The organism is Serratia sp. LACPHL-BACT-2024-00286 (genome assembly GCF_043109535.1).
GTDB classification, from domain to species: Bacteria; Pseudomonadota; Gammaproteobacteria; order Enterobacterales; family Enterobacteriaceae; genus Serratia; species Serratia sarumanii.
Genome location: NZ_JBICNA010000001.1, coordinates 732,172 through 847,514, shown reverse-complemented (window position 1 = coordinate 847,514; position 115,343 = coordinate 732,172). Strand labels below are relative to the sequence as shown.

Genomic DNA, 115,343 nt, shown 5'->3' with positions numbered 1-115,343 from the left:
CTCCGAAAATTTGCATCCTGAGCTAGGTAATTACGGCCGCTTAACCATTACCCATGAAGTTGGCCATACTCTCGGGTTAGATCACCCGGGCACTTATAATGCGGGGCAAGGCAGCCCAAATTATACCAAGGCAGTTTACGCCGAAGATACCCGGCAGTTTAGCGTAATGAGTTACTGGAATGAATCCATTACCAACGCGGATCATGGCCATTACTATGCCGCTGCGCCGCTGGTTGATGATATCGCGGCCATCCAGCATCTTTACGGCGCCAATATGACCACCCGAACCGGCGACACCGTTTACGGGTTTAATTCAAATACAGGCCGAGACTTCTATACGCTCAACGACAGCCACGACAAACTGGTGATGTCTGTTTGGGATGCAGGCGGTAATGACACCCTTGATTTCTCGGGGTATAGCCAAAATCAACGTATCAACTTGAACGAAGGCGCTTTCTCCGACGTCGGGGGATTAAAAGGGAATGTTTCCATCGCCGCTGGCGTCACCATCGAAAACGCGATAGGGGGCTCAGGTAATGACGTCATTGTTGGGAATCACGCAGACAATACGCTCAAAGGCGGCGCCGGCAACGATGTCATTTACGGTGGAGCGGGCCAGGATCAATTATGGGGAGGGCAAGGCAACGACATTTTTGTCTTCTCTGATGTGAATGACTCGCCTGTTCGGGCTCCTGATACCATTTGGGACTTTGAGTCAGGCAAGGACAAGATCGATCTGTCCTTCTTCAACCAGGGCGCTAAAGGCAGTGATTTCATTCAGTTTGTCGATCATTTCAGCGGGCAGGCCGGTGAGGCGCTGGTATCCTATGATACCCAGAGCAATCTGAGTGAATTGGCCTTCAATATCCATGGCGGTGCAAATCCAGACTTCCTGGTGCACATCGTCGGGCAGGCCGACGTCGCTGTTGACTTTATCGTGTAAAACGGCAACGGTGGGCGATGATGCCCACCGTTTCGCATGGGCCAGCTATGTGCAAATTTATTCTTGTCGGAATAATTTTCTTGTTTTCAGGAGCCTCTATGGCAAGCAGTCTGGTGTTACCTTCCGCCGAAACGCTATCCGGGCAGTGGACGGTCAGTGATAAATCAAAGTCTTGTGTTGTGCAGCTCAACGCGGAGAGTGTGGAATCGGCCGGCGGCTATAGCCTGAAATTTTTATCTGATTGCACGCCCGACGTCTTGCCGCAAGAGCCTGTGGCGTGGCGTCCTGCTCCCGATGGCATTGCGCTGTTGGACAAGGATGGGCTGACCGTACTTTTCTTCTCTCAGGAAGACGATCATTATCGCAGCCAGATCTGGGCTGAAACTGGGAAGATCCTGAAGAGAAATAACGAGCGGAAAACGCCGGCCTGACCCGGCGCTTCTGAACGCGGTTATCACGCCTACATCACCCAGCCTCCGCGTAACGGCGGGGGCTTTTTAATGGGCGGGCGGCAAGCCGTCGACGATGGTAATCATGGCTTCCGCCACGTGGCGCCGCTGTTGTTTCGCCAACTGATAGGCCGGCGAATGGTAGCAGGCCAACGCGGTGGCGTAGTCGTCGAATTCGATCAGCACATGTTTCACAAACGATGGGCCTTCCAGCGTTTGCGCCTGTTCGCCGCGGGCGAGAAAACGGGCGTTGAACTGGCGAAACGCCTGGGGCGCCAAATCCATGTAATGCTGATATTGCTGCGGATCTTTCACGGTAACATGGGCAATCCAGTAAGCGGGCATCTCAGGACTCCTGTTGCAGAATGCGCTTGGCCAGCGCGGCGGCCTCGGTCAGGTGATCGATGACTTCTTGCCTGGCCTGCGTCGGATTGTTTTGTTCGATGGCGTGATAAATGCGCGTCATGCGCTCGAAGCCGGCCAGCTGGCGCTCCGGGGTTTTCAGGGTCAGGGCGCGCAGGCGGCTGATGCGGCTGTTCAGGCGTTGAACGATTTCCCAGGCGATGGCGTGATGGGCCACCTGGAAAATGGTTTCATAAAAGGTCTGCGAGGCTTCAACGCGCTGAATATCGTCCTGCCCGGCCGACGCCTGATTAATCGCAATTAATTTTTCATGCAGTTTCTTTTTATCTTCCGGCCCGGCTTTCAGGGCGCAGTCGTGAGCGGCATCCTGTTCAAGCAGCAGGCGAATAGTATAAATCTGCTCGGCAATTTCCCAGGTCAGAATAGCGACAATCGGCCCTTTCTTGCCGAGCGTTTCAATGAGCCCCTCCGCTTCGAGATAACGGATCACCTCGCGCACCACGCTGCGGCTGACGCCCAGCTCCTCGCACAGGCTGCGTTCCACCAAACGATCGCCGGCCTGAAAATACCCTGAGATAATCGCCTGCCTAATTTTCGCCAATGCCAATTCGCGCAAGGTGACCGGTGCATTCTCAATTTTCAATGACGCCTGAACCATAATTGTCTCTATTTTTTGTGGATCATCATTAATCCGGATAACGACGCGTATTTCCGTTTGCCCGGTACTATTAACATCTTTCCAACCTGCAAAGCAACGGCGGCCGATTTCGCGCCGCATCGCCAAAACGGTGAATGTTGCCGCAGCTCACAAAATCGAAAGATAGCCTAAAAAAACCGCTTTTCGGTGCCGATAGCCGCTGGCTCAACGGCTGCGGCACGGGCACAGGGTGCTGAGCGGACGCGGTTGTGGCCGGCGTTTCATTCCCTGCCAAAGTCCACGAAAATTTACTAATGCATTGATTAACCGCTGTTATTTTCAAATGTGCTCTACCGCCTCAAGTGAAAATAAGAATACCATATTATGGTATACCAAATTTTGACATACCAATCTGCCCGATGCTATACCCTCGACTCGCGACATCTGATTAACATTTGATTTACTTTTCGAGGTCCCTTATGCATCAAGACATCCGCAAGACCCTGGTTTCCACAGAAACCCTCTACGCCGACGGCGGCAAATCGGCGAGTAAACCGCTGGTGATGATCGCGGCGGCGGCGGTGATTAAAAACCCCTGGGCCGGGCAAGGCTTTGTCGAGGATCTGGCGCCAAAGATTCGAGAAATGGCGCCGGTGCTGGGCGAGTTGCTGACCGGTTTGATCCTCAAAGAAGCCGGCTCCGGCGAGCGGGTGGAAGCCTTCGGCAAAAGCGCGGTGGTGGGGCTGGGCGGCGAGTTGGAACATGCCTCGGCGCTGATCCACACGCTGCATTTCGGCAACCACTACCGTTCGGCGGTCAACGGCAAGAGCTATCTGGCGTTCAACAATACCCGCGGGCCGGCCAACGCGCCGATCCTGATCCCGATGATGGGGAAAAACGACGAAGGCAGCCGCGAGCACTACCTGACATTTCAGTTCAACATCAACGACGCGCCCTTCGACGATGAAATCGTCATCGCACTGGGCGCGGCGCTGGGGGGGCGGCCGCACCACCGCATCGGCAACCGTTATCTGGATCTGAAAGAGCTGGGCCATGATCAGAACAATCCGGCAGCTGTCTGAACCCGCTTTGCGGGTGGGGTATTTGGAGGCCGGGCGTGGCGAGCCGCTGGTATTGATCCACGGCGTAGGCATGAACGCGGAGGCCTGGTATCCCCAGCTCGATGCGCTCAGCGCGCACTTTCGGGTCATCGCCGTCGATATGCCGGGCCACGGAGAAAGCGAAGGCTTCGCCCACGCCGCGACGCTGGAGGATTACGTGCGCTGGATGGCGGCCTTCTTAAATACCCTGGGCGCGCCGAGCGCTGCGGTGGCGGGGCACTCGATGGGGGCGTTGATCACCGCCGGTCTGGCGATCGATTATCCGGAGCGGGTCAATCGCGCGGTGGTGATGAGCGGCGTGTTTCAGCGCTCAGCAAAGGCCAGCGCCGCGGTCGCGCAACGCGCCAGCGCGTTGGCCAGCGGCCAGACGCAGCTCGACTCGCCGCTGAGCCGGTGGTTTGGCGCCGATCCCGCCGAACAGCGTCTGCGCCGGCAGGTGGGCGGCTGGTTGCAACAGGTGGACATATCGGGCTACGCCCGCGCCTATCAGGCGTTTGCTACCGGCGATCGGGTGTATGCCCAGCGTTGGCACCTTATCCGCTGCCCGGTGTTGGTGCTGACCGGCGAGCACGACGCCAACTCCAGCCCGGAGATGGCGCGGCAAATGGCGCAGGCCGCACCGAACGGGCGCGCGGTAATCATTGAGAACGCCAAACACATGGTCAGTCTGACCGATGCGCAACGCGTCAACGCGCTGATGCTCGATTTTCTGACCTCAGAGCAACCTTTGACTTTAGGAGCGGCAAATGGACGCGGATAAACGCAGGCAGTTGCGCGACGCTTTCGGTGCCTTTATGACCGGCGTCACCATTGTGACCTCGGTAGACAAGCAGGGGAAGCCGATTGGCTTCACCGCCAATTCGTTTTCGTCGGTGTCGCTGGATCCGGCGCTGCTGTTGGTGAGCATCGATAAACGTTCGGCGAATCTGGCGCATTTTACCCAGTGCAGCCATTTCGCCATCAATATTCTGGCGGAACAGCAAAAAGAGGCTTCAACCATTTTTGCGCAAAAGAACGAAGACCGCTTTGCGCAGATCGATTGGCGCTGGAGCGCGTCACGGGTGCCGCTTATCGATAACAGTTCGGCGTGGTTCGACTGCTCGCTGCATCAGGTGGTGGACGCCGGCGACCATGCCATTCTGATCGGCAAGGTCGAAGGGTTCGAGTCCAACGCCACCGCCGGTCTGGGGTATTACCGCGGCGCTTATTTCACGCCTTATCAAAACGCGCAGTCGCTGATTGGTGGGCCGCAGGTGGTGGTAAGCGCGTTGATCGAGTTTGAAGGGCACGCCGTGATGGTGCGGCAAAATGACGGCGGCTATCAACTGCCGTCCAGCGCGGTGGAGAAACGCAGCGTCAGCGAAACGTTGGGAGATTTACTGCAACAGCTGGGCATTAATGCCCATCCGGGCTTCGTCTATTCCGTCTATGACGACCGCCAAAAGCACCAGCAACACATCGTTTTTCTGTGCGCGCTGCCGACCGACGCCGGCAGCCTGACGCCGCAGCTGGGCGCGGCGGAATGGTTCGACATGCCGACGCTGGCGCGGCTGCCGATCAAGGATCCGGCGCTGCGATCGATGCTGGGCCGGTTCGTCAAAGAAAACGCCGTGGGCAATTACGGTATCTATTATGGCGATGAGCACAGCGGTGCCATCAAGCAATTCGCCGGTTGAGGCTGAACGGGAGAGTGTGATGAAACTGTCTTTATTCGTGCATATGGAACGAACGTTACCCGACGAACCGCAGGAAAAGCTCTACCAGGAGATGATCGAGCTGTGTGAAATCGCCGATCGCGGCGGCATGCACGCCATCTGGACCGGCGAGCACCACGGCATGAATTTCACCATTGCGCCGAATCCGTTCATCAATCTGGCGGACATTGCCCGGCGCACCTCGCGGGTGCGGCTCGGCACCGGCACCATCATTGCGCCGTTCAATCACCCGATCCGTCTGGCGGGCGAGGCGGCGATGACCGACATCATCACCGGCGGCAGGCTGGAGCTGGGCATCGCGCGTGGCGCCTATTCCTATGAATACGAACGGCTGATGCCCGGTTTGACCGCCTGGGATGCCGGGCAGCGCATGCGCGAGTTGATCCCGGCGGTGAAAAAACTGTGGCAGGGCGACTATGCCCATCAGGGGGAATACTGGTCGTTCCCGGCGACCACCTCGTCGCCGCTGCCGAAACAGCAGCCGCATCCGCCGATTTGGGTGGCGGCGCGCGATCCCAACAGCCACGAATTTGCGGTGCAAAACGGCTGCAACGTTCAGGTTACGCCGCTTCATCAAGGGGAAGAGGAGATCGTGCGGCTGGTGACCTGTTTCAACGAGGCGCGTGCACGCTTCGCCGCCGAGCAGCCGCTGAAGATCATGCTGTTGCAGCATGGCTACGTAGCGGAAGATGAGGTGGACGCCCGCCTGGCGGCGGAAGAGCTCAACCGTTTCTACCACTACTTCGGCGCCTGGTTCAAGAACCAGCGGCCGGTGCGGCAAGGGCTGATTCAGCCGCTGAGCGACGAAGAGATCGCCGCCAATACCTATTACTCCGCCGAGATGATGCGCACCAACCTGGCTATCGGCACCGCCAATGAGGTCATTACGCGGCTGAAAAAATATGAGGCGCTGGGGTATGACGAGTTTGCGTTGTGGATCGACAGCGGCATGAGCTTTGCGCGTAAAAAGGCCTCTCTGGAGCGGTTCATTCGCTGCGTGATGCCGGAATTTCACTGACGGAGGCGCTGATGGAATCGTTCAAACTCTACATCGATGGCCGGTTTGACGCCGGTTCGGCCACCTTCGACTCGATCAACCCGGCGAGCGGCGAACCCTGGGCGCAGGTGGCGGAAGCCCGCGCGCAGGATGTGGATCGCGCCGTTGCGGCGGCGCACCGGGCTTTCCAGGGGGCCGAGTGGCGCGATATGACCGCCGGCGCGCGCGGCAAGCTGTTGTTGCGGCTGGCCGACTTGCTGGAGCAGCACGCCCCCGAGCTGGCGCGGCTGGAAACGTTGGATACCGGCAAGATCATCCGGGAAACCCAGGCGCAGATCGCTTATGTGGCGGAATACTACCGGTACTACGCCGGCCTGGCCGACAAGATGGAAGGCAGCGTGCTGGCGATCGACAAAGCCGACATGGAAACCTGGGTACGTCGCGAACCGATCGGGGTGGTGGCGGCGATCGTGCCCTGGAACAGCCAGCTGTTTCTTGCGGCGGTGAAAATCGGCCCGGCGATCGCCGCCGGCTGCACGCTGGTGGTCAAAGCGGCGGAAACCGCGCCGGCGCCGCTGCTGGCGTTCGCCAGACTGATAGACGAGGCCGGTTTTCCACGCGGCGTATGCAATGTGATCACCGGCTTTGCCGCCGAATGTGGTGCGGTGCTGACGGCGCATCCGCAGGTAGACCACATCGCCTTTACCGGCGGCGCGGAAACCGCGAAGCACATCGTTCGCGGCAGTGCGGAAAACCTCGCCAGCACCTCGCTGGAGCTGGGCGGAAAATCGCCGTTTATCGTTTTCGATGATGCGGATCTGACCAGCGCGGCGAATGCGCAGGTGGCGGCCATTTTCGCCGCGTCGGGCCAGAGCTGCGTAGCCGGCTCGCGCCTGCTGGTAGCGGAAAGCATCAAGGACACGTTTTTGGCCCGGCTGACGGAGAAGGTGCGCAGCATCCGCATCGGGCCGCCGGATCGCCCGGACACCCAGTTCGGGCCGCTTTGCACCAGGCAGCAGCAAGAGCGGATCGCCGCCATCGTCAGCCGTTCGCTGGAGCAGGGGGCAAAACTGGTGATTGGCCACGCGGCGATCGACTCACCGGGCTTTTACTACCCGCCGACGATTGTCGATTGCAGCGCGCAACCCGACGCCGAGTGCGTGAAGCAAGAGCTGTTCGGCCCGGTGCTGTCGGTGTTGACCTTCAGGGACGAAGCGGAGGCCATTCAGCTTGCCAATGATTCTGCCTATGGCCTGGCGGCCGGCATTTTCACGCAGAACCTGACGCGCGCGCATCGGGTGACCCGTCGCCTGCGGGTGGGGGTGGTGTGGCTGAATACCTATCGAGCGGTATCGCCGCTGGCGCCGTTTGGCGGCTACGGCCAGTCGGGGTTTGGCCGCGAGGGCGGGATTGACGCCGCGCTGGAATACACCACCAGCAAAACGGTGTGGCTGCGCACCAGCGACGATCCGATAGACGATCCCTTTGTCATGCGCTGAGTCAGCGCAATCAGGCACGATTTCAGATCGCGCCGGCAGCCCCGTTTTCATCGCATTGATACAGGCGACCGCAATGTCGCCGGGGCAGACGCACGCTTTTTTCGACCTATTCGCACCCTAACACGCTGTAAAAAATAATAATCCACGTTAACCGGGGGATATATGAACTCTCAGCCAGAGCAGACCGCGTTTATTGAAGACAAGTCGATAGATTTTGTTCCCGCCGGGGAGCGTCATGGCCATGCCCGCAGCCTGTTTACCCTGTGGTTTTGCACCAATATTGCGCCGCTGGCGGTGGTGACCGGGGCCATCTCCACACAAACGTTTCATCTCGATATTCTCTCGGCGCTGAGCGCGATTATCGCCGGCCACCTGTTCGGCGGTATTTTTCTGGCGCTGACCTCTGCCCAGGGGCCACAGGTCGGAATACCGCAAATGGTGCAGAGCCGGGCGCAGTTTGGCCGCTACGGCTCGCTGTTGGTGATCGTGTTCGCCACGGTGATCTATCTGGGGTTCTTTATTTCCAACATCACGCTTTCCGGCAAGGTCATCCATAACGTCATCCCGTCATTGAACATGGGCGTGGCGACGGTGATTGGCGCGGTGTTGGCAACGTTGATCGGGGTGGTGGGCTACCGTTTCATCCACAAGATCAACAAAATCGGCGCCTGGGTGATGGGCAGCGCGCTGATTCTCGGATTGGTATTGATGTTTTCTCAACCGCTGCCGGCGGATTTTTGGCAGCGGGGATCGTTCAGCATTGCCGGTTGGTTCGCCACGTTCTGCATCGGCGCCGTCTGGCAAATCAGCTTCTCGCCCTACACGTCAGACTATTCGCGTTACCTGCCGGCGGAAGTCGGCATTGCCAAACCCTTCCTGTATACCTACCTGGGCGCCTGCAGCGGCACCATTTTGGCCTTCGTGTTCGGCGTGGTGGCGGTCAATCTGGTCGCCGGCAGCGACGATGCCATGGAGGCGGTGCGCCAGGCGACGGGAGGGCTGGGGCCGGTGCTGATGGTGCTGTTTCTGATCAACATCATCTGCCATAACTCGATGAATTTGTACGGCGCGGTGCTTTCACTCATCACTGCGGTACAAACCTTCTTACCGCAGTGGATGCCGAATGCGCGTATACGCACGCTGTTCTCGGCGCTGATTTTGCTGGGGGCTGTGTGGGTGGCGCTGGTTGCCTCGGCCAACTTCGTTCATCTGTTCCTGAACCTGATTTTTGCCTTGATTTCGGTGCTGATCCCCTGGTGCATGATCAACCTGATTGATTTTTACCTGCTTAACCGCCAACGCTATGACATTTCGGCCATTTTCAGCGCCGACGGCGGGCGCTACGGCCTGCTAAACACCCGCGCGCTCGGCGTTTATTTCGGCGGTATTGCGGTGCAGGTGCCTTTCGTCGAGAACGCATTCTTCTCCGGCCCTTACGCCAATCTGATCCCGGGCGCAGACATTTCCTGGGTGATCAGCATGGTGCTGACCGGTATCGCCTACCCATTGTGTTGTTCGCGACGGGCTAACTGGGCGGTGCAATTATAATTCTCCTGCATCCCGGCCAGCATAAAAGGCCGGTTTGAGTGATATGATAAAGTAATTTTTAGAACAGGATGTTTCTAATTTTTTAATTTATTAAATTAGATAATAATCGTATGAAATGGCTAAATGGATTTGGGCTAACTTATGATTGTTATATTAATGTTGCTGCTCATGGTGTTTTATATATCGCTAGCTTATGAGTTTAAAAGAATGAAAAAGCGAAGAATATATGCCTGGCATAAAAGGAAAAGGAGGGCGTCGGTTAGGCGATTAATCAACATGCTGTTATTCAAGTAATTTCCCGAAGTAGTTCTTACAGGAGGGAACACGATTATTGAGATATATCTCCCTCTGGTTATTAGTTGTTTCGCTACGTTTATATTGCGTCGGGTTGGCTCCGACGCAACATCAGCCTGCGGCGAATAGCCGCTGCTGCCAATAGGCCAGTTGCGTCAATGTCATGGGCTCGGCGGCAATGATTGCGTGATTTTCCAGGGCGATTTCGCGGGCGCGTTGCAATGGCTCGGCGCTGAGGCGCTGCACGCTTTGCCGCAGCGCCTGTTGTATTTGCGCCAGCTCGTTTGCGCCCACGTGCGCCAGCTCATGACGCATCTGTAGTAAGAATTCGTCGGTTAACTGCCGCAGCTGTTCAACGTTGAACGTTGGGGATTGCAGCGCGAACAGCAGGCCTTCGGCATCGGCGCAGCGGTGGAAGGCGCATTGCACCACGTAGCCCACGTTGCGATTCACGCGCAACCGCTGAAAATAGCGCGGCGCGTAAAGCTGGGCCAGCACGCGCAGCGCCCAACGGCCTTCGGCTTCGCCGTTCGGCAGCGGGTAAAACTGCAGCAAGGCGTGTTCGGCGCCGCTTTCCGTCAGCGTGACGGGGCGATGATGCTGATATATCGGCAGCGGCGGCTCGGCGGCCACGGGATAGGGGAAGTCGTACAGCAGGTGCGACAGCTGCCGTTTTAACTCGCCATCGCCGCCGACTAAGGTGGCATGCCACTGCACCGCTGTTGCTGTCGGCGCGCTGAGCGCCGCGGGCAATTGGGCCAGCAGGCGACGAATGGCGATGTCGTTTTGCTCTTGCAACTGCGTATGGCGCAGGTTTCTCGCCGCCTCGTTGAGAATGGCCGACGGCAACGCCGCCAGCGCCCGGTTCACCTCGCTCAGCCCGTGGCAAAGCAGCGCGGGGCTGCCCGCCAGCTGCAGCAGCCACGCACCCTGGTGGCGTTCGAAGCTTAAATGTCCTTCCCGATGCGCCAGTTCGGCCGCCCCGGCGCGCAGCGCCGCCTGTAAGCCGTAGGCCTGTGCATCACTGAAGGGGCTGGACGGCGTCGGCCGCAGCAGCAGCACCGGCTGCGCTTCGTCGGGGCGCAGATGCCGCACCGGCGCCAGGCCGGCAGGCAATGTCGGGGGCGGCAGCGCCGCCGAGGAGGAGAAAAAGCGGAAGGGTTCAGTCGTAGCCGTCAGCGCGGCGCCGGCGAAGGGGCCAAGCGCCAGCGGCAGCCCTTGAATTTCACGGGTTTCACCGCCGCCTTCGGGCCGCACGGCCAGGCGACGGCGCGGCGCGCTAATCAACGCCGCAATATGCCGTGGCCAATCGTCGTTCGGCTCCGCCGGCGGCAGCCTAAACGCTCTGGCACGCAGCTGGTCGAGCGGCGCCAAACGGTGGAAATCGCGATTTGCCAGCCGCTCGTAATGCGCAAGCTGGGCCGGTGTCAGCACCTGCAGCGCCTGCAGCCACGCCAGCAGGGCGCTTTCGATGCAGGCAGCCTCAGCGGCTGAACCGTGATTGACGGTAAAGATAAAACTCAGCAGCGCGTTGTTCTCGCTGCAGCGCGAATAATCGAGCCGAACGGCATCGCACCACGCCTGAGCGCGCAGCCGGGCCAGCAGCCCGCCGGGGGCTTCGTCCAGCAGCAGGCGCTCCAGCCGCCGCAGCCAGCCGCGCGAATGGGAGCGCGGCAGGGCAAACACCAGTCTCAGCTGCGGCGTGCCGGGCAGCGTCAGGGTGTAATCTTCCGCAGCGGTCAGCGGCGGTGAGCTCTCGTGCGGTGAGCCGTTGCCCGCCGGCAGCCGGCTGCCGTAGCGCTGGGCCAGCGCATGCAGCTGCGCCAGCGATTGCGGGCCTTGCAGCCACAGCGTCAGGTTTGGCGCGCGAAAATAGCGCTGATAAAACTGCCGCAGCGCCAGCTGCAACGCGGAAATATCGCTGCCGAAGGCGGCGCGGCTGCCGATATGAAAGCGATGCATTGCGTCAAGGCCGCTGAACATCTGTCGCTGCGCGGCTTCGCAGCGGGTTTCCACATCGGCGCGCAGCAGGCGATATTCAGCGTCGATGACCTCAATCTCCTGAGCGATCGCCTCGGCCGCCAGCTGCGGGGCGGCGAGCATATCGCTCAGCCGCGCCAGCCCCGGCGCCAAATGGTCTGCGCTCACCTCGAAGAAGAAGGCGGTTTGCGAGGCCTGGGTGGTGGCGTTCAGCCGGCCTCCCACCGAGGCGACCCAGGCCATCAGACCATCTTGCACGCCGTAGTTCGCGCTGCCGCGAAACAACATATGCTCCAGCAGATGCGCCAGGCCCGGCCAGGCGACGGGCGCCTGAAAACTGCCCGCTTCAATGCGCACCAGCGCGGCGGCGCCCGCGGCGGCAGGATCGCTTATCGCCTTGACGGCCAAACCGTTGTCGAGCTGCCACGAGTCGCCGGCGGGTGTCATCGTCAACCCTTGAAGATCAGACGGGAGTTGGCCTGATTGCGAAAACGCAGCTGATCGATACCGATCTGCGAGCGATTCGCCGCTTCCCGCGCCGCCAGAATGGTGCCGTGGTGGGGCGATTTGCCGCACACCGGGTCGGCGTTGTCGGCGTTGCCGGTCAGCATGAACGCCTGGCAGCGGCAGCCGCCGTAGTCTTGCTCTTTCTCCGAGCAGGAACGGCACGGCTCCGGCATCCAGTCATAGCCGCGATAGCGGTTAAAGCCGAACGAGTGGTACCAGATATGCTGCAGATCGTGCTCCAGCACCGACGGGAAGGCGATCGGTAACTGACGGGCGCTGTGACAGGGTAACGCCATGCCTTCCGGCGTCACGCTCATGAAGATGGCGCCCCAGCCGCCCATGCAGCCTTTGGGGCGCTCCTCGTAGTAGTCCGGCGTGACGAACAGCAGGTTGGCCAGCTTGCCGTCGGTGGCCATGCGTTCGCGGTAGCGTTTCACCACCGCTTCCGCGTCGGCGATCTGCTCGCGGGTCGGCAGCAGCCCCTCGCGGTTGAGGTGCGCCCAGCCGTAGAACTGGCAGGTCGCCAGCTCGACGTCGTCGGCGTCCAGCTGGATCGCCAGTTCGATAATGCGGTCGATCTGGCCGATATTATGGCGATGCAGCACGAAGTTGAGCACCATCGGATAGCCGAGCGCCTTGACCGCCCTGGCCATGACCAGCTTCTGCTGAAACGCCTTGGCGGAGCCCGCCAGCGCGGCGTTCAGCGTTTCATCGCTGGCCTGAAAACTGATCTGGATATGATCCAGCCCGGCGTCGGCGAAGGTCTGCAGCTTTTTCTCGGTCAGGCCGATGCCGGAGGTGATCAGGTTGGTGTAAAAGCCGAGCGCGCGCGCGGCGGCGATCAGCTCGGGCAGGTCTTTACGCACCAGCGGCTCGCCGCCGGAAAAACCGAGCTGCACGCTGCCCATCGCCCGCGCCTGGCGAAACACCTCGATCCACTGCGCGGTGGTCAGCTCTTTTTCCTGCGCGGCGAAATCGAGCGGGTTGGAGCAATACGGACACTGCAGCGGGCAGCGGTAGGTCAGCTCCGCCAGCAGCCAGAGCGGCGGGTTCACCGCCGGCGCGCGCGCTTCAGTCACGGAAGGTCACCCATTTTTGTTCGTAGGCGCGCTGGAAAAACTCCAGCACGTCTTCCGCCAGCCCTTCGGCGCCGGGGAAGCGGGCGTTCAACTGGGCGATGATGCCGTTCAGCGTGGTGTGGCCGTCGACCAGCTGCAAGATGGCGGCGGCGCTGTCGTTCAGCTTGGCCATGCCTTCCGGGTAGAGGATCACGTGGCTGTTTTGCACTTGCTCCCATTGCAGGCGGTAGCCGCGACGGAAGACGGGGGTGTGTTCAGGGTTCAGCGTCATTACACCAGCCTCTGGTTGTGCCATACCCGCGCGGTGGTCACGCTGTGGTAAGGCGGGCGGTTCAGGGTATAGGCCATGCTCATGGCGTCCAGCATGCTCCACAGAATGTCCAGCTTGAACTGCAGGATCTCCAGCATGCGCTGCTGTTTTTCTACGGTGTCGCAATAGTCCAGCGCCAGCGCCAGGCCGTGTTCAACATCGCGGTTGGCCTGGCCGAGGCGGCTGCGGAAATAGTCGTAGCCGGCGGCGTCGATCCACGGGTAGTGCTGCGGCCAGCTGTCGAGGCGCGATTGGTGGATTTGCGGCGCGAACAGTTCGGTCAGCGAGCTGCAGGCCGCTTCCTGCCAGCAGGCGCGGCGCGCGAAATTGACGTAGGCGTCCACCGCGAAGCGCACGCCCGGCAGCACCAATTCTTCAGAGAGCAGGGCGTCGCGCTGCAGCCCGACGGCTTCGCCCAGGCGCAGCCAGGCTTCGATGCCGCCTTCGCTGCCGCCGTAGCCATCGTGATCCAGGATGCGCTGCACCCATTTGCGGCGGGTTTCCGGCTGTGGGCAGTTGGCCATGATCGCCGCGTCTTTGATCGGAATGCTGGTCTGGTAGTAGAACCGGTTGGCCACCCAGCCCTGGATCTGTTCGCGGGTCGCTTCGCCGTTGTGCATCGCGATGTGGTACGGGTGGTGAATATGGTAATAAGCGCCTTTGGCGCGCAGCGCCGCTTCAAATGCCGGCGGAGTCAGGGGCAGTGGTTGCGTCATGGCGGTTCCCTACAGTTCGATATTCATGCCGTCCCAGCTCACTTCAATGCCGGCGGCGGTCAGGCTTTGCCGCTCTACCGAGTCTTCATTGAGGATAGGGTTGGTATTGTTTATGTGGATCAGGATCTTACGCCTGGCGGGCAAGGTGGCGAGCAGGGCCGCCAGCCCGTGTTCTTCCGCCAGCGCCAGATGCCCCATGTCCTTGCCGGTATTGCGGCCCACGCCGGCGTTGGCCAGCTCGTTGTCGCGCCACAGCGTGCCGTCGATCAGCAGGCAGTCCGCGCGGCGCAGCCACGGCAGCAGCGCCTCGTCCGGCTCACCCAGGCCCGGCGCGTACAGCAGCGCCACCCCGCGCGCGGTATCTTCGATAAACAGCGCCACGTTGTGGCCCGGCATCGGGCGATCGCGGAACGGCGAATAGGGCGGCGCGTTGCTGAGCAGCGGAATGGCGGTAAAGCGCACGTTCGGGCAGACCATCGTGCGGAACGGCTCGCCGGGCGTCACCGGGTGGTGAATCAGGCCGCCGTTCCAGTGTGAGAGCATGGGAAATACCGGGAAACCGGTGCTGAGATCGTCATGCACTTCAGGGGTGCACCAGACGTGATGCGGGCAGCCCTCGCGCAAATTGAGCAAGCCCGCGCTGTGATCGATCTGGCTGTCGGTCAACACGATCGCGCCGATGCCGGTGCCGCGCAGCACCTCGGGATTATTCAATTCGGGCGAGGCCAGCAGCTGATGGCAAATGTCCGGGGAAACGTTGCACAGCACCCAGTTTTTACCGTCGTCGCTGACGGCGATGGAGGACTGCGTGCGGCGCGTGGCGCTGATGCTGTGGTCGCGAACGCCCCGACAGTTGTCGCAGTTGCAATTCCACTGGGGAAAGCCGCCGCCCGCCGCCGAGCCGAGAACTTTTATCTGCATGTCTAAACCAGAAAAGAAGGAAAGAAATGCCCGCGCGAAAGGCGGGCAGACGGGCGATTAACGGTTGGAAATGTACAGCGTCACTTCCAGCCCCAGACGCAGATCAACAAACTCAGGTTTAGTCCAGGTAGTCATAGCGGTGCTCCTTTGCATGCATCGTAATAAGTCGAACCCAATGAGAAACGTTCGCATTCGGCCGGCCCAATGTTGGCGAAGTGTGACGGAGATCGCAACCTTTAAAACGTAACCGGGTTATTCACCCCAGGCGGCGGTGAGCGCGTTCAGCCAGTTGCGCCAGGTCAGCTTCTCCAGCAACCGGTTATCGAACCCGGCCTGCGCCAGCGCTTGCGTCAGGCGCGGCAGGCCAGCGGCGTCCTCCAGCGGTTGCGGTACGTTGACCCCGTCAAAATCAGAGCCAAATCCCACGCGATCTTCACCAAGTTTAGCGATCAAATACTCAACGTGTTTAACAATTTCTGTTAAGCCAGTTGTTGCACTGTCACGTTTACCGTCCGCACGCAGGAAGGCGGTGCCGAAATTGACGCCGACCATCCCGCCGCTCTGGGCGATGGCGCCCAGCTGTGCGTCGGTCAGGTTGCGCGGCTGGGGGCAGAGGGCGTGGGCGTTGGAGTGGGTGGCGACCAGCGGCGCGTTGCTCAGCGCGGCGGTTTGCCAGAAGGTTTTCTCGTTCATGTGCGAGACGTCGATCATGATGCGGCTGCGGTTGCAGGCGCGGATCAGCGCCTCGCCGGCCGGCGTCAGGCCGGGGCCGGTATCGGGTGAGCCCGGGAACGGCCCGCTGACGCCGGTGCCGAAGGCGTTCGGGAGATTCCAGAATGGCCCGATGCTGCGCACGCCCAGCCGGTAGAAGGCCTCCAGCTGCGTCAGCTCCGCGTCGATCATGCCGGCACCTTCGATATGCAGCACCGCGGCAATTTGCCGGTTGAGGCGGCACTGTTCTATCTCGGTGGCGGTGCGGCAGATGCGCAGTCGCCCCTGAGAAGCCTGCTCCAACTGCTGCAGGATGGCGATCTGCCGTTCGGCGATCGCCAGCGGATCGAAGGCGGCCTGCGCCTCGTCCTGCGTTTGGTTGCGCATCTGGGCGATATAGCTGACCGGGGGAATAAATACCGCGAACAGTCCGCCAAAAAATCCGCCGCGCCGCATGCGGGAGAAATCGAGGTGGCCCGGCGTGACGCGGGAATAGAAGGCGGCGGCCGGATCGTCGTCGTGCTGCAGCCACAGGTTGAGCAGCAGGTCGTTATGGCCGTCGAATACCGGCCAGAGAGGGGGAAGCGTCATGAGCGTTTCACTGAGTCAGGCATCGTGAACGCTATGTTCTCCCATCGCGCGAGGGGGAACAACCCTCAGGGTATGGGGCTTTACCGTTGGCTGGATCACTCGACGTCAGTAATGCAAAATCTAGTGACATTGTCACTATTCGCGAAACGGTTCCTGCACGCGCTGGCGACAGACCGACAGCACCAATTGCCGCAGCCAGCGGTGATCCGCCTCGGCGTCCAGGCGCGGGTGCCACATTTGCGACACGGTGATAGGCGGCGTTTTCACCGGCAGCTCGAAGACGCGCAGCGGGCCGTCGGCAGGTTGAGCGTGCAGGAAGGAGGCGGGCAACAGCGCCAGCAGGTTCGAGGCCTGCGCCACCGCCAGCGCGGCCGGAAAACTCGGCACCACGGCGGCAATCTGGCGCGTCAGCCCCAGCTCCGCCAGCGCGGCGTCTACCGGCCCGAGAATGCGCCCGCTGCGCGAGGCCACCACGTGGCCGCAGGCGGCATAGTCGGCGGCGCCGATTTCCCGCTGCGGCGCCAAGGGATGCGCGCTTCTCATCACGCCGACGAAGCGATCGCGAAACAGCGCCTGCAGGCGGATTTCCGGGCCCATGTCACCCAGCACGCCTATCTCCAGATCGACCAGCCCTTCACGCAGCGGGCGGTCGCTTTTCTCCGGCTTGGGCGCAAAGCGCAGCCGCACCCGCGGCGCCTGTTCGGCAGCGGCGGCGATCAGCGCCGGGCCGAAGGCTTCGACGAAGCCGTCGTTGGCACGCAGCGTGAAGGTACGATCCAGCTCGGCGGGATCTAATGCTCCCTGCGCCGGGCGCAGCAGCGCACGGGCTTCGAATGCCGTATTTCGCGTCCGCTCGCGCAGCGTTTCGGCATAGGGCGTAAGCACCATATGACGGCCGGCGCGCACGAGCAGGGGATCGCCGGTGGCCGCGCGCAGCCGGTTGAGGGTGCGGCTCATCGCCGAAGCGCTTAAACCGAGACGCCGTGCGGCGCCGACGACGCTGCCCGCCGTCAGCAGCGCATCGAGCGCGATCAACAGGTTGAAATCAGGGTCGGTCATGCGTGCGTATCCTGTGGGCTGGCAAGGAAAGGAAGCATTTGGTGCAGATGAAAACCGCCCATGTACATCCGTTGTCTGCCATTATGCATGGTTATCTTTTTCGCACGCTATGATTTATCCGGTTGAGAATGTGAAGAGTGCCACCCGCGAGCGGGCGGCAAAGATTTTAACGGCTGGAGAGGATCATATCGGCGGCTTTTTCACCGATCATGATGCTGGGCGCATTGGTGTTGCCGCTGGGAATGACCGGCATCACCGAGGCGTCGATCACTCGCAGCCCCGATAAGCCGCGCACCTGCAGCTGCGGATCGACCACCGCCATGTCATCGACACCCATGCGTGCAGTGCCTACCTGATGGTGATAGGAGCCGGTAGTGCGGCGAATATAGTCGCGCATTTGCGCGCGGCTGTTCACGCCATCCATGCCTTGCTCTCGACCGCGCCACGGCGCCATGGCGCTCTGGTGCATCACGTCGCGCATCAACAGCGCTTTGTCGGTCATGATCTCCAAATCCTCGTTCTCGGCATACACCTGCGGATCCATCAACGGAGGTTGGAGGGGATCGTTCGAACCAAGCCACAGACGCCCGCGGCTTTTCGGCCGCACCAAACCCGGCGTAACGGTATACCCCTGGTTGACGCCGGGCAGGAACGGCATGGTGAACAACAGCGACTGGGTATCCGGCCCGCTTAACTGCGGTGCCGATTTATGGAAGATCTGCGCTTCGATACCGGAGGCCAAGCCGACCGCGACCGGCTGCGGAGAAGACCAAACCATCGGGCAGACCAGGTGGTCGTGAAGGTTTTCGCCAACGCCGGGCAGGTTGACCAACGCAGTCATGCCCAGTTTTTCCAACTGTTCCGCCGGGCCGATGCCGGAGTGCAGCAGAATGGAAGGGCTCATGAGCGACCCGGCGCACAGCAGCACTTCATGTTTGGCTTCGATGCGATAATCGATACCGCGATGCAGGAAGTGCACCCCGGTAATGCGATCGCCCTGGTTCAACAATTTCAGTACCCGGGCTTCCGTCATGACCGACAGGTTCGGTGCCTGGCTAATGGCATCGCAATAGCATACCCAGGCGCTGGCCCGTTTGCCGTCCGGCGTCATGGTGTATTGCGGGAAGCTGACGCCGCTGGGATCGTTGCCGTCGTTATAATCCCCTACCCAGCGCAAGCCTGCCTGTTGACCCGCTTCGACAAAAGCATGGGCCAGCGGGGTCATCGCCGGACGAGAAACCTGCAGTAGGCCACCGGTGGCGTGCTGTGCGGAAAGGCCGGCGATATTGCAATTTTCCGCTTTGCGGAAATAAGGCAGTACATCCCGCCAGGCCCAACCGGCGGCGCCCAGCGCGGCCCAATTGTCATAATCCTCTGGCAGGCCGCGCACGTACATCATGCCGTTGATGGCGCTGGATCCGCCCAGCGTTTTTCCGCGTGGCCAATAGATATCCTGTTTACCTGCGAAGGTCTGCGGCTGAGTTGAAAAACCCCAGTCAACGGCGGAGTGCCACAGCGCCATCGCTTCCGGCGGATTATGGATCGCCGGCATGTCGTCGCGCGGGCCCGCCTCGAGCAGCAGCACGCGCAGGCCGGCGTCCACCAGCCGACGAGTCACGACCGAGCCGGCGGAGCCGGCGCCGATCACGATAAAATCGTATTTGGGATCGTTGGCGCGAGTGGTGGTACGCGTATAGCCGGAAAACGGCAGCGCCGCCGCTGCCCCCATCGCCAGGCTGGCGGCAATGAACTTGCGGCGCCCGACGTTAGCGGTGATTTTATCTTGTTTCATGATGTCTCCTCGCGGCCGATCAATGGGCGGCGATATCTTGCAGCGCAATCCATGTGGCCTTCATTTCGCCGTACTGCGGCAAGGCGTGCAGCGACAGATCGCGACCGATGCCGGATTGCTTGAAACCGCCGAACGGCGAAAGAATGTCGCGCGTCAGGAAATGGTTGACCCACACGGTACCGGCCTCGAGTTGCCGCGCGACGCGGTGCACCTTGGCGATGTCTGGCGTCCAGAAGCCGACGGTCAGGCCGTATTCGCTGTCATTCGCCAGTTGAATGGCTTGCTCCTCGTCTTCAAAAGTCATCAACGAGGCGACCGGTCCGAAGATCTCGTTTTGTGAGGCGGTCATCTCCGGCGTGGCGTTGTCGATCAGCGTAGGCGGCAGTACATACCCTCCCGGCAGCAGGGTATTGTCGGCCTGGCCGCCGCTGAGGATGCTTGCGCCTTCAGCGCGTGCCGATTCGATATAGCGCAACACGTTGGCCTGATGTTGAACATCGATCAACGGCCCCATTGCGGTGGCCGGATCCAGCGGATGGCCCGGCTGCCATTTCTTCAACTCTTCCAACAGCAAGGCCAGGAACTGAGCTTTGATGGAAGATTGCACCAGCAGTCGAGTGCCGGAAGCGCACACCGCCCCCTGATTGGCGCAGAACCCCAGCGCGGCGAAGCGCGCCGCGCGTGCCAGATCCGGCGTGTCGGCAAAAATGATGTGCGCATTTTTACCGCCGCCTTCAAGGAAGGTGCGTTTCATGTTTGACTGCCCGGCGTAAATCAGCAGCTGTTTGGCGACTTGCGTGGAGCCGGTAAACGCCATTGCGCGCACCCGGGGGTGCAGCGCCAGCGTTTTGCCTACCTGCGCGCCTCCGGTTACCACGTTGAATACTCCGTCGGGGATACCGGCCTGACGGGTCAGCTCGGCGAAGCGGATACCGGTCAACGGCGCTTTCTCCGACGGTTTGAATACCACTGAGTTGCCCATCGCCAGCGCCGGAGCTATCTTCCAGCATGCGATCATCAGCGGGTTATTCCAGGGCGTCATCACCGCCACCACGCCGAGCGGCGCCAGCGTGATCATGCCATGGAACGCGTCGCCAGTCGGGGCGATTTCACCGGCGATCTTGTCGATCGCTTCGGCGTAATAACGGATGGCGGTCTGCACATCCTGCATGTCCATATCCAGCGATTCGTGGATGGTTTTACCGGTATCCAGGCTTTCCAAGAGTGCCAACTCTTCCTGATGCTGGGCTACCAGATCGGCCAGTCGCAGCAGTGTTGCTTTACGTTGCGCTGGCGTGCGCCGCGCCCAGTCACCGGCTTGGAAAGCCTGTTCCGCGGCCGCCACCGCGTGATTGACCGTGGCTTCATCACAATCGGCGATGTTGGCCAGCGGGCGCCCGTCGATTGGGCTGGCATCGACGAAGGTCATGCCATCGGCTGAATCCTGATACTGACCGGCGATATAGGCTCGGCCTTCAATTTGCAGCCCGGCGGCCTGTTGCCGCCATTGGGCGAAAGTTTTGTTTTGGCTACTCATCTCGGTTCCCTTAGTGGACACCGCTTAGCGGGTGAGCCATTAAACTAGCGGGACGACGGCATTGCGACGAGTGGGCAAACGGCACCACACTGGTAACGGACAAGCACCAATAGATGGCTTATAGTGTGCTAATAACGCGCTGAATTAACGGGAAGCAAAATGGATATGATCAGCGCATTGCGCGTGTTTAACGCCGTCGTGAGCGGTGGCAGTTTCACCACCGCTGCTGAGATGCTCGATCTCTCACGCCCGCGGGTTAGCAAACACATCGCCGAACTGGAACAGCATTTCGGCGTGCGCTTGCTGCAGCGCACGACGCGCTCGATGACGCTGACCGAGGCAGGGCGTGAATGCTATGCCTTCAGTCAGCGCATCACCGCCGAATGCCAGGCGCTGGAGGAGTATATGGGTAATCAAGGGCAACCGGGCGGCACGTTGCGTATCAGCGCGCCGCACCCATACTGCCGCGCCGAGCTGGCGACCATCGTGGCGGCTTATCAACGTCGCTATCCGCGTGTCGCGGTTGAGTTTTGCCTCAGCGATCAGTTGGTCAACCTCATTGAGCAGGGCATCGACGTGGCGATCCGCGTGGCCAATTTGTCAGACTCCACTCTGGTGGCGCGCCGGTTGTGCGACATTCCGCGGATTCTCTGCGCCTCGCCCGACTATTTGGCGAAACATGGCGCACCCACCTCACCGCAAACGTTGCGCGACCACAACTGCCTGATGTATTCATTGTTGCCGCGTACGGAACAATGGGAATATCTAGATGCGCAGGGCCGAGCGGTAGAAGTACCGGTGTTCGGCACGCTGCGCGCCAACAGCGGCGATGCGCTGCTAGCCAGCGCGCTTGAAGGCCGGGGCATTATCCTTGAACCGGAGTTCGTGGTCAGGGAAGCGCTGGCCGCCGGCGCGCTGGTCAGGGTGATGGCAGAATACGTCTGGACCAGTCGTTCACTGTATGTGCTGTATGTTAACCGGCGCTACCTGCCGGTTAACATACGCAGTTTCGTGGACTTCCTGGCAGAATATTATCAGCGTGCGGCGTTCTCCCCCGGAGGCTGATCGCTTTCGGGGGAACACTGAGCGGCCTCGGTAATCAAAGCCCGAGCCGCATGTTCATCCGCGAGCATCTCCAACAGCAACAGATTGAGCCGCGCCAGAAACAGCGCCAGCGCTTCACCGGTGAAACGACCGGCAGTCTGTTCGAAATGGCGATAGATCTCATCGCGTTGACGGTCGTTCAGCTCAGCGTTCATCGGTATTCTCCTCGTAGCCACTTGGGTTACCACAGGCGCGCAGCAATGCCTGCTCAATCTGTTGGGTCATGGCCGTTTCGTCTCGCCCCCAACGCCAACACACGTGGCCATCCGGCCGAATCAAATACAGGGCGCCTTGCGCCGTGCTGTAAGCGGTATGCAGCCGCCCGTGTGGATCCTCCACGTCACCGGCATCGCCGTGACGTGGACGCCCCGGCAAACCGACGGTGACGATGCGCAGTGGATAACGCGCCTGCAACGCCTGTGCCGGCGGTGTTGTTTCACCATATTCCTCTTGCGCCGGGAAGCGCAGCAGGGTGAAGCAGCGCGCATCGAGTAGCCCAGTCAAGGCCTGAGGGCGCTCATCCCGTAACAGCGGATACTCGGTCAGCACCGCACCCACTGCCGGCCCAGGCAAATCACCGTTCGTCGGGGTATTTAGCGATGAGTCCGCATAACGGATGCTGTGGGTCTGGCGCGGATTGATCAGCGACGAAAATTGCGGATGACGGGCCGCCAGCGACAGCACTGCGTTGCGTAGCGTGGCGCCGCCGGGCGTAGAGGGGCACATGAACTCCGCGCTGCGGCTTGCGCTATCGGCATTTTCGCGCCAGGCGCCGCGGCGTTCATGGGAGTAGCTGTCCAGAAGATGTTCCGGCGCACGCCCTTGCAGAACATAGGCCAACTTCCACCCCAGGTTGTAGGCGTCGTCCAGGCCGCCGTTGAGACCGCGCACGCCGAAGATCGGCACAACGTGTGCCGCATCGCCAACGAATAACACCCGACCGTGGCGGTACTCATCCAACGACAGCGCCTTGGCGTTGTACATGCTGATCCAGATCGGTCGCCATTTTCCCGTTTCGCCGACCATCTTCAGAAAGTCTTCCACGACCGGCAGCACGTTTTCCGGTTTCAGCCCCTCTTCGTCGCTGACGTTGTCCTCCAGCAGGTAGTCGATGCGCCAAATGTTGTCGGGCTGGCGATGCATCCACATCGGTCCGGGGCGGAGCGGCGTTTCGAACCAGACCCGGCGCTCTGCCGGCGTTTCGCTTTCCAGTTCGATATCAATGATGGCGAAACGGCCTTTGTGCGCCCGGCCTTGCATATGCAATCCCAGTTGTTCCCGCATACGGCTGCGGCCGCCATCGCAGGCGAGCAGCCATTCGGTTTCGAGTCGATAATCAACGCCCGCCGCCTGAACCGACACGCTGACCCCATCGTGTGACGAGACGATGCGTTGCACCTCCGAGCCCCAGCGAATTTCGATCAAATCGTCATTGCGCATCGCTTCATCCAGCAGGAACTGCTCGATGTAGTACTGCTGCAAATTGATCATTGCCGGAAATTGCTGGTTGTCATCCAGCAGCATGTCGAACTGCATCACCTGTTCACCCTGATAAAAGCTGCGGCCGCGCGTCCAGGCTAACCCTTTGTCGATAAAGGCGTCGGCCACGCCAAGTTTATCGAGGATCTCGAGGCTGCGCCGTGAGATACAGGCCGCCCGGCTGCCGATGCATACCTGAGTGTCGTTTTCCAGGATCAGCGAGGCGACGCCTTGCCGCGCCAGCGCCAATGCGGTGGCCAGACCGACCGGCCCACCGCCGACAATCGTTACCTGATGGCGATGCGTCTCGCGATCGCCCTCCCGCGGCGGTAACCGAGCCGGGTATTGTTGATAATGAAATTCGCCAATCACGTTATCGGGTTGCATCATCTGTCTCCTTATCGCACTGTCACTCGTTTGCCGGCGCTACCAGCGAGCTGAAAGAATGGCGCGCTACGCCGGCCTGGATCGGCATCACCCAGTCGGGTAATTGTTGGGTGATCTCTACGTCTCTCAGCACCAGTTGATCGAGGAAATCGCCGAGATGCTCCATCGCCTCCGAACGCGCGTCGTGCAACACCATCACCGTCCAGGCTTGGCTGGCGACGTCCTCCAGCGCACGCGCTACCCAGGCGTGGGTCGGCAGTTCCCAGTCGCGCGGCACTGAATTCCACAGTACCAGGGTAAAACCCTGCTGCTGCAGAACCTCGATGGCTTCTTGGTTCAGCACGTGAGGCCCGAGAATGCCTTTGCCGGCATAGGGGCGAAACAGCGGGGGCGATTCGCCGTAGGCGCCGAGCCGGGCTTGTCCTTCGACAATCTCATAGCGAGCGAAGCCCGGGGCGCCCAACCCCAAAGGCAGCGAGTGAGTCAGGGTGTGAATGCCGACGCGGTGTCCGGCCTGTTTGACGGCGGCGACTAGCGCCTCGCCGCCTTCTGCGGCGATCTTCTCGCCGATGGGGAAGAAGTTAGCCAGAATTCGACGTTCTGCCAGCGTTTTCAGCACCAGCGGGGTGCCCACCGGATGGGGGCCGTTGTCAAACGTCAGCGTCAGTTTTTTATGCATTATTTCGCTCCTCGAGGCTTGCCAGCATCATATCGACCGCGCGTTCCGCCACCATGATGGTTGGCGCATTGGTATTGCCTGCCGGAATGCGTGGGAACACCGAGGCATCCGCGATGCGAACGCCGCTAATGCCTCGCAAACACAGTTTTAAATCCACGACCGAATCCGCCGGTTCGGCACCCATGCGACACGTGCCGATGGGGTGGTACTCGGTTTTCCCGTGTTGGCGCACGAACTCTGCCAACTGTTCATCGCTGCGCTGATCCGGCGTCGGTAGCAGCACGCGGTCGATCACATTGGCTAATGCAGGCGCCTGAAAGAGCCGTAATCCCAAATGCACCGCCCTGATTTGCGCGGCGACGTCCGCTTCCTCGGCCAGATAATTCAGACGAATATCCGGCAACGAACGCGGGTTGCTGTCCCGCAGCCGTACTTCACCACGTGCGAGTGGCCGCAGGTGGGCCAGCTTCAGCGAGACTGCATGCTGGCACTGAGCCTGTCGGCCTTTGTCGTCCACGTTGTCTGCCGCCGCCAGCCCCATGAGTTGCACGTCAGGACGTTCATCATCGCCGGTGGCGAAAAAGCCACCGCACTCCAGCAGATTGGAGGCGCAAATGCCGCGTTTGAACAGCAGCCATTCCAGGCCGTTCGCCAGCGCTTTGACGCCCTTGTCTTGTCCGAGCAGGCTGATGGGCTGTTTCAAGGTGGCGATGACGGAGAAGTGCAGGTGATCCTGCAAGCGTTGGCCGACCAGGGGGCTGTCGAGTGTGGGTTTTATGCCGACCTCGCGCAAATGCTCTGCCGGGCCGATGCCGGACTGCATCAACAGCTTTGGCGTGCCGATGGCGCCGGCGCACAGCACGATCTCGCGAGCCGCCATTGCCTGCCGGTGTTTGCCGTCAGCATCGACGTAGGCAACGCCCACGGCGCGATCGCGCTCTAACAGCAGGCGCTCCACCTGAACGCCGGTCATTACGTGAAGATGGGGCCGGCGGCGCATCGGCGTCAGATAGGCCGTGGCGGTGCTGCAGCGTTGCCCCTGAAAGGTGGTCGTTTGATAAAAACCGATGCCCTGTTGCTGCTTACCGTTGAAATCCAGGGAATAGGGATAGCCCAGCTCTTGTCCTGCTTTGACGATGGCATAGCTCAGCGGGTGGCGGTAACCGGAGTCGCTGACTTTGAGATGGCCGCGATCGCCGTGGTATTCATCGTGCAGGCTCTGGTTGCACTCCGCTTTGATAAAATAGGGCAGTACATCGCGGTACCCCCAGCCGGTGCAGCCATCGAGCTGCTCCCAGTCATCGTAGTCCTGCGCATGGCCGCGCACATACAGCTGTCCGTTCACCGAGCTGCCGCCGCCTAATACGCGCCCTTGCGGTATGCCCATTGCCCGATGGTTCATATAGGGTTCATCGTCGCTTTGGTAGGGCCAAATCAGCTTGCCGACGATCTCCGGAAAACCGGCCGGCATTCGGATGAACAGGTTTTTGTCTTCCTGCCCGGCCTCTAGCAGCAGAATGCGCGCGGAGGTTTTTTCCGCCAGCAAACCGGCGATTACGCAACCGGCGGAACCGCCGCCCACCACAATATAGTCATATCGTTCGTTCTCTTGCATGCGCTCTCCCTGAAGTGGGGTGATAGTGAAAATGCCAGAAATACGAAAAAATATATTTTTTATAATAAAGAATATTTTTTGTTGATGTCTATATTTTTTATCGCTAGCATGACATTTAAGCAACATCACCATGCTCAGCGATGGGCTTATCTGGCGACAGGAGAGAGCGGTTATGGATATGAAGCTGGCGGATAAACACGCTCTGGTTTGCGCGTCCAGCAGCGGTTTGGGGTATGCTTGCGCCGCCGCGCTGTTAAAAGAAGGGGCGAGCGTCTGGATCAATGGGCGCAATGCGCAGCGGCTGGAGGCGGCACGGCAACGACTCCAGGCCGAAATCGGCGGGCAAGTGCAGGCGGTGGTCGCCGATATCACCACGCAAGAAGGCCGTGCGGCCCTGCTGGCCGCCTGTCCGGACGCCGATATTCTGGTCAATAACAATGCTGGTCCAGAGCCGGGCAACTTCTTCGATTTCGATGAACACGCGTGGCTTGACGCGCTGCAAGGAAATCTGCTTGCTGCGCTGATGTTGATCCGCGCGCTGGCGCCGGGAATGCGGGCGCGTAAATTCGGCCGCATCATCAATATTACGTCGGCTATGGTCAGCACGCCGCGTGCCCACATGACGCTGTCTGCCGCCTCGCGCGCCGGCCTGACGGCGGCCTGCAAGGGGTTGTCGCGCGAGTTCGTCGCCGATAATGTCACGATCAACAATCTGTTGCCCGAGCGTTTCGATACGCCGCGTCAACAGCAGATGGCGCATATCGCCATGGAACAACGCGGTATCACCTTTCAACAGGCGCGGCAGAGCCAGATAGACTCCATTCCTGCCGGGCGCATGGGATTGCCGCAGGAGTTCGGCGCCGCCTGCGTCTACCTGTGCAGCGAGATGAGCGGGTACATGACCGGACAAAACATGCACCTGGATGGCGGTGCCTATCCCGCCCTGTTATAGCGAAGCAACCAAAAGAGAGGGCAATGAACATGAAATCCACGGAAAGCCCGCTGCAGCAACAGGGGGAGTTCAAGAGCCTGAGCGGCGCTGCGGTGGCATTGATCCGTCGCCGCATTATCGATGGGCAGTATCAACCCGGCAGCAAGCTGGTGATCGGCAATATTTCCGCCGAACTGGACATCAGCCCCGGCCTGGTGCGCGAAGCGCTGTCGCGGTTGGTGACCGAAGGCTTGGTGATCGCCCATGAACAGCGGGGATTCCGGGCCAGCGAGGTGTCGTTGAAGGAGCTGCAGGACATTACCGCCAACCGGCAAATGATCGAAACTCACGCGCTGCGGCTATCTATCGCCAACGGCGACGCCGAATGGGAGGCAGGGATCGTCGCCGCGTTTCACCGCCTCAAACGCAGCCCGCGTCTGGAAAATGAGGGGCAAACGCACGCCTGGAGCCAGCTTCACTATGCGTTTCATCGCAGTCTGCTGATGGCCTGCGGTTCACCGTGGATGCTGCGTTTTTCCGATCTGTTGTTCGATCAGTCTGAACGTTATCGCCGCTTGCGTTTTGGCTATGAACTGGCCGGCGCAGTGCCGGAGCGGGATGTGGACGGCGAGCATCAGGCGATTATGGACGCCACGCTGGCGCGCGACACGGATCGAGCGATCGAACTGTTGGCCCGGCACTATCAAGATACCGCGCAGCGAATTATTGAACAGACGGACAACCCCGCTCTCACCGGTGGCTCCCCACGCTAGGAGATCCCATGCGAATCGTCAGTTTTATTGCCAATGGGCGCACCGGTTACGGCCTGCTGCGCGGAGAGAATGAGATTGTGGACGGCAGCGCCATACTGCCTTACCCCGATGTTCGCAGTGCGCTGGCCGCCGGTGGCATTGAGGCGTTTGCACCGCTGCGCGACGCGCCGGCCAGCCTGAAGGCCGATGAGGTGAGCTGGCTGCCGCCGATCGTCAATCCGGAGAAGATCTTGTGCGTCGGCCTCAACTATCGCCCACATCTGCGGGAAACGGGCCGCGAAGCACCCGGCCATCCGACGCTGTTTCTGCGGTTGCCCGCCTCGCAGGTCGGTCAGGGGCAGCCGCTGCTAATCCCGACGGAATCGGCGCAGCTTGATTATGAAGGCGAGTTGGCGGTGGTGATCGGCCAGGGCGGGCGCCGCATAGCCGAACGCGACGCCATGCGCCATGTCGCCGGTTATGCCTGTTATAACGACGGCAGCGTGCGCGACTGGCAGCGCCACAGTTCGCAGTTTACCGCCGGCAAGAACTTCAGCGGCACCGGCGCCTTCGGCCCATGGTTGCTGAGCGCCGATCGCATTCCTGAACCGAGCGCGCTGCAGTTGGAAACCCGCGTCAACGGCGAGGTTATGCAGCAGGCATCGCTGGCGGAACTGATCTTCTCTATTCCGGCGTTGATCGCATACTGTTCGACCTTTACCACGCTGGCGCCGGGCGACGTGCTGGTAACCGGCACGCCCGGTGGCGTAGGCGCTTTCCGTCAGCCGCCTGTCTGGCTACAGGCCGGCGATCGGGTCGAGGTGGCGATCGCCGGCCTGGGCACGCTCAGCAATCCGGTCATGCACGATACCGGCGCCTGACGGCGCTTGCTAGCCCCCGATGAAACAGGAGGAGTACGATGGCTGATATTAACATTCTGCCGCAGGTTTCCGCCTTTTTGGCGCAGGATCATGGACAATTTATTGATGGGCAGTATCGAGCGACGCCCAACGTAGAGCGTTTGCCGGTGGTGAATCCGGCTAACGGCAGGACGATAGCCGATGTGGCTGCGGCTTCTGCCGACGACGTGGATCGGGCACTGGAGAGCGCCGGGCGTGCGTTGCAGGGAGACTGGGGCCGCTGTCTGCCCGCGCAACGCCAGCAAATTTTACTGCGCCTTGCCGATCTGCTCGAGGCGCATCGCGAGGAGTTTGCTCAACTGGAGACCTTGACCAATGGCAAACTGATCGGCGACGCGCGTCGCTTCGAGGTTGACCATACCTGCGTTTTTATCCGCTATTACGCAGGCTGGGCCACTAAGCTGCATGGCGAGACGCTGGCGCCGTCCATCCCTTCGTTCGCTGGCGAGCAGTACACCGCCATGACCTACCGGGAGCCAGTCGGGGTGGTGGCGGCGATCGTGCCCTGGAACTTCCCGTTGATGATCGCCATCTGGAAAATCGCCGCCGCGCTTTGCACCGGCTGCTGCATTGTGGTCAAACCGAGTGAGTTCGCACCATTGACGCTGCTGCGTCTCGCTGAGCTGGCTCATCAGGCCGGCGTGCCCGCAGGGGTATTTAATGTGGTCAACGGCGGACGTCAGGTCGGGCAGTGGCTGATAGAACATCCGCGCGTCAACAAAGTCAGTTTCACCGGTTCCGTGCCTGCCGGTATCGCTATCGGTCAGGCGGCGCTCAAAGCCGATCTGACCCGCGTGACGCTGGAACTGGGCGGCAAAAATCCGGCGGCATTTCTCGCCGACGTCGATGCCGAGCGGGCGGTAGACGGCATCATGCTCGCCGGGCTAGTGCATCAGGGGCAGGTTTGCTCGTCCGCCGAGCGCTTTTATATCCACGCATCGCGCTTCGACGAAATCGTCGAGCGGGTAATCGCACGCGTCGAAACGCTGCGCATCGGTTCGCCGCTGGATGAAGCGACGCAGTACGGGCCGCTGGCCAACCAACCGCATTTTGCCCGCATGCAGGCGCTGTTCGAACGGGCACGGCAGGGCGGCCAGGTGTTGAGCGGTGGGCAGGCGCTGGTGGGGGACGGGTTTTACGTCACGCCGACGGTGATCCGCGCCAACGGGCATGACGATCCGCTGATGCGAGAAGAGGCCTTTGCCGGCGTGCTGAGTTTCATGCCGTTCGATGATGAAGAACAACTGCTGCAGTGGATGAATGACAGCGCCTACGGTCTGTCCGCCAGTCTCTGGACCAATGATTTCAGCAAAGCACTGCGCCTGATGCGGCGCATTGAGGCGGGCATGGTGTGGATCAACTCGCACACCATCATGGATCCGGCCGTACCGTTCGGTGGCTGGAAGGCTTCCGGTATCGGTCGTGAATTCGGCAGCGCGTTCATTGAGTCCTACACCGAGCTGAAATCCGTCATCATGTGCTACTGAGCTCCTCGGAACCGGGGCCGTGTGCCCCTAAGGAACGGTAATGAGCCGAATACCGGTTACCCAGTATGATCCGCCATTCGCCATCACACGCGCAAGCCATCTGGTGTTGACCTCGCAAGACCTGGCCGCCAGCGAGCGGTTTTACACCCAGGTAGCAGGCATGGTGTTGACTCACAAGGACGATCGCCATCTGTATCTGCGCGGTTTGGAAGAGGCCTGTCATCACAGTTTGGTGATCGCCTACAGCAAAGCGGAGCCGCACTGCGAGCGCATTGGCCTACGGGTGTTTCAGGAAAAGGATCTGGCTGCGGCCAAGCGGTTTTTGGATCTGCAAGGCCTTGATAATCACTGGGCGGAGGTGCCGTTTCAGGGGCTCACCCTGCATTTCACCGATCCGGTAGGCACACCGATTGAACTTTGCGCCAGTATGCCGGTGATGCCGCGCTTGCACCATCAGGTGCATTTGTACCGCGGCGGCAGCGCCCAACGGCTGGACCATTTCCAGCTGCATACACCCTATGTGCAGCGGGCGGCCGAATTTTATATGACGCAGTTGGGATTTCGCGCCTCGGACATTTATATGAACGAGCAAGGGATGGGTGCCGCCTTTTTGCAACGCAAGGGCAATACGCAGGATTTGGTGTATCTGCATGGGCCGGGGCCGCGTTTGCATCACTTCGGCTATACCATTCCCGATTCGCAGGAGATCCTGCGCGCCTGCGATACCGCCGGCAACCTGGGGTTCGGTGACGCGGTGGAGCGTGGGCCGGGCCGACACGGTATGGGGCACGTGCTGTTCGTCTATCTGCGCGATCCTGACGGGCACCGCCTCGAGCTGCATAACACGCCGTATCAGATGATCGATATCGAGCTGGGGACTAATCTGCTTGAGGCGGATCAACGCCAGCAACTGTTGCCCTGGGGGCTGCCGCCGCAGCGCAAATGGGTAGCGGAAGCCAGCACGTTTGCCGGCGCGGCGATCGAGCATCCTTCAGGCGGCGGCTATCCGCTGGTGCTGGAAGAGTACCTGTCGCGTATTTGAGGGAATAAAAAAGCCGATAACGCAAGTTATCGGCTTGAGTGGCAGACTGCGCGACGTTACGCCGGCAGCTGCTGCGCGGTTTTCTCGACCAGCGCCAGCAACAGCTTGATGTCTTCCAGCGTCACGATCGGGTTCAGCAGCGTCATCTTCAGGCAGGTTACGCCATCGAACTCGGTCACGCCGACGTTGGCGCGGCCCGATTCCAGCAGGGCGTCGCCGATGCGCTGGTTGAACAGGGCGACGGCCGCGTCGCCGTTCGCCGCCAGCTGCGCCGGACGGTAGCGGAACAGCACGCTGGCCAGCTGCGGCTGCATCACCAGTTCCAGCGATTCCTGATCGGCGATGTAACGCGCCACCTGTTGCGCCAGCGTCACGCCATGATCGATGATCTCGGCGTATTGCTTCTGCCCCAGCGCCTCCAGCCCCATCCACAGCTTCAACGCATCGAAGCGGCGGGTGGTTTGCAGCGACTTGGACACCAGGTTCGGCACGCCTTGCGCTTCGTCGAACTCGGAGTTCAGGTAGGCCGCCTGATAGCGCATCAGCTCATAGTGACGCTCGTCTTTCAGCAGGAAGGCGCCGCAGCTGATGGTCTGGAAGAACTGCTTGTGGAAGTCCAGGGTAATGGAGTCCACCAGTTCCAAGCCGTCCAGGTAGTCGCGGTACTGCTCGGAAAGCAGCAGCGCGCCGCCCCAGGCCGCATCCACGTGTACCCAAATCTGCTGCTGCGCCGCCAGCCGCGCGATGTCGCGCAGCGGGTCAATGGCACCGGCGTCGGTGGTGCCGGCGGTGGCGACAATCGCCATCACCTGCTCGCCGTTGGCCTTGGCCTGCGCCAGTTTTTCCGTCAGATCGTTCACGTCCATGCGGGCGAAGCGATCGGTTTTCACCAGGGTGACGGATTGATAGCCGAGGCCCATCAGCGCCATGTTCTTCTGCACCGAGAAGTGGGCATTTTCAGAACAGAACACCTTCAGCTTGCGCAGATCGCCCACCAGGCCGTCCTGCTGCACGGAGTGGCCCTGACGCGCGAAGAATGCATCGCGCGCCAGCATCAGCCCCATCAGGTTGCTCTGGGTGCCGCCGCTGGTGAACACCCCGGCGTCGCCGGGCTGGTAACCAACCTGGGCGCGCAGCCATTCGATCAGCTTCATTTCGATCAGCGTGGCCGACGGGCTCTGATCCCAGGAATCCATGCTCTGGTTGGTGGCGTTGATCAGCACTTCGGCGGCCTGGCTTATCACCAGGCTCGGGCAGTGCAGGTGCGCCACGCACTGCGGGTGGTGCACCGACAGGCTGTCTTTCAAAAAGTACTCGATGGCGCGATCGATCGCCGCCTGGTTGCCCAGGCCTTGCGGGGTGAAGTCGAGCTTGATGCGTTCGCGCAGTTCGGCAACGCTTTTGCCCTGATACATCTCGGGCTGTTGCAGCCACTGCACGACGGCTTCACTGCTCTGCGCGATCGCCTGGCGGTAAGCCTCGGCGCTGTGCGCCGAGGAAGCCAGAATCGGGTTTAACTTGGACATCGCGGTCATTCGCTCCAATCAGACTGGCTTGACGCCGGCGGCCAACAGCGCCTGCTCAAATTTATCCAGGAAAATACCCAGCTCATCGTTGGTGATCAGCAGGGAAGGCAGCAGACGCAGCACGCAACCATTGCGCCCGCCGCGCTCCAGGATCAAACCGGATTCGAAGCACTTTTTCTGCAGCAACGCGGACAGCTCGCCATCGGCCGGGTAGCAGCCCATGTGATCCTGCGCTTCGTTCGGCTTGACGATCTCGATGCCGATCATCAGGCCCAGGCCGCGGACGTGACCGATCACCGGATACCGTTTCTGCAGCTCGGCCAGTTTGCCTTTCAGCCACTCGCCCTGCGCGGCCACTTTGTCGGCGACCTGGTGCTCTTTCAGGTATTGCAGGGTGGTCAGGCCGGTGGCCATCGCCAGCTGGTTGCCGCGGAAGGTGCCGGTGTGGTGACCCGGTTCCCAGGCGTCGAACTCTTTCTTGATGCCCAGCACCGCGAGCGGCAAGCCGCCGCCGACCGCTTTCGACATCACGATGATGTCCGGCTCGATGCCCGCGTGTTCGAAGGCGAACAGTTTGCCCGTACGGGCGAAACCGGCCTGAACTTCGTCGATGATCAGCAGAATGCCATGCTCCTGCGTCACTTTGCGGATGCGCTGCAGCCACTCGGCCGGCGCCGGGTTAACGCCGCCTTCGCCCTGAACGGCTTCCAGGATCACCGCCGCCGGTTTGCGCACGCCGCTTTCCACGTCGTTGATCAGGTTGTCGAAGTAGTAGGTCAGCGCCTTGACGCCGGCTTCGCCGCCGATGCCCAGCGGGCAGCGGTATTCATGCGGGTAAGGCATGAACTGCACTTCCGGCATCATGCCGTTGATCGCCGCCTTCGGCGACAGGTTGCCGGTGACCGACAGCGCGCCGTGGGTCATGCCGTGATAACCGCCGGAGAAGCTGATCACGCCAGAACGGCCGGTGTGCTTTTTCGCCAGCTTCAGCGCGGCTTCCACCGCATCGGCGCCGGACGGGCCGCAGAACTGCAGGCAATATTCTTTGCCTTCGCCCGGCAACAGAGAGAGCAGGTAATCGGAGAAACGATCTTTTAATGGGGTCGTGAGATCGAGAGTATGTAACGGCAAGCCGCTGGTAATGACATTTTGGATGCTTTGCAGGACGTCGGGGTGATTATGTCCAAGAGCCAACGTTCCCGCCCCGGCCAGGCAATCAAGATATTGATTATTCTCAACATCAGTGATCCAAACGCCCTGGGCTTTCGCAATTGCCAACGGCAATTTGCGCGGATAACTCCTAACATTCGACTCAAATTCGGCTTGGCGCGCCAAATAGGTTTCATTGTTTCCGTTTAATGAGTTTGCAACTAAAGTATCAATACGGACTTTATCCGTCATCATATCTCTCCTACAACCGAAGGTCTCAAGACGCAACGATTGAATTAATGAATTAGAAAAGTAACTGCCTTGTGAAAAGCGCGACCAATATATGGCTTTTTCGCCTGGGACTCAATAGCCGATTTTGTTTTGAATTGTTTAGTTTTTTCTTAGGCTCATCAATATGTTGTTGATTTGTTGACCGTTGGTTTTGCCGGCAAAAAACAACATTTCTTTAACATTACGTAAAAATGCTTTTCTGCTTTCCTTTGGCTGCTTCTTTAATGCATTTATTATTAAGGTGAATTTCCGATTAATAACATAAATAGAAAATAGCGGCTTATTTTCATCTATTCACCACCTTAAGTCCTAAAGCGGTTATATACACAAAATTTGTGATGAATATAAGCAGCCGAGCGTTAAAAGCGCAGTATCCAGAGCGGTGATTTCTTGCAGATTTTACGTAGCGCGATCAAAAAAGCGGGATTTTTGTGCGGCCGCCGGCGTGTCTGCCGGCGCCGCGGTCATTAACGTTGCCGTAACCAGGCGTGGTAACGCTGCAGGATACGGCGGGTACGCCACTGATCGACGACCAGCGTGAACAGCGGCGAGTAGCGCACATTGCGCGGCCGATCGTCACTCAACGCGCGCATCCGGCGCTTGACCAACGCCATGCGGGCGAGCGACGCCATCACCTTGCTGCGCCAGGTGATCGGGGCAGGCAGCGCATGGGGGGCCGCGCCGGTTTGCCAGTGCCGCGGCAGATCGGGCATTTCCGCCATGGCGGTAGCGATGCCGACGACCGCGACGCCGCTGTCCAGCACCCGCTGCGCCACCGACGGGCGGGCGATGCCGCCGGTGGTCATCACCGGCATGCGCGCGACGGCGGCAAGATCGCGGGCGAAGGTCAGAAAATAGGCTTCGCGCGCCAGAGTGCGGCCGTCCGCCGTGTCGCCTTGCATCGCCGGGCTTTCGTAGCTGCCGCCGGACAGTTCGATCAGATCGACCGGCAACTCGTTCAACATCAGCACCACCTGGCGGGCATCGTCCGATGAAAAACCGCCGCGCTGGAAATCGGCGGAGTTCAGTTTGACCGCCACGCAAAATTCCGGCGAGACGCGCTCGCGCACCGCACGCACTACCTCCAGCAGCAACCGGGCGCGGTTCGCCAACTCGCCGCCCCAGCGATCGTTGCGCTGGTTGGTCAGCGGCGAGAGAAACTGGGAAATCAGATAGCCGTGCGCCGCGTGGATCTCCACGCCGGTAAAACCGGCCTGTTCGGCGGCGTGCGCGCTGGCGGCGAAGCGCGCGATCACCTCGGCAATCTGCGCTGCATCCATCGCCTGCGGCTGGGCGAACAGCTTGCTGTGCTTGCCCATCGCCAGCGGGATGGCGGAGGGCGCCCACGCGTTACCGCCCATGTTCGCCATCACCTGCCGGCCCGGGTGGTTAAGCTGCATCCACACCTGCGCGCCGCCCTGGCGCGCGGCCTTGGCCCAGGTTTCGAACGGGGCGAGCGGCGTGTCCTGTTCCAGCACCACGCCGCCGGGGCCGGTCATGGCGCGGCCGTCGATCATCACGTTGCCGGTGATGATCAAGCCGGCGCCGCCTTCGGCCCAGTAGCGGTATAAGCGCCACAGCGCCGGGCCGGGCAATTGGCCCGGGGCGGCCAGATTTTCTTCCATCGCCGCCTTGGCCAGACGGTTGGATAAACGGCTGCCGTTGGGCAGTGTCAGTGGGGTAAACATCGGTTTGCGCTCCTGTCGTACGGGGAATGGCGCTATACTAGGTTTAAAGTTAACTTTAAGGTCAATAGGGCATGAAGATCGGAGAATTGGCGCAGCGCGCCGGCATGGCCGCCTCGGCGATACGCTACTACGAGCAGTTGGGGTTGTTGCCGAAACCGGTGCGCGGCGTCAACGGCTATCGGGTGTACGGCGACAGCGCGCTGGAGCGTTTGCACCTGATCCAAATCGGCCAGAATCTGGGTTTTTCGCTGCAGGCGATCCAACGGGTGCTGGCGCTGCAGGGCAGCGCTTATCAGGATGGGTTGATACGTGGCGTCGATGAACGGCTGGCGGAGATCGAGCTGATGATGGCCACGCTGAATGAACAACGAGAAACCTTGCTGACGACCCGGCTGACCTTATTGGCGTCCGGTGTGGCAGGGCTGTGCCAAACCAAGGGCGAAAAACAGGCCGACGCATCGCCGGCCCGGCCGGCAAAGCTTAGCGGCGTTTAAAGGCGGAACGCCCGGCATACACCGCCGCGGCGCCCAACTGGTCTTCGATGCGCATCAGCTGATTGTATTTTTCGATGCGCTCGCCGCGGCTCGGCGCGCCGGTTTTCAGATGGCCGGCTCGCATCGCGATCGTCATGTCGGCGATAAAGCTGTCGACGGTTTCACCGCTGCGGTGCGAGATAAAGGTGCCCCAGCCGTTCGCCTGGCAGAGCTGTACGGCGGCGAAGGTTTCGCTCAGCGTGCCGATCTGGTTCAGCTTGATCAGCGCCGCATTGGCCAACCGTTCATCAATCCCGCGCTGGATGTATTTCACGTTGGTGACGAACAGATCGTCGCCGACCAGCTCCACCTGGTCGCCCAGGGCATCGCTCAGAATACGCCAGCCGGCCCAATCGTCTTCGGCCAAGCCGTCTTCAATCAGCACGATGGGGAAGTCCTGCACCAGCCGTTGGTAATAGGCCGTCATCTGGGCTGCGTCCAACTCGAGGTTCTCGCTGCGCAGACGGTACTTGCCGTCTGCGTAGAATTCGCTCGAGGCCGGATCCATGCAGATCGCGATATCTTCTCCCGGCCGGTAGCCGGCTTTTTCTATCGCCTGCACGATCAGCTCGAGCGGCTGGCGATTTGAGGCGACCGCCGGCGCGAAACCGCCTTCGTCACCGACGCCGACCGACAGGCCTTTTTCCAACAGGATTTGGCGTAGCGCCTGATAAACTTCACTACCCCAGCGCACGGCCTCGCGCAGCGACGGCGCGCCCAGGGGAGCTATCATAAACTCCTGAAAGTCCGCCCCTTGCCACCGGGCGTGCACGCCGCCGTTGATGATATTCATGCAGGGCACCGGCAGCAGGTTGGCGCCGATGCCGCCCAGATAACGATACAGCGGCAGCTGCGACAATTGCGCCGCGAGGCGGGCGGCGGCCAGAGAAACGCCGAGCAGGGCGTTGGCCCCCAATCGGCTCTTGTTCTCGCTGCCGTCCAGCGCGATCAGCCGGCGGTCAATCTCCGCCTGTTGGCGCACATCCACCCCGAGTAGCGCCTCATTGATCGCCGTTTTGACGCTGTGCACCGCCTCCAGTACGCCTTTGCCGCCGAAACGGTGCGGATCGCCGTCGCGGTGCTCCACCGCCTCGCGCGACCCGGTGCTGGCTCCCGAAGGCACCGAAGCCCGGGCCACGACGCCCGCCGCGCTCATGTCAACTTCGACGGTCGGGTTGCCGCGCGAATCCAGGATCTCTCTGGCGGTTACGCTTTCAATCTCATAGCTCATGGGTAGTCACCTCGTTCTAGGGAGTGGGAACGTGTTTTATCAGCACGTCGATGGATAAATGGTTGATGAATTCGAAACCGAAGGAGGCAAAGACGCCAAACGGACGGTTCTGATGGCCGAGCAACAAAAGATCGACGCCTTCACGGGCAATCAGGGCTTCGACGTCTTTGAAGCGATGGATGCTGACGATTGCGCGCACCTCCAGGGGGATTGAGCAGTCTTCCACCAGGCGGCTGAGCATGGCTTTGGCGGCGATCACCTCGCTGGACTGGCGATCTTTGGTTTGCGCATCGCTGAGGTAGTCCAGCTCGGCATAGTCGGCGCTGATGTGCGCCACGGTAATGCGCGTATTCATCTGCTTATTGAGGCGTTCGGCATGGCGCAACAGCAGCCGGCCGTCGCGTTCATCCTGTACCAGCAGTAAAGCGTGTTGATAGAGCGGCATGACTTATCTCCCTGCGTTAGCGATCTGGATGGTTAACCACGGTAAAACCTCTTTTTTTCGGCTCGTCATATCGGGCAGCGATACCTGACGAATGCCGAGCACCCGGTTCGACGAGAAATACAGGGTGGAGCGGCGGCGGGTGATATCGGTGACCAATAGTGCAGCCATCTCCAGCCCGGCTTCCTGCTTCGCTTGTTCAAGCGCCTGTTGCAGTGCGGGCAACAGCGGATCGATGTCGCTCATGGCCCGCACTTCTATCTGCGACAGCAGCAGCGAAACGGTATGGATGCGGTAATTCTTGGCGTCGCGCTGCAGCAACTGCGGGGCGGATTGCCCGGAGAGATCGGTTTTGGCGGCCAGCAGCCCGGCGATGAAAGCGTCATAGTCGACGTGAGAGATTGCGCGCAACCGGGTGACCGCCAGCCGATCCTGTTCCGTGGTGGTCGGCGCACTGAGCGCGACGGTGTCGCTCAGGATAGCTCCCAGCAGCAAGTGGCCTGCGCGGCGCTAAGTGGCATCGGCCTTTCTGCCGTCAGGATCTGCAGGATCACGGTGGCGCAACAGCCGACGGCGCGCACCCAGACATCGGGCGGGTTGCGGGTGACTAACGTGCCCAGCCGGTGATGGTCGATAACGCCGACCACGTCGCTGTCGGGCAATGAGGCCGGGCCTTGTTCGATATCGGTAAAGTCGACCAGCCAGACTTTGCGGTCACGGAGATCGTCTGTCAGCAGCGCAGGTGCTTGTACGCCGGCGGCAGCCAGTATGTAGCGGGTTTCCGGCGTGAGGTCGCCTAGGCGGAAAGCCACGGCCGGTTTGCCTAGGTGATTGAGCCAGTCCGCGACCACCAGCGCGCTGCAGATGCTGTCGCTGTCGGGATTTTTATGGCCGAAAACGTACAGGGGCATTTCCCGCGCGACGGCATCGGGCTGGAACGGAAAAGGGGTAAGACGTGAGATTTCATTCATAGCGACTCCTGACATACCTGCCTAAAAAATAAAGCGAAGTTGTATATCAGGCGTCATCATCCGGTTCGAGTGAACGCGGCGGTTGGGAAAGGTGGAACACCATCACCTCGTGAACGACTGTAGCGCAGCGCGGGGGTAAACGCAACGTCCGGCAAAGCTGGCGAGAATGCGCAATCGGATTGATACTGAGTGAGTCTATGATGGACAAGGATATTTGTCGCTACCGACGGATAGGGCGAACGGACTCACGCCGGCTGGCTGCGCCGGAACCGTGGGTGACACAATGGGAGACAACATGTTCGAACCCTGCTTCCCCGAAAACGAAGCCGAACGCCTGTCGGTATTGAATTCGCTGAACGTGCTGGATTCAAACTCGGTGGAAAAACTGGATCGCATCACGCGGCTGGCGGCGAAATACTTCGGCGTGACCATTGCGCTGGTGTCGCTGATCGACCGGGATCGCCAATGGTTTTTATCGCGCTACGGTCTGGATGCCCGGGAAACGCCGCGCAATATTTCGTTTTGCGGCCATGCGATCTTGCAACGCGAAGCGCTGGTGGTGCCCGATACCGCCAACGACCCGCGCTTTTTCGATAATCCGCTGGTGATCGGCGGGCCGAGGATCGGTTTCTACGTCGGGCAGCCGCTGCTGTCGCTCGACGGGCTGCCGCTCGGCACCCTGTGCATTATCGACAGCCACCCGCAGCCGTTTTCCCCGGAACAACTGGCCGATCTGCATGATTTCGCCGCCGTGGTGGAGGAGTATCTGCAAAGTATTGAGCGCCACGTCTATACCGAAAACCTGAAGTCCGACCTGCAGCGCACGGAGGCCCTGTTCGAACAGACCTTCGCCCAGGCGGCGGTAGGGATGGCGCTGGTTTCGCTGCAGGGGTATTGGCTGCGGGTGAACCCGCGCATCTGCGAAATGCTGCACTATTCCGAGCGCGAACTGATGGATCGCACCTTCCAGGACATTACCTATCCGCTCGATCTCAATACCGACCTGGAAAAGCTGCAGCAGCTGTTGAAAAATGAAATCAGCACCTACTCGATGGAAAAACGCTATTTCCGCGCCGACGGCTCGATCGTTTGGGTGCAGCTGACGGTGGCGCTCAATCGCTTGCCGAACGGCAAACCGGACCATTTCATCTCGGTTATCGTCGATATCAGCGAGCGCAAGGCGGCCGAGGCCGATCTGTTCGCGTTGCAGCATGAGCTGGAGGAACGCGTCGAAACCCGCACGCGGGAGCTGAACGTGGTGGTCAAAAAACTCAACGAAGAGATTGAAACCCGCGTGCTCGCCGAATATCAGCTCAGTGCGGAGAAGGAGCGTCTGCGCGCCATTACCGACAACATGCCGGCCTTAATCAGCCAGATCGACGGCAATGAACGCTACCTGTTCGCCAACAGCGCCTACAAAACCTGGTTCGGTCTGGAGGAGTCCAGCCTCAGGGGGATGACGGTGCGCGATTTCATGGGGGAAAGCGTTTATCGGATAGCAAAGCCGATGATCGAACGGGCCCTCGCGGGCGAAATGGTGAGTTTTGAGAATGAGCTGCAGACCCGGCAGGGGCTGCTGATGATCCACACCACGCTGGTGCCGTGCGAAGCGCAGGGCTTTTACATTCTCGCCATGGACATCACCGAACTGAAGCGGCTGCAGCAGCGGCTGGAATATGACGCGACCCACGACATGCTGACCGGATTGACCAACCGCCGCGCGTTTCTGCGCCGGTTGTCGGGCACGCTGCAGGCCTGTTGCCATCAGCGGCAGATGGCGCTGCTGTTTATCGATCTCGACGGCTTCAAAACCCTTAACGACAGCTATGGCCATGATTTCGGCGACGCGATCCTGAAAACCTTCGCCACGTTGCTCAGCGCCTGCGCCGGCGAGCGCCACAGCGTCTCGCGTCTGGCCGGTGACGAGTTCACGGTGATCCTGTGGCCGTTGACGGATCCGCGGCGCGAGGTCAGCGAGTTTTGCGAAAACGTGTTGGCGCAACTGGCCACAATTACGCAGATCGGGCCGCAGAAGGTACGGCTTTCCGCCAGCATCGGCGCGGCCATTTCCCCACGCGGCGATGTGACGGAGGAGATGCTGCTGACCCGCGCCGACGGCGCGATGTATCAGGCGAAATCGGCCGGAAAGGGCACTTACGCCATCTGCGAGCTGTGAGCGTGCAACCGCGGCGGTGTCAGGGTAAGCTGTTTTTTCTTTTCCTGTGAGCAGAACTCCGGACTGATTGCATGGCGTCAAATCATCAACATAAAGACTGGCTCGAATTGCGACGCGATGACGAAACCGGTATTGAGAGCGTCAACGCTCACTTTCAGGGGCATGCCTACGATCCTCACGATCATGATGAAATGCTGGTGGGCGTCACGCAGCAGGGCTTGCAGCGTTTCCATTGCCACCGCTCGCTGCATACCAGCCGGCCGGGGCGCGCCATGCTGATCGAGCCGGGCGCGGTGCACGATGGCCATGCGCCGCAGGCCGAGGGGTTTACCTATGCGATGCTTTATCTGCCGCAGCGCTGGGTCTCCGACGCGATGAGCCGCCGCGGATTGGGGGACGCTTCGGTGCTGGAAGGCGCCTTCCACAGCACGTTGACCGACGATCCGATGCTGGCGACCGCGATCCACCAGGCGTTTTTTGCGTTGCATCAGGGGGAAGGCCGGCTGGCGCGCGATCAAAGCCTGGATCAACTGCTGACGCTTTTGGCACGCCATATTCGCGTTCGGCCAACTTCCCAAAGCGATGACGCTTTAATTGAGATGAATCGCTTGCGGGACTATTTGCACGAGCACATGGCGGATAACCCCAGCCTGGATGAACTTGCTCTTCAGTGCGGCCTGGATCGTTTCCGCCTGACTCGCCAGTTCACCCGGGCTTTCGGCCAGTCGCCGCACGCTTATTTGGTTCGGTTGAGGCTGCGGGCCGCACGCTTGCTGTTGGCGCAGGGGGAAGAACCGGCGCAGGTCGCCATGCAGGTGGGTTTTGCCGATCAGAGCCATTTGGGCCGCTGGTTCCAGCGCGCCTACCGATTATCGCCGGCGGCCTATCAACGCCAGTGCACAAACGTTCTATACCGTTGACTTGCCATCTCCGATGATGCGCGTTTAACAGCACAACGGAGTAGAGCGAAATATGTTTGATACCAAGATAGCGTTTATCGTGCGTGACGATCTGCCAACCTGGCAGCGGCTGAACGTGGTGGCCTTTCTGGCGACGGGCATCGCCGCCGCGGCCCCGGAAATCATCGGCGAGCGTTACGTGGATGCGCAGGGCAGACGCTACGGCGCCATTTCCGGGCAGCCGATGCTGATTTTCGCCGCGGATCTGCCGGGCCTGCAAAATGTGCATCGCAAAGGATTGGAGCGGGAATTAACGCTGATCCCCTATGTGCACGCCATGTTCGCGACCGGGCACGATGAAGCCAACCGCCAGGTTTTTCGCGCTGAAGACGCGGACAATCTGGATTTGGTCGGCCTGGGGCTGCGCGGGCCGAAGAAAGCGGTGGATAAGGCGATAAAAGGCCTGGCGCTCCACGGCTAGGGCTGGAAAGTGCGCCGCCCGGCGGCGAAAGCAGGGGGCCAGTCCCATGCCGTCTGAATGGCGGTATGGGGGCTTTGGCGGCAACACTTGAAATGAGGTTCGGGCATCATTAAATGATAAGAACCGCGGTTTTTTGCGCCGTCGGCGAGGCTCTTATATATTTAGTAGCATGCCTGAGGCAGGTTAGGCATGAAACGGCGGTCGGTCGGGCCGCTGCAAGTACGACAGTTAATCCGTTCGCCAAGAGGCTGCGAGCCTGTGCTTTCGGTAGGGACAGCCGCCAATCGTTTTTACGGCGACCGAAGGCGGAGCAGCTACTCACAGGTCACGAGGACACTTACCATGCATAAGAGAACACTGGCGTCACTGCATTACGAAAACATGCCTTACGATGGGGTACACTTTCATATTTTGAAACGGGAAACGCCTGGCCATACGGCGTTGCTGAAGCTGGATGCGGGCAGCCGGCAACCGGCGCGTTTTCATCCGGGCTGGGTGAAACTGATGGTGCTGAGCGGTGAACTGAAGGTTGACGATCAGACGTTGCAACCCCATGAGATGTTAATCATTCCTGCCAATACCGCCTATACGGTACAGGCCATTACGGAAGTGATTTGTCTGGCGATTTCCGAGCTGGACGGTGCCGAGCTGGCCCGTTGATGAAATAACAACTCTGGATGGAGGAGAGCCTAGGCGCTCTCCCTATCCCTTCAGCATTAAGCCGCCCCCCCGGGCTGAGCTGCCTGCTGATTGATGCGTATACCTCCTGATTATGCCACCGCGCTTTCCCTATCCATCACTTTCGGCCACGTCGCCCCCGCAACGAGCCGCCATTGCGCAGCGCATGCGCAACGCCTGCGTTTTACGCAGAACGATGAAATTTTGGTGTAAATAGTGAGTTTCTTCGCATAAGGCCCCTGGTGTGGCTTGCGACAGCGTCACTATATGGAGGATCATGCGGCCTCTCTATCAAATAAAAGACATTCGCGTTATCAAAAGGGACAAACGACCATGGGATTCGAAGTCGACAACGCCGAAACGAAACGCATCGACCTCAGCAGCCACGAAAACTCCTCGTTCGAGGTGACGGGGCTGGTGAAACACTATCCGGCGGGCTTCGTCATTCCTTACCACTCGCATAGGCGCTGCCATTTGCTCTATTCGCAGCAGGGCGTTATGGCAGTCGAGGCGAGCAGCGGGCGCTGGATCGTGCCGCCCACCACCGCAGTCTGGCTGCGGCCGGGGGTAGAGCATCAGATCGTCATGCAGAGCAACATCTGCGTTTACGGGATTTTGGTCGATGAAATCACCGCCGCGCGTTTGCCGCTGCGCGACGGCGTCTTGCAGGTCTCACCGCTGCTGCGAGAACTGATCGCTCAGCTGGCGACGCTGGCGCCCGAAGGGGCGGAGACCCAACGCAATGCGCTGCTCAGAGCGTTGTTCCTTGAGGAGTTGAGCCTGCAGCCGCAGCTGGCACTGCACCTGCCTTGGCCGGCAGAAGCGAGAATGGCCGAGATTTGCCGGCAGTTGGTCATCACGCCGGCTGACGATCGCGGCATTGAGGCCTGGGCCGATTCACTGTCGATCAGCGTAAAGACCTTTCAACGCCATTTCAGCCAACAAACCGGCATCACCTTCGGCCAGTGGAAACAGCGCCTGCGGCTGCTGTCGTCCATTCCGCTGCTGTTGGCCGGCCACTCGATCATCCACGCCGCCTTCGAAAGCGGTTACGAGAGCCACAGCGCCTATTCGGTGGCGTTCAAAAAACTGTTTGGTGTTTCGCCTTCGCGCTTTACGCTATAGCCTTATGGCATAGCGCGCTTCTCCTATAGATTGAAGCAACCTAATGACGTATAAAGCAAAGCAGTCAACCTCCGAGGCCGCTTCCTGTGATAAAAATTGTCGTGTATCTGATTCTCGCCGTGACGATCGCCATTATTGCGGCCAGAGTCATCTTTCGTTTGCCGAATATCTCCCAGCGTCTGCCGCAGGCGGCATTGCCGGCGGATCCTGCCGCCCAGCTGCCGGCGCGCGCCGCCGAACTGATGGTGGCGCATCCGGGCCTGAGCGGCGTGGTGCCGCTGGCCAGCGGGCACGATGCCTTCGCCAGCCGCCTGGCGCTGGCGCGGATGGCGGAAAGGTCGATCGACGCCCAGTACTACATCTGGCATAACGACACCTCCGGGCAGATCCTGCTGAAAACCCTGTATGACGCGGCTCAACGCGGCGTGCGCGTGCGGCTGTTGCTGGACGATAACGGCGTCGCCATGGACGAGACCCTGGCGGCGCTGAACGCCCAGGAAAACGTCGAGATCCGCCTGTTTAACCCGTCAACCGTGCGCACGCCGAAGCTGGCCGGCTACGCCTTTGACTTTATGCGCATGAACCGGCGCATGCATAACAAGTCTTACATCGTCGACGGCGCCGTGGCGATCATCGGCGGCCGCAATATCGGCGACGAGTATTTCCAGGTCGGCGACGAAAACTATTTCCTCGATCTCGACGTGCTGAGCGTCGGCAACGTGGTGGCGGAGACCGCCGAGGTCTTCGATCGCTACTGGAACAGCGCGTCGGTGTTTGGCGTTGAGCAGATTATCCGGGGCAAAGGCGACCTTTCCGCCTTCCTGGCACAGGCCACCGCGACCGAAAGCAGCGAACGGGCCCGCAAACTGGCGGTGCAGCTGGAAACCAGCGCGGTGCGCTTTCGCGATGGCGTCGTCCAGCCGGAATTCACCCAGGTAGAGCTGGTGGCCGACGATCCGGCGAAAGGGCTGGGCAAGGCTTCGCGCGATCGTTTGATGGTGACGCAGCTGAGCAAGATTATCGGCGGCGTCGGCCGGCAACTGGATCTGGTCTCCGCCTATTTCGTGCCGGGCCGGGAAGGGGCGAGCTTTTTTGAATCGCTCGCCAAACAGGGAAAATCCATTCGCGTGCTGACCAACGCGATGAACACCACCGACGTGCTGGTGGTGCATGCCGGCTACGCCAAATACCGGCGTGAACTGCTGCAGGCGGGCGTCGAGCTGTTTGAGCTGAAGCTGCGCGCCGGCCAGCCGACGGGGCGGCAGGAACTCAAACCGCTGGGGCTGTCCGGCGCGGCGCTGCACGCGAAAACCTTCGCCATCGACGATAAACGGGTGTTTATCGGCTCGTTCAATTTCGATCCGCGATCGGCGCACCTGAACTGCGAAATGGGCTTCTTGATCGACAGCCCGACGCTGGCGGCCGACACCCGCCAGCTGTTTGATGGCCCGCTCGAGTACGCCGCCTACCGCCCGGCGCTGACGCCCGCGGGCAAAATGGTCTGGAACGAAGCCTTCGAAGACGGCCACACCGAGATCCATCAGCAAGAGCCCGGCGCCGGCTGGGTAAAACGCATCGTTCTCATCGTGGCCGGCTGGCTGCCGATCGAATGGATGCTGTAACGGCGCGGCGGGAGGGAAAAGCGCCCCTGTCTCAGGCACGTTTCTTGCTTTATCCAGGAGTCTCCTCTTATCAGCAGGTTACTCCATGGCCCTTTCTGCTCTGAGCTTTGTACAGGCGTCGAAAAAAAGCGAAATCGCGGGTTTGCAGCAGCTGTTGCAACTGGGTGAACTGGTTGGTGCGGTCAGCCTGATGATCCACGCACTGCAACGGGAACGAGGCACCTCGAACATCTTCTTATGTTCTCATGGGAACACCTGGGGAAAGCAACTGAGTGAGCGGGCACTGGAGGTCCGGAAGGCAGAGGAGGCCGTCAGTCAGTGGCTTGCGTCTCAGGATCTTACCGGCCCCAACCTGGCGAATGCACCGCGATTACTCAGCCGCATTGCCTCGGTGTTGCATAGCCTCAGTACGTTACCGCAACTGCGTCAGCAGGTTCTTGGACTGTCTATCAGTCAGCCTGATGCCATGAATGCCTACAACGAGGTGATTCGCTCGCATTTGTCACTGGTCTTCGAAACGGCGGATATCTCCGGCGATCCGTCAATTTCACGGGCATTGCTGGCGATGTTCAGTTTTATGCAGGGAAAAGAGCTGGCCGCACAAGAGCGGGCCACGGCCGCCGCCGGTTTTGCGGCAGGGCATTTTGATGTCATCGCGCAACAGCAATTCACAGGCTTAATCGAGAGCCAGGAGCGCTGCTTTCAGACCTTCATGGAATTCGCGGCTCCCCGCTGTCTGGCAATGTGGCGGCAGCAGATGAACCAGGACAGCAGTGAATTTGAACGTTTCAGGCGAATTGCCTGCACGCGCGTCAGGCCTGGCGGTGAGACGACGGATACCGCATTACGCTGGTTTGACGTTGCGACGGCGCGAATCGATGGAATGAAAGTGGTGGAGGATGAGCTGCAAGCGGCTCTGATGGCCTCCTGCCGCCAGCGTATCCGTGAAGCACAGGCCGCCCTTGCGCTTCAGCAGCAGAATATTGACCAAATCCCGCAGTCTGAAAGCCATTACTCCGCGCTACTCTCGCCGCAGCTTAGTCGTTCGGTTCTTGAGCTTGTTGAACAGCAGTCCCGCCAGCTGCAGGCGCTCGATGCAGAACTTTCTCAACTTCGCGTCACGCTGACCGAGCGTAAGCTGGTTGAGCGGGCAAAGGGCCTGCTGATGCAGCATCAGGGCTTAACGGAACCCCAGGCGCATAAGGCACTGCTTGAGATGGCAATGAATCAGAATAAGAAACTTTCGGAAATTGCTGACGCGATGCTTGCCGTATCTGCGCTGTTAGGCAAAAACGGGCACAAACCGGGCCAATAACTGCACCTTCTGTGTGCAATTACGCTGTGCAGGATGTGCAGTTCCGGTGCACCAGAAAGGGCGTCAAAGCGACAGAATAAGGCTAACCCTCTGATTTTTTTGATACCGCAGGTTGGCACACAAGCTGCATTCTTTTTAATAGCAACAGCACTAAACCAATGGCGGTTTAGTCAGCATTACGGATAAAGGCGTCCGTTAGCGTTCAGGGAACTGAGCGCTAACTGGACGCTTTTTTTTTTCCATTTTTCAACCTAACGGGAAGCCCTGATGACACAAGACGACAAAAAGACTCCGGGACAACTCTCCCGCCGCTGCTTTCTTGCGGGGAGTGCGGTGCTCGGCGGCAGCATGTTGATGTCAGGATTCATGAACCGGGTCTGGGCTGCCGGTTCCGACACGCCAGAGAAGAAAGAGATTCGCGTCGGGTTCATTCCCCTGACCGACTGCTCCTCAGTGGTGATGGCGGCGGTAAAGAAATTTGATGAGAAGTACGGCATTAAAATCATCCCGAGCAAGGAGTCGAGCTGGGCGTCAGTACGCGACAAACTGGTGTCTGGCGAGCTGGATGCGGCGCATGTTCTGTATGGGATGCTCTATGGCCTGCAGCTTGGCGTGTCCGGCCCGCAGCATGAGATGGCGATGCTGATGTCTCTCAACCAGAACGGACAGGCCATTACGCTCTCTGAGCAGTTAAAGCAGGCGGGCGTGACGGATGCTGCATCGCTACAAAAAGTGGTCCAGGCCAGTGCGAAGGGGACCTATACCTTTGCGCAGACGTTCCCGACCGGCACGCACGCGATGTGGCTTTACTACTGGCTGGCAAACGCCGGTATCCATCCCTTTAACGACGTGCGCAATGTCGTGGTGCCTCCGCCGCAAATGGTCATGAACATGAAAATCGGCAATATGAGCGGTTTTTGCGTGGGGGAACCCTGGAACCAGCGCGCGATTCAGGACGGCATTGGTTTCACTGCTGTCACCTCACAGGAAATCTGGCCGGATCATCCGGAAAAAGTGCTCGGCACAACCTCTGCCTGGGTGACTGAAAACCCGAATGCGGCTCGCGCGCTGACCGCCGCGGTGCTGGATGCCTCCCGCTGGATAGACACCTCTGATGCCAATCGTAGTGAAACCGCTCAGGTCGTTGCGGCGCGGGCGTACATCAACACGCCACTCAAGACGATTCAGGGGCGGATGCTCGGCGACTACGAAAATGGGCTGGGGAAAACGTGGAAAGATGCCCACCGCATGCGCTTCTTCAACGATGGCGCGGTCAATTATCCGTATCTCTCCGATGGCATGTGGTTCCTGACTCAGCAGAAGCGCTGGGGATTGCTGGACAGCGATCCTGACTACCTCGGTATCGCCCAAAAAATTAACCGTATTGACGTCTACAAACAAGCTGCCGCCGCGGTTGGCGGGATCAATTTGCCATCCAGCGACATGCGAAGCAGCACGTTGATTGACGGCAAAGTCTGGGACGGCAGCAACCCTGCTGACTACGCCAACAGTTTTGCAATGAAACGCTAAGTGAGGCCACAGATGTCCGTAAATTTGAAAACCAATGTCGTCACGTTGACGGAGCCTGCCGCGGTCAGCGTTGAATCGCCCGCCAGCGCAGAAGTGATCACGATCGAGAGAGCCGCCCCGGTAGCCAGAACGGATACCTTTATTGTCCGGCTTCGCGCGAGCGTTCGCCGCTTCATGCAGAAAATGATCCCCGCCATTCTCGGGGCCGTCGTGCTGCTGCTCCTGTGGCAAATCGCCGCCAGTAGCAGTAAAGGCTTCCCGACGCCCGCTCAGACCTGGGAGGCGGCGAAGGTGATTTTTGCCGATCCGTTCTATATCAACGGGCCAAACGACATGGGCATTGGCTGGAATGTCCTGGCCTCGCTACAGCGAGTTGCGATTGGTTTCGGGCTTGCCGCGCTGGTCGGCATCCCGGCCGGGTTCCTGATTGGCCGCTTCAGCTTCATCGCCAGCATGTTCAACGCCATTATCTCGCTGCTGCGCCCGGTCAGCCCGCTGGCGTGGTTGCCGATTGGATTGCTGTTGTTCCAGCGCGCGGAGCCCGCCTCGTCCTGGACCATTTTCATCTGTTCTATCTGGCCGATGGTCCTCAATACCGCAGAAGGGGTGATGCGCATTCCGCAGGACTATCTCAACGTTGCGCGGGTGCTGAAACTCAGCGAATTCACCGTAATGCGCAAGATCCTGTTTCCTGCCATGCTGCCGTACATTCTGACCGGGGTGCGGTTGTCCATCGGTATCGCCTGGCTGGTGATTGTTGCGGCTGAAATGCTGACCGGCGGCGTGGGCATCGGTTTTTGGATCTGGAACGAATGGAACAACCTCAACGTGGAAAACATTATCGTCGCCATTCTGCTGATTGGTGCCGTGGGGATGTTACTGGAGCAGGGGCTGATGGCCGTTGCCCGTCGCTTAAGTTACGACAATCACTAGGAGCCCGCGATGAAAAAAGAAAAATCGATTATCAGCGTCCAGAGCGTCACTCAACGTTTTCCTTCAGCGAAAACCACCTTTCTGGCGCTCGATAACGTCAGCTTTGATATCGCAGAAGGCGAAACGGTCAGCCTGATTGGCCACTCAGGCTGCGGAAAATCGACCCTGCTGAATTTGATTGCCGGGCTGAGTCGCCCGACGGAAGGCGTGCTGCTGTGCGACAACAAAGAGATTACCGGGCCGGGGCCAGAGCGCGGGGTCGTCTTCCAGAACCATTCGCTGCTGCCATGGTTAACCGCTTTTGAGAATGTCGAACTGGCGGTGCGGCAGGTCTTTAAAGACCAGATGAACAAAAGCGAAATGCACGACTGGATTTTGCACAATCTCGAACTGGTGCACATGGAGCATGCGGCCGATAAGCGCCCGGGCGCCATTTCAGGCGGCATGAAGCAGCGTGTCGGTATCGCCCGTGCCTTGGCGATGAAACCGAAAGTTTTGCTGATGGATGAACCTTTCGGGGCGCTGGATGCGCTGACGCGGGCGCATCTTCAGGACGCCGTTATGGACATTCAGGCGCGTCTGAAAACCACCATTTTGCTGATCACCCACGACGTTGATGAAGCGGTGCTGCTGTCTGACCGCGTGATGATGATGACTAATGGTCCGGCGGCGAAAGTCGGTGAAGTGTTACAGGTTGAGCTGTCACGCCCCCGCAGTCGACTGGCTTTGTCGAACGATCCTCTGTTCCACCAGTATCGCCAGCAGGTGCTGCATTTTCTCTATGCAAAACACCGGGCAGTGGCCTGATTCCATGAGGGGAGTTTTGCAATGGCTAAACCGACTCTAATCGTTATCGGCAATGGTATGGCAGGCGTGCGACTGGTGGAATATCTCTGTGAGCTCGCACCAGATCGTTACCGTATCATGATCATCGGCGATGAAAAACACAGTGCGTACAACCGTATCCAGCTGACGCCGGTGCTTTCCGGTGAGAAAGATTTTGGCCAGATAGTCACGCATGACGCGCAGTGGTATGAGCATCACAACATCACATTGATCGCAGGCACGGCGGCGACGGCAATCGACCGTCACGCTTGCACCGTCACGGCCGCCGGGCAGATCTATTCATACGATCATTTGGTTCTGGCCACTGGCTCACGGCCATTTCTGCCCCCCCTGCCTGGGGTCGAATTGCCGGGTATCCACGGGTTCCGCACTCAGCAGGATGTCGAAAATATTCTGCAGGGAGCCTACGCAGGCCAACCGGTTGCGGTGATCGGCGGCGGCGTGCTGGGCGTGGAGGCGGCGGCGGCCCTGGCGCGGCGTGGAATGCGGGTGAGCCTGCTACATCGCGGCACACATCTGATGGATCAGCAGCTGGATGAACACGCCGGAAAACTGTTGCACGAGGGGCTCTCATTACGCGGCATCAACGTCATTTTGCAGGCTGAAACGGTGTCATTCAGCGCTGATGCCGCTGGCAACGTCAGCAGGGTGAATCTTAATGATGGGCGCGGAATAGCGGCGGAGCGGGTCGTGCTCTCCGTGGGCGTGCGGCCGAACATCGCGCTGGCACAACGGTCAGGCTTGCCGTGCGATCGCGGTATTCTGGTGAACCCGCAGCTGCAAACCGCTGACCCGCACATCTCGGCAATTGGAGAATGTTGCCAGTGGGGCGAACTCACTTTTGGCCTGGTGGCCCCGTGCTGGCAGCAGGCTGAAACGCTGGCCTCGCGGCTGGCGGGGGGCGACAAAGCCACTTCATTCGAGGTGCAGAATGTCCCGCTGCGCCTCAAGGTCACAGGCCTGAATTTGTTCTGCGCCGGTGAATTACACAGCCGCGATGGCGCTCAGACCCATACCACCTTTGACCCGTTTGACGGGCATTATCGCCGGCTGGTGCTCTGCGACAACCAACTGAAAGGGGTGTTGCTGTGGGGCGATATCAGCGATGGCCCGCAATACCTCCAGCGGATCGGCACGCCCGCTGGTCAACCGTTGCCCTTCAGCGTCTTCAGTCCCGGTAATGAGCCGGATGCCTCTGGCTTACAGCCTGTTAAATCAGAACCGTTACCCGTCGAGGTGGCGAGGAGTCATTCAATGTCGAAACCCGTATTGGTTATGGCCGGACACGGCATGGTAGGCCATCATTTTTTAGAGCAGTTGGTTGCGCGTGAGCTGCATCTGCAATACCAGGTGATTGTGTTTGCCGAAGAGGCCTCGCCCGCCTACGACCGTGTGCATTTGTCCGAATACTTCTCTGGCCGCACGGCGGAATCCCTCTCAATGGTTGAAAAGGGATTTTTCGAATCGACCGGGATTGAACTGCGTCTGGGGCACAGCATCGGGCTCGTTGATACAAAACACCGTTTTGTGGTCGATCACCAGGGGCGGCAGACGGCTTACGATGTACTGGTGCTGGCAACAGGATCCTATCCGTTTGTGCCGCCGATCCCTGGCAATGATGCGCCGGGCTGCCTGGTTTACCGCACGCTTGACGATCTTGCGGCCATTCAGGCCTGCGCGGCAAACGGCAAAACGGGCGTGGTTGTCGGCGGGGGATTACTGGGGCTGGAGGCGGCCAACGCGCTGAAACAGCTCGGGCTGGATACGCACGTGGTGGAGTTTGCACCGCGGCTGATGGGGGTTCAGCTCGACGACGGCGGTGCCGCGATGCTGCGCCGTAAAATTGAAGCGCTGGACGTGAAGGTGCATACCGGGAAAGAAACCCAGGCCATTACTGCGGGCGAGGAGAGCCATTACCGGATGGTGTTTGCCGATGGCAGCTATCTGGAAACCGATCTGGTGCTATTTTCCGCAGGGATCCGCCCACGCGATCAGCTTGCGAGAGCGTGCGGGCTTGAAGTGGGGCCGCGCGGCGGCATTGTGATTGACGATCGCTGCCAGACGTCCGACCCGGCTATTTATGCGATCGGCGAATGTGCGCTATGGAACGGGCAGATCTTCGGCCTGGTGGCGCCGGGTTATCAGATGGCCCGCGCGCTGGCGGATACCCTGACGGGCGGCGACGCCGTCTTTAAGGGCGCGGACATGAGCACCAAACTTAAGCTTCTTGGTGTTGAGGTGGCATCGATTGGTGACGCGCATGGGCGTTCCCCCGGTAGCCAGAACTACAGCTGGGTAGACGGTCCGGCGGAAGTGTATAAGAAAATCGTGGTATCGCAGGATCGCAAACGGCTCCTGGGGGCGGTGCTGGTGGGCGACAGCGCGGAATACAGCACGTTGCTGCAAATGATGCTCAACGATATGCCGCTGCCAGCCAAACCTGAATCCCTCATTTTGCCTGCCGGGTCGGGCGCAGACAAACCCGTGCTGGGCATCGCAGCCCTGCCCGATAGCGCGCAAATTTGTTCCTGCCACAACGTCAGTAAAGGCGATGTCCGTAACGCCGTGAAGAACGGCTGCCACGATATGGCGGCGATAAAAGCCTGCACCAAAGCGGCGACGGGCTGTGGGGGCTGCGCCGCACTCACCAAGCAGGTGATGGAATATGCGCTGTCCGACATGGGCGTCGAGGTGAAAAAAGACATCTGTGAGCATTTCGCGTATTCGCGCCAGGAGATTTATCACCTGGTTCGGGTGGGCAATATCCGCACGTTCGGGGAACTGATTGAAAAGCACGGCCACGGCAGCGGGTGTGAAATCTGCAAGCCGCTGGTCGGATCGATACTGGCATCATGCTGGAACGACTACCTGTTGAAACCGCAACATTTGCCACTGCAGGACACCAACGATCGTTATTTCGCCAATATCCAGAAGGACGGGACCTATTCCGTCGTGCCGCGCGTTCCGGCGGGAGAGATAACCCCCGAAGGGCTTATCGCCATCGGCGAAGTCGCCAGGCGTTACAAGCTCTACACCAAAATTACCGGAGGGCAGCGAATCGACCTGTTCGGCGCGCGTCTGGAGCAACTGCCGGAGATCTGGCAGCAGCTGGTTGATGCCGGTTTTGAAACCGGTCATGCCTACGGCAAATCTCTGCGTACGGTGAAATCCTGCGTCGGGTCGAGCTGGTGTCGCTACGGCGTACAGGACTCCACCTCGCTCGCGCTACAATTAGAGCACCGCTACAAAGGGCTGCGTTCGCCTCACAAAATCAAAATGGCCGTCTCGGGTTGTACCCGCGAGTGTGCCGAAGCCCAAAGTAAAGATGTGGGGGTAATTGCCACGGATAAGGGCTGGAACCTGTATGTCTGCGGCAACGGGGGAATGAAGCCCCGCCATGCTGATTTGCTGGCGCAGGACATGAGCACAGAGCAGCTCATTCGTACCGTTGACCGCTTACTGATGTTCTACATCCGCACCGCTGACCGGCTGCAGCGCACCAGCACCTGGATGGATAACCTCGAAGGGGGCATCGACTACCTGCGCCAGGTGATTCTGGACGACAGCCTGCAAATTGCGGATGAACTGGATCGTGAAATGTCTGCGGTGGTGGCGACGTACCAGTGTGAATGGCAGACCACTCTGGCCTCGCCGGATCGCCTGGCGCTGTTCAGACCGTTTGTAAACAGCGAGGTCCCTGACGAAGGGGTCGTGATGGTGAGCGAACGTCAACAACTGCGGCCTGCAACGCATGAGGAGCGCAGCATGCTCGCCGTGCCTGCCGCAGAAAATACGCAGGAGCCCGCACCGGGCTGGGTGGAAGTGTGCAGCCTGAGCGCCATCCCGGCGAATGCGGGAATGGCGGCGCGCCTGGCGAGCCAGCAGATTGCGCTGTTCTATCTGCCCGGTCATCCACAGCAGGTTTTTGCGCTGAGCAATCATGAACCAGACAGCGACGCCAATGTGCTGGCGCGCGGGCTCGTGGGCGATGTCAAAGGCGAACCGGTGGTGATTTCCCCGCTCTATAAACAGCGCTTCAGCTTACGGGACGGCCGCAGCCTGGACAATTCGCCGCATGCGCTGCGAAGCTGGGCGGTGAAAGTGGAAGATGGCCGCGTCTGGGTTCAGGCACAAATGCAGGGCGTTGCGTCCGCCAAAATCATTGAAACGGTCAACCTATGAAAACAGCGTCTCCGGTCGTGAAAACCACCTGCGCCTATTGCGGCGTGGGCTGCGGCGTCAGTATGCAGCCACAGGCTGATGGCTTCGCCGCCAGCGGCGACCCGGCACATCCGGCGAATCGCGGAAGGCTGTGCGTGAAGGGCAGCGCGCTGGGTGAAACGCTGAGCTTACAGGGGCGTCTGCTCCAGCCTGAAATCCATCATCAACCCGTGAGCTGGCCGCAGGCGTTAGACGCTGTCGCACAAGGGCTACAGGCGACGATTGACGAGCATGGACCGCAGTCGGTCGCGTTTTATGGCTCGGGCCAGCTGCTAACGGAGGATTACTACGTCGCCAACAAGCTGATGAAAGGGTTTATCGGGGCGGGCAACATGGATACCAACTCCAGGTTGTGCATGGCCTCCGCCGTGGTGGGCTACAAGCGGGCGTTCGGCGCCGATGCCGTCCCCTGCAATTATGATGATCTGGAGCAGGCAGACTGCGTTATTCTGGTAGGTTCGAACACCGCCTGGGCGCATCCGGTGGTGTATCAGCGGCTGGCGAAAGCCAAAGCGGAGAGGCCGGAGATGCAGATTATCGTCGTTGATCCGCGTAAGACCGCCACCTGTGATATTGCCGATCTGCATCTGGCACTGCGTCCGAGCAGCGATGCGGCGCTGTTCTGCGGCGCACTGAACGAGATGGCAGCGCGCGGAAAACTGGATACCGCTTTTCTGCAGCACCACACGAGCGGGGCAGAAGAAACCTTACAGACAGCAAAAGCGTGGAGCCTGGAGAAGACGGCGGACTATTGCGGGATCGCCTCCTCGCAATTACAGGCGTTTTATCAACGGATAGCCCGGAGCCAGCGGCTGGTCACGCTGTATTCGATGGGGATCAACCAGTCCAGTTCGGGCGTCGACAAATGCAACGCGATAATTAACCTGCATCTGGCAACCGGCCAGATTGGACACGCTGGCAGCGGGCCATTTTCGATAACGGGCCAGCCGAATGCGATGGGCGGACGTGAAGTCGGCGGGCTGGCAAACCAGCTGGCCTGCCATATGGGATTTACCGCCGAAGAGATTACACGGGTCGGGCGTTTCTGGCACAGCGATAACGTCGCGCAGAGCCCTGGACTCAATGCCATCGATCTCTTCCGCGCTATCGAGAAGGGAGAGATAAAAGCCGTCTGGATCATGGGCACCAATCCGCTGGTGTCACTTCCGGATGCCGATCGCGTGCGGGCCGGTCTGGCGCGTTGTCCTCTGGTTATTGTGTCCGACATTCTGCGTGACACGGACACCACCCGCGCCGCGCATATTCTGCTGCCCGCCTTGGGCTGGGGGGAGAAAAATGGCACGGTGACCAATTCGGAACGCTGTATCTCCCGGCAACGCGCGTTTCTGGCTGCACCTGGGGAGGCCAAACCTGACTGGTGGATCCTCAGCCAGGTTGCGCAGCGGCTGGGGTTTGCGGAGGCCTTTGCCTGGCAGCATCCGGCAGATATTTTCCGCGAACATGCGGCCTTGTCCGGCTTTGAAAATGCAGGCACTCGGGCGTTTGACATCAGCGGGCTGGCGCAGTTGTCCAATGAAGAATGGGATACCCTGCAGCCGATCCAGTGGCCGGTTAATGCCGCACGGCCGCAGGGTACGCCGCGACTATTTACAGATAAAACCTTTTTTCACCCTGACGGTAAAGCGCGGTTGATCGCCGTCACCCCGGCGCTGCCCGCCAGCCAGCCCACTGCGGCTTATCCGCTGATCATGAACACCGGAAGGGTGCGCGACCAGTGGCACACCATGACGCGAACCGGCAAGTCTGCTCGCCTGATGCAGCATATCAGCGAGCCGTACTGTCAGTTTCATCCGGATGATGCGCCGGGCATTCAGGCGGGTGAGTTGCTGCGTGTAACCTCATCCCATGGCTGGCTGCTGTTACGCGCGCAACCCGATCATCTTCAGCCTCGCGGCAGTATTTTCGTGCCGATCCATTGGAACAGCCATTTTAGCCGGCAGGCCCGGGTCGATGCGCTGATAGCTCCCGTTACCGATCCTCTTTCCGGGCAACCGGAAAGTAAGCATATGCCGGTCAATCTGACGAAATGGAAAGCGGCTTGGTATGCAGAGCTGTTTATTCGGGGAGAGGGGATCGCCGCGCCTGCCACCGCCTACTGGAGCCGCATCACCCAACCGGGCGTCACGCATTTTACGTTAGCGGATTCTTCGCTCCAGGAGGAGTGGATGGCGTGGCTGAATGAACATTATCCGCTGGAGGGGAAAACCTGCCAGAGCGCCCGGATGGGGGATGAGGGCTTCAACCTGCTGGTGTGGGCGCAGGGCGAACTGCAGCTGGCATTTTACGCGCGCCGAAGCCCACTGCTGCCGGACAGGCAAGCGATACTGTCTGCCTTTATCACCCCGCCGGACACGGCACCGCAGCGGCTGGCGTTACTGGCGGGCCAGGCCGGCAGCCATAAGGCCGCCACCGGCAAAATGATTTGCAGCTGTTTTTCTGTTGGCGAAGCGCAGATTGTCGACGCCGTGCGGCAGGGATGCCACAGCGTGCAACAGCTCGGCTCAAAGCTGAAATGTGGCACTAACTGCGGCTCCTGCGTGCCGGAGCTGAAAACGTTTATTGCCGGCCAGCTGGCCGCCCTGACGATGGAAGAACGCCCATGAAAACTAGCAACATGTTGCCGATAGCGCAGATTATGGCCCTGGCAGACCAACGCAGCCCGGTGCGCCGGGGTGACGTCTGGCTGGTGGGCGCAGGGCCGGGTGATACTGAACTGCTTACCCTGAAAGCCCTGCGCGTTATCCGGCAGGCCGATGTCGTGGTCTTTGACCGGCTGGTGTCCGATGCGGTGCTGGCGCTGACGCCGGACACTGCACTGCGGATCGATGTCGGCAAATCCCCGCGCAATCATCGCCTTGAACAGCATGAAATCAATATGTTGCTGGTTGATCTGGCGCTGGCGGGGCACCGTGTAGTGCGCTTGAAGGGCGGCGACCCGTTCATCTTTGGCCGGGGTGGGGAAGAAATGGCCTGCTGCCAGCAGAAGGGGATTGTGTGCAATGTTGTGCCAGGTATCACGGCGGCAATGGGCTGTGCCGCAGCCAGCGGGATCCCGCTGACGCACCGAAACCTGGCACAGTCCGTCAGGTTTGTCACCGGACATGGCCCGGAAGGGGAACCGGACGTTGACTGGTCCGTACTGGCCGCCGCGCGCCAGACGCTGGTCTTCTATATGGGGATTGCCAACAGCCCTGTTATCAGCCAGCGCTTGATTGCCCATGGCTTACCCGGCTCAACGCCCGTGGCGGTGATTGAACGCGGCACTCAGCCACAGCAGCGCGTGCTGGTGGGCACTCTGGATGCATTAGGAAAGATCGTTGCAGAGGAGCAGGTCGAATCACCAGCCCTGGTAATTATTGGTGAGGTGGTGGGAATGTACCGGCCGATTGCCGAACTGCCTGAGAAGATTTTTCCGCAGATGGGCCGTTCTGAACCGGCTTTGCCAGCCAGTCTGAAGTGGCCGGCGAAAATGGACAGCATAAGCGTTATTCTGGAATCATCCTATGACCATATCTGGCACGCAAGAGACGGTCACAATAGCTAAAACATCTAATCGAACCAAGGACACGGGGATGGTTAATCCCCGTGTTTGTGGTGAGAAAGAGGCGCAGCGGTCATGGCCGCCGCGCAGGGTGTTATTGGCTAATCGATTGCTGCAGCGCCTGAACGGAAGAAACGATGCCGGCATCAACCGACATGGTCAGGTCTTCCATTTCCAGCGACACCCAGTCGTTGTAGCCCATCATGCGCACCACCGAGAAGAACTCCTTCCACCACTGCAGATCCCGCCCGCAGCCGACGGCGACATAGTTCCAGGCGCGGCCGGCCACGTCATCTATCGGTTTGGTCTCCAGCAGCCCGTTAACCTCGACGACGCCGCGCTCAAGGCGCACGTCTTTGCCATGCACATGGTGAATGGCGGGGCCAAGGGCGCGGGCCACTGCGATGGGATCTGCCCCCATCCAGAGCAAGTGACTGGGATCGAGGTTCAGGCCCACCATCGGGCCAACGGCCTCGCGCAGCCGGAACAGCGTTTCCGGGTTCCACACCAGCATGGCGCTGAAGTTTTCCAGCGCAAAGCGCTCGACGCCGCACGCTTTGGCTCGGGCGACCAACGCCTGCCAATAGGGGATCGCCACGTCATTCCATTGATAGTCCAGGCAGTTTTTCACCGTGGGCGGCCAACTGACGGTATAGGTGATCCAGTTGGGGATGGTGTCATGCGGGCTGGCCGGGGGCAGGCCGCTCATCATAACGATCTTTTTCACCCCCAGCAGCCCGGCCAGCTCCAGCGTATTGTCGGTTTGGCGCTGATGGCGTTGCCCCAGTTCGCCGGGATCGAGCGGATTGCCGGAGACGTTGAGCGCGGCGATCTCCATGCCGCGGCTGGCCAGCGCCTGCAGCAGCTGCCGGCGTTTGGCGGGGTTGGCCAGCAGATCGTCGGCATCCAGATGGGGCGCCGGAGACCAGCCGCCGGTGGTCATTTCCACGCCGCGCACCCCCAGCTCCAGCAGCCGATCCAGCATCTGCTCGAAGGGTAAATGACCCAGGCTGTCGGTACAGAATGAAAGTTTCATGGTGCTTTCCTTATTGGTAATTAACCCAGGTGGCGCCGTTGTCGGCGGAACGAACGCAGTTTTCAATCCAGCGCACGCCTTCCAGCCCGGCGTCGATATCCGGGTAGATCAGCGTGGCCAGCGTCTGCCGATCGCCGCGCTGGCTGGCGCTGATGGCGATGGCGAACTTGAGGTAGATATTGGCCCAGGATTCGGCCAGGCCTTCGGTGTGCAGCGCGCCGAGCCGCTCTTCGGCTAGGGCGCTGTCGTCCAGATAGGGCATGCCATGGTGCAGGATCTGGTTGGGCCGCCCCTGGATCTCATAGCGCAATTCGCCGGGCGCAGCGTCGCTCCACTGCAGGCTGGCGAGCGAGCCGACCACGCGGATGCTTTGGCTGTCCATCGCGCCGGCGTTGACGGCGGAGGCCCACATGCGGCCGACGGCGCCGTTTTCGTAGTGCATCAGCACCATGGCGTTGTCTTCCAGCGGGGCGCGGGAAGGAATAAAACTCTGGCGATCGCACAGCAGGGAGGCAATCTTCATATCGGGCATCACCAGCTGCGAGATGTAGAAGGTGTGGGTGGAGATGTCGCCCAGCACAAAAGAGGGGCCGGCGATTTTCGGATCGACGCGCCACTTTTGCGCCTCGAACTTGTCTGCGCTTTCGTTGGCATTGAAGCCGTGGGTGTATTGCAATTCGACCATGCGTATTTCGCCGATGTCGCCGTTCGCGATCATGGCGCGCATCTGCATCAGCAGCGGATGGCCGGAGAAGCCGTAGGTTACGCCGACGATCAGGCCTTTCTCCGCCGCCAACGCCTTGATTTCTCTCGCCTCCGCCGTGGTGAAGAACAGCGGCTTTTCGCAGATGACATGCAGGCCGGCATTCAGCGCGGCGCGCGTGATTGCATAATGGGTGCCGTTAGGGGTGGCGATGGTCACCACCTCAGCGCCATCTTCGCGGTCGGCTTCTTGATCCAGCAGCTGTTGATAGTCGTCATAACAGCGTTCGGCGGGCACGCCGAGGTTGACGCCAAACTCGCGTCCGCGCGCCGCGTCGATATCAAAGGCGCCGGCAACCAACCGATAGGCGGTGTTGTCGCGCAGTGCGCCGGAACGGTGCTTGTAGCCCACCTGGCTGAGGCGGCCGCCGCCGATCATCGCCCAACGCAGCGGGCGAGGGATGCTTCTTTCACCATTTAACATGCTGACTCCTGATATTGTGGCTTTGCACTCGGGTGCAAAATAGGTTGAAAAAGAGAGTGGCAACGGTTTATTTCTGGTTCATCTGCGCAAATTGCGGGTAGTTTTCTCGCGTTACGGTGGCGTAAGGCACCCAGTTGTAAGGCTCGGTTTTGGCGTGATCCAACAGGGCGCGAGTCACTTGCACCGCGCCGATCGCCTGGGCTTTGGCATCCTGGAAAATGGTCACCGCCAGGTCGCCGGTTTTGATAAATTGCAGGCCGTCGGGCGTGCCGTCGATACCGGCAACCAGCACGCCGCTCTTTTTGGCCTGCTTCAGCGCCATGATCGCGCCGATAGCCATCTCATCGTTGTTGGCGGCGATCGCATCGATCGCTACGCCGTTCAGCAACCAGCCGGAAACCACATCGACCGCTTCATTGCGCTGCCATTTTGCGGTCTGTTTCTCTACCACTTTGAGGTCTTTGTGTTTGGCGATCACCGCTTCAACCGCGCGGGTGCGTTCGCGGGTCTCTTCGTTGGAGAGGGCGCCCATCAGGATCGCCACGTTGCCGCGGTAATTCATTTTTTTCGCCAGAGCCTCTATCTGCAGGCGGCCGCTGAGCGCCGAATCGGAGCCGACGTAGGCCGTCGCGCCGCTCAGCGGCACTTCGGGTTTGCGGTTGACGAAGATCAGGGGGATCGCGGCGCGTTTGGCGGCCGCTATCATCGGCTGGACGCCTTGCGTATCAACCGGGTTGAGGATAATGGCGTCCACGCCCTGATTAATCAGATCGTCCACCTGTTGCACCTGCAGGGCGACATCGCCTTTGGCATCGACGAACTGGCCTTGCAGCTGCTGCGCAGCCAGTTCCCGCGCCATTTGGCTGCGCAGGATGGAAACGAAGTTGAGATCGAAGTTGGCCAGCGCCACGCCGACCTGGTAGGTCTTGGCCTGGGCGGTCACCACAAACAGCGAGCAGGCTAACATCAACAACAGTCTGGTTTTTTTCATTACGGTTTCCTGTTGAGAAGAGAGGCGTTGTGTAAAAACAGTGTATTTGCAACCGGGTGCAAAGCAGGAGGCAAAACGGCGATGCGTCTCTGAATGCCACCGTGAATGTCGGCCATGAATAAAATTTGGTCAACAGGGGAAAGGTGAAAACAGCGCTGGCGATCACAAACTGTTTACGTTTTGCACCCGGTTGCATAACGATTTGCAATCGGGTGCATAAACGGGACATAATTGCAGCAGAAATGCCGGCGGGCGCTTAGGGGATCTGAGCGGGCAGGGTATAGTTTGACTTCACCGAAGCAGGGATCGACGCAACCATGATGAAACACCACAAAGCCACCGCCAGCGACGTCGCCGAAAAGGCCGGCGTCTCTAAATGGACGGTATCGCGCGCCTTTACGCCCGGCGCCTCGATCTCGGACAGCGCGCGTGAAAGCGTGCTGGCGGCGGCGGCTGAGCTGGGCTATCGGCCAAATCTGCTGGCGCGCAGCCTGTCGCAAAAACGCACGCACATCATTGGCGTGGCCATCGACGAGATGAAGAACCCGCATTCAATGATGATGCTCGATATGGTGACCAAACAGCTGCAAACCCGCGGTTATATGGCGCTGCTGCTGAACATCACCGCCGGGGAAAACTACCGGGCGGTGATGGCGATGGCCGATCAGCTGCAGGTCGACGGCATTTTGTTCCTGGCGACGGTGTTAACCAAGGAGTGGGCAGCGATCGCGCAAGATCTGCATCAGATACCGCTGGTGCAGGTATGCCGCAATACGGAAAGCGAACACATTGATGTGGTTAATATCGACGGCTACCGCGCCGGCGAAGAGATCGCCGCGCTGCTGATAGAGCAAGGCCATCGGCGCTTTGGTTACATGAAGGGGCCGGACACGCAAAGCAGCCATTTGCTGCGCATGGAAGGTTACCGCGACAAACTGATGGCCGCCGGCTTTCAGTTGGATCGGGTGCTCACCGCCGGCCATTACGATCGCCAACGCGGTTTCCAGCTGATGAGCGAATACCTGCAGGCAACGCCGGAAAACGAACGGGTTGAGGCGCTGTTCTGCGAGAACGACGTGTTGGCGCTGGGGGCGCTCGAAGCGCTCAGGCAAACGGCGCCGTCGTCCGCGATGGCCGTGGTAGGTTTCGATGATATCGACGAGGCCGGCTCAGCCAACTGGGCGCTGACCAGCTACAGCCAACGCATTGACCGGCTGGTCGAAGAGGCCTTGAATCGCCTGATCGACAATCGCGCCACGGCAGACGGCGCCTGGCGGCACGGGGAATTGCGGGTTCGGCGGTCGCATGTGAAGCAAGACGAAATTCAGATCGCTGATTGAGTGCATGGCGGATAACATTTCCGCCATGTCCGCTATGCTAAAATTATGGCGTTTTATCTGGCACAGAGATAAGCCAGGGTGTCGCAGAGCTATTTTTTATGGCTTCAATATAATTTTCCACCATAATCTGATTTTTTTCAGATATCTCACAAAATATTACCAGTTGGCCGAATAGTTCAGTGTCATCATTGATTTTATCAGGAATTACTTCCGGAACGAATGTAATAGCGCGTCTAGACAACGTTCGTACGGTGAATTTTTTGCCAAACTCAGGTTGGCTATCAAACGCATTAACGCCTATTTCAAGTAAATTCAAAGAGGGTGAATAGATGGCATACCATGTTTTTTTATAGCAAAAAATGCCGCTTTTGAATTCTGGCATTCCTTTGAAATCAATTGAATTTTCCGTTTTTATTCGCTTTATGGCAGTTAATGTATACTTTTTCGTTGAGTATACATCCTTGAGGAAAATGGCAACGCATAAAAAAATAAAACCTGCTGCAAGAAAAGAAAACATGGCAATCAGAATGCTAGTAACAGAAAGATCTGAATTGAGCAAGAGTATTATTGCAATGGCGATAACTAGATATGAAGCTATATGTATCAACCCATCTTTTTTTGTGATGTCCTTCCTGAATTTAACAATAAAATAAATTACTGCAGCAAAGGCTAAACTATAAAAAAAGAGTAATGACCGATCGGGCATGATTCCATTCGCCAAAAAATTGATATTGCGTTTAATTTATAGTAATGGTTTAAAATAAGCAATATCAGGTTTGATTTTCAACCGTTACGGCAGGAATCACATCAGCTTAAATCTGAACACTGTGGAGTTTCTTGCCTCCAGATTTCACGTAGCGCGATCAAAAAGGAGGGCATTTTGACCCATTTTGCAGAGTGGCTTAGCCACATCCAGGCGCTTGAGGTTGAACTGCACCAGCCAACAACGCGCTGCGATCCGAAGCGTGTCGCGGCATTGCTGCATGAAGACTTTGAAGAGATTGGCCGCTCAGGCCTACGTTATGACAAACGCCAGACCGTTGCGGCGCTGGAGATGGAAACGGATTATCCGCAGATTTTCGCCGAAGGTTTTAAGCTGGCGCAAATCAGTGATAGCGCCGTATTGCTGACGTATAAAAGTTTTCAGCGTGACGCGCAGGGCCACGCCGCGCGTTGCACAGAGCGTTCGTCGATTTGGCTTCTGACAGCCAAGGCGGGTTGGCAGATGCGGTTTCATCAAGGCACGCCGACTGCTGATTGAGCCTGGTTTAAAAGCCGATCTAATGGAATGACAACAAGCCTGGCAGAAAGACAGATGTCGGAGGGATAAAGCTGCAGGTGAGGAGAGAAGATGCTCAGGGATGACCCTGGTGCGTATCCAGCAATTCAATTTAACATAATATACATTATGCGCACCTAGATAATGATATGTGGATTCTGCCGTCCAGGCCTGATCTATGGGCTTTCTCCTGCGGCCAATCATGCCAGTGCCGGCTGCTCATGCCGCTGAACTAATTCGTTTTTCAACCGGCCATAAGCCCGCCGGTCTTCTGCTGTCTGGTGTTTGTGTTGCTCAGCAACACCATGATGCTTGTGCAGATAATGTCTGAACGCCAACTGTCTGATCGCCTGTTCACTTGCTGTAGCAACGCCTGCCGGTAATGCCGTTCTCGCCACGCGGCGTAGATCTCATGTCATGCATCTTGTCATTCACACCATCCAACGCCGCCAGGCTTTCAATCTTCAGCAAGATATCAATCGTTGGTTTGGCACTGCTGTACTGCCGATATGATGAATTGCCGTTAATACGCCAGCCAATATCTCGCGTAGTTTCAGCGCTGCATCTTTATAACGCGAATCATAAGGCTCGACCGTGATGATGCGCTCTGTCATTTTCCGCTCCAATAATGATGACCGGACATGATTTCAATGGCGCATCTCCGTCGATAAGGAGTAAAAATCCCCTGCTTTTTTGATCGCGCTACGTAAAATCTGGCAAAACGTGGCTGCTACGATACTGCAGATTTCTCCAAAACGCGTCATTTCAACGGGCACTATTTGTACGCTAAATGCGCATTGGCGTCCGTTTTCATCGTTTTCGGCGCCCACCACGGCGTTGGCTATACTGAATGGGGACACATTCCAGGAGCCTCCCCATGTTTGACCATGTGAAATTTGGCGTCAGCGACTTTGCCCTTAGTAAAGCGTTTTTCCTCAATGCACTCGCGCCGCTGGGCGTAAAGATCGTTGCCGAAGGCGAACCCGGCTATGGCGTCGAACTTTGTCACGATCGGGGTAACGTGTCATTGTGCCTGTTTCAAACCGATGAAAAACCGGCGCATCTGCACCTGGCATTTGCCGCAAGCAGCCGTGAACAGGTCGATGCGTTCTACCACGCCGCGCTAAATGCCGGCGGCATAGACAATGGCGCGCCCGGTTTACGGCCCAATTACCATGCCCACTACTATGCGGCATTTGTGATCGGCCCGGATGGCCACAATATCGAAGCGGTGTGCCATAACCCGATGAACTAGTGATTTTTCCAGCTAAAACAGCATGTTAATCACGAGTTGATGCACGCTATTTAACATAACGCAATTGTGACATGGTCACTTAACGTTACCCCGTCACGTCAATCCACTCTGCTCCGGTGATGCTGGCCAGGCGTTGTGGCGCAATTCTCACGCCTGAGTTATCGCTGCCGCCTGCCGGAAGCACTTCACCGTAGCGGCACAGGCTGCGATCGCAGTAAATTCTTACCGCTGCCGGTGCGGCAAAGGGGCAAACGCCGCCCGGTGGATAGCCGGTCAGCGCCTCCACCTCCTCCGCCGGCAGCATGCGCGCCTTTACGCCGAAGAATTGTTTGTACTTCTTGTTATCGATTCTGGCGGTTCCCGCCATCACCAACAGCACTACGCCGTCGTTCACGCGAAACGACAGCGTCTTGGCGATCTGCCCGCTCTCCACGCCAAAGGCTTCCGCCGCCAGCGCCACCGTAGCGGTATTCTTTGCCAGCACCGTCACCGCCGTTTCCGGCGCGTGCTCGGCCAGAAATCGCTGAACGCGCTCTATACTCATGCCCTCCTCCCGATGTTGTAAGCCATTGATAATGCCGCAGTGAGGGTTTCGGTTTTAACATCGCATGCTAAAAATGAGAATCAAAATTGTTCAAATCGGTGAATCTGAACAAAGCTTTAAGGGGCCAACGCCCTTTTTTACCTATCATTTTTCATGGAGATACCTGCATGACCACGCAAACGACAGCAAGGCCTTCAGCGGTCGCGGTGGCCGTCTATGAATGGCTCAATCCGATACCCTACGGATTTTTCACCGCTGCGCTGATTTTCGACATTATCTATGCCTGCACGGCGAATATTCAATGGGTCAACGGTGCCAGCTGGCTGATCGCCATCGGCCTGATTTTTGCCATTATTCCTCGTCTGATTAACCTGGTGCAGGTGTGGTTCGGCAGCGGCCGGCTGCAGGGGCCATCGGTCAAGCTCCATTTCTGGCTGAACTTGCTGGCCATCGTTCTCGCCATCATCAACGCTTTCGTGCATAGCCGGGATGCGTATGCCGTGGTGCCGCAAGGTCTGGTGCTGTCTGCGATCGTGGTCGCCCTGCTGAGCCTCGCCAACATTCTGCTGGCCGTGGGTGCCCGTGCAAAATAATAAGGAGGTTTTCATGAAGCTATCATCGATCGCGATTGCGCTTTCGGCCGTGCTGGCGCTGGCCGGCTGCGATAACAGCGCCGTCATTTCACCGGAACAACAAATGGGGCCGGATCCGACGTTGCCGGCGGCGCAAGACTTCCTGATGCCGCCGATGCAGGTGCCAAAGGGCGTCGGCTGGCAGCAAAATCAGATGCCGAAAGTGGCTGAAGGCTTGAAAATCGATAAGGTGGCGGACGGTTTGCTGCACCCGCGCCAGCTGCTTACCCTGCCCAACGGCGATGTTTTGGTGGTGGAAGCCAACGGGCCGGGCACCGAAGCGGTGAGCACGCCCAAGCAGATGATCGCCGGTTTGGTGAAGGGCCAGTCCGGTAAAGGCGGCAAAGGGGGCAACCGGATTACCCTGCTGCGCCCAACCGCCGATGGCAGCTGGGAAAAGCATGTCTTCCTCGAAGGGCTCGATTCACCGTTCGGCGTCCAGCTGATTGGCAACACCCTGTATGTGGCCAACACCGGCAACATCATGCAGTACGCCTATCAGCCGGGCGAAACGCGCATCAGCGATGCGGGTAAAGAGCTGGCCGACCTGCCGGACACCATCAACCATCATTGGACCAAGGCCCTGCTGGCCAGCCCGGACGGTAAAAAGCTGTATGTCGGCGTCGGTTCAAACAGCAACATCACCGAAAACGGCCTGGCCGTAGAGTACCGCCGCGCCGCCGTGCTGGAAGTGGACACCGCCTCCGGCGCCAGCCGCATCTTCGCCAGCGGCCTGCGCAATCCGACCGGGCTGCAGTGGGAACCGCACAGCGGCAAGCTATGGGCCATCGTCAACGAGCGTGACGAGATCGGCGCCGATCTGGTGCCGGACTACCTGACCTCGGTGCAGGACGGCGGCTTCTACGGCTGGCCTTACAGCTATTTCGGCCAGCACGTCGATCGGCGGGTGCAGCCGGCGCGGCCGGATCTGGTGGCGAAAGCCATCAAGCCGGACTACGCCCTCAGCTCCCACGTCGCGCCGCTGGGGCTGCTGTTCTACACGGCGAACGCTCTGCCGGCTGAGTATCGCGGCGGCGCCTTCGTCAGCGAACACGGCAGCTGGGATCGCTCGCCGCTGAACGGCTACCGGGTCAGCTACGTGGCGTTTGAGCAAGGTAAGCCGGTCGGCAAACTCAAAGCGGTGGTCACCGGCTTTGTCTCCGACGACGAGAAGGAACTCTATGGCGCACCGGTAGGATTGGCGGTCGACAAGACCGGCGCCCTGCTGATTGCTGATGACGTCGGCAACACCGTTTGGCGCGTTAAATCGAAATAAGCTCAAGGCGTTGTCGGCAGGCAACGCCGCGTGAAAGCCAGCTTGTCATTCTCGCATGCAAGCGTGGCGGGTATGGCTCAGTGTACTGTGTAACTTATCGTACTCTTCACGGGTAATTTTTTGCGTGGCCAGTAAGGTGCGCAAGGTTCCGTACAGAAAACCGAGCTCATACCCCCGCGCGTAGCCCTCTGCACTGTAACGGTTGATCTCACCGGTTTTGAGCGTTTCAATACCGTCATTAAGCCAGTCCAGTGCGTCCTGAGTGGTCAAATCCATCGTTGTTTCCCCTTATCAAGCGAAGAATAAAAGCCTAGCACGCCCTTGTTATTGAGTATATTTTTGCGGGTTCCATTTTCGACATATCTTTGGAATTTATAACTGGCTGCGTATCCCTTGGCCGCTTTGCATATAATTTCGCTTAAATTTGAATCACTGTTTTGATCTCATTTTCATCAACAGATCGTTGGCCAGAAATAAAAGGTTTTAACATTTCGACATAAACCAGTACAATTCCCTACCCTGTGTTAACCCTTTTTTTAGGTTGATTGTGTCGTTAATTCAGCCCTCTACATCGCGAAATCGGGCCGCCGCCTGGTTAGGGGTGTTTGCCATTCTGATGTTGTTCATTGCGCCGGTGGTCTCGCGATCCCTGGAGCATGTGCGCGCCGGAAGTGCTGGAGCGACCGTCATGGCGGATTGCGGCATGGATATGCCGATGCATCACGGGATGCACTCGCCGCCGCCTGAGCCTGAGAAAGCCTCACAGCCGCTGATGCAGCACGGCGGCGGCCACCACAACATGGCGATGATGATGGACGACAGCGCCTGCGGCTATTGCGTGCTGTTGTTGCACGCGCCGCTGCTGGACGTGAGCCACGGCCCGCTGTTCTGGTCCCAGTCGCTGGCTTCGCGCCCGCCGCCGATCCACTATCTCGTCCCTCTGTTTGCCCACGTTGTTCACACCGAATTACAGCCGCGCGCGCCCCCCATCTCTTTCCTCTGATTTAACAATAAGCCCATTGCCGTTCTCTGTATTGCCGTTGATCGTTTCAACCCGGCGGAATTAATTCGCCCAACGGTTAATCATCGAGACGACATTATTAATCCGGTTATTTCCAGGTTGATGGAATTAACCCCCGTATTTTCCGATGGTGATTTTCGCCAGGCCGCCCCACGCCTGAATAATCCCTCGGCCAAGCACGGAAAAAGTTAGCTTAAGGAAAGATGATGTTTAAACCGACTTATAAAAAGAACGCCGTCAACCGCGCCATTACCACCGCCATGCCGCTGTTTCTGCTGGCCGGCCACGCGGCGCAGGCGCATCAACACCCTGCCGGCGCACAGGTTAATGATGGCGACGTGATCACCGTCACCGCGCCGCTCTACTCCCCGCTGACCATCGTCACCTCGCCGAAAACCCCACGCCAGCCGGTGCCGGCCAGCGACGGTTCGGACTACCTGAAAACCATCCCCGGCTTTTCGCAGATCCGCAACGGCGGCACCAACGGCGACCCGGTGTTCCGCGGCATGTTCGGCTCTCGGTTGAAGATCCTCACCGACGGTTCGGAAATGCTGGGCGCCTGCCCAGCGCGGATGGATGCACCGACCTCTTACATCTCGCCGGAAAGCTTCGATCTGTTGACCATTACCAAGGGGCCGCAGACGGTGCTGTGGGGGCCGGGATCGTCGGCGGGCACGGTGCGCTTCGAGCGTGAACGCCCGCGCTTCGACAAGCCGGGCATCAAGGGCAACGCCAGCGTGCTGACCGGCTCCAACGGCCGCTGGGACGAGAACATCGACGCCAGCCTCGGCGCCGAACAAGGCTACCTGCGGGTGATGGCCAACAAATCCCGTTCCAACGACTATCAGGACGGCACGAATACGCGCGTGCCATCGCGCTGGGACAAGTGGAACGGCGATCTGGCACTCGGCTGGACGCCGGACGCCGACACGCTGCTGGAAGTGACCATGGGCCGCGGCAACGGCGAAGCGCGCTATGCCGGCCGCAGCATGGACGGTTCGCAGTTCAAACGCGAAAGCCTGGGCATGCGGGTGGAGAAATCCAACATCGGCGACGTGCTGGATAAGCTGGAAGCGCAGGTCTACTACAACTACGCCAACCACGTGATGGACAACGTCACCCTGCGATCGCCGGGCAGCGGCGGCATGGCTGGGCACGGGGGGCATGGCGGCATGAGCATGGGGATGGGCGGCCACGGCGGGCACATGATGTCCTCCGGCATGACGATGCAGCTCGATCGCCGCACCGTCGGCGGCCGCGTGATGGGCACCTGGCAGTGGCAGGACGTGAAGCTTGAAAGCGGCCTGGACACCCAAACCAACACCCACCGCAGCATGAACCGCGGCAGTTGGGAAAAAGACGCCCAGTTCAACAGCTACGGCGCCTTCAGTGAACTGACCTGGTCCACCAGCGAACAGGATAAACTGATCGGCGGCGCGCGCCTCGACCGCACCCTGGTGGAGAATTTCCGCAGCGGCAGCGCTGGGGAACGTTCGGACACCCTGCCGAGCGGCTTTATGCGCCTGGAGCATACGCTGGCCGACCTGCCGCTGATGCTGTATGCCGGCGTCGGTTATACCGAGCGCTTCCCGGATTACTGGGAGCTGTTCTCGCCGAAGCTTGGCCCGAACGGCAGCAAGGATCCGTTCTCCAGCGTCAAGAGCGAGAAAACCACACAGCTCGATATCGGCGCGCAGTACAACGGCAAACGCTTCAACGGCTGGGTCTCCGCTTATGTAGGCCGCGTCGATGATTTCATCCTGTTCAAATACGATCCGCACAACGCGCGCCTCAGCCAGGCCGATAACGTCAACGCCAACATCATGGGCGGCGAAATGGGCATGGGTTATCAGCTGAGCGAGCACTGGAAAACCGACGCCAGCCTGGCCTATTCCTGGGGCAAAAACACCAGCGACGGCCGCCCGCTGCCGCAGATCCCGCCGCTGGAGGCGCGCCTGGGGCTGACCTATGAGTACGGCGACTGGAGCGGCACCGGCCTGTGGCGTCTGGTCAGCAGCCAACACCGCGTGGCGATCAACGAAGGCAACGTGGTGGGCAAAGACTTTGCCGAAAGCGCCGGCTTCGGCGTGCTTTCCGCCAACGCCGCCTACAAGGTGAATAAAAACGTCAAGCTGAGCGCCGGTCTGGATAACATCCTGAACAAGACCTACAGCGAACACCTCAACCTGGCGGGCAACAGCGCCTTCGGGTACTCGGCCAACAGCGCGGTGAATGAACCGGGCCGCACCCTGTGGGCCAAGGTTAACGTCACCTTCTAAGCGGTTCACCGGGCGATGGGCCACCGTCGCCCGGTCAGGCGATATGCGATCCGGTTCTTAGGATATGAGTTTTAAGTTTTTCCCATTCGGTTAGGCGGCGATTACTATCCTCTTCAGGTTAATCATTGCCCCGGAGGGAATATGCAAAAGATCACTCGTTTTCTGGCCCTGCTCGGCGAGCTGATGATCGAAAAAGCCGAAGACGCCGCGCCGCAGGCTGCTCAGCCTGACGATCGCGACGACGCGTTGCCACCGCGTCTCGAACGTGGGGTTCCGCTGGCCGACCGCTTCCTGTTCATGTAATTCCCCCACTCTGTTTTCATTCTGCACGCTCGTTCACACAGCACGCACGATAGATGCTGACAATCACCGCCAGCAAGTAGCCGGACGCGCACGCCCTGGCGCATCCGGGGCGTGCCGTTAATTCAGGGCGGCGAGAAATGCCTGATAGCCTTGCGCGCTGCGATCCAATTCGTGGGATTGCAGCGGTTCCACCGTGCCGTCCGAAGCGGCCTCCCTACCGTAAAAGGCGAAGAACGAGGCATAGTCGGCCCGCACGTAACCGGCGGTGACTTCAAACGGCCGGAAGATTTCCTCCAGCGAGTAGCGATAGCGCCCGTCGCGCGCATAATCCTCTGCGCGCACCCCAGCCGTGACCGCCAACGCCAGCTTCTTGTTTTGCATCTTGTAGCCGCTGCGAGAACCGTAGGCCCAGCCGTAGGTCAGCACATCGTCCAGCCATTTTTTCAGCAGCGGCGGGCTGCTGAACCAGAAAATCGGGAACTGCAGCACGATGTTGTCATGGGCTTCGATCAGCCGCTGCTCTTGGGCGACGTCGATCTGCCAGTCCGGGTAGGCCTGATGCAGTTCGTGCACGGTATACCGCTCCGGATAGCGCCGCAGCTCCTCCAGCCAGCGTTTATTGACCACCGAGTTCGCCATATCGGGATGGGTCACCACCACCAAGGTTTTCATATCGATTTCTCCAGTCAGGTGTCTACCGGCGCATCATAGGTTATGCTGGAACAATGTAAAATACGCACACTCACGACACATACTTACCCTGGAGAAAGTACCCAATGACCGCTGAATCCCACTGCAGCCCAACGGGCATCAGCCTCGAAGACACCGGCTATGGCTATACGCTGTCGGTGATCAACGGCAAATATAAAATGATTATTCTCTACTGGCTGGCGTTGTATAAGCCGGTATTGCGGTTCAACGAGCTGCAGCGCTGCATCGGCACCATTTCCTACAAAACGCTGAGTTCGACGCTGAAAGAGCTGGAAAAAGATCGCCTGGTGGTGAGAAAGGAATATCCGCAGATCCCGCCCAAGGTGGAGTACAGCCTGTCCGAACGCGGGCGTTCGCTGATCCCGGTGATCGACATGATGTGCAACTGGGGGGAACAGCACCGGCCGGAACAGCCGGTGCCGTGAGGGGTTAGTTGTCCGCTGCCGCCGAGGTTGCCGGCGCGGGCTCATCGTGCTCGACCAACGCGTCCGCCGGCCGGCACTGGCGCAGCGTGCGCACGCTGAAGGCCACCAGCACGCCGAGCACAGCGGCGAATGCGCCAAACGACAGCACGCTCATCAACGGGGTAAAGATCCTGCCCAGTACGCCGAGCCCCAGCGCGCCGATCGAATCGCCGGTTACGTCCTGCGCGGTGCCGAGGCTGTTCACCCGCCCCAGCAGATGATCCGGCGTATTGCTCTGGATCAGCATGAACTGCAAGAGCGAAGCGATGGCGTTGGCGTAGCCGTAGCACACCAGCGCCAGCAGCGCCGGCGCCAGGTGGCTGAATAGCCCCAGCGAAGCGATAGCGGTAAACGCGACGATAGCGGCGACCAGGATCAGCACGCCGGGCCGAGAGAAACGCCCCACCCAGCCGCTGGTCAGCGCGCCCAGCATCGCACCGAGCGGCACCGCGGAATACATCAGGCCAATTGAGGACGCGCCGACGTGGTAAGCGTCCTGCGCCAGCGCCGGGAACAGCACCCGGACGGCGCCGACGATGCTCATCAGCATCCCCAGCAGCACCACCGCCCCCACCACCTTATTGCGCCAGACAAACTGAAAGCCGCTGGCGAGCGCGCGCAGCGGGTGTTCCGGCTCCTGCTGCTGCGGCAACAGCGTCGGCAGGCGCACCAGTGGGACAAGGGTGCCCAGCGTCCCGGCGGCGGCCACGGCGAACGCCAGCCCCACGCCGCCGAACACGATGATAATCCCGCCCAGCGCCGGCGCCAGGATCGCGCCGATGCGCACCGTCACCATGCTCAAGGCCCCCGCCGCCGCCAGGTTTTCGCGCCCGACCAGCAGCGGGATCACCGCCATCAGCGCCGTCATGCCCAGCGCCCCGAAGAAGCCGTCCCAGGCCGCCAGCAGGTAGAGCGCCCACAGCGAAGGCGCCGGGGCGAAGGCGTTCAGACTCAGGGCGACAAAGCCCAACCCGCAGGTGCCGCGCGCAAACAGGATCAGCTTACGGCGATCGTAGCGATCGGCGAGCACGCCGCCCAGCATCAGGCCGATAAACATGCCCACCCCGTCCAGCGCCACCGCCACGCCCACCTGCAACGTGGAGCCGGTCATCGCCTGGATCTGAATCGGCACCCCCACCGCCAACATGCCGAGGGAAAACACCGACAGCATGCGGGCGCAGAAAATCGCGCGGAAATGCGCATTGCTTCTCAGCAAACTGAAATCAAGAAAAAAAGAAGGTCTGGCCATAGTGTCCTGCATATCATGTTTTAGTACGGGCCGGGACGCACGCCCCCCGGCCCGGTTGCGTTATACCAACCCGTATTGCCGCGTCAGCAACGAATGCAACAGCGGCCCGAGCGTCTCCAGCGAAGCCGGCGACAGAATGTCCGCGTGTTCGCAGCGCTGGTGATGGCAGATCAGCCCATCCAGATACGGCGCCCACACGGCGTCGATGTCCATCTCCGGCGGCAGCGTCTGGTCGGCGACAAACAGCGTCGCCGTGCCGTGGAAACGCTGGCTGCGCGCCTGGGACAGAATGCGCACCGCGTCGCGGTAGTTGGCGACGATGCTATCGAACATTGCCGCCTTCTCCGCCATCAGCGCCGGATCGCCATGATCTTCCGCCATAAACTCGGCCTGCTCCTGCGCCACCTCTTTCTGCGCGTCCTCCTCGCTGGGGCCGGTCCAATCCTGGCCTTCCGGCGGATAGGTATCCAGCATGCCGAGGAACGCCACCTCTTCGCCCTGCTGCTGCAGGCGCGCGGCCATCGAGTGCGCCAGCGTGCCGCCGAGCGAATAGCCCAGCAGGTAGTAAGGCCCCTGCGGCTGCAGGCGGCGCAGATTGGCGAGATGACGATCGACCATCTGCTCGATATCCTCACAGGTGGCGATGGCGCCGTCCGGTCTTGGCGACTGCAGGCCGATGATGGGGTAGCTGCCCGGCAGATAACGGCTCAGCCCCGAGTACTGCCAGGCGAAACCGGAAGCCGGGTGCAGGCAGAACAGCGCCGGGCCTTGGCCGGCCCGCAGCTGCAGGCATTCGCCGACGCCGCGGCTCTCGGCCGAGTTGGCCGCCTGCGCGTCATCGAGCAGGTGCGCCATCTTCTCCAGGCTGCGGGCGAACATGATCTGCCCGACGCTCAATGGCCGAGGCACGCGGCGACGCAGCTCCGCCGCCAGACGCATCGCCAGCAGCGAATGGCCGCCCAGCGCGAAGAAGTCGTCGTCGGCATACACCGTCTCGCGCCCCAACAGTTCCCCGAACAGCGCCGCCAGCAGGCGTTCGCTGTCGCTCTGTGGCATGCGGCCACTTTGGTGGCTCAGCTGCGGCCGCGGCAACGCCTTGCGATCCAGCTTGCCGCTGGCGCTGAGCGGGAAGCTGTCGGTCATGACATAGCTGACCGGCATCATGTGCGCCGGCAAACGCTGCTCCAGCGCCTGATGCAGCACGGCGGTATCCAGCGTCACGCCCGGTTGGGCGATCAGCCAGGCGACCAGCTGGCGCATATCGGCACCGCCAAGCCCCGTCGCGCCCTCGCCCAGCTCGATGGCGTGCACCGCCGCTTGCGCTACCCCCGGCTGCGCCAGCAGCGCCTGCTCGATTTCCCCCAGCTCGATGCGCTGGCCGCGGATCTTCAGCTGATCGTCGCTGCGCCCTAAATACTCGACGCTGCCGTCTTCCAGCCAGCGGGCGATATCGCCGGTGCGATACATGCGCGCGCCGTTGCCAGCGGGATCGGCGACAAACCGCTGCGCCGTCAGCCCCGGCCGATGCAGATAGCCATCGGCCAGCTGAATGCCGCGCAGGTAAAGATCGCCGGCGCAGCCGACGGGCACCGGCCGCAGCATCGCGTCGAGAATGCTCAACTGGGTGTTCCAGACCGGTTTGCCGATCGGCACGCCGGCGCCGCTCACCGCCGCCAATGCCGCGCCGGACGCCGGTTGGTAGGTGACATCGACCGCCGCCTCCGTCGGGCCATACAGGTTGTGCAGCGGCGCGGTAACCAACGCCTGATAGCGGGAAGCCAGTTCACACGACAGCGCCTCACCGCTGCAGAACACGCGTTTCAGGCTGGCGGCGGCGCGCTGTGGCGCCCGCTCGTTCAGCGCCTCCACCCAGATAGCCAACATGGACGGAACGAAATGCAGCGTGGTCACGCCATAGTCGTCGATCAACGTCGTCAGCGCCTGCGGATCGCGATGCGCCTCCGGCGGTGCCATCACCAGGCGCGCGCCGACCATCAGCGGCCAGAAGAATTCCCAGACGGAAACGTCGAAGCTGCACGGCGTTTTCTGCAATACCACGTCCTGCGCATCGAGCGCATACTCGTGCTGCATCCAGAACAGGCGGTTGACGATCGCCCTGTGGTTCACCACCACGCCTTTCGGCCGCCCGGTAGAGCCGGAGGTATACAGCACGTAGGCGGGATAATCGCCGTTCCCCGCCGGCAGGCGCGCAGGCGGTTCACGCCCGCTGTCGTCCAGCGCATCGAACAGCAGCGTCGGCGCCAGCGCGGCAAAGCGGGCATCCAACGCGCTCTCGGTGATAATCAGCCGAGGCTTGGCGTCCTCCACCATGTAGGCCAGACGTTCGTCCGGGTAGCCGGTGTCCAGCGGCAGCCAGGCGGCGCCGGTCTGCACAATCGCCGTCAGCGCCAGGCTGAGGCGTACGGAGCGCGGCAACGCCACCGCCACGATATCCCCCGGCTGAATGCCGGCCGCCGTCAGCCGCTCGGCCAACAGCGCGGCCTGGCGCTGCATGTCGCGGTAGCTGAGGCTGTGCCCGGCATCCTGCAGCGCGATGCGATCCGGCGTGCGCCGCGCTTGATCGGCGATCGCCTGATGCAAGGTGGTGTCCGCCACCGCCTGCCCGGTGCGGTTGACCGCCGCGATCAGCACCTGCTCCTGCGGGGTTTGCAACTGCCAGCGCGGCAGCGGCAGATCCGGCTGGGCGATCCACTGTTGCAGCAGCGCCATCAGCCGCGCGGCGAAGCGCTCAGGCTGCGGCACCGAGGCGCGGTATTCCATCAGCAGGCGCAGACGTTCGCCCGGCAGCACCAGCAGCGTCAGCGGATAGTGGGTATAGCCTTTGTTGCGGATGGCGTCGCAGCGCAGCGACCCTGCGCCGCCCAGCAGAGCGTCGTTGTCCGGGTAGTTCTCCACCACCAACAGCGTATCGAACAGCGTGCCCGCCCCGGCCAGGTGCTGAATTTCCCCCAACCCCAAATCATCGTGCTCCAGCAGTTCAATCTGCCGGTGCTGCAGCTCAGTCAGCTGTTCCGTCAGCGAACGATCGTGCTGCAGACGTACCCGCACCGGCAGCGTGTTGCTGAACAGGCCAACGTGTTCCTCGACCCCTTCTATCTGGCCAAAGCGGCCGGAAACCGGCGAGCCGAACACCACGTCCTGCTGGCCGCAACAGCTGGCCAACTGCAATGCCCAAATGCCCTGCATCACGGTATTGAGCGTCAACCCGCGTTCGCGACACAGGGTCAGCAAGCGCCTTTCCTCGGCCGGCGGCAGCGTCATCTCCAGCTCGTGTACGCGATCGTCCTGCGCCTCACCGAACAGCAACGTCGGCCGCACGTCCTGCAGCGTCTGGCGCCAGAGGCGGCGCGAAGCTTCGGCATCCCGCGCGGTCAGGCGGCGCACGATATCGGCATAGTTCGAACGCAGCGGCGGCAACGCCTGCTCGCCTTCACGGAGGGCCAGCATCAGATCGTTGAGCACCACCGGCGTCGACCAGCCGTCGACGATCAGGTGATGCGCGTTAAGGAACAGCGTGTAGCGTTCGCTATCCCCGTGTTTGACCAGCAATGCATGCAGCATCGCGCCCGGCTGGTTGAACAGATCGCGCTGCAGTTCCTGCTGCTCCAGCCGGTGCAGTGCCTGCGCCTCCTGTTCTTCCGTCAGCGGCGGCAGCGCGTGGCTGTCCAGCGGCCAATGGCTTTCCTGCGGGATCAGCTGCAGCGGCTCGCCCTCGCGGTTGAATCGGGCGGCCAGCTGCGGATGGCGGCGGATCACCGCATTCAGCGCCTGCTGAAGTTGATGCGCGTCCAGTTCGCCGCAGAGGCTCAGGCGCGTCAGCGAGTTGTAGCTGCCGCCCTGCTGCGCTGTCTGCGCATGGAACAGCAGGCCGTGTTGCAGCGGCAACAGCGGCAGCGCCGCGGCTAACGGCCCGCACTCCCGCTCCCAGGCGCGCACCGCTTCATCATCGACGCCCGGCTGGGCGATTTCGGCCGCCACCAACGTCGCCGCCGCGCGTTCGGGATGCCGTTCGGCAAACTCGCACAGTGAACGCACGGCGTGCTCGATGCCGCCGTGCAGCTGCGCAATGTCGCTCTCGCTGAACATTGCCTCCAGCCAGCTCCAGTTAATCGCCAGGCAGGCGCCGTCGCGCCGCTCCTCGACAAAGATATTCACCTCCAGCCCGTAAGACAGCGCCTGCTGCGCATCCTGCGCCACGGCGAAGGCGTCGCGGAAGCGGGTCTGGCTGCGCTGCGGCGTCCAGTGCGCCTCATCCTGGCTGAAACGCCCAAGGTAGTTGAACAAGATCTCCGGGGCGTTGCGCTGCGCCAGCGCCGCCAGATCGTCACGCTGCGGATGCAGATAACGCAGCTGGCCATAGCCGACGCCGCGATCGGCCACCGCGCGCGTCGCCCGTTTCACCGCGCGCACCGCCTCATTATGCTCGGCGTCATGCAGTTCGATGCGCAGCGGGTACTCCGCCGTCAGCCAGCCGACGGTGCGGGCCAGATCGAGGCCGTCGTCCAGTTCGGCGCGGCCGTGCGACTCCTGAGAGAAACGCAGCGAAGCGGCCTGGAAACGGCGGCGGCAGGCCTGAGCCAGCGCGCACAGCATGATCTCTTCAACCTGGGCGCGATACTCCTGCGGCAATGTGCCGAGCAGCGCGGCGGTCAGCCGGCTGTCGAGCAGCGTGCGCCGTTCGCTCACCGAGGCGATGCGATCGGTCTGCGGTTCCAGCGCGCGCCGCCCCAAACGCGGCACGCCGTCCGCCAGCATCTGCCGCCAGAACGGCAGCTCGGCTTCGCGGCGTTCGACGTCGGCCCTTAAACGCGCGGACCATTCATAGAGCGAGGTTTCCTCCGGCGGCAGCGTGATCGGCTGCCCCTGCATGGCGCTGTCGGCCACTTGCCGCAGCTCGTCGAGCAGAATGCGCCAGGAAACGCCGTCAACCACCAGGTGGTGGATCGCCAGCACCAGCCCCAGGCTCTGCCCGTCACGCTGCAACAGGATCGCCTGCATCATGGCGCCGGCCGCCGGATCGAGCTGCTCGAGTGCGGCATCAAACGCCTGTTCCGCCGCTAGCTCCAGTTCGCCGGATACGGCCTGAACCTGCATGAACTCAGCGGTAGCGGCTTCCTCGACCACCAACTGGCTGTCGCGGATCCTGGCGCTCAGCGCCGGGTGCGCCGCGCGCAGCTGTGCCAACGCATAACGCAGCTGTTCCGGTTGCAGCTCGGCGGGCACGCGCAGGAAAACGCCGTGCGCGAAGCGGCGATGCATATCGCCCGTCTCGGCGAACCAGTGCAGGATCGGCAGCCCGTCGATCGGGCCTTGTCGCACGCTGCGTGCGGTCTGAGAGCCAACGGCCAGCGGCTGCATCGCCTGCGCCATGCGCGCGGGGGTGTGCAGCGCGAAGATCTCGCGCGGCCGCAGCAGATAGCCTTTGCGCCGTAGGGCGGTGCCCAGCCCCATCGCCGAGATGCTGTCGCCGCCGAGCGCGAAGAAATCGTCGTCTGCGCCGACGCGCTCCATTCCCAACAGTTGGGCCATCGCGCGGCAAATCAGCCTCTCCTGCTCGGTGGCCGGTTCGCGAATGCTTTGCGCCAGCGTTTCCTGCGGTTTGGGCAGCGCCTGGCGGTCAATCTTGCCGTTGACGTTCAGCGGCAGCTCCGGCATTACCACCAGGATCGCCGGCACCATATAATCCGGCAGACGCTGCGCCAACTGCCCCAGCAGCTCGCTTTGCAGTGCCGGCGAGGCGCGGCGCGCGTCATCCTGCACCGAGCAGTAGCCAATCAGGCGATAGGTGGCGCCGATCGGTTCGGCGATCACCACCGCCCGCCCCACGTCCGGCAAGGCGGCCAAGGCGCTTTCCACCTCACCCAGCTCGACGCGGAAGCCGCGCACCTTGATTTGGTGATCGGTCCGGCCAATGAATACCAGCTGGCCCTCCGCGCTCCAGCGCATCAGGTCGCCGCTGCGGTACATCACCTCGCCTTCGGCGAACGGGTTGGCGACAAAGCGCGCCGCCGTCAGATCCGGGCGGCGCAGGTAACCGCGCGCGATGCCCTTGCCGGAAATGTACAGCTCGCCCGCCGCGCCGATCGGCACCGGCTGCAGGCGGCTGTCGAGCAGCCAGACTGAGGTATTGGCGAGGGGACGGCCGATCACCGGCTGGTCTGCGGCTGTCACCGGCGCGCCGAGGGTATCGACGGTGTATTCGGACGGGCCGTAATAGTTGTGGATCTCCACCTCCGGATGCTGCTGCATCAGGTTCCACAGCGTCGGCGTCGCCGCCTCGCCGCCGATCATCACGAACGACGGCAGCGGGAACTGCCCTTTCAGCAGACCGCAGTCCACCAGTTGCGAGAAGAACGACGGCGTGATGTCCAGCAGATCGATCGGCGTCTGCTGGGTCTGTTCCAGCAGCGCCCAGGGGTCGCGGCGCAGCTCCTCATCGAAGATAACCAGTTCGCTGCCCATCATCATGCAGAACAGCGGTTCCCAGGAGGAATCGAAAGAGAACGAGGCGGTATGGCCGGCGCGCAAGCGGCGCGCGTGGCGGGCCTCGAATTTTTCGATCGCCGGGCCGAACAGAGAAGCCTGGTGCGACAGGAACAGGTTCAGCAGCCCGCGGTGCGTGGACATCACGCCCTTGGGTTTGCCGGTCGAACCGGAGGTGTAAATCATGTAGGCGAGATGCGCCTCGTTCAGCGGCACACGCCGTTCGTCGTCCGTTATCGGCGCGCTCTCGGCGGCCGCGCGTCGTCGCACATCAGCGCCAAACGTTCACGCGGATAGTCCAGATCGAGCGGCATATAGGCCGCGCCGCTGGCCAGCACGCCGAACAGCGCGACCAGCGTGTCCACCGAGCGCGGAATGCCGATGGCGACCACGTCTTCGGCGCCGATGCCGCTTTCGATCAGCACTCGCCCCAGCTGCATCACCCGTTCGGAGAGCTGCCGGTAGCTGAGGCGCACGTCGCCGCAGGACACCGCCAACGCCTCGGGCTGACGCTCAACCTGGCGCTGGAACGCATCCATGATCGAAACCATGCCCGCCGGCGGTGTCAGCTCAGCGCCGCGCCCCCAGGCCGCGAGTTGTCTGAGTTCCCCCTCGCCGATCAACGCCAGTTGACCGTTCGGCTGGTGCGGCTGCCGCGCCAACTGCTGCAGCCAATGGCCGATGCGCTCCGCGTGGTGCTGCAAGGTGCGCGGCGAGTATTTGGCCGGGTTGGCGACCAAAGACAGCGTCAATACGCCGCTTCGAAAACCGATCTCGAACTCCAGGTCGTCGACCGGCCCCATCGCCAGCGTATGGGTGGTGGCCGCCTGACCGTCGAACGACAAGGCGCTGTGGTAGACCTTGACGTTGACCACCGGCCCGTACAGTTCCTGATGGCCGCCGACCAGGCCGAGATCGCGTTTGATCTGCTCCGCCTCATAGCGTTGATGGCGGCGCGCCTGCTTGATCTGCGCCACGGTGGCCAGGCAGACATCCGCCAGCGACATCTCCGGCGTCACGTTCAGCAGCAGCGGCAGCACGTTGACCACCGGGCCGACCGCCGCCAGCGCCTGCGATCCCATCCGGCGCATGAAAGGAAAACCGATTGAGAAGCGGGTTTCGCCGCTCATGCGCGCCAGGTACAGCGCCAGCGCCGCCGTGACGATATCGGCCGGCTGCAGCGACTGCAGCGCGCCATCGCGCAGCGCTTCGTCAAACAGCGATTCAGGCAGCACCAGCGCCTGTTTGAGCGGCCGGGCGCCCGCCTCAACCTCCCGACTCTCCGTCGATAATGACAGCGGCGACGGCAAATCGCGCAGATGCTGGCGCCAGAATTCGGCCGCCCGCTCACGTGCGGGCGAGGTTTGCCATTGCTGAAACTCTTCCACCACCTTGCCGAACGGGGTAAACGGCGAGGCCGCCGGCGCCAGCCCGTGGCGCAGCGCGCGATAAATATCGGCGATCCGACGGGTGATGGCTTCGAAGCTGAAGCCGTCCAGGGTCAAATGATGAAAGCGCTGATACCAGAACCAGCGATCGGCGCTGACGCGGATCACCGCATGGCGATAGAGCGGCCGCTCGCCGTCCGCCGGCAGATCCTGCGCCAGATCGTCGTTCATCAGCGCCAGCGCCGCCTGTTCGGCGTCCGGCCGCGCGCTGAAATCGAACCACTCCGGCGCCTGCACGCGCGCAGGATCGGCGTTCAGCGGCAAACGCTGCACCGGCTGGCCGTCCTGCGCCTCAAAGAACTGCGCCTGAACCGTATCCGCTTCGGCCAGCCCCTGACGGATCGCGCGCTCCAGCGCCGAGCGGTCGATAGCGCCGTGCAGTTCGGTGTAGTGCGCCACCGCGAAGCCGTTGCGCCGCAGCGCGATTTGGTCGGCGATCCAGATCCCCGGTTGCGCCGCAACCAGCGGATAATCCCGATACTCGACCTGAGTATCCGGCAAAGAAAGCGTTTCTGACATGGTGTCTGTCCTTTTCCTCAAACGGAATGTATCGATGTGGCTGTCTGGCGCTTAACGCGCCGCACCCGCCGCTTTCAAGGCCGCCGGCCGCATGTCCTGCCAGTGCGTTTCGATGTAGTCGATGCATTCGCCGCGCGACGCCGGCCCCATCAGCACGCGCCACCCCTGCGGCGCGTCGGCAAACTGCGGCCACAGCGAATACTGCTGCTGCGCGTTGACCAAAACGGAGAAACGGAGGCTTTCGTCATCGAACGGGTTTTGTTGTTCCTGAGTCATTTTCATTACCTGTCTGTCAAAATGTGTGGGTTATTCCATCCCGGAAAGCAGCTGGCGTACGCCGTCCACCAGGCCGCCGCGCCAGCAGAGCGCGTCATGTCCGCCGGAAAACACGCGGTAGTCGGCGCGGTGCCCCGCCGCCGTCAGCGCCTCGTGCATCTGGCGATTGACGAATTCGATATCCGCCTCCCGATCGCCGGCCTGTTGGATCACGTTGAGCGCTGGCGCCGCCGCGTCGCGTTGCCGAACCTGGCGTATCAGCCAGCCTTCCTCCAGTTCGTGGCGTTTTTCGAACTGGGTAACGAATTGCACCGTAGGCCACCAGAAGGAGCCGGACTGGCTCAGCACGTGGCCGAAACGTTCCGGCCAGTGCACACCGGCATATAACGCTGCCAGCCCGCCGTAGCTTTGGCCGGCGACGACGGTGCGCGCCCCTTCCTCGCTGAACGCTTCGCGCTTCTGCGCCTGCGGCAACAGCTCATCGATGATTGCCTGCCAGAAGGCGGCGTTGCAGGGCAGCTCGTTTTCCCGGTGTTCGCCGTCGATCGCATCGATCAGCAGCCAGCATGCGGGCGGCAGCCGCCCTGTTGCGGTTTCGTTCTCGATCACCGGCAGCAGCGCGTGCCTTTCGATCCAGTTTTGGCCGTCGAGCAATAACACCAGCGGGCGATTCGCTTTCACCGCCGCGTCGCCGCTGGCATACAGCCAGACGCGCCGCTGCGTGCCGAGCCGTTCGCTGTGCCACTGAAAACGCTGTAGCCGCGCCTCGTCCAGCGGCCGATCGGCGGCCTGCCAGGCGCTTTGGTCGTCAGCATCCGGCCCCTGGGCCAGGGAAACCGGGCGCGGACGATGCGAAGGCCCCAGCGAGAGGCGATTCAACGGATCGGCGATCGCCAGTGGAAACAGCGAAATCCACCAGGCGCGCTGCTGGCGATCGCGCAGCGTTTCGTCGTCGCTGAAGACGGGAGGAAGATCCCGGTCTGTGACGGGAATCAGGCTGTAGCTGCCGCGCCAGCGGCGCTCGATAACGGCCGCGCCGTACCAAACGTCGGTGCCGGGCAGCCTGGTCAGGCTGCTGGGGGACGTGCTGTGGTGATCGGTTATGCCGTTGATATCGGCATAAACGCGGCGAATCGGCGAGCGCCGTTCATCGCCGGCAGGATCGCGCCATAGCCAGGTCATTTTGACGTGGCGGTCATCGTGCGGCTCGACGATGGGCGTGCCGTGAGAGGCCACCTTCTGCCACCACTCGGGCTGCCCCGCCGCCTCTTCACGCAGCCACTGCGCCGCCAATCCCTCATGACCGTTGTCTGGCCTCTTTTCCGGCAAAAACTCCATAGCGCCCCTTACATAACATGAGTGATTTTTACAAAACCTGACAATCGTATTGATACTCATTATCGTTTTCAATACTATTTGTCGGATTTTTACCGTCGTGCGCACACGGCGTTTCCGTATCGACGGGTAAAGACCGCTCGCCGATATTTCGGGGTTTATCAGGGTTGCATGACACACAACGCAGGTATGCAGGAGAGAGAATGAAGATTAAAAACAAAGGGATAGACAATTCGAATGCGGAGGCGACGGCCGCCAAGCGGTTGTTGCTGGGCTCGGCGCTGGCCTTACTGCCCTTCGCGCCACACGCGTCCGCCGCGGCGGACGAGACGATTTTGGTGACCGCCGACGCGCAAAACAGCGTGACCGCGCCGGTCAAAGGGATCGTCGCCAAAGAGAGCGCCGCCGGCACCAAGACCGCCGCCGCTCTGCGCAAAACGCCGCAGTCCATCTCGGTGGTCACGCGCGAGCAAATGAACGACCAGGAACCGGCGTCGGTCGCCGACGCGCTGAATTACACCAGCGGAGTGATCACCACCTACCGCGGCAACTCCAACCGCAATGACGAAGTGATCAGCCGCGGCTTCCGCTATGCGCCCAAGCTGCTCGACGGCCTGCACTTTGGCCTCTCGAGCCAAAACGGCGGCGCCGGGCAGATCGATCCCTGGCTGCTGGAGCGCGTGGAGATGGTGCACGGCCCGGCCGGCGTGCTGTACGGCCAAGTCAGCCCCGGCGGCGTGGTGGTGATGACCAGCAAGCGCCCTACCGCCCAGAGCATTCACGAAGTCAAATTCAGCACCGGCAACCGCCATCTGGCGGAAACGGCGTTCGATTTCGGCGGCAAACTCAACGACGACAATACCCTGTTCTACCGCCTGAACGGCATCGCCAGAACCGAGCATGAGTTCGTCAAAGACAGCAAGCAGCAACGGGTGGCCATCGCGCCGGCCTTCACCTGGCTGCCGAACGAAGACACCAGCTTTACGCTGCTGACCAGCTACCAGAACGATCCGAAAGCCGGATCGCGCAACTTCCTGCCGCGCGCCGGCACGCTGTTCTCGACCAGCGCGGGCTATGTGCCCTATGACTTCAACATCAGCGAACCCAGCTTCAACAGATCGGCGCGAGCAGGCATCGATCGGCTACAGCCTAGAGCATAACTTCAGCGATGCGCTGTCGTTTACCCAGAACCTGCGCTTCACCCACCGCGATGAAGACTATAAATATCTGGTTTATAACGTAAACTCTGACGTCAATGACCACACCGTCACCCGCATGGCGCAGCATGAAACGCAGATGACCAACGAGTTTGGCGTGGATAACCAGCTGAAGGGGCTGTTCGACACCGGTGAGGTGAAGCACACGGTGTTGGGTGGGCTGGATTACCGCTACAGCCATATCGATTCGAAGATGTATCGCGATCGCGGCAACGATTACCCGATCGACTGGGCCAACCCGGTTCGCCCCAGCATCGATGGCAGCACGCTGGCGCTGGCTTCCAGCGACTTGAAGACGCTGAATCAGCTCGGGGTGTATCTGCAGGACCAGCTGGAGTGGAATAACTGGAACCTGCTGCTGTCCGGCCGTCAGGACTGGTCGCAGGTCAACACCCGCGATCGCACCAGCGGCGGTAAAGAGCAGACCTACAACGATGCCCAGTTCACCGGCCGCGCGGGCCTGCTTTACGCCTTCGACAACGGCATTTCGCCGTATGTCAGCTACAGCACCTCGTTCGATCCTAACCTGTACCCGAGCGCGCCGGGCGCCGATCCGCTCAAGCCGACCACCGGCAAACAAACCGAGGTGGGCGTGAAGTACCAGATCCCGGGCGGCAACACCCTGCTGACCCTCTCCTGGTTCGACATTACCCAGCGCAATGTGGCGTCCTATAACCGCCTCACCTCCGCCTACGAGCAGATCGGCGAGGTGAAATCCAAAGGGATTGAGGCGGAAGTGCATGCCCAGCCGACGCCGGAGATCAAGCTGACCGCCGCCTATACCTACACCGACGTGGTGACCAAAGACTCCAACTCGGCGGACGAAATCGGCCACAGCCCGGCGGGCATCCCGCGCCACGCGGCTTCCGCCTGGGGCAGCTACAGCTTCCTGAGCGGCGCGCTGAACGGCCTGACCGTCGGCAGCGGCGTGCGTTACATCGGCGATGCGCCGGCCGACGCCATCGGTCAGTACGATGTGCCGCACTACACGCTGTACGACGCCATGGTGAAATATGACCTTGGCCAGGCCTCGTCGGCGCTGCGCGGTGCGGCTCTCCAGCTCAACGTGCAGAACCTGACGGACAAGAAATACGTTTCATCCTGCAGCGGCGAGTACGCCTGTTTCTACGGCAGCGGCCGCAGCATCATCGCTTCGGTCAACTACCGCTGGTAACCAAAATGGGCGGCCAGCGCCGCCCATTTTTCGACCTTTCCCGCCGCCTTTACTCCTGCTTCAATTCTCGCAAGTGCTTGTACACCGTGGCGCGCCCCATCGACAGCACGTTGGCGATGTAGTCCGCGGCGCTTTTGGCCTTGAACGCCCCCTGATGATAGAGATCGCTGACCAGCCGCCGCTTTTGTTCGCGGCTCAGCGCGCCGAGCGCGACGTTTTCGCGCCGCAGCCAATCGTGCAGGAAGGTGTTGATCTTCTCCTGCCAGTCATCTTTGAACAGCTGTTGCGGCTGTGGCTGCAGCCGCGTGACCGACAGGAACATGTCCAGCGCGTTGCGGGCGTCCTCGAACATCGCGGTGCTCAGGTTGATGCACAGCAGATAGCTGGGTTTGCCCTGCTCGTCGCGCGCGGCGATGCTCACCGAACGCATCTTTTTGCCGTCCCAGTTCAGCTTCTCATAGGGGCCGGTCACGCCGGCGCCGCCATCGAGCTCGAAGTCCTCCAGCCCGGCGTCATCGCCCGGTTTGCGCTTCGACAGGTTGTTGGCCAGATAGGCAATCTTGTTGGTGGCCAGATCGTGGATCACCACTTCCGCATTCGGAAAAAACAGCGCCGCGATGCCGTCGGCGACCGAGCGCAAAAGTTCGAGTTGAGAAGAAGAGTTCGGCACGCTGGGGGGTCTCCGTATAGCCCGGTTTGGTTTGCGGTTCAGCCGCTTAGCATACCGCAGTTGCCGCCGCTTGCCGAGTGGATGGCGTTGGCGGCTCCTTCACCGACGGCTGCGCCGCAAGCGCCTTTATTGTCCTTGCCGGGGATCGGTCACCCGTCCGTTTCTGGTGAACACGCTTTTCAGCCCGCTCTTCTGCCGCAACACATTAAAACAGCCTCGAATCATGCTCCTCTTTGCCAGGTAAAACGCGGCGGCAGACGGCGTTTTAACAGGATTTTAACGCTGCCGAGGGGAAACGCCATTGTCAACATGGCTGTTAAATAAAATGAAACTTTTTGATCACATTCAAGCTTCTGAAAAATAGATAAAAAGGGTTTTTATGCGCTTTATATGCATAAATTATGCATGTGCTCGCTCACTGCCGACAAAAAGTAATTAACTATTCATTTACCGCCCTGCAGGCGGCGAAAAACCGCCCGCTGGCCCGATGAGCGGGGGGCTAACAACCGGCATAATTAGTGGTAAATTTAGCGTCGCAAAGTGTTATGCGCTTGCTAATCCACGGTTAAACGAAATAAATACCTCTAATATATAAAGGTTGGTTATGGAAAAGCTATCCTACGCTTCAGACAGCAGCACCACCGCTTGGGCTACATATCTGCAACAAATCGATCGCGTCGCCCCTTACCTCGGCGAGCTGTCACGCTGGGTTGATACGCTGCGTCACCCTAAGCGCGCTTTGATTGTCGATATCCCGCTGCAGATGGACGATGGCACCATCCGTCACTTCGAAGGTTTCCGCGTACAGCACAACCTGTCGCGTGGGCCGGGCAAAGGCGGTATCCGCTTCCACCCTGACGTCGATCTGAACGAAGTGATGGCCCTGTCCGCCTGGATGACCATCAAGTGTGCCGCGGTCAACCTGCCGTACGGCGGCGCCAAGGGCGGCATCCGCGTCGACCCGTTCAAACTGTCTGAAGGCGAACTGGAGCGACTGACCCGCCGCTACACCAGCGAAATCGGCTTCATCATCGGGCCACAGAAAGACATCCCTGCGCCGGACGTCGGCACCAACGCCAAAGTGATGGCCTGGATGATGGACACCTACTCCATGAACCACGGCACCACCATCACCGGCGTGGTCACCGGCAAGCCAATCCACCTCGGCGGCTCCTTGGGCCGTGAGAAAGCGACCGGCCGCGGCGTGTTCGTCACCGGCAGTGAAGTGGCCAAGCGTCTGGGCGTGCAGATCGAAGGCGCCAAAGTGGCGGTGCAAGGCTTCGGTAACGTGGGCAGCGAAGCGGCTCGCCTGTTCGTTGGCGTCGGCGCGCGCGTCGTCACCATCCAGGACCACTCCGCCACCCTGTTTAACGCCGACGGCATCGACCTGGCCGCGCTGACCGAATACCAGGCCAAGCACAAGCAGATCGCCGGCTTCCCTGGCGCCAGCGAGATCGAAAGCGAAGCGTTCTGGTCGGTCGACATGGACATCCTGATCCCTGCGGCGCTGGAAGGCCAAATCACCCGTGAGCGTGCCGAAATCCTCAGCGCCAAACTGGTGCTGGAAGGCGCTAATGGCCCGACCTTCCCAGAGGCGGACGACATTCTGCGCTCCCGTAACATCACCGTGGTTCCGGACGTTATCTGTAACGCCGGCGGCGTAACGGTCAGTTACTTCGAGTGGGTGCAGGACATGGCGAGCTACTTCTGGAGCGAGTCCGAGATCAACGAGCGTATGGACAAGATCATGACCGACGCCATGGTCCACGTCTGGAACAAGGCCGCAGAGAAAGAGTGCAGCCTGCGCACCGCCGCTTATATCGTGGCCTGTGAGCGCATCCTGACCGCACGTAAAGAGCGCGGCATCTACCCAGGTTGATGCCCGTATCCCGGCCTGCCCGCCCCGGCAGGCCGGGTTTTCCTCAGCGCAAACAGCGCTTCAACACCTTACCGGTGCTGGTCATCGGCAAACGCTCGACGAACTCGACGATGCGCGGATACTTGTACGCCGCCAGCCGTTCCCGGCTCCAGGCGATCAGCGTTTCTTCCTCGATCGGCTCCTCCGTCTCTTTCAACACCACCACCGCCTTGATCTCTTCGCCCAGCGACGGATGTTCGACGCCGATCACCGCCACCAACGACACCGCCGGGTGGCGAATCAGCGCCTCTTCAATCTCGCGCGGGTAGACGTTGAACCCGCCGCGAATGATCATGTCCTTGGCCCGATCGACGATGAAATAGAAGCCGTCGGCGTCGCGGCGCGCCAGATCGCCGGTGCGGAACCAGCCGTTTTCCAGCACCTCCGCCGTCGCCTCGGGACGATTCAGATAGCCTTTCATGATGTTGTAGCCGCGTACCGCGATCTCCCCCACCTGATCGACAGCGTCGACCGGCTGCCCGGTGGCGTCGAGCAGGCGCACCTCCACGCCCCAGATCGGCTGGCCGATGGAGCCGGGCTTGGTCAGGCGGTGAGGATGGTTAAAGGTGGCGACCGGGCTGGTCTCAGACAGCCCGTATCCTTCGAGAATGTTGACGCCGAAGCGGCGCGAAAAATCCTCCAGGATCTGCACCGGCAGGCTGGCGCCGCCGGACACCGCCATACGCAGCGTGCTGCGCAAGCTTTCGATATCCGTGTGTTCATCCAGCGCATTCAACAGCGCCCAATACATGGTCGGCACCCCGGCGAAAAAGGTGATGCCGTGCCGTTGCATCAGCGCGATGGCCTGCGCGGCGTCGAAGCGCTCGACCAGCACCAGAGTGGCGGCGGCGGCGAACCCGGCGTTCATCTGCACCGTCGAGCCGAAAGTATGAAACAGCGGCAAGGTGACCAGGTGACGATCGGGGGTCGTCTCCGAACCGTCGAACAGCCGCACCGATCCCAAGGCGTTAAGCACCAGATTGGCGTGGGTCAACTCCGCCCCTTTGGCGCGGCCGGTGGTGCCGCTGGTATACAGCACCACCGCGGTGTCGCTTTCGAGCGTCGCGGCCGAAGCGAATTCGGTAGCCTGTGCGGCTATCGCCTGGCTGAAACGTTCCCCCTCGAGCGGCAACCGATCGCCGATGATAAACACCTCGCGGCACTGTTCCGCCTTCGCCGCCGCCCGCAGCGCTTCCTCCCCCAGCGGCAGGCCGCTGCTGCCTTCGAAACAAAACAGCGCCACCGCCGCCGAATCCGCCAGGTAATAGTCGAACTCCGCGCTCTTAAGCAGAATATTGAGCGGCACCACCACCGCGCCGCTTTTGAGAATGCCGTAATAGACAGCCGGAAACTCCGGCCGGTTCGGGCAGGCCAGCGCCACCCGTTCACCGCGCCGCACGCCGCGCGCGACCAACAGATTCGCCACCCGGTTGGCCATGTCGTTCAGCGCCCGATAGCTGAGCGGTACATCGTCCTGTATCACCGCCGGCCGTTCCGGCCAGGTGCGCGCACTCTCTTCAAGCAAGGTAGCCAGATTCAGCATCGGGGATCCTCCCTGGGATTGAGCGGCGAGAAAAGCGCCGCAGTATCACGAGTATAGATAGGCGCTTCGCAGTTCGCATTCCCAGGGCCGCTGGGCTATACCTTAGGCAATCCCCATCCCGCAGGAGTTGTGATCATGAGCAAGAAAAAGATCCTGATGCTGGTCGGTGACTATGCCGAAGATTACGAAACCATGGTGCCGTTTCAGGCGTTGCAGATGATCGGCCATTGGGTGGACGCCGTGTGCCCCGGCAAAGCCGTCGGCGACTACATCATGACCGCGATCCACGATTTTGACGGCGCGCAAACCTACAGCGAGAAACCCGGCCACCGTTTCACCCTGAACGCCGACTTCGCCACCGCCAAAGAAGAGCACTACGATGCGCTCTTGATCCCCGGCGGCCGGGCGCCGGAATACCTGCGCCTGAATCCCGACGTGATCGCGCTGGTGCAGGCGTTTGACGCCGCGAAAAAGCCGATCGCCGCCGTTTGCCACGGCCCGCAGCTGCTGGCGGCGGCCGGGGTGTTGCAAGGCCGCACCTGCAGCGCCTACCCGGCCTGCGCGCCGGAAGTGCGGCTGGGCGGCGGCCATTATGCGGAGATCGGCATCGATCAGGCGCACGTTGACGGCAATCTGGTCACCGCCCCGGCCTGGCCGGCGCATCCGCAGTGGCTGGCGAAGTTCGTCGAGGTGCTGCAGAAATAGCCGTTCAGGGGATCGCACCAGATAGCGACGACGCGGCATCCCCTTTGCAATAAACCAAAAATCGCTTGACCTTCCCAACGTTGGAAGTCGGATAACGCGGGATGAACTGCTTCCACGCAGTGAATTCCACTGTCGACTTCGGTAGGAAAGGTCAAATGATGAAAGCCAAAACCATAATCCTGATCGCAGCGGCGATAAACGGCGCTTTCGCCGTTGCCGGCTGCAAAGAAAACCCGTCTTCGGCGACACCTGCGCCGCCTCCCCGTGTTCCTGTGGCTGATGTTTTAGTCCGCCCGATAACGCCCTTTGCCGAATTCACCGGTTCGCTGGCCGCGGTCAAGCACGTTGAGTTGCGGCCTCGGGTCGCCGGTTATGTGCTGGCGGTAAATGTGCCGGAAGGTCGCCTGATAGAAAAAGGCCACCCGCTCTTTCTCATCGATCCGCGGCCATTTCAAGCCGCGCTGAACGAGGCGACGGCGCGTTTGCAAGAAGCGGAAGCCGCCTCTACGCTAGCCCAGGCCGACTATGTGCGCGCTAAAACGTTGTTCAATAAAAACGTTATCGCCCGCGATCGGTTTGATTCGGCTACCGCCATGATGAAAGCGAGCAATGCGCAGGTCAACGCAGCGAAAGCGGCGCGGGAGGCGGCAAAGTTGGATCTGGAGTTCACCCGCGTCACCGCGCCGATTGCCGGACGCGTAGGCCAGACGCTCGTCACCGAAGGCAACTATGTCACCGGCGGCGTCACGCCGCTCACCACGCTGGTCTCGGTCGATCCACTCCACGTCTATTTCGATGTGGATGAACGCACCTATTTGCAATCGTTGACCGCGTGGCGCAATAAAACGGCGCCACCTGACATTCGGGTATCGGTGGCGTTACTTGCAGACAAAACCTATTCCCGGCGCGGGCGCGTCGATTTCCAGTCCAATACCGCCGACCGCACGACGGGAACGGTGCGCCTGCGCGCGGTGATCGATAACCCGGATGGGCGACTGTCACCTGGGTTGTTCGCCAGAGTCAAGCTGGAAACCGGCGCGCCGCAGGCCAAGATCCTGATCGCCGACCAATCGATTGGCACCGATCAAAACCGGCGCTATGTCCTGGTCGTCGATGAGAATGACAAAACCGAATACCGCCCCGTTGAACTTGGCCCGGTCGTTGAAGGACTGCGCGTGATAGAGCACGGCCTGCGGCCGGGAGAACGCATCGTCGTGAAAGGGCTGGTGCGCCCCGGCATGTCAATCACGCCGCAGCCCGCCGAGATTGACGGCGCGCCTATCGAGCAATTGAACGCTGCGGGAGACGCGACATGACTTTCCCTCGTTTCTTCATTAAACGCCCGATCTTCGCCATCGTGCTCTCCATCTTGACGCTGATCGCCGGCACCGTGGCGTTATTCCAGTTGCCGCTCAGCGAATACCCTGCGGTTACGCCGCCTACCGTACAAGTGACGGCGTCTTATCCCGGCGCCAACCCGAAAGTGATCGCGGAAACGGTGGCCGCACCGCTTGAGCAAGCCATCACCGGCGTCGAAGGCATGCTTTACATGTCTTCACAGGCGGCGACCGACGGCCGAATGACGTTGACCGTCACCTTTGCCCAGGGAACGAATGCCGACATGGCGCAGATCCAGGTGCAAAATCGGGTCGCGCGCGCGTTACCCCGCTTGCCTGCAGAGGTACAGCACCAGGGCGTAGTGACGCAGAAAACCTCACCGGACATCCTGATGGTGGTGCATCTCCTGTCGCCTGACCAACGCTACGATCCGCTTTATATCTCAAATTACGCTTATCTGCAGGTTCGTGATGAACTGTCCCGCATTCCGGGCGTCAGCGATGTCCAGGTCTGGGGAGCCGGCGAATACAGCATGCGGCTCTGGCTGGATCCGGATCTGATCGCCGCGCGCGGGCTAACCGCCGGCGATGTGATCGCTGCGGTGCGCGAGCAAAACGTTCAGGTGGCGGCCGGTTCCGTCGGTCAGGCGCCCGATTCCAATGCCGCATTTCAGGTTACGGTCAATACCCTCGGCCGTCTGGCCGATGAGAAACAGTTTGGCGATATCATCATCCGCACCGGCAGCGACGGCCGGGTGACCCGCCTGCGCGACGTCGCCCGTATAGAAATGGGCGCCGATGCGTATGCGCTGCGCAGCCTGCTCGACGGCGAGCCGGCCGTCGCGCTGCAAATCATTCAGAGCCCGGGCGCCAACGCGCTGGACGTCGCTCAGGCGGTCAGAGCGACCGTCAAGCGCCTGGAGGGCAACTTTCCTGCCGGACTCAGTTCACGGATCGCCTACGATCCCACGGTTTTCGTGCGGGCATCGCTCGAGTCGGTTGTGACGACCCTGCTGGAAGCGATCCTGCTGGTGGTGATCGTGGTAGTGGTGTTCCTGCGCAGCTGGCGAGCCTCGCTGATTCCGCTGCTCGCGGTGCCGGTTTCGCTGGTCGGCACGTTCGCCATCATGTACTTGATGGGCTTCTCTCTCAATACGCTGTCCCTGTTCGGTTTGGTATTGTCTATCGGCATCGTCGTCGATGACGCGATCGTGGTGGTGGAAAACGTCGAACGACACATCGAAAACGGCAAAACGCCGCAGCAAGCCGCGCGACTCGCCATGGATGAAGTCACCGGGCCGATCGTCGCCATCACCTCGGTGCTGGCCGCGGTTTTCGTTCCAACAGCGTTCCTGAGCGGTTTACAGGGCGAGTTTTACCGGCAGTTCGCGCTGACCATCGCCATTTCAACCCTGCTGTCGGCGCTCAATTCGCTTACGCTCAGCCCGGCGCTGGCGGGCATGTTGCTGCGGCCTCATCCGGCGAAACCTCGCGCTCCCGGCCGCATTGGGCGCGTCTTGCAAGCCGCTGTCCGGCCTTTCCAACGGGCGCCGGACGCGTATGCCAATGCCGTGCGTAAAACGGTGCGCGTCCGCGGGATGGCGCTGGCTATTTACGGCGGGCTGCTCGTTCTGACGTTTTTCAGCTTCCAGGCCGTTCCGCCGGGCTTCGTGCCCATGCAGGATAAGTACTATCTGGTGGGCATCGCCCAACTGCCCAATTCGGCCTCGCTGGATCGCACCGATGCGGTCGTTAAACAGATGTCGAAGATCGCGCTGGCGGAACCCGGGGTGGAAAGCGTCGTGGCCTTTCCGGGGCTGTCGATTAACGGCTTCGTCAATGTGCCGAACGCCGCCGTGATGTTCGTCATGCTCGATCCGTTTAAAGATCGCGCCACGCCCGATCTGGCCGCCTCCGCCATAGCCGGTCGGCTGCAGGCGAAATTCGCCGACATTCCCGATGGTTTCCTCGGCGTATTTCCGCCACCGCCCGTTCCCGGTCTCGGCGCTACCGGCGGATTCAAGATGCAGGTGGAGGATCGCAGCGGCGCGGGGCTTGAGTCCCTGGTTGAGCACACGCGGATCCTGATGATGAAAGCCACCGAATCGGGCCAGGTCGCCGGTCTGATGACCAGTCTGGATATCAACGCGCCGCAGCTCGATGTGGTTATCGACCGCACTCAGGCGCAAAGTCAGGGCGTCAGCCTGGCGGATGTGTTCGAGTCGCTGCAAATCTACCTCGGCTCGCTTTACATCAACGATTTCAACCGATTCGGCCGCACCTACAAAGTCACCGCTCAGGCCGATGCCGCCCATCGCATGCAGGCCGAAGCTATCGGCCGGCTGCAGGTGCGCAATGCGGCCGGCGACATGCTGCCGCTGTCTTCCTTTGTCACCGTTACGCCCGGCTCCGGCCCGGATCGCATCATTCGTTACAACGGCTATCCATCGGCTGATATCTCGGGCGGTGCGGCGATGGGCGTCAGTTCCGGTCAGGCGGCCGCATTGATGGAGCGCCTGGCGAAAGAGACGCTGCCGGAAGGCATGACCGTCGAATGGACCGATCTCACCTATCAGCAAAAGCTCGCGGGCGACGCGGCGCTGTTCATTTTTCCGCTGTGCGTGCTGCTCGCCTATCTCATTCTGGCCACGCAATACAACAGCTGGCTACTGCCTTTGGCCGTGCTGCTGATCGTGCCGATGTGTCTGTTGAGCGCCATGATTGGCGTCTGGCTGCTGGGCGGCGACAACAACGTTTTCGTGCAAATAGGCCTCATTGTGCTGGTCGGCCTGGCCGCCAAAAACGCCATTCTGATCGTCGAGTTCGCCCGCAGCCTGGAGGATGAAGGCGCCAACGCGCTCGAGGCGGTGATTAAGGCCTGCCGGCTGCGATTAAGACCGATAGTGATGACTTCAATCGCGTTTATCGCCGGCGTCATTCCATTGATCTTCGCCAGCGGCGCGGGGGCGGAAATGCGCCATGCCATGGGGGTGGCGGTCTTCGCCGGCATGCTGGGCGTGACCTTGTTCGGCCTGTTCCTGACGCCGGTCTTTTATGTCGTGATTCGCGGCCTGGCGACCCGATTCGAGCAATATCGTGCCAAAGCCAAAGCCAGCCGTAAGGAGCGAGTCTGATGAAAAATCTTCGTAGAACCTTGTTATTGCCGCTGAGCGCGCTCGCCTTGCTAACCGGATGTGCGGCGGTGGGCCCCGATTACTCGCCGCCCGTCGCCCGTCACCCTGCCGGCTTCGGCCAACCACCGGCGGGGCTGAGTGCCGGAAATGTCGAACTCGCCTGGTGGCGCCTCTTTGACGATCCTGCTCTCACGGATTTGGTTCAGCGCGCGTTGGCGGCGAACCATGATGTCGGCATCGCCGTCGCCCGAGTAGACGAAGCCAGAGCCCTGTTGCGTGAACAACGGCAGGATTTCCTGCCGCGCGCCGGTGCCGCGCTGAGTTATGAGACGCGTCGACTGGGTGAAGCGGAGAAGCTGGCCGCCCAGCCACGCCATACGCAAACCTATCGCGGTGCGATTGATTCGACATGGGAAATCGATCTCTTTGGACACGTTCGGCGCTCGATTGAGGCCGCTCAGGCGCTGGCGGGAAGCCGCGAAGCGTTGCTGCGTGGCGTTCAGGCGGGCGTCGCTGCGGAAGTGGCCGCCACCTGGCTAGAACTCCGAGGTTTAGACGCCGAACTTAAGATGGTCGCCGAAATTAGCCACAGCCAGCGTGAAAGTTTGGTGCTGGTAAAAAAACAAATGAGCGCCGGCGCCGCCAGCGAATTCGACCGATTGCGCGCCGAGGCGCTATTGCGCAACGTCGAAGCGGCGACGCCAGAGCTGGAACGCCGCCGAGCCGCCGCCGTCAACGCATTGGCGACGCTGCTTGGCGAAATGCCCCAGACATTCCGCCCCCCTTCCGCCGAATGGGGAAGCCAGCCGCCAGTGCTGCGGGCGATCGCCGTGGGCACGCCCGGCGCCCTGCTCGCCCGGCGCGCCGACATTGTGGCGGCTGAACGGGAACTTGCGGCAGCCACCGCCATGATTGGCGTGGAAACGGCGGCGCTCTACCCGCGCATCGAAGCGCGAGGTTCGATCGGGCTGGTCGCCGGCAACCTCGATGCGCTGACTGGCGCCGGTGCGTTCTCCGGTGTGATCAGCCCAGTGATTCGCTGGGCATTTCTCGATATCGGGCGCGTACGCGCCCGGATCGCCGCCAGCGAGGCGCGAACACAACAGGCGCTGTTGATTTACGAGCGGACGGTGCTGAGCGCGCTGCGCGAAACGGACGATGCTTTCAAAACCTATGCTGAGGCGGTCAGCACGTTGGATCTGCGGTTACTTGAGGCGGCGGCGAATCGCGAAGCGGCCCGGCTCGCCCAGACGCGTTTTGCCGCGGGCGAAGGCATTTATCTGGAGGTGCTCGAGGCAGAACGGGCCGACTTCGCCAGCCGGCGCGCATTGACGCAGGCCGGCACGCGTCAGCGGCTTGCCGTGGTGGGCATCTACAAAGCGCTCGGCGGCGGCTGGGAGACGTGCGCGGCGGCAAAAAATGATTGCCGCGGCGCGACCGGTTCGTTCATGACGGCAAAAATCGGCGATGAACCTTGACCTTCCCCCGATGGGAAGCTCTAGCCTTGCTGATACCAGCCACTCCTTTAAGGGCACATAACATGAATTCATCCAATGCCAACTTCCCCCAGCCTTCGTCCGTGCGTCTGAGTCTGCCGGTTGAAGGCATGACCTGCGCCTCCTGCGTCGGTCGCGTCGAGCGGGCCTTGACGGCGGTTCCCGGCGTGCAGGCGGCAACGGTCAATCTCGCCACCGAACGCGCCGACATCACGTTTACCGGCCAGGCGAATCCGCAGGCGGCAGCCCGCGCCATCGAAGGCGCCGGCTATACCGTGCGAGAAGAAACCACTGAGCTGGCGATCGAAAATATGACCTGCGCCTCCTGTGTCGGGCGGGTGGAGAAAGCGTTGAGCCAGGTCGCCGGCGTTACCGAAGCCAATGTCAATCTGGCGACCGAACGCGCGCGGGTGCGCTACCTGGCCGGCACCGTATCCCTGGAAGACCTCGCCGCCGCCGTCACCCGCGCCGGTTATACGCCTCGCCGCCTGACGGCGGATAGCCCCAGCGCGGACGACCAGGCCGCAGAACGGCGCGAAAATGAGTCACGCGCGTTGCGGCGCGCCCTGTTCGGCGCCGCCCTGTTCACCCTGCCGGTATTCCTGTTGGAAATGGGGTCGCACCTCATTCCCGCCATACATGAGTGGGTCATGGAGGGGTTGGGCGTGCAGACAAGCTGGTATATCCAGTTTGTCCTCACCACCTTGGTCTTATTTGGCCCCGGCCTGCGCTTCTTCCGCAAAGGCGTTCCTGCGCTGCTGCGCGGCGCCCCCGACATGAACTCGCTGGTTGCGGTCGGCACGGCGGCGGCCTACGGTTATTCGCTGGTCGCCACTTTCGCCCCCGGGGTGTTACCGCAGGGCACCGCCAACGTCTATTTCGAAGCCGCCGCCGTGATCGTCACGCTGATCCTGCTCGGACGCGTGCTGGAGGCGCGCGCCAAGGGGCGCACCTCACAGGCCATCAAACGGCTCGTCGGCCTTCAACCCAAGGTCGCACGCGTTGAACGGCATGGCGAAACGGTTGAAATCCCTCTCGAACAGGTGGTTGCCGGTGATGTGGTCTTCGTCCGGCCGGGGGAGAAAATCGCGGTGGATGGCGAAGTTCTGGAAGGCGCGTCTTATGTCGATGAAAGCATGATCACCGGTGAACCGGTGCCGGTCGAGAAAACCGTGGGGGCCGATGTGGTCGGCGGAACCATCAACAAAACCGGCGCGTTCAGTTTTCGGGCGACAAAAGTCGGCGCGAATACCGTCCTGGCGCAAATCATTCGATTGGTGGAGGAAGCGCAGGGTTCCAAACTGCCGATTCAGGCGTTGGTCGATAAGGTGACGATGTGGTTTGTTCCGGCCGTCATGGCGGCGGCGGTACTGACCTTTCTGGTTTGGCTGTTCTTCGGGCCGTCGCCCGCGCTGACCTTCGCGCTGGTGAATGCGGTCGCCGTGTTGATTATTGCCTGCCCTTGCGCCATGGGCCTGGCGACGCCAACCTCTATCATGGTCGGCACCGGGCGCGCCGCCGAGCTGGGCGTGCTGTTTCGCAAGGGCGAAGCGTTGCAGGCCCTGCGCGATGTAGGCGTTATCGCCCTCGACAAAACCGGCACGCTGACCAAAGGCCGCCCCGAGTTGACCGATCTGGTGCCCGCTGACGGTTTCGAATACCACGAAGTACTGGCCTTGGTCGCTGCGGTCGAGACACGGTCCGAACACCCCATCGCCGAAGCTATCGTCGCGGCGGCAAGAGAGCAGAATCTTACGCTCGCCGCTGTCGACAGTTTCGACGCCACACCCGGTTTCGGCGTAACGGCGCGCATCGGCCAACGCCGGATCTCCGTTGGCGCAGATCGCTTCATGACCAGGCTCGGGCTTGATGTGACACGTTTTCAGCCCGTCGCCGAGCGCCTCGGCGACCAGGGGAAAAGCCCGCTTTATGCCGCCATTGATGGCCGTTTGGCTGCGGTGATCGCGGTTGCCGATCCGATTAAGGAAACAACGCCGGAAGCTATCGCTGCGCTGCATGCGCTTGGGCTCAAGGTTGCGATGATCACCGGCGACAATGCCGCGACGGCGGCGGCGATCGCCCGGCAATTGGGGATTGACGAAGTCGCGGCCGAAGTGCTTCCCGAAGGCAAGGTGGCGGCGTTGAAATCCTTCCGCAACAGCGGCGTGAAAGTCGCCTTCGTCGGCGACGGCATCAACGATGCGCCGGCACTGGCGGAGGCGGACGTTGGGCTGGCTATCGGTACGGGCACCGATGTGGCGATAGAAGCGGCCGATGTGGTGCTGATGTCGGGCGACCTGCGCGGCGTAGCCAACGCCATTGCGCTCAGCCAGGCGACGATCCGCAACATCAAGCAGAACCTGTTTTGGGCCTTCGCCTATAACGCCGTCCTGATCCCAGTGGCAGCCGGCGCGCTTTATCCCCTGAACGGCACGCTGCTTTCGCCTATTTTCGCCGCAGCCGCGATGGCGCTTTCCAGCGTTTTCGTCCTTGGCAATGCACTGCGGCTCAAACGTTTCCAGGCGCCGATGGCCGTCGAGAGCCGCGCTGAAGCGGCGGCGGCAACCACGCCACCCGGCGGAATATCGGCATCATCGTAACAGGAGGACAGGATGAACATCGGACAAGCAGCCCGGTTATCCGGCGTTTCGGCGAAGATGATTCGCTATTACGAGCAAATAGGCCTGATCCCGAGAGCGGCTCGCTCCGATGCGGGATACCGCCACTACGGCATGTCGGACGTGCATGGCCTGCGTTTTATCCGGCGCTCACGCGACCTGGGTTTTTCCGTTGAGCAGATATCTGCGTTGCTGATGCTGTGGCACGACCGCGAACGCGCCAGCGCCGATGTTAAAGCCGTAGCGCTATCCCATATCGCCGTGCTGAAAGCCAAGATTGCGCAACTGCAGACGATGGCGCAAACGCTGGAACGCCTTGCCGGCCATTGCCATGGCAATACGCGCCCCGACTGCCCTATTCTGGCGGGTTTAGCGCAACCGGTGGCGCTCATCGCGCCGCGCCAAACGCCGCATTTCGGGGTGATGCGCGAGCCGAAACCACGACGACCGCGTGAATCGTCATAAAAAGAGTTTGACCCTGTCACGCTGGCAAGCTTTACCGTTATCAAACACCGTAATCGACGAGGAGAGTAAAAATGATTCGTTTTCATATTCCAGCCATGACCTGCGGCGGCTGCGCCAGTTCCGTCACCCGGGCGTTGTTGAACGTTGACCCGCAGGCGCGTATTCAAACCGATCCGGCCAGGCGGGAAGTGCTCATCGAGAGTGCGTTGCACAGCGCTGCCTTCGGCGCCGCGCTGGACGAAGCCGGTTTTCCTCCGGCCGAGCCGGATTAAGCGGCGCGTCAGGCCTGGCGCAGCTGTTCGATAAGAAAGTGGATATCGTACAACCAGCGTTTGGCGCGCGCGGAACGCACCAGCATCGACACGCACAGCGGCCGGGGGTGTTCTTTGCAGGCGGAGGGGGAAAACCAGCGGCCGGTGTTGGTCGGCGGCTGGAAATACAGCTCGTGGTTATAGTTGCCGCTGTCGACGCCGAAGGTATCGAAGTAGCGGCGCATCAGCGTATTGGAATCGCTGAACGACAGGTTGAGCGCGGTGTTGATCTCGGTTTCCGGGGTGATGACCACGCCCTTCTTCAGCCGCCCTGATGCGTTGAAGGCGGCGATAAGCGCGATGACCTGTTGCTGAATGTCTTCTGCCATGACGACCTCGAGCCGGTATGAATAAAAGAGGAATGCGGTTCTCTGTCTGACTCTGCCTGCCCCGGCGAGTTCTGGCCGCCGGCCGGGTTTTCCGTTTCTTTACACTTTCCATAAAAAAACCGCGCGCAGCCACACTCCCGGCGCGCGCGGTTGACGGTTAGCGGCTGAGCGTCGTCTTGTCGGCGATGACGCCGTCCCCCTGCCGCTCGGCGGCAACGCCGCCGCCCAACACTTTATACAGGGTGGCCTGATTGTCATACGCGGTCTGCTGCGCGGCGATCAGCGCCTGCTGCGCCGTGTACAGCGTGCGCTGCGCGTCCAGCAGCGTCAGGTAGCTGTCAACGCCCTGGCGGTAACGCAGCTCGGCCAGGCGATAATATTGCTGCGCCGCCGCCACATAGCCGGTCTGCGCCGCCAGCTGTTCCTGCAGCGTGGCCTTGCGCGCCAGCGCGTCGGCGGTTTCCTGAAATGCCGTCTGCACCGCTTTCTCATAGGTGGCAACATACAGGTCTTTCTGCGCTTGGGTGTAGTTCAACTGAGCCGTGTTATAGCCGCCGCTGAAGATCGGCAGGCTGATGCTCGGTGCAAACGACCAGACGCCGGCTCCGTGGCTGAACAACGAGGAGAGTTCACCGCTGCCCACCCCGCCGCTGGCGGTCAGGCTGATCGACGGGAAGAACGCCGCCCGCGCCGAGCCGATATTGGCGTTGGCGGATTTCAGGTTATGCTCGGCCTGCAGCACGTCCGGCCGCTTCAGCAACACTTGCGAAGAGACGCCGGCCGGCAGATCGCGCATGATCCCGCCGAGCGCCTCGATGCCGCTCGGCAGCAGGCTTTCCGGCACGCTTTGCCCCACCGCCAAATCCAGCGCGTTTTTCGCCTGCGCGGCGCTGGTAGCGTAGCTGGCGGCGTCCGATCGCGCCTGCTGATAGACGGTTTCCGCCGACGCCACGTCAACCAGCGACGCAATCCCATGCTGTTGATTGTTGCGCGTGACGTCCAGCGACCGTTTGGCGCTCGCCATCGTCTGCTGGGCCACCGCCAGATTGCTGCGCTCGGCCGCCACCGCCACCCAGTCGGTGACGATATCGGCGATCAGCGTCAGGCGGGTGCTTTTCGCCGCCTCCGAGTTCGCCAGATAGGTTTCGAACGCCGCGCGCGACAGGCTGGCGTTTTTGCCGAACAGATCCAACTCGAATGCGCTGACGCCGGCCGCGGCTTCGTAGCTTTGGCTCAGCGCGGTGGCGTTGCCGCTGCCGGTCAGCGCCCGCCCGCGGCTGCCGTCGGCGGTGGCGTTGATTGTCGGGAACAGCGCCGAGCGCTGCTCGCCGTACAGGGCGCGCGCCGACGCGATATTGGCGATCGCCTCGCGCAGATCGCGGCTGCTGTTCAGCCCCAGCGCCACCACCTGGCGCAGCCGGGCGTCCTGGACATAGTCGCGCCAGGCGACGTCCGGGTAGCTCAGCGTCCGGTTGCCGCCGGCCTCGCCCTGCGGCAGGTTGGCGGGCACCGGCGCCGCCGGGCGCTGGTAGTGCGGATCCAGCGACAGACAGCCGGTCAGCAGCAGCGGTAAAGTTAACATCATGACTCGTTGCAACACGTTATTCTCCTGCCTGTGACGGCGGGTTGGCGGGCCGACGGGCAAACATGCGGCGCACCAACACATAAAACAGCGGGACGAAAAAGATCGCCAAGGCGGTGGCGGTGATGGTGCCGCCGATGATGCCGGTGCCGATGGCGATGCGGCTGTTGGCGCCGGCGCCGCTGGATACCGCCAGCGGCAGCACCCCGGCGGTGAATGCCAGCGAGGTCATCAGGATCGGTCGCAGGCGCATGCGCGCCGCGTGGACCGCCGCGCCAATCAGCGTTTCACCCCGCTGGTGCATCTCCTCGGCGAACTCGACGATCAAAATGGCGTTCTTCGCCGACAGGCCGATGATGGTGAGCAGCGCCACCTGGAAGTAGATGTCGTTTTCCAGCCCACGCAGGGTGATCGCCAGCAGCGAGCCCACCACGCCCATCGGCACCACCAACATCACCGCGAACGGAATCGACCAGCTCTCATACAGCGCCGCCAGGCACAGGAACACCACGATCAGCGAAATGGCGTACAGCGACGACGCCTGGCCGCTGGTCAGCCGCTCCTGATAGGACAGCCCGCTCCAGGAATAGCTGCTGCCGGCGGAGAATGTTGCCGCCAGCTTCTCCATCTCGCTCATCGCCGTACCGGAGCTGACGCCGGTGGCGCCCTGCCCGGTGATCTCGAACGACGACAGCCCGTTATAGCGCGACAGGTTTTCCGGCCCGTAGATCCAGTGCGAAGACGCGAAGGCGGAGAACGGCGTCATGCTGCTGGCGCCCGACGCGTTGGTGCCGCGCACAAACCAGCGGTCAAGATCTTCCGGCTTGGCGCGGTACTGCACATCGCCCTGCATATAGACTTTTTTCACCCGGTTGCGATCGATAAAGTCGTTGATGTAGGTGCTGCCGAACGCGCTGCTGAGGGTGCTGTTGACGTCGGCGGCGCTCAGGCCGAGCGCCTGCAGTTTGCCGTTGTCGATCTCCACCTGCAGCTGCGGGGTATCCGGCAAGGTGTTGGCGCGCACCGCCAGCAGCGATGGATTGCTGGCGGCCGCGGCAACGATCTGGTCGCGCATCGCCTGCAGCTCGGCGCGGGTGGTCGCCCCTTTGGCCTGCAGCTCGAAGGTGAAGCCGTCGGACTGGCCGAAACCGTCGATCGCTGGCGGGCTCATGGAGAAGACCTGGGCGTCGCGCAGCGTGGCGAAGTGCGCCATGGCGCGTTTGGCGATGGCGTCGGCGGTGTTCGCGCTGCCGCTGCGCTGGCTCCAGTCTTTGAGGCTGACGAACGCCATGCCGGCGTTTTGTCCGCTGCCGCTGAAACCGAAACCGTTAATGGTAAAAATGGTGCTGACGTTGGCCTTTTCCTGGTCGAGGAAATAGGCGGTCACCGCCTCGCTCACCGCCGAGGTGCGCGCGTTGGTGGCGCCGGCCGGCAAGGTGTACTGCACCATCACCGTGCCCTGATCCTCGTTGGGCAGAAAGCCGGTCGGCAAGCGCAGGTACATCACGGCGGCGGCGATCAACAGCAGGCCGTACAGCAGCAGATAGCGCGTCGGCCGATGGATCACCCCGCCGACCTTGTCGGCGTACTTCTCCTGCATCCGCTCATAGCCGCGGTTGAATTTGCCCAGCCAGCCCTTGTCGGTCTGCGCGTCGTGCGCCGGCTTCAGCAGCGTGGCGCACAATGCCGGCGCCAGCGTCAACGCCAGCACCACCGACAGCACCATCGAGGAGACGACGGTGATCGAAAACTGGCGATAGATCACCCCGGTGGAGCCGCCGAAGAACGCCATCGGCAGAAACACCGCCGACAGCGCCAGCGCGATGCCGACCAATGCGCCGGTGATTTCACGCATCGATTTCTCCGTCGCCTCGCGCGGCGGCAGCTTATCCTCGCGCATCACGCGCTCGACGTTTTCCACCACCACGATGGCGTCGTCCACCAACAGCCCGATCGCCAACACCATGCCGAACAGCGTCAGGGTATTGATTGAATAGCCGAACGCCGCCAGCACGCCGAAGGTGCCCAGCAACACCACCGGCACGGTGATGGTCGGGATCAGCGTGGTGCGCAGGTTTTGCAGGAACACGAACATCACCACCACCACTAACGCCACCGCTTCGAACAGCGTTTTCACCACCTCCTCGATCGAGATGTTGATAAAGTCGGTGCTGTCTTTCGGGTAGGCCACCTTGTAGCCCTGCGGCATCGCGCTTTGGTATTCCGCCACCTTGGCCTTCACCAGCTTGGCGGTGTTGAGGGCGTTGGCGCCCGCCGCCAGCTTGACCGCGATCCCCGCCGCCGGGTGGCCGTTGAGGTGCGCGCTGGCGGAGTAGTCCTCGTTGCCCAGCTCAATCCGCGCCACGTCGCCCAGCCGCACCAGCGCGCCGCTGCTGTCGCTTTTCAGGATGATATTGCGAAACTGTTCCGGCGTTTGCAGCCGCGACTGCGCCTTTACCGTGGCGGTCAGCTGCTGATCGGCGGCGGCCGGCAGATCGCCGATCTTGCCGGCGGACACCTGGGTGTTTTGCGCTTCGATCGCCGTCTGCACGTCGGAAGGCATCAGCGCATAGCTCGCCAGCTTGGTCGGATCCAGCCAGATGCGCATCGCGTATTCCGAGCCGAACACCTGCACGTCCCCCACGCCCTCGATGCGCGACAGCGGATCCTGCAGGTTGCTGACCAGATAGTCGGAGATATCGGCCATCGTCGCCTTGTCGCTTTCGTCATACAGCCCGACGATCAGCAAGAAGCTGCTCTGGGATTTCTTGACCGTCACGCCCTGCGCGGTAACCGCGCTCGGCAAACGGCTTTCCGCCTGCTGCACCTTGTTTTGCACCTGCACCTGAGCGATATCCGGATCGGTGCCCTGATCAAAGGTGACGTTGATGCTGACCGAGCCGCTGGAGCTGCTGGTCGAAGAAAAATACAGCAGGCCGTCCAGGCCGGTGAGCTGCTGCTCAATCACCTGGGTGACGCTGTTTTCCAGCGTTTCCGCGTCCGCGCCCGGGTAGGTGGCGGAGATGGAGATCTGCGGCGGCGAGACGTCCGGATACTGCGAAACGGGCAACGAATTGATCGACATCAGGCCGCACAGCATGATGATGATGGCGATCACCCAGGCGAATACCGGCCGCCGGATAAAGAACTGCGCCATATCACTGCTCCCCGCGTTGGGTTTTGTCGACCGAAACCTCAACCGGCTTCACCGCGGCGCCGATCGTGACCTTGCTGGTGCCTTCGACGATCAGGCGATCGCCTTCGTTCAGCCCGCTGCCGATCAGCCAATTGCTGCCCACCACCCGTTCGGCGCTGACGGTGCGCTGCGCCACTTTGTTCTGTTCGTCCACCACCAACGCGGTGGCTTCCCCTTTGGCATTGCGGGTTATGCCCTGCTGCGGCGCCAGAATGGCTTTGGGATCGACGCCGTTATCCACCGTGGCGTGGACATACATACCGGGCAACAATTCATGTTCGGGGTTGGGGAACACCGCGCGCAGCGTGACCGAACCGGTGGCTTCGTCCACCGCGACTTCGGTCAGCTCGAGCTTGCCGGCATGGGCATAAGGCGTACCGTCCTCCAGCTTGATGGCGACCGGCGTGATTGCGCCGCGCTGTAACGCCGCCTGCTGGCGCCGCAGTTTAAGCAGTTGGGCGCTGGACTGGGTCAGATCGACATAGATCGGGTCGAGCGCGCGGATGGTGGCTAACGCATCGCTTTGGCTGGCGGTGACCAGCGCGCCCGGCGTCACCGACGAGATGCCGATACGCCCGGCGATCGGCGCCCGCACCTGGGTATAAGCGAGGTTGATGCGCGCCGTCTCCAGCGCCGCCTGATATTGGGCCACCGACGCCACGGCCGCCAGATAGGCGGCTTTGGCATCGTCCGCATCCTGCTGAGAAACGCCGTTCTCTTTCACCAGCGCCGCATAGCGCTGCGATTTGAGCCGGGTGGATTGCACCGTGGCCTGGGCGTTTTTCAGCTGGGCCGCGGCCTGATCGTAGCTGGCCTGATAGCTGGCAGGGTCAATTTGATACAATACCTGCCCGGCCTTGACCTCGGCCCCTTCGGTAAACAGCCGCTGCTTGATGATGCCGTCGACCTGCGGCCGCACGTCGGATGTCATGGTGGCGTTGACCCGGCCGGTCAACTCGCTGCTCAGGGTCACTGACTGGCCGCGCAGCGTGACCACGCCGACCTCCCGTTCTGCGCCCGCGCCGGCTGGCGCACCGGCGTTTTGCCCATCGCAGGCGGCCAACAACAGCGACAGCCCGAGCACCAAAAGCGTTTTCCTCTGCATTGCAATACGATCCCATTGAGAATGACTATTCTCAATATATCGAATGCCGACATTCGCTTCTGAAAGGGTTGCGTAAGGATTCGGTAAAATCTTGTCGAAGCGGGAAACGGTGGAGCAATATCGCTCAGCGTGGTTTCAGCAAACTGGCGCAGCGGTTTTTAGCCAATGCAATAAAGCGTTCCACTTCAGCCGGGGGCTGCGCCACGTAGGATTTTTAGGGTTTAACCAGCCTGAACACCGTTTTGGTGTGCCAATAGTAGTCGATTGCCGCCGCGATATCCGGCATCCACCCGTCCGGTTCATAGGGCACGAAGCCGGAAAAGCCCAGCCTGCGGGCAGAGACCTGGAACCCCGCGGCGGAGAAAATGCGCGCATAGTCGGCCAGCGACCGATCCTGCACCACGGTATGGGTTTCTGCAGCCACCCGTTCACGCCACTGCGGCCACAGCGGGTTGCCGGTGTGGCAACCGGTCACCGCATAGTAAACGCCGCCCGGCTTCAGCACCCGCAGTATATCGGCAGCATGCTGGGCAATATCGTCGATCAGATAGATGACTTCATGACTGAAGGCGATATCGAAATGGTCGTCCCAGCCGTTCAGCCGCGTATCGGTTTGATAAACCACCGGCAGATGCCCTTTCAGCCGGTTGGCTTCATCGACGGACCGGCGAGCGATATCAACGCCAAGCCCCTGCTGAAATGGGCGGAGCTGGTACAGCAGGCGCAGAAAACCGCCCTGATTGCAGCCGAAATCCAGCACCTTCACGCCGGACAGTTCGTTTTCCGGTACCAGGCCGATAAGATGGCGCCAGATGGGCGCATGGCCATCGGCCATGGCCTCTTCCGCGCGCGGATCGCGATACCAGGTGGGAATGGTCGAGGGTGAATCGGTCATGATTTTCTCCTTGTGTCAGCGCTAAGCCAACCACAGCCGATCGTGACAAACAACCCGGTGCGCATTTTTTGAACATTGCGCGGTATTACCGACCGTGCCTTGGCAGTTGGCTGGTCACGCAGTGAATGCCGCCGCCGCCGGCCGCGATGGCGTCGATCTCCAACTGCACCACCTTGCGCTGCGGATAGAGCGCCGTCAGCAGCGCAAGCGCCGCCCGATCCGCCTGCGGATCGCCAAACTCCGGGGCGATCACCGCGCCGTTGATGACGAAATAGTTGATGTAGCCCGCCGCAAAATCCGGGTTGTTGCGGCTGAATCGGCTGTCGCGCGGCGCCAGCGGCGGCGAAAGCGTATGCACCTGCAGCCGGCGGCCGTCGGCGTCGGTCGCCGCCTTGAGGATCGCCAGATGTTGCTGGGTAACCGCATGGTCATAAGAGGCCGGATCGGTGTCCAGGTTGGCCACCACCACGCCCGGCCGCACGAAGCGGGCGTAAAAATCGACGTGGGCGTCGGTGATGTCCCGGCCTTTGATGCCCGGCAGCCAGATTATTTTGCGCAGGCCGAGCATCGCTTTCAGCTCCTGCTCCACCCGTTCCCGGCTCCAGCCCGGATTGCGGTTCGCATTCACCCAACTGCTCTCGGTCATGATGCCGGTGCCGTGCCCGTCCACTTCGATACCGCCGCCTTCGCCTGTCAGTGCGCTGCGGCGCAGTTGGGCGGCACCGTAGCGGTTGGCGGCAAACGCCGCCAGGCGCGCATCCCTGGCATGCCGCTGTTTATTGCCCCAGCCGTTGAAGTTGAAATCCACCGCCCCGAGTTCGCCGGCGCCGTTGACGACGAAATTGGCGCCGAAGTCGCGCACCCAGATGTCATCCAGCTCGGTGACGACATAGCTGACGTTGTGACTGCCGCAGGTGGCCTCGGCCAATTGCCGTTCATTGCCGCGGCAAAATACCGTCACCGGCTGAAACTCGGCGATGGCGCGGGCGATACGCCCCTGCGCCGCCTGCACATCCGCCGTGAATTCGCCCCAGATGGCCCGCTGCGCGCCGAAGGCGAGAAACGCCCGCTGCTGCGGTTCCCCTTCGTCGGGCATCCGCCAGGCCGGATTAAGCGCAGCTTCTGCGTGACTGCGTAACGGAATGCCTAACGAGGCCGTCAAACCGACCCCGGCAACGGCGGAAAGCTGTTTAATAAACACGCGACGAGTTGACATTGAAGACCTCTTTTAATTATTTATAATTCAAAAAGTTAAATGAATAATTCACGTTTATGCGGTTGAATCTCATGCTAGTCTTCCCCTGGCACCGCGACAAACGATATATTTAGCGGATATCTGATTAGACAGGCTTATCGATAATGTTAAAACACTGGCCCCCTTTGAGCGCGCTGCGCGGTTTCGAAGCGGCAGCGCGCCTGGGCAGTTTTCATCAGGCTGCCGAAGAGCTGCACCTTACCCAGTCGGCCATCAGCCAGCAGATCCGCAGCCTCGAAGCGTTTCTGGAGCAGCCGCTGTTCTTTCGCACCGGCCGCAGCGTGGCGCTGACCGACGCCGGCCACGATCTGTTCAGCACCGCGCAGGTGATGCTGCAACAGCTGGCGGTCGGCATTCGCCGTTTGGATCAGTACCGCAAACCCAACCAGCTGATCGTCAACACCACCCCGGCTTTCGCCCGCCACTGGCTGACGCCGCGGCTGGGCGACTTCAATCGGCAGCATCCGCAGGTCGACCTGTGGCTGTTCACCAGCTTTGAACCGCCGAATATGGCGACGGACAGTATCGATCTGGCGATCCGCGACGATCTCAGCGCACAGGCGGACTGCACCTTTAACCTGCTCTGCAGCGACCGGCTTTATCCCGCCTGCCACCCCAGCCTGCTGGCGTTGGCGGCGGAGCAGCGCGTGACCCTGCACGGCGAACGGGAGATGGACTGGAGCCACTGGACGGTGGCGGGCGGCGCGCACGTCGGCCAGCGCGACAGCGGGCTGAACTTCTCCGATTCCGGTCTGCTGCTGGACGCCGCCTGCAACGGCCTCGGCATCGCGTTGGTCAGCCAACTGCTGGCGCAGCACGCGCACGACGCCGGGCTGCTGCAACCGTTAACCGAGCAACGCGTGCGCGGCGCCAACTGGGCGTGGCTGCTGCACCGCGACAGCGAACACAACCCGCTCGCCCGCCACTTCTGCCAATGGCTGCAGTCGGCGCTGCCCGCCGGCGCATAACGCGCCACGTCACGATTCGCCACTCTGGTCAGGCGGCCCCGCCTGACCGCTGCTACCTTCAATAAAGCGCCGCAACAGCCCGAAGAAAACGCGCTAACCTGCTGTTTCAAAATAATTAGTTGAATTCACCTGATAACTGAACATCGCTAAAAGGATCGTCTATGTCTGCCGGTTTATTGAAAACGATAGCTCTGAGCGTGGCCCTGGCCTGCCCCCTTCCCGCCGCCTTTGCCGCCGATCTCACCGCCGGTGCGGTCGCCGCCCCGGATCGGTATGGCGCTAACGTCGCCGCGCACATTCTGCAGGCCGGCGGCAATGCGGTCGACGCAGCGGTCGCCACCGCCTTTACCCTGGCGGTCACCTACCCTGAAGCCGGCAATATCGGCGGCGGCGGCTTTATGACGCTGTACGTCGACGGCAAACCCTATTTCCTCGACTACCGAGAAGTGGCGCCCAAGGCCGCCGGCAAAACTATGTATCTGAACGAGAAAGGCGAAGTGATCGAAAATCTTAGCCTGGTGGGCAGCCGCGCCGCCGGCGTGCCGGGCACCGTGCTGGGGTTGTGGGAAGCGCATAAACGCTTCGGCAAGCTGCCGTGGGCCGAACTGCTGACGCCGGCGATCGGCTACGCCCGGCAAGGTTTCACCGTGGCGGATCAGCAGTATCAGTACCGTGAAGACGCCAACAAACTGTTCGCCGGGAAAACCAACTTCGGCGACTATTTCGGCGCCATGAAGCCCGGCGCGGTGTTCAAACAGCCGGAGCTGGCGGCCACGCTCGAGCGCATCGCCAAGTCGGGCGCCGACGATTTTTATCACGGCGAAACCGCGCGCCTGCTGGTGGCGCAAATGCAGCGCGACAATGGGCTGATCGGCGCGGCGGATTTGGCCGACTATCGGGTGAAATGGCGTGAACCGATGCGCATCAGCTGGCGCGGCAACACCGTCTATACCGCCCCGCTGCCCAGCTCCGGCGGCATTGCGCTGGCGCAGCTGCTGGGGATAAAAGAGGATCGCGCCGCCGATTTCAAGGGGGTGCCGCTGAACTCGGCGCGCTATATCCACCTGCTGGCGGAAATCGAAAAACGCGTGTTCGCCGATCGCGCCGACTACCTCGGCGACCCGGATTTCACTCACGTGCCGGAAGCGCAGCTGATCGCCCCCGACTACCTGAAGAAACGCGCCGCCGAGATCAACCCGACGGCGATCTCGCCGACCGAACAGGTGCGGCCGGGGCTGGAAACCCACCAAACCACCCACTTCTCGATCGTCGATGCCGCCGGCAACGCGGTCAGCAACACCTATACGCTCAACTGGGACTTCGGCAGCGGCGTGGTGGTCAAAGGCGCCGGCTTCCTGCTCAACGACGAGATGGACGACTTCAGCGCCAAACCCGGCGTCGCCAATGCCTTCGGCGTGGTGGGCAGCGACGCCAACGCCATCGAGCCGGGCAAACGCATGCTCTCCTCGATGAGCCCGACCATCATCACCCGCGACGGCGAGGTCAGCCTGGTGATCGGCACGCCGGGCGGATCGCGCATCTTCACCTCGATCTTCCAGGTGATCAACAACCTCTACGATTATCATCTGCCGCTGGCGCAGGCGGTGGCCGCCCAGCGTGTGCACCATCAGCTGTTGCCGAAGGACACCCTGTACTATGACAGCTTTGCGCCGCTGACCGGCAAACCGGCGGACGAGCTGAAAGCCATGGGCTACACCCTCGAAGACCAAGGCTGGAACATGGGGGATATTCAGGCCATCCGCATCGATGGCCGCACGCCGGAAACCGCGTCCGATCCGCGTGGCCGCGGCGTCGGCCTGGTGGTGAACAAGTAACGCCCCGGCGGCCCGCCTCCGGTTAGACGGGCCGCCGCTCTCCCCGAACAGACTGCCGCTGCCTCCTTTTTCACTCATCTATACTGAATCGACAGGCCCGCGTTTAACGGCGACGGCGCCTGGGTTCCGTTTTGGACGATAAAGATAATATTCATGATAAATCAATCACCTGTAATTATCGTAAGCGATGTCGGAGGCAAGCAACCATGGCGAAAAGACGAGCAGTACCTGGAATTCATCCTTACGATGGGCCCGCCGGCGGTTGGGGCGCGCTGAAAGCGACGGCCATCGCCGTGCGCACGCAGATGGATACCTTGGAAGCGCCGGTGACGCTGATGCGCACCAATCAACCCGACGGGTTTGATTGCCCGGGATGCGCATGGCCGGATAAAGAACATCGCTCCACCTTCCAGTTTTGCGAAAACGGCGCCAAAGCCGTGACCTGGGAAGCAACCAGCAAACGCGTGACGCCCGAATTCCTGGCGCAAAACACCGTGACGTCGCTGCTGCAGAAAACCGATTATGAGCTGGAGGATTATGGCCGCCTGACCACGCCCCTGATCTATGACGCCGGAACGGACACCCTGCGCCCGCTGGCCTGGGACGAGGCGTTTCAACGCATCGCCGCCGTGTTGCAGACGCTGCCGCCGGAGCAGGTGGAGTTTTATACCTCCGGCCGGGCGTCCAATGAGGCGGCCTACCTGTTCCAGCTGTTTGCGCGGGAATTCGGCAGCAACAACTTCCCCGATTGTTCCAATATGTGTCATGAGCCGACCAGCGTTGGCCTGCCGCAGTCCATCGGCATCGGCAAAGGCACCGTCTCGCTGGACGACTTTGACAGCGCGGAGCTGATTATCTCCATCGGGCACAATCCGGGCACCAATCACCCGCGCATGATGGGCACGCTGCATGAGCTGGCGCGCAAAAAGGTGCCGATCATCGTGTTCAACCCGCTGCGCGAACGGGCGCTCGAGCGTTTCACCGATCCGCAAAACGTCATTGAAATGGCGACCTACAGTTCGACCCCTATCGCTTCAACCTACTATCAGGTCAAAGCCGGCGGCGACGCCGCGGCGCTGAAAGGCATTGCCAAAGCGCTGCTGCAGCTGAATGAAACACAAGGCAATGCCGTGGATCACGCCTTTATTGCCGAGCACACGGAAGGATTTGCGGCTTTCGCCGCCGATCTGGCGGCCACCCGTTGGGAGGCCATCGAGGCGGAGAGCGGCCTGACGCGCCAGGATCTGGAACAGGTCGCCGCCGCCTACGCAAAATCCAACGCCACCATCGTGACCTACGGCATGGGCATTACGCAGCACAATAAAGGCACCGCCAACGTGCGCCTGATCGCCGATCTGCTGCTGCTGCGCGGCAATATCGGCAAACCGGGCGCCGGCATCTGCCCGCTGCGCGGCCACTCCAACGTGCAGGGCAACCGCACCGTCGGCATCACCGAAAAGCCCTCGGCCGATTTTTTGGCGAAGCTGGAAGCGGTGTTTGGCTTCACGCCGCCCAAAGCCCACGGGCATGATGCCGTGAAGTGCATGCAGGCGATGATCGACGGCGCCTCGAAAGCGTTGATCTGCCTGGGCGGCAACTTCGCCGTGGCGCTGCCGGATCCCGAGCAGAGCTTCCCGGCGATGAAAGCGCTGGAATTAAGCGTGCATATCGGCACCAAACTCAACCGCAGCCATCTGTTGGTGGCGAAACAAACCCTCATTCTGCCCTGCCTGGGGCGCACCGAGCTGGACATGCAGGCCGGCGGGCGGCAATCGGTGACGGTGGAGGATTCGATGTCGATGGTGCATGCCTCGTCCGGCAAACTCAAACCGGCGTCGGAACTGCTGCGTTCGGAACCCGCCATCGTGGCCGGCATGGCCAAAGCGGTGATGCCCGCCAGCAAGGTGCCCTGGGATGAGCTGATCGAAGATTACGATGTGATCCGCGATCTGATCGAAAAAACCATTCCGGGCTTCGACGATTACAACGCGCGCATTCGTCAACCCGGCGGTTTCCGCATGCCATTGCCGCCGACCGAACGCCAGTGGCCGACGGCGACGGGCAAAGCGATGTTTTCCGTGTTCAGCGGGCTGCATGAAGACGCGGCCATCGCAGAGAAAGACACGCTGCGGCTGATTACGCTGCGCAGCCACGATCAGTACAACACCACCATCTATGCCCTGGATGATCGCTACCGCGGGGTTTTCGGCCGGCGCGACGTTTTGTTCATGAATGACAGCGATCTGCAACGCTTGGGGCTGGAGCATGGCGACGTGGTCGACCTGGAAACGGCGCTGCCCGGCTGCACTCAGCGCCTGGAGGGCATCACGGTGATCGCCTACAACATCTCGGCCGGTTCGGTCGGCGCCTACTATCCGGAGGCCAACGTGCTGGTGCCATTGCATTACATCGATGAGGAGAGCGGCACGCCTTCGTACAAATCGGTGCCAGTTCGCGTGACGCTGAGATCCAAAGAGGTGCGTGAGGTCAAGATCGCCTAGAGGAAAGCGGTTTGAAGGCCTTCTCCGGGTTGCTCGGCCCGGAGAAAGGCTGCTCATAACCCTTTATACCTGTGCGACCAACACATTGACGTTGGCCGGGAAAACCAGCCCCTCCAGCGCGTTGCCGCTGTCGGAGGTCACCAGATAATCGATCTCGGGCCATTTGGCCACCAGGGTCATCGCATGCCCGCGCAGCTTGTTTTCATCCGCCAGCACGATGCATTTGCGGCTCTGCGCAATCATTTTGCGCGCGATGGCCGCCTCATTGACGTTTTGATCCATCACCCCGGTCTGCACATTGACCGCGCCGGCGCCGATGATGGCGTAATCGGCGAAAAACGCCTCGATGTTATTCAGCGCGATCGCCCCCAGGCACTCCATTTTGGAGCCGATGAACTGCCCGCCGATCAGCACCACGTCGATGGAGTCATTTTCCAGACAGACGTTGGCGATCAGCGGCGAATTGGTGATGACCGTCAGCTGATCGACGGTCGCCAGCTGCCGGGCGAACTCCAGCGTGGTGGAGCCGAAATCCACGAACACCGTATCGCCCGGCTGGATCAGCGTCACCGCTTTCTCCGCGATGGCGCGCTTCTCGGCCTCGGCGATTTTGGCCCGTTCATTGAATTCATGCTCGAATTTGAACTGGCTGCTGACCGCGCCGCCGTGGATCTTCTTGATCAGGCGATAATCTTCCAGCTTGTTCAGATCGCGCCGAATGGTTTCCTGCGAAACCTGGAATTTATCCGCCAGCTCATTCACGTAAACCCGGCCGTTGGCCTGGATCAGCGCCAGTATTTCATTGCGCCTATCCACGGAATTAGAGATATCCATTCACATTACACTCGCTGCCTTAAGTAAGAGTGACTGCCTCCGCCGGACTCGCGGCGTCAACTGACCGAATACTACGGGTTTCAGGGCGTTAGACGCAAGCCGTAGCCGTCGTTCACCCGGCGGATTCGATGCTGATGTGCAGCGCGTCACGCTCGCCGTCGGCCGGCAAAGCGATATTGCGCAGCAGGATCCGCCGTTCCGGCAGGCAGCGATGCGTTTTGCG

The 115,343-nt window shown here is 61.0% G+C and carries 90 protein-coding genes, 3 pseudogenes and 1 riboswitch (2 of these 94 only partly in view); of the genes and pseudogenes, 49 read left to right on the top strand and 44 right to left on the bottom strand.

Annotation, left to right across the window (positions count from 1 at the left end; translation table 11 throughout):
* Together ACF8MC_RS03975 and ACF8MC_RS03970 are read left to right on the top strand one after the other, a co-directional pair.
* On the top strand, window positions 1-943 hold the 3' portion of the coding sequence (locus ACF8MC_RS03975; protein WP_033648293.1) for a serralysin family metalloprotease. 497 nt of this gene lie to the left of the window's left edge; only the last 943 of its 1,440 coding nucleotides appear in the window; its start codon lies beyond the left edge, outside the window; the stop codon is at window positions 941-943.
* A 98-nt stretch (window positions 944-1,041) separates the two neighbouring features.
* Window positions 1,042-1,374 carry an AprI/Inh family metalloprotease inhibitor gene (locus tag ACF8MC_RS03970; RefSeq protein WP_039566164.1) on the top strand — a complete coding sequence of 111 codons (333 nt, stop codon included), beginning with the start codon at window positions 1,042-1,044 and terminating at the stop codon, window positions 1,372-1,374.
* A 66-nt stretch (window positions 1,375-1,440) separates the two neighbouring features.
* Here ACF8MC_RS03970 and ACF8MC_RS03965 read toward each other — a convergent pair whose 3' ends face one another.
* Together ACF8MC_RS03965 and ACF8MC_RS03960 are read right to left on the bottom strand one after the other, a co-directional pair.
* A complete protein-coding gene (locus tag ACF8MC_RS03965; protein ID WP_049212328.1) occupies window positions 1,441-1,737 on the bottom strand; it encodes a DUF1330 domain-containing protein in 297 nt (98 codons plus the stop codon).
* A 1-nt stretch (window position 1,738) separates the two neighbouring features.
* Window positions 1,739-2,413 (bottom strand): GntR family transcriptional regulator, encoded by a 675-nt coding sequence (locus ACF8MC_RS03960; RefSeq protein WP_239506342.1) that lies wholly within the window; start codon window positions 2,411-2,413, stop codon window positions 1,739-1,741.
* Between the two features lie 458 nt (window positions 2,414-2,871).
* Here ACF8MC_RS03960 and ACF8MC_RS03955 point away from each other — a divergent pair, with 458 nt between their 5' ends.
* The 6 genes from ACF8MC_RS03955 (at window position 2,872) to ACF8MC_RS03930 (ending at window position 9,272) form a co-directional block, all read left to right on the top strand.
* Window positions 2,872-3,474 carry an amino acid synthesis family protein gene (locus tag ACF8MC_RS03955; RefSeq protein ID WP_041035081.1) on the top strand — a complete coding sequence of 201 codons (603 nt, stop codon included), beginning with the start codon at window positions 2,872-2,874 and terminating at the stop codon, window positions 3,472-3,474.
* Window positions 3,446-4,273 carry an alpha/beta fold hydrolase gene (locus tag ACF8MC_RS03950; RefSeq protein WP_033655041.1) on the top strand — a complete coding sequence of 276 codons (828 nt, stop codon included), beginning with the start codon at window positions 3,446-3,448 and terminating at the stop codon, window positions 4,271-4,273. The genes ACF8MC_RS03955 and ACF8MC_RS03950 overlap by 29 nt, the downstream gene beginning before the upstream one ends.
* Complete coding sequence (locus tag ACF8MC_RS03945) at window positions 4,260-5,189, top strand: flavin reductase family protein (RefSeq protein ID WP_164104937.1); 930 nt, start codon at window positions 4,260-4,262, stop codon at window positions 5,187-5,189. Before ACF8MC_RS03950 ends, ACF8MC_RS03945 begins: the two co-directional genes overlap by 14 nt.
* 19 nt (window positions 5,190-5,208) lie before the next feature.
* Entirely contained in the window at window positions 5,209-6,246 is a 1,038-nt protein-coding gene (locus tag ACF8MC_RS03940) for an LLM class flavin-dependent oxidoreductase (protein ID WP_060430183.1), read from the top strand.
* A gap of 11 nt (window positions 6,247-6,257) precedes the next feature.
* Window positions 6,258-7,724, top strand: a complete 1,467-nt coding sequence (locus tag ACF8MC_RS03935) for an aldehyde dehydrogenase (protein ID WP_047567503.1) — start codon at window positions 6,258-6,260, stop codon at window positions 7,722-7,724.
* Window positions 7,725-7,886: 162 nt separating this feature from the next.
* Window positions 7,887-9,272 carry a cytosine permease gene (locus tag ACF8MC_RS03930; RefSeq protein ID WP_047567500.1) on the top strand — a complete coding sequence of 462 codons (1,386 nt, stop codon included), beginning with the start codon at window positions 7,887-7,889 and terminating at the stop codon, window positions 9,270-9,272.
* Between the two features lie 405 nt (window positions 9,273-9,677).
* Here ACF8MC_RS03930 and pqqF read toward each other — a convergent pair whose 3' ends face one another.
* From pqqF to ACF8MC_RS03880, 10 genes are all read right to left on the bottom strand, one after another.
* The gene (gene pqqF, locus ACF8MC_RS03925) at window positions 9,678-11,993 is read right to left on the bottom strand and encodes a pyrroloquinoline quinone biosynthesis protein PqqF (RefSeq protein ID WP_164104938.1); all 2,316 of its coding nucleotides are present in this window, start codon (window positions 11,991-11,993) and stop codon (window positions 9,678-9,680) included.
* Between the two features lie 2 nt (window positions 11,994-11,995).
* Complete coding sequence (pqqE, locus tag ACF8MC_RS03920) at window positions 11,996-13,132, bottom strand: pyrroloquinoline quinone biosynthesis protein PqqE (RefSeq protein ID WP_164104939.1); 1,137 nt, start codon at window positions 13,130-13,132, stop codon at window positions 11,996-11,998.
* Window positions 13,125-13,403, bottom strand: a complete 279-nt coding sequence (gene pqqD / locus ACF8MC_RS03915) for a pyrroloquinoline quinone biosynthesis peptide chaperone PqqD (protein ID WP_039566152.1) — start codon at window positions 13,401-13,403, stop codon at window positions 13,125-13,127. The genes pqqE and pqqD overlap by 8 nt, the downstream gene beginning before the upstream one ends.
* The gene (gene pqqC, locus ACF8MC_RS03910; protein ID WP_039566149.1) at window positions 13,403-14,158 is read right to left on the bottom strand and encodes a pyrroloquinoline-quinone synthase PqqC; all 756 of its coding nucleotides are present in this window, start codon (window positions 14,156-14,158) and stop codon (window positions 13,403-13,405) included. The genes pqqD and pqqC overlap by 1 nt, the downstream gene beginning before the upstream one ends.
* A gap of 9 nt (window positions 14,159-14,167) precedes the next feature.
* On the bottom strand, window positions 14,168-15,079 hold the full coding sequence (gene pqqB / locus ACF8MC_RS03905; protein WP_033653177.1) for a pyrroloquinoline quinone biosynthesis protein PqqB: 912 nt from the start codon (window positions 15,077-15,079) through the stop codon (window positions 14,168-14,170).
* Window positions 15,080-15,136: 57 nt separating this feature from the next.
* Complete coding sequence (gene pqqA, locus ACF8MC_RS03900) at window positions 15,137-15,214, bottom strand: pyrroloquinoline quinone precursor peptide PqqA (RefSeq protein WP_004937827.1); 78 nt, start codon at window positions 15,212-15,214, stop codon at window positions 15,137-15,139.
* Between the two features lie 117 nt (window positions 15,215-15,331).
* Window positions 15,332-16,381, bottom strand: a complete 1,050-nt coding sequence (locus tag ACF8MC_RS03895; protein ID WP_164104940.1) for a dipeptidase — start codon at window positions 16,379-16,381, stop codon at window positions 15,332-15,334.
* A gap of 135 nt (window positions 16,382-16,516) precedes the next feature.
* Window positions 16,517-17,440 (bottom strand): LysR family transcriptional regulator, encoded by a 924-nt coding sequence (locus tag ACF8MC_RS03890; RefSeq protein WP_164104941.1) that lies wholly within the window; start codon window positions 17,438-17,440, stop codon window positions 16,517-16,519.
* Window positions 17,441-17,606: 166 nt separating this feature from the next.
* Entirely contained in the window at window positions 17,607-19,232 is a 1,626-nt protein-coding gene (locus tag ACF8MC_RS03885) for a GMC family oxidoreductase (RefSeq protein ID WP_051917601.1), read from the bottom strand.
* Between the two features lie 19 nt (window positions 19,233-19,251).
* Entirely contained in the window at window positions 19,252-20,769 is a 1,518-nt protein-coding gene (locus ACF8MC_RS03880; RefSeq protein WP_033653172.1) for an aldehyde dehydrogenase family protein, read from the bottom strand.
* 159 nt (window positions 20,770-20,928) lie between these two features.
* On the opposite strand from ACF8MC_RS03880, the gene ACF8MC_RS03875 reads away from it, so the two are divergent.
* Window positions 20,929-21,834 (top strand): LysR family transcriptional regulator, encoded by a 906-nt coding sequence (locus ACF8MC_RS03875; protein ID WP_033653171.1) that lies wholly within the window; start codon window positions 20,929-20,931, stop codon window positions 21,832-21,834.
* Here the strand turns inward: ACF8MC_RS03875 and ACF8MC_RS03870 are convergent.
* Genes ACF8MC_RS03870 through ACF8MC_RS03855 form a run of 4 tightly spaced genes read right to left on the bottom strand, consistent with a single transcriptional unit; the run spans window position 21,804 to window position 26,033 of the window.
* Window positions 21,804-22,028, bottom strand: coding sequence for a hypothetical protein (locus ACF8MC_RS03870; protein WP_033653170.1), 225 nt, complete (start codon window positions 22,026-22,028; stop codon window positions 21,804-21,806). The two genes, ACF8MC_RS03875 and ACF8MC_RS03870, sit on opposite strands and share 31 nt — an antisense overlap.
* On the bottom strand, window positions 22,018-23,742 hold the full coding sequence (locus ACF8MC_RS03865; RefSeq protein ID WP_197817230.1) for an FAD-dependent monooxygenase: 1,725 nt from the start codon (window positions 23,740-23,742) through the stop codon (window positions 22,018-22,020). The genes ACF8MC_RS03870 and ACF8MC_RS03865 overlap by 11 nt, the downstream gene beginning before the upstream one ends.
* 19 nt (window positions 23,743-23,761) lie before the next feature.
* Window positions 23,762-24,418: a polysaccharide deacetylase family protein gene (locus ACF8MC_RS03860; protein WP_164104942.1), complete on the bottom strand. Its 657-nt coding sequence runs from the start codon at window positions 24,416-24,418 to the stop codon at window positions 23,762-23,764.
* A complete protein-coding gene (locus ACF8MC_RS03855) occupies window positions 24,411-26,033 on the bottom strand; it encodes a GMC family oxidoreductase (RefSeq protein ID WP_033653168.1) in 1,623 nt (540 codons plus the stop codon). The genes ACF8MC_RS03860 and ACF8MC_RS03855 overlap by 8 nt, the downstream gene beginning before the upstream one ends.
* 172 nt (window positions 26,034-26,205) lie before the next feature.
* On the opposite strand from ACF8MC_RS03855, the gene ACF8MC_RS03850 reads away from it, so the two are divergent.
* The 5 genes from ACF8MC_RS03850 to ACF8MC_RS03830 are packed head-to-tail and all read left to right on the top strand — an operon-like array spanning window position 26,206 to window position 31,165.
* The gene (locus tag ACF8MC_RS03850; RefSeq protein ID WP_033653167.1) at window positions 26,206-26,985 is read left to right on the top strand and encodes an SDR family oxidoreductase; all 780 of its coding nucleotides are present in this window, start codon (window positions 26,206-26,208) and stop codon (window positions 26,983-26,985) included.
* Window positions 26,986-27,008: 23 nt separating this feature from the next.
* Window positions 27,009-27,737, top strand: coding sequence for a GntR family transcriptional regulator (locus ACF8MC_RS03845; RefSeq protein WP_101455603.1), 729 nt, complete (start codon window positions 27,009-27,011; stop codon window positions 27,735-27,737).
* An 8-nt stretch (window positions 27,738-27,745) separates the two neighbouring features.
* On the top strand, window positions 27,746-28,597 hold the full coding sequence (locus ACF8MC_RS03840; RefSeq protein WP_033653166.1) for a fumarylacetoacetate hydrolase family protein: 852 nt from the start codon (window positions 27,746-27,748) through the stop codon (window positions 28,595-28,597).
* Between the two features lie 38 nt (window positions 28,598-28,635).
* Entirely contained in the window at window positions 28,636-30,123 is a 1,488-nt protein-coding gene (locus ACF8MC_RS03835; RefSeq protein WP_033653165.1) for an aldehyde dehydrogenase family protein, read from the top strand.
* 40 nt (window positions 30,124-30,163) lie between these two features.
* On the top strand, window positions 30,164-31,165 hold the full coding sequence (locus tag ACF8MC_RS03830) for a VOC family protein (protein ID WP_101426916.1): 1,002 nt from the start codon (window positions 30,164-30,166) through the stop codon (window positions 31,163-31,165).
* A gap of 56 nt (window positions 31,166-31,221) precedes the next feature.
* Here ACF8MC_RS03830 and ACF8MC_RS03825 read toward each other — a convergent pair whose 3' ends face one another.
* The 3 genes from ACF8MC_RS03825 to ACF8MC_RS03815 form a co-directional block, all read right to left on the bottom strand.
* Complete coding sequence (locus ACF8MC_RS03825) at window positions 31,222-32,691, bottom strand: aspartate aminotransferase family protein (RefSeq protein WP_049235091.1); 1,470 nt, start codon at window positions 32,689-32,691, stop codon at window positions 31,222-31,224.
* Window positions 32,692-32,709: 18 nt separating this feature from the next.
* Window positions 32,710-34,092, bottom strand: a complete 1,383-nt coding sequence (locus ACF8MC_RS03820) for a diaminobutyrate--2-oxoglutarate transaminase (protein WP_072010260.1) — start codon at window positions 34,090-34,092, stop codon at window positions 32,710-32,712.
* 506 nt (window positions 34,093-34,598) lie between these two features.
* The gene (locus ACF8MC_RS03815; RefSeq protein ID WP_164104943.1) at window positions 34,599-35,819 is read right to left on the bottom strand and encodes an NADH:flavin oxidoreductase/NADH oxidase family protein; all 1,221 of its coding nucleotides are present in this window, start codon (window positions 35,817-35,819) and stop codon (window positions 34,599-34,601) included.
* 71 nt (window positions 35,820-35,890) lie between these two features.
* On the opposite strand from ACF8MC_RS03815, the gene ACF8MC_RS03810 reads away from it, so the two are divergent.
* Entirely contained in the window at window positions 35,891-36,313 is a 423-nt protein-coding gene (locus ACF8MC_RS03810; protein ID WP_049196976.1) for a MerR family transcriptional regulator, read from the top strand.
* On the opposite strand, the gene eno is transcribed toward ACF8MC_RS03810, so the two are convergent.
* From eno to ACF8MC_RS03795, 3 genes and pseudogenes are all read right to left on the bottom strand, one after another.
* On the bottom strand, window positions 36,300-37,583 hold the full coding sequence (eno, locus tag ACF8MC_RS03805; protein WP_060436315.1) for a phosphopyruvate hydratase: 1,284 nt from the start codon (window positions 37,581-37,583) through the stop codon (window positions 36,300-36,302). The genes ACF8MC_RS03810 and eno overlap by 14 nt on opposite strands.
* Before the next feature lie 16 nt (window positions 37,584-37,599).
* The gene (locus tag ACF8MC_RS03800; protein WP_164104944.1) at window positions 37,600-38,028 is read right to left on the bottom strand and encodes a universal stress protein; all 429 of its coding nucleotides are present in this window, start codon (window positions 38,026-38,028) and stop codon (window positions 37,600-37,602) included.
* 3 nt (window positions 38,029-38,031) lie between these two features.
* A pseudogene (locus tag ACF8MC_RS03795) lies at window positions 38,032-38,996 on the bottom strand (DHHA2 domain-containing protein).
* A gap of 40 nt (window positions 38,997-39,036) precedes the next feature.
* Window positions 39,037-39,112, bottom strand: a riboswitch (Fluoride riboswitch).
* Window positions 39,113-39,291: 179 nt separating this feature from the next.
* Here ACF8MC_RS03795 and ACF8MC_RS03790 point away from each other — a divergent pair.
* From ACF8MC_RS03790 to cobA, 13 genes are all read left to right on the top strand, one after another.
* A complete protein-coding gene (locus tag ACF8MC_RS03790) occupies window positions 39,292-41,172 on the top strand; it encodes a diguanylate cyclase domain-containing protein (RefSeq protein WP_164104945.1) in 1,881 nt (626 codons plus the stop codon).
* A 71-nt stretch (window positions 41,173-41,243) separates the two neighbouring features.
* Window positions 41,244-42,092 carry an AraC family transcriptional regulator gene (locus tag ACF8MC_RS03785; protein ID WP_033648316.1) on the top strand — a complete coding sequence of 283 codons (849 nt, stop codon included), beginning with the start codon at window positions 41,244-41,246 and terminating at the stop codon, window positions 42,090-42,092.
* A 52-nt stretch (window positions 42,093-42,144) separates the two neighbouring features.
* The gene (locus tag ACF8MC_RS03780; protein ID WP_060425755.1) at window positions 42,145-42,552 is read left to right on the top strand and encodes a DUF2000 domain-containing protein; all 408 of its coding nucleotides are present in this window, start codon (window positions 42,145-42,147) and stop codon (window positions 42,550-42,552) included.
* A gap of 342 nt (window positions 42,553-42,894) precedes the next feature.
* The gene (locus ACF8MC_RS03775; protein WP_015377878.1) at window positions 42,895-43,212 is read left to right on the top strand and encodes a cupin domain-containing protein; all 318 of its coding nucleotides are present in this window, start codon (window positions 42,895-42,897) and stop codon (window positions 43,210-43,212) included.
* 351 nt (window positions 43,213-43,563) lie between these two features.
* Window positions 43,564-44,355: a helix-turn-helix domain-containing protein gene (locus ACF8MC_RS03770; RefSeq protein ID WP_049196970.1), complete on the top strand. Its 792-nt coding sequence runs from the start codon at window positions 43,564-43,566 to the stop codon at window positions 44,353-44,355.
* Window positions 44,356-44,441: 86 nt separating this feature from the next.
* Window positions 44,442-45,977 carry a phospholipase D family protein gene (locus ACF8MC_RS03765; protein WP_060425757.1) on the top strand — a complete coding sequence of 512 codons (1,536 nt, stop codon included), beginning with the start codon at window positions 44,442-44,444 and terminating at the stop codon, window positions 45,975-45,977.
* 85 nt (window positions 45,978-46,062) lie between these two features.
* Window positions 46,063-47,292, top strand: a complete 1,230-nt coding sequence (locus ACF8MC_RS03760; RefSeq protein WP_033653155.1) for a nitrate regulatory protein — start codon at window positions 46,063-46,065, stop codon at window positions 47,290-47,292.
* A gap of 267 nt (window positions 47,293-47,559) precedes the next feature.
* On the top strand, window positions 47,560-48,822 hold the full coding sequence (locus ACF8MC_RS03755) for a CmpA/NrtA family ABC transporter substrate-binding protein (RefSeq protein WP_047567472.1): 1,263 nt from the start codon (window positions 47,560-47,562) through the stop codon (window positions 48,820-48,822).
* Between the two features lie 12 nt (window positions 48,823-48,834).
* Complete coding sequence (gene ntrB / locus ACF8MC_RS03750; protein WP_164104946.1) at window positions 48,835-49,755, top strand: nitrate ABC transporter permease; 921 nt, start codon at window positions 48,835-48,837, stop codon at window positions 49,753-49,755.
* Between the two features lie 9 nt (window positions 49,756-49,764).
* Window positions 49,765-50,562: an ABC transporter ATP-binding protein gene (locus ACF8MC_RS03745; RefSeq protein ID WP_033653153.1), complete on the top strand. Its 798-nt coding sequence runs from the start codon at window positions 49,765-49,767 to the stop codon at window positions 50,560-50,562.
* Between the two features lie 21 nt (window positions 50,563-50,583).
* The gene (gene nirB, locus ACF8MC_RS03740) at window positions 50,584-54,783 is read left to right on the top strand and encodes a nitrite reductase large subunit NirB (RefSeq protein WP_164104947.1); all 4,200 of its coding nucleotides are present in this window, start codon (window positions 50,584-50,586) and stop codon (window positions 54,781-54,783) included.
* The gene (locus ACF8MC_RS03735; protein WP_164104948.1) at window positions 54,780-57,446 is read left to right on the top strand and encodes a nitrate reductase; all 2,667 of its coding nucleotides are present in this window, start codon (window positions 54,780-54,782) and stop codon (window positions 57,444-57,446) included. Before nirB ends, ACF8MC_RS03735 begins: the two co-directional genes overlap by 4 nt.
* A gap of 11 nt (window positions 57,447-57,457) precedes the next feature.
* The gene (gene cobA / locus ACF8MC_RS03730; RefSeq protein WP_204350880.1) at window positions 57,458-58,387 is read left to right on the top strand and encodes a uroporphyrinogen-III C-methyltransferase; all 930 of its coding nucleotides are present in this window, start codon (window positions 57,458-57,460) and stop codon (window positions 58,385-58,387) included.
* 91 nt (window positions 58,388-58,478) lie between these two features.
* On the opposite strand, the gene ACF8MC_RS03725 is transcribed toward cobA, so the two are convergent.
* The 3 genes from ACF8MC_RS03725 to ACF8MC_RS03715 all read right to left on the bottom strand — a co-directional run bounded on the left by ACF8MC_RS03725 (window position 58,479) and on the right by ACF8MC_RS03715 (window position 61,597).
* The gene (locus ACF8MC_RS03725) at window positions 58,479-59,420 is read right to left on the bottom strand and encodes a sugar phosphate isomerase/epimerase (protein WP_049196960.1); all 942 of its coding nucleotides are present in this window, start codon (window positions 59,418-59,420) and stop codon (window positions 58,479-58,481) included.
* Window positions 59,421-59,430: 10 nt separating this feature from the next.
* The gene (locus ACF8MC_RS03720) at window positions 59,431-60,606 is read right to left on the bottom strand and encodes a Gfo/Idh/MocA family protein (protein ID WP_164104950.1); all 1,176 of its coding nucleotides are present in this window, start codon (window positions 60,604-60,606) and stop codon (window positions 59,431-59,433) included.
* 67 nt (window positions 60,607-60,673) lie between these two features.
* On the bottom strand, window positions 60,674-61,597 hold the full coding sequence (locus ACF8MC_RS03715; protein ID WP_164104951.1) for a substrate-binding domain-containing protein: 924 nt from the start codon (window positions 61,595-61,597) through the stop codon (window positions 60,674-60,676).
* Between the two features lie 317 nt (window positions 61,598-61,914).
* On the opposite strand from ACF8MC_RS03715, the gene ACF8MC_RS03710 reads away from it, so the two are divergent.
* Window positions 61,915-62,937, top strand: coding sequence for a LacI family DNA-binding transcriptional regulator (locus ACF8MC_RS03710; RefSeq protein WP_060436326.1), 1,023 nt, complete (start codon window positions 61,915-61,917; stop codon window positions 62,935-62,937).
* A 43-nt stretch (window positions 62,938-62,980) separates the two neighbouring features.
* Here ACF8MC_RS03710 and ACF8MC_RS03705 read toward each other — a convergent pair whose 3' ends face one another.
* Window positions 62,981-63,643: a hypothetical protein gene (locus tag ACF8MC_RS03705; protein WP_164104952.1), complete on the bottom strand. Its 663-nt coding sequence runs from the start codon at window positions 63,641-63,643 to the stop codon at window positions 62,981-62,983.
* A 174-nt stretch (window positions 63,644-63,817) separates the two neighbouring features.
* Here ACF8MC_RS03705 and ACF8MC_RS03700 point away from each other — a divergent pair, with 174 nt between their 5' ends.
* Entirely contained in the window at window positions 63,818-64,198 is a 381-nt protein-coding gene (locus ACF8MC_RS03700) for a DUF4440 domain-containing protein (RefSeq protein WP_041035130.1), read from the top strand.
* A gap of 482 nt (window positions 64,199-64,680) precedes the next feature.
* On the opposite strand, the gene ACF8MC_RS03695 is transcribed toward ACF8MC_RS03700, so the two are convergent.
* Window positions 64,681-64,830 carry a GrpB family protein gene (locus ACF8MC_RS03695; RefSeq protein WP_164104954.1) on the bottom strand — a complete coding sequence of 50 codons (150 nt, stop codon included), beginning with the start codon at window positions 64,828-64,830 and terminating at the stop codon, window positions 64,681-64,683.
* A gap of 263 nt (window positions 64,831-65,093) precedes the next feature.
* Here ACF8MC_RS03695 and ACF8MC_RS03690 point away from each other — a divergent pair, with 263 nt between their 5' ends.
* Window positions 65,094-65,471 carry a VOC family protein gene (locus ACF8MC_RS03690; RefSeq protein ID WP_126191668.1) on the top strand — a complete coding sequence of 126 codons (378 nt, stop codon included), beginning with the start codon at window positions 65,094-65,096 and terminating at the stop codon, window positions 65,469-65,471.
* Between the two features lie 85 nt (window positions 65,472-65,556).
* Here the strand turns inward: ACF8MC_RS03690 and ACF8MC_RS03685 are convergent, their stop codons facing one another.
* Window positions 65,557-66,015 carry a YbaK/EbsC family protein gene (locus tag ACF8MC_RS03685; RefSeq protein WP_033653150.1) on the bottom strand — a complete coding sequence of 153 codons (459 nt, stop codon included), beginning with the start codon at window positions 66,013-66,015 and terminating at the stop codon, window positions 65,557-65,559.
* 167 nt (window positions 66,016-66,182) lie between these two features.
* On the opposite strand from ACF8MC_RS03685, the gene ACF8MC_RS03680 reads away from it, so the two are divergent.
* Window positions 66,183-66,608 carry a DUF2231 domain-containing protein gene (locus tag ACF8MC_RS03680; protein ID WP_033648337.1) on the top strand — a complete coding sequence of 142 codons (426 nt, stop codon included), beginning with the start codon at window positions 66,183-66,185 and terminating at the stop codon, window positions 66,606-66,608.
* 13 nt (window positions 66,609-66,621) lie between these two features.
* Window positions 66,622-67,923: a sorbosone dehydrogenase family protein gene (locus ACF8MC_RS03675; protein WP_041035136.1), complete on the top strand. Its 1,302-nt coding sequence runs from the start codon at window positions 66,622-66,624 to the stop codon at window positions 67,921-67,923.
* 45 nt (window positions 67,924-67,968) lie between these two features.
* Here ACF8MC_RS03675 and ACF8MC_RS03670 read toward each other — a convergent pair whose 3' ends face one another.
* Entirely contained in the window at window positions 67,969-68,199 is a 231-nt protein-coding gene (locus tag ACF8MC_RS03670) for a hypothetical protein (protein ID WP_033653148.1), read from the bottom strand.
* Window positions 68,200-68,539: 340 nt separating this feature from the next.
* Between ACF8MC_RS03670 and ACF8MC_RS03665 the strand changes: the two genes are divergently transcribed.
* The 3 genes from ACF8MC_RS03665 to ACF8MC_RS03655 all read left to right on the top strand — a co-directional run bounded on the left by ACF8MC_RS03665 (window position 68,540) and on the right by ACF8MC_RS03655 (window position 71,526).
* A complete protein-coding gene (locus ACF8MC_RS03665) occupies window positions 68,540-68,926 on the top strand; it encodes a DUF2946 domain-containing protein (protein WP_230122172.1) in 387 nt (128 codons plus the stop codon).
* Between the two features lie 224 nt (window positions 68,927-69,150).
* On the top strand, window positions 69,151-71,223 hold the full coding sequence (locus tag ACF8MC_RS03660) for a TonB-dependent copper receptor (protein ID WP_041035138.1): 2,073 nt from the start codon (window positions 69,151-69,153) through the stop codon (window positions 71,221-71,223).
* A 141-nt stretch (window positions 71,224-71,364) separates the two neighbouring features.
* A complete protein-coding gene (locus tag ACF8MC_RS03655) occupies window positions 71,365-71,526 on the top strand; it encodes a hypothetical protein (RefSeq protein WP_016927696.1) in 162 nt (53 codons plus the stop codon).
* Window positions 71,527-71,643: 117 nt separating this feature from the next.
* Here the strand turns inward: ACF8MC_RS03655 and ACF8MC_RS03650 are convergent, their stop codons facing one another.
* Window positions 71,644-72,198 (bottom strand): NAD(P)H-dependent oxidoreductase, encoded by a 555-nt coding sequence (locus ACF8MC_RS03650; RefSeq protein ID WP_033634565.1) that lies wholly within the window; start codon window positions 72,196-72,198, stop codon window positions 71,644-71,646.
* Window positions 72,199-72,302: 104 nt separating this feature from the next.
* Here ACF8MC_RS03650 and ACF8MC_RS03645 point away from each other — a divergent pair, with 104 nt between their 5' ends.
* A complete protein-coding gene (locus ACF8MC_RS03645) occupies window positions 72,303-72,662 on the top strand; it encodes a helix-turn-helix domain-containing protein (protein ID WP_025302868.1) in 360 nt (119 codons plus the stop codon).
* Between the two features lie 4 nt (window positions 72,663-72,666).
* On the opposite strand, the gene entS is transcribed toward ACF8MC_RS03645, so the two are convergent.
* The 4 genes and pseudogenes from entS to fes all read right to left on the bottom strand — a co-directional run bounded on the left by entS (window position 72,667) and on the right by fes (window position 84,035).
* Window positions 72,667-73,950 (bottom strand): enterobactin transporter EntS, encoded by a 1,284-nt coding sequence (gene entS, locus ACF8MC_RS03640; protein ID WP_164104955.1) that lies wholly within the window; start codon window positions 73,948-73,950, stop codon window positions 72,667-72,669.
* Window positions 73,951-74,010: 60 nt separating this feature from the next.
* A pseudogene (locus tag ACF8MC_RS03635) lies at window positions 74,011-82,421 on the bottom strand (amino acid adenylation domain-containing protein).
* Between the two features lie 51 nt (window positions 82,422-82,472).
* Window positions 82,473-82,697: an MbtH family protein gene (locus tag ACF8MC_RS03630; protein ID WP_164104956.1), complete on the bottom strand. Its 225-nt coding sequence runs from the start codon at window positions 82,695-82,697 to the stop codon at window positions 82,473-82,475.
* Window positions 82,698-82,727: 30 nt separating this feature from the next.
* Window positions 82,728-84,035, bottom strand: a complete 1,308-nt coding sequence (fes, locus tag ACF8MC_RS03625; protein WP_239504631.1) for an enterochelin esterase — start codon at window positions 84,033-84,035, stop codon at window positions 82,728-82,730.
* 200 nt (window positions 84,036-84,235) lie between these two features.
* On the opposite strand from fes, the pseudogene ACF8MC_RS03620 reads away from it, so the two are divergent.
* Window positions 84,236-86,423, top strand: a pseudogene (locus ACF8MC_RS03620) (TonB-dependent siderophore receptor).
* Window positions 86,424-86,472: 49 nt separating this feature from the next.
* On the opposite strand, the gene ACF8MC_RS03615 reads toward ACF8MC_RS03620, so the two are convergent.
* Window positions 86,473-87,093: a transcriptional regulator gene (locus ACF8MC_RS03615; RefSeq protein ID WP_164104958.1), complete on the bottom strand. Its 621-nt coding sequence runs from the start codon at window positions 87,091-87,093 to the stop codon at window positions 86,473-86,475.
* Window positions 87,094-87,697: 604 nt separating this feature from the next.
* Between ACF8MC_RS03615 and ACF8MC_RS03610 the strand changes: the two genes are divergently transcribed.
* Entirely contained in the window at window positions 87,698-88,972 is a 1,275-nt protein-coding gene (locus ACF8MC_RS03610) for a Glu/Leu/Phe/Val dehydrogenase (protein WP_033653137.1), read from the top strand.
* A gap of 43 nt (window positions 88,973-89,015) precedes the next feature.
* Here ACF8MC_RS03610 and ACF8MC_RS03605 read toward each other — a convergent pair whose 3' ends face one another.
* Window positions 89,016-90,554 (bottom strand): long-chain fatty acid--CoA ligase, encoded by a 1,539-nt coding sequence (locus ACF8MC_RS03605; protein ID WP_164104959.1) that lies wholly within the window; start codon window positions 90,552-90,554, stop codon window positions 89,016-89,018.
* Between the two features lie 135 nt (window positions 90,555-90,689).
* Between ACF8MC_RS03605 and ACF8MC_RS03600 the strand changes: the two genes are divergently transcribed.
* From ACF8MC_RS03600 to ACF8MC_RS03570, 7 genes are all read left to right on the top strand, one after another.
* On the top strand, window positions 90,690-91,259 hold the full coding sequence (locus ACF8MC_RS03600; RefSeq protein ID WP_033634573.1) for a DJ-1/PfpI family protein: 570 nt from the start codon (window positions 90,690-90,692) through the stop codon (window positions 91,257-91,259).
* 155 nt (window positions 91,260-91,414) lie between these two features.
* Entirely contained in the window at window positions 91,415-92,575 is a 1,161-nt protein-coding gene (locus ACF8MC_RS03595) for an efflux RND transporter periplasmic adaptor subunit (RefSeq protein WP_269454185.1), read from the top strand.
* Window positions 92,572-95,730 carry an efflux RND transporter permease subunit gene (locus ACF8MC_RS03590; protein ID WP_101426934.1) on the top strand — a complete coding sequence of 1,053 codons (3,159 nt, stop codon included), beginning with the start codon at window positions 92,572-92,574 and terminating at the stop codon, window positions 95,728-95,730. The genes ACF8MC_RS03595 and ACF8MC_RS03590 overlap by 4 nt, the downstream gene beginning before the upstream one ends.
* Entirely contained in the window at window positions 95,730-97,208 is a 1,479-nt protein-coding gene (locus ACF8MC_RS03585; protein WP_049212183.1) for an efflux transporter outer membrane subunit, read from the top strand. Before ACF8MC_RS03590 ends, ACF8MC_RS03585 begins: the two co-directional genes overlap by 1 nt.
* Before the next feature lie 62 nt (window positions 97,209-97,270).
* On the top strand, window positions 97,271-99,826 hold the full coding sequence (locus ACF8MC_RS03580) for a heavy metal translocating P-type ATPase (protein ID WP_164104960.1): 2,556 nt from the start codon (window positions 97,271-97,273) through the stop codon (window positions 99,824-99,826).
* 12 nt (window positions 99,827-99,838) lie between these two features.
* Window positions 99,839-100,309: a Cu(I)-responsive transcriptional regulator gene (gene cueR / locus ACF8MC_RS03575; protein WP_033653133.1), complete on the top strand. Its 471-nt coding sequence runs from the start codon at window positions 99,839-99,841 to the stop codon at window positions 100,307-100,309.
* Between the two features lie 74 nt (window positions 100,310-100,383).
* Window positions 100,384-100,581 carry a heavy-metal-associated domain-containing protein gene (locus ACF8MC_RS03570; RefSeq protein WP_197838936.1) on the top strand — a complete coding sequence of 66 codons (198 nt, stop codon included), beginning with the start codon at window positions 100,384-100,386 and terminating at the stop codon, window positions 100,579-100,581.
* An 8-nt stretch (window positions 100,582-100,589) separates the two neighbouring features.
* On the opposite strand, the gene ACF8MC_RS03565 is transcribed toward ACF8MC_RS03570, so the two are convergent.
* The 6 genes from ACF8MC_RS03565 to ACF8MC_RS03540 form a co-directional block, all read right to left on the bottom strand.
* A complete protein-coding gene (locus tag ACF8MC_RS03565) occupies window positions 100,590-100,949 on the bottom strand; it encodes a DUF1493 family protein (protein WP_047567415.1) in 360 nt (119 codons plus the stop codon).
* Between the two features lie 157 nt (window positions 100,950-101,106).
* Window positions 101,107-102,549 (bottom strand): efflux transporter outer membrane subunit, encoded by a 1,443-nt coding sequence (locus ACF8MC_RS03560; protein ID WP_164104961.1) that lies wholly within the window; start codon window positions 102,547-102,549, stop codon window positions 101,107-101,109.
* A gap of 1 nt (window position 102,550) precedes the next feature.
* On the bottom strand, window positions 102,551-105,688 hold the full coding sequence (locus ACF8MC_RS03555) for an efflux RND transporter permease subunit (protein WP_164104962.1): 3,138 nt from the start codon (window positions 105,686-105,688) through the stop codon (window positions 102,551-102,553).
* Window position 105,689: 1 nt separating this feature from the next.
* A complete protein-coding gene (locus ACF8MC_RS03550) occupies window positions 105,690-106,832 on the bottom strand; it encodes an efflux RND transporter periplasmic adaptor subunit (protein ID WP_164104963.1) in 1,143 nt (380 codons plus the stop codon).
* 214 nt (window positions 106,833-107,046) lie between these two features.
* Window positions 107,047-107,727, bottom strand: coding sequence for a bifunctional 2-polyprenyl-6-hydroxyphenol methylase/3-demethylubiquinol 3-O-methyltransferase UbiG (locus ACF8MC_RS03545; protein ID WP_033653125.1), 681 nt, complete (start codon window positions 107,725-107,727; stop codon window positions 107,047-107,049).
* A gap of 85 nt (window positions 107,728-107,812) precedes the next feature.
* Window positions 107,813-108,943, bottom strand: coding sequence for an agmatine/peptidylarginine deiminase (locus ACF8MC_RS03540; protein WP_041035167.1), 1,131 nt, complete (start codon window positions 108,941-108,943; stop codon window positions 107,813-107,815).
* Window positions 108,944-109,086: 143 nt separating this feature from the next.
* Here ACF8MC_RS03540 and ACF8MC_RS03535 point away from each other — a divergent pair, with 143 nt between their 5' ends.
* The 3 genes from ACF8MC_RS03535 to ACF8MC_RS03525 all read left to right on the top strand — a co-directional run bounded on the left by ACF8MC_RS03535 (window position 109,087) and on the right by ACF8MC_RS03525 (window position 114,286).
* Complete coding sequence (locus ACF8MC_RS03535) at window positions 109,087-109,950, top strand: LysR substrate-binding domain-containing protein (protein WP_060706555.1); 864 nt, start codon at window positions 109,087-109,089, stop codon at window positions 109,948-109,950.
* Window positions 109,951-110,111: 161 nt separating this feature from the next.
* Window positions 110,112-111,785: a gamma-glutamyltransferase gene (gene ggt, locus ACF8MC_RS03530; RefSeq protein WP_049196918.1), complete on the top strand. Its 1,674-nt coding sequence runs from the start codon at window positions 110,112-110,114 to the stop codon at window positions 111,783-111,785.
* A 206-nt stretch (window positions 111,786-111,991) separates the two neighbouring features.
* Complete coding sequence (locus ACF8MC_RS03525; RefSeq protein WP_164104964.1) at window positions 111,992-114,286, top strand: FdhF/YdeP family oxidoreductase; 2,295 nt, start codon at window positions 111,992-111,994, stop codon at window positions 114,284-114,286.
* A gap of 63 nt (window positions 114,287-114,349) precedes the next feature.
* Here ACF8MC_RS03525 and ACF8MC_RS03520 read toward each other — a convergent pair whose 3' ends face one another.
* Both ACF8MC_RS03520 and ACF8MC_RS03515 read right to left on the bottom strand, forming a co-directional pair.
* Entirely contained in the window at window positions 114,350-115,120 is a 771-nt protein-coding gene (locus ACF8MC_RS03520) for a DeoR/GlpR family DNA-binding transcription regulator (protein WP_039566063.1), read from the bottom strand.
* A 112-nt stretch (window positions 115,121-115,232) separates the two neighbouring features.
* Window positions 115,233-115,343, bottom strand: the 3' portion of a protein-coding gene (locus tag ACF8MC_RS03515; protein WP_039566062.1) for an FAD-dependent oxidoreductase. Its footprint extends 1,113 nt past the window's final position; the window shows 111 of its 1,224 coding nt (coding positions 1,114-1,224); its start codon lies beyond the right edge, outside the window — the gene reads right to left on this strand; it ends in the stop codon at window positions 115,233-115,235.

Bases quoted from the DNA above. Each gene is read 5' to 3' on its own strand.
- ACF8MC_RS03775 (WP_015377878.1), top strand. From the start codon at position 42,895: ATGCATAAGAGAACACTGGCGTCACTGCATTACGAAAACATGCCTTAC.
- ACF8MC_RS03580 (WP_164104960.1), top strand. From the start codon at position 97,271: ATGAATTCATCCAATGCCAACTTCCCCCAGCCTTCGTCCGTGCGTCTG.
- cobA (WP_204350880.1), top strand. From the start codon at position 57,458: ATGTTGCCGATAGCGCAGATTATGGCCCTGGCAGACCAACGCAGCCCG.
- ACF8MC_RS03935 (WP_047567503.1), top strand. From the start codon at position 6,258: ATGGAATCGTTCAAACTCTACATCGATGGCCGGTTTGACGCCGGTTCG.
- ACF8MC_RS03950 (WP_033655041.1), top strand. From the start codon at position 3,446: ATGATCAGAACAATCCGGCAGCTGTCTGAACCCGCTTTGCGGGTGGGG.
- ntrB (WP_164104946.1), top strand. From the start codon at position 48,835: ATGTCCGTAAATTTGAAAACCAATGTCGTCACGTTGACGGAGCCTGCC.
- ACF8MC_RS03955 (WP_041035081.1), top strand. From the start codon at position 2,872: ATGCATCAAGACATCCGCAAGACCCTGGTTTCCACAGAAACCCTCTAC.
- ggt (WP_049196918.1), top strand. From the start codon at position 110,112: ATGTCTGCCGGTTTATTGAAAACGATAGCTCTGAGCGTGGCCCTGGCC.
- ACF8MC_RS03565 (WP_047567415.1), bottom strand. From the start codon at position 100,949: ATGGCAGAAGACATTCAGCAACAGGTCATCGCGCTTATCGCCGCCTTC.
- ACF8MC_RS03685 (WP_033653150.1), bottom strand. From the start codon at position 66,015: ATGAGTATAGAGCGCGTTCAGCGATTTCTGGCCGAGCACGCGCCGGAA.
- ACF8MC_RS03535 (WP_060706555.1), top strand. From the start codon at position 109,087: ATGTTAAAACACTGGCCCCCTTTGAGCGCGCTGCGCGGTTTCGAAGCG.
- ACF8MC_RS03660 (WP_041035138.1), top strand. From the start codon at position 69,151: ATGTTTAAACCGACTTATAAAAAGAACGCCGTCAACCGCGCCATTACC.
- ACF8MC_RS03835 (WP_033653165.1), top strand. From the start codon at position 28,636: ATGGCTGATATTAACATTCTGCCGCAGGTTTCCGCCTTTTTGGCGCAG.
- ACF8MC_RS03885 (WP_051917601.1), bottom strand. From the start codon at position 19,232: ATGAAACAAGATAAAATCACCGCTAACGTCGGGCGCCGCAAGTTCATT.
- pqqB (WP_033653177.1), bottom strand. From the start codon at position 15,079: ATGCAGATAAAAGTTCTCGGCTCGGCGGCGGGCGGCGGCTTTCCCCAG.
- ACF8MC_RS03630 (WP_164104956.1), bottom strand. From the start codon at position 82,697: ATGACTCAGGAACAACAAAACCCGTTCGATGACGAAAGCCTCCGTTTC.
- ACF8MC_RS03605 (WP_164104959.1), bottom strand. From the start codon at position 90,554: ATGCTGAATCTGGCTACCTTGCTTGAAGAGAGTGCGCGCACCTGGCCG.
- ACF8MC_RS03895 (WP_164104940.1), bottom strand. From the start codon at position 16,381: ATGACGCTTCCCCCTCTCTGGCCGGTATTCGACGGCCATAACGACCTG.
- ACF8MC_RS03865 (WP_197817230.1), bottom strand. From the start codon at position 23,742: ATGATGCAACCCGATAACGTGATTGGCGAATTTCATTATCAACAATAC.
- ACF8MC_RS03550 (WP_164104963.1), bottom strand. From the start codon at position 106,832: ATGCAGAGGAAAACGCTTTTGGTGCTCGGGCTGTCGCTGTTGTTGGCC.
- ACF8MC_RS03855 (WP_033653168.1), bottom strand. From the start codon at position 26,033: ATGCAAGAGAACGAACGATATGACTATATTGTGGTGGGCGGCGGTTCC.
- ACF8MC_RS03720 (WP_164104950.1), bottom strand. From the start codon at position 60,606: ATGTTAAATGGTGAAAGAAGCATCCCTCGCCCGCTGCGTTGGGCGATG.
- ACF8MC_RS03555 (WP_164104962.1), bottom strand. From the start codon at position 105,688: ATGGCGCAGTTCTTTATCCGGCGGCCGGTATTCGCCTGGGTGATCGCC.
- ACF8MC_RS03960 (WP_239506342.1), bottom strand. From the start codon at position 2,413: ATGGTTCAGGCGTCATTGAAAATTGAGAATGCACCGGTCACCTTGCGC.
- ACF8MC_RS03830 (WP_101426916.1), top strand. From the start codon at position 30,164: ATGAGCCGAATACCGGTTACCCAGTATGATCCGCCATTCGCCATCACA.
- ACF8MC_RS03610 (WP_033653137.1), top strand. From the start codon at position 87,698: ATGGAAAAGCTATCCTACGCTTCAGACAGCAGCACCACCGCTTGGGCT.
- ACF8MC_RS03670 (WP_033653148.1), bottom strand. From the start codon at position 68,199: ATGGATTTGACCACTCAGGACGCACTGGACTGGCTTAATGACGGTATT.
- nirB (WP_164104947.1), top strand. From the start codon at position 50,584: ATGGCTAAACCGACTCTAATCGTTATCGGCAATGGTATGGCAGGCGTG.
- ACF8MC_RS03645 (WP_025302868.1), top strand. From the start codon at position 72,303: ATGACCGCTGAATCCCACTGCAGCCCAACGGGCATCAGCCTCGAAGAC.
- ACF8MC_RS03695 (WP_164104954.1), bottom strand. From the start codon at position 64,830: ATGACAGAGCGCATCATCACGGTCGAGCCTTATGATTCGCGTTATAAA.
- ACF8MC_RS03875 (WP_033653171.1), top strand. From the start codon at position 20,929: ATGGATATGATCAGCGCATTGCGCGTGTTTAACGCCGTCGTGAGCGGT.
- ACF8MC_RS03600 (WP_033634573.1), top strand. From the start codon at position 90,690: ATGAGCAAGAAAAAGATCCTGATGCTGGTCGGTGACTATGCCGAAGAT.
- ACF8MC_RS03680 (WP_033648337.1), top strand. From the start codon at position 66,183: ATGACCACGCAAACGACAGCAAGGCCTTCAGCGGTCGCGGTGGCCGTC.
- ACF8MC_RS03940 (WP_060430183.1), top strand. From the start codon at position 5,209: ATGAAACTGTCTTTATTCGTGCATATGGAACGAACGTTACCCGACGAA.
- ACF8MC_RS03520 (WP_039566063.1), bottom strand. From the start codon at position 115,120: ATGGATATCTCTAATTCCGTGGATAGGCGCAATGAAATACTGGCGCTG.
- ACF8MC_RS03845 (WP_101455603.1), top strand. From the start codon at position 27,009: ATGAACATGAAATCCACGGAAAGCCCGCTGCAGCAACAGGGGGAGTTC.
- ACF8MC_RS03850 (WP_033653167.1), top strand. From the start codon at position 26,206: ATGGATATGAAGCTGGCGGATAAACACGCTCTGGTTTGCGCGTCCAGC.
- ACF8MC_RS03890 (WP_164104941.1), bottom strand. From the start codon at position 17,440: ATGACCGACCCTGATTTCAACCTGTTGATCGCGCTCGATGCGCTGCTG.
- ACF8MC_RS03870 (WP_033653170.1), bottom strand. From the start codon at position 22,028: ATGAACGCTGAGCTGAACGACCGTCAACGCGATGAGATCTATCGCCAT.
- ACF8MC_RS03725 (WP_049196960.1), bottom strand. From the start codon at position 59,420: ATGAAACTTTCATTCTGTACCGACAGCCTGGGTCATTTACCCTTCGAG.
- ACF8MC_RS03780 (WP_060425755.1), top strand. From the start codon at position 42,145: ATGTTTGATACCAAGATAGCGTTTATCGTGCGTGACGATCTGCCAACC.
- ACF8MC_RS03710 (WP_060436326.1), top strand. From the start codon at position 61,915: ATGATGAAACACCACAAAGCCACCGCCAGCGACGTCGCCGAAAAGGCC.
- ACF8MC_RS03525 (WP_164104964.1), top strand. From the start codon at position 111,992: ATGGCGAAAAGACGAGCAGTACCTGGAATTCATCCTTACGATGGGCCC.
- ACF8MC_RS03735 (WP_164104948.1), top strand. From the start codon at position 54,780: ATGAAAACAGCGTCTCCGGTCGTGAAAACCACCTGCGCCTATTGCGGC.
- ACF8MC_RS03595 (WP_269454185.1), top strand. From the start codon at position 91,415: ATGATGAAAGCCAAAACCATAATCCTGATCGCAGCGGCGATAAACGGC.
- pqqF (WP_164104938.1), bottom strand. From the start codon at position 11,993: ATGACACCCGCCGGCGACTCGTGGCAGCTCGACAACGGTTTGGCCGTC.
- ACF8MC_RS03945 (WP_164104937.1), top strand. From the start codon at position 4,260: ATGGACGCGGATAAACGCAGGCAGTTGCGCGACGCTTTCGGTGCCTTT.
- ACF8MC_RS03970 (WP_039566164.1), top strand. From the start codon at position 1,042: ATGGCAAGCAGTCTGGTGTTACCTTCCGCCGAAACGCTATCCGGGCAG.
- ACF8MC_RS03650 (WP_033634565.1), bottom strand. From the start codon at position 72,198: ATGAAAACCTTGGTGGTGGTGACCCATCCCGATATGGCGAACTCGGTG.
- ACF8MC_RS03715 (WP_164104951.1), bottom strand. From the start codon at position 61,597: ATGAAAAAAACCAGACTGTTGTTGATGTTAGCCTGCTCGCTGTTTGTG.
- ACF8MC_RS03540 (WP_041035167.1), bottom strand. From the start codon at position 108,943: ATGTCAACTCGTCGCGTGTTTATTAAACAGCTTTCCGCCGTTGCCGGG.
- fes (WP_239504631.1), bottom strand. From the start codon at position 84,035: ATGGAGTTTTTGCCGGAAAAGAGGCCAGACAACGGTCATGAGGGATTG.
- ACF8MC_RS03965 (WP_049212328.1), bottom strand. From the start codon at position 1,737: ATGCCCGCTTACTGGATTGCCCATGTTACCGTGAAAGATCCGCAGCAA.
- ACF8MC_RS03655 (WP_016927696.1), top strand. From the start codon at position 71,365: ATGCAAAAGATCACTCGTTTTCTGGCCCTGCTCGGCGAGCTGATGATC.
- ACF8MC_RS03745 (WP_033653153.1), top strand. From the start codon at position 49,765: ATGAAAAAAGAAAAATCGATTATCAGCGTCCAGAGCGTCACTCAACGT.
- ACF8MC_RS03880 (WP_033653172.1), bottom strand. From the start codon at position 20,769: ATGAGTAGCCAAAACAAAACTTTCGCCCAATGGCGGCAACAGGCCGCC.
- ACF8MC_RS03825 (WP_049235091.1), bottom strand. From the start codon at position 32,691: ATGTCCAAGTTAAACCCGATTCTGGCTTCCTCGGCGCACAGCGCCGAG.
- entS (WP_164104955.1), bottom strand. From the start codon at position 73,950: ATGGCCAGACCTTCTTTTTTTCTTGATTTCAGTTTGCTGAGAAGCAAT.
- ACF8MC_RS03790 (WP_164104945.1), top strand. From the start codon at position 39,292: ATGTTCGAACCCTGCTTCCCCGAAAACGAAGCCGAACGCCTGTCGGTA.
- ACF8MC_RS03860 (WP_164104942.1), bottom strand. From the start codon at position 24,418: ATGCATAAAAAACTGACGCTGACGTTTGACAACGGCCCCCATCCGGTG.
- ACF8MC_RS03840 (WP_033653166.1), top strand. From the start codon at position 27,746: ATGCGAATCGTCAGTTTTATTGCCAATGGGCGCACCGGTTACGGCCTG.
- ACF8MC_RS03545 (WP_033653125.1), bottom strand. From the start codon at position 107,727: ATGACCGATTCACCCTCGACCATTCCCACCTGGTATCGCGATCCGCGC.
- ACF8MC_RS03690 (WP_126191668.1), top strand. From the start codon at position 65,094: ATGTTTGACCATGTGAAATTTGGCGTCAGCGACTTTGCCCTTAGTAAA.
- pqqA (WP_004937827.1), bottom strand. From the start codon at position 15,214: ATGACTACCTGGACTAAACCTGAGTTTGTTGATCTGCGTCTGGGGCTG.
- ACF8MC_RS03705 (WP_164104952.1), bottom strand. From the start codon at position 63,643: ATGCCCGATCGGTCATTACTCTTTTTTTATAGTTTAGCCTTTGCTGCA.
- ACF8MC_RS03800 (WP_164104944.1), bottom strand. From the start codon at position 38,028: ATGCCGCTCTATCAACACGCTTTACTGCTGGTACAGGATGAACGCGAC.
- pqqD (WP_039566152.1), bottom strand. From the start codon at position 13,403: ATGACGCTGAACCCTGAACACACCCCCGTCTTCCGTCGCGGCTACCGC.
- cueR (WP_033653133.1), top strand. From the start codon at position 99,839: ATGAACATCGGACAAGCAGCCCGGTTATCCGGCGTTTCGGCGAAGATG.
- ACF8MC_RS03785 (WP_033648316.1), top strand. From the start codon at position 41,244: ATGGCGTCAAATCATCAACATAAAGACTGGCTCGAATTGCGACGCGAT.
- ACF8MC_RS03815 (WP_164104943.1), bottom strand. From the start codon at position 35,819: ATGTTTACCCCACTGACACTGCCCAACGGCAGCCGTTTATCCAACCGT.
- ACF8MC_RS03770 (WP_049196970.1), top strand. From the start codon at position 43,564: ATGGGATTCGAAGTCGACAACGCCGAAACGAAACGCATCGACCTCAGC.
- ACF8MC_RS03755 (WP_047567472.1), top strand. From the start codon at position 47,560: ATGACACAAGACGACAAAAAGACTCCGGGACAACTCTCCCGCCGCTGC.
- pqqC (WP_039566149.1), bottom strand. From the start codon at position 14,158: ATGACGCAACCACTGCCCCTGACTCCGCCGGCATTTGAAGCGGCGCTG.
- ACF8MC_RS03820 (WP_072010260.1), bottom strand. From the start codon at position 34,092: ATGACGGATAAAGTCCGTATTGATACTTTAGTTGCAAACTCATTAAAC.
- ACF8MC_RS03810 (WP_049196976.1), top strand. From the start codon at position 35,891: ATGAAGATCGGAGAATTGGCGCAGCGCGCCGGCATGGCCGCCTCGGCG.
- eno (WP_060436315.1), bottom strand. From the start codon at position 37,583: ATGAGCTATGAGATTGAAAGCGTAACCGCCAGAGAGATCCTGGATTCG.
- ACF8MC_RS03590 (WP_101426934.1), top strand. From the start codon at position 92,572: ATGACTTTCCCTCGTTTCTTCATTAAACGCCCGATCTTCGCCATCGTG.
- ACF8MC_RS03760 (WP_033653155.1), top strand. From the start codon at position 46,063: ATGGCCCTTTCTGCTCTGAGCTTTGTACAGGCGTCGAAAAAAAGCGAA.
- ACF8MC_RS03665 (WP_230122172.1), top strand. From the start codon at position 68,540: ATGTTGTTCATTGCGCCGGTGGTCTCGCGATCCCTGGAGCATGTGCGC.
- ACF8MC_RS03585 (WP_049212183.1), top strand. From the start codon at position 95,730: ATGAAAAATCTTCGTAGAACCTTGTTATTGCCGCTGAGCGCGCTCGCC.
- ACF8MC_RS03930 (WP_047567500.1), top strand. From the start codon at position 7,887: ATGAACTCTCAGCCAGAGCAGACCGCGTTTATTGAAGACAAGTCGATA.
- ACF8MC_RS03675 (WP_041035136.1), top strand. From the start codon at position 66,622: ATGAAGCTATCATCGATCGCGATTGCGCTTTCGGCCGTGCTGGCGCTG.